Origin of the sequence: Caballeronia telluris (genome assembly GCF_001544495.1) — a bacterium.
GTDB lineage: Bacteria > Pseudomonadota > Gammaproteobacteria > Burkholderiales > Burkholderiaceae > Caballeronia > Caballeronia telluris.
The window spans coordinates 113,130-226,194 of sequence record NZ_FCNZ02000011.1 but is presented as its reverse complement, the minus strand read 5'-3'; the positions used below and the strand labels follow the sequence as shown (position 1 = coordinate 226,194).

103 protein-coding genes and 2 pseudogenes (2 of these 105 only partly in view) are annotated in these 113,065 nt (G+C 64.8%); 69 read left to right on the top strand and 36 right to left on the bottom strand.

The features are described 5' to 3' along the window. The 4 genes from AWB66_RS16595 to AWB66_RS16580 all read right to left on the bottom strand — a co-directional run. A protein-coding gene (locus AWB66_RS16595; RefSeq protein WP_087631184.1) for an FAD-dependent oxidoreductase crosses the window boundary here: on the bottom strand, window positions 1-829 show its 5' portion. The gene continues 386 nt to the left of window position 1, outside the view; only the first 829 of its 1,215 coding nucleotides appear in the window; its start codon is at window positions 827-829; its stop codon lies beyond the left edge, outside the window. Window positions 830-910: 81 nt separating this feature from the next. Continuing rightward, window positions 911-2,026, bottom strand: a complete 1,116-nt coding sequence (locus tag AWB66_RS16590; protein ID WP_087631273.1) for a succinylglutamate desuccinylase/aspartoacylase family protein — start codon at window positions 2,024-2,026, stop codon at window positions 911-913. A gap of 226 nt (window positions 2,027-2,252) precedes the next feature. Further along, window positions 2,253-3,047, bottom strand: a complete 795-nt coding sequence (locus tag AWB66_RS16585; RefSeq protein WP_087631185.1) for an ABC transporter substrate-binding protein — start codon at window positions 3,045-3,047, stop codon at window positions 2,253-2,255. A gap of 243 nt (window positions 3,048-3,290) precedes the next feature. Continuing rightward, entirely contained in the window at window positions 3,291-4,766 is a 1,476-nt protein-coding gene (locus AWB66_RS16580; protein WP_087631186.1) for a mannitol dehydrogenase family protein, read from the bottom strand. A gap of 95 nt (window positions 4,767-4,861) precedes the next feature. Between AWB66_RS16580 and manD the strand changes: the two genes are divergently transcribed. The 6 genes from manD to AWB66_RS16550 all read left to right on the top strand — a co-directional run bounded on the left by manD (window position 4,862) and on the right by AWB66_RS16550 (window position 10,274). Further along, window positions 4,862-6,070: a D-mannonate dehydratase ManD gene (gene manD, locus AWB66_RS16575; RefSeq protein ID WP_087631187.1), complete on the top strand. Its 1,209-nt coding sequence runs from the start codon at window positions 4,862-4,864 to the stop codon at window positions 6,068-6,070. A 34-nt stretch (window positions 6,071-6,104) separates the two neighbouring features. Further along, entirely contained in the window at window positions 6,105-7,142 is a 1,038-nt protein-coding gene (locus AWB66_RS16570; RefSeq protein WP_087631188.1) for an L-idonate 5-dehydrogenase, read from the top strand. 49 nt (window positions 7,143-7,191) lie between these two features. Further along, on the top strand, window positions 7,192-8,490 hold the full coding sequence (locus AWB66_RS16565; protein ID WP_087631189.1) for an MFS transporter: 1,299 nt from the start codon (window positions 7,192-7,194) through the stop codon (window positions 8,488-8,490). Window positions 8,491-8,515: 25 nt separating this feature from the next. Beyond that, a complete protein-coding gene (locus tag AWB66_RS16560; RefSeq protein WP_087631190.1) occupies window positions 8,516-9,352 on the top strand; it encodes a GntR family transcriptional regulator in 837 nt (278 codons plus the stop codon). 228 nt (window positions 9,353-9,580) lie between these two features. Then, a complete protein-coding gene (locus AWB66_RS16555) occupies window positions 9,581-9,958 on the top strand; it encodes a type II toxin-antitoxin system RelE/ParE family toxin (RefSeq protein WP_087631191.1) in 378 nt (125 codons plus the stop codon). Further along, window positions 9,939-10,274, top strand: a complete 336-nt coding sequence (locus tag AWB66_RS16550; protein ID WP_087631192.1) for a helix-turn-helix domain-containing protein — start codon at window positions 9,939-9,941, stop codon at window positions 10,272-10,274. Before AWB66_RS16555 ends, AWB66_RS16550 begins: the two co-directional genes overlap by 20 nt. A gap of 3 nt (window positions 10,275-10,277) precedes the next feature. Here AWB66_RS16550 and AWB66_RS16545 read toward each other — a convergent pair whose 3' ends face one another. Together AWB66_RS16545 and AWB66_RS16540 are read right to left on the bottom strand one after the other, a co-directional pair. Further along, window positions 10,278-10,502 carry a hypothetical protein gene (locus AWB66_RS16545; protein WP_087631193.1) on the bottom strand — a complete coding sequence of 75 codons (225 nt, stop codon included), beginning with the start codon at window positions 10,500-10,502 and terminating at the stop codon, window positions 10,278-10,280. Between the two features lie 68 nt (window positions 10,503-10,570). Next, window positions 10,571-12,091: an MDR family MFS transporter gene (locus AWB66_RS16540; protein ID WP_087631194.1), complete on the bottom strand. Its 1,521-nt coding sequence runs from the start codon at window positions 12,089-12,091 to the stop codon at window positions 10,571-10,573. Window positions 12,092-12,165: 74 nt separating this feature from the next. On the opposite strand from AWB66_RS16540, the gene AWB66_RS16535 reads away from it, so the two are divergent. Then, a complete protein-coding gene (locus AWB66_RS16535; RefSeq protein ID WP_407642286.1) occupies window positions 12,166-12,831 on the top strand; it encodes a TetR/AcrR family transcriptional regulator in 666 nt (221 codons plus the stop codon). A 193-nt stretch (window positions 12,832-13,024) separates the two neighbouring features. On the opposite strand, the gene AWB66_RS16530 is transcribed toward AWB66_RS16535, so the two are convergent. Then, window positions 13,025-13,750 carry a TetR/AcrR family transcriptional regulator gene (locus tag AWB66_RS16530; protein WP_087631196.1) on the bottom strand — a complete coding sequence of 242 codons (726 nt, stop codon included), beginning with the start codon at window positions 13,748-13,750 and terminating at the stop codon, window positions 13,025-13,027. A gap of 161 nt (window positions 13,751-13,911) precedes the next feature. Here AWB66_RS16530 and AWB66_RS16525 point away from each other — a divergent pair, with 161 nt between their 5' ends. The 3 genes from AWB66_RS16525 to AWB66_RS16515 are packed head-to-tail and all read left to right on the top strand — an operon-like array spanning window position 13,912 to window position 18,748. Beyond that, window positions 13,912-15,093: an isovaleryl-CoA dehydrogenase gene (locus AWB66_RS16525; protein ID WP_087631197.1), complete on the top strand. Its 1,182-nt coding sequence runs from the start codon at window positions 13,912-13,914 to the stop codon at window positions 15,091-15,093. 9 nt (window positions 15,094-15,102) lie between these two features. Further along, window positions 15,103-16,710, top strand: a complete 1,608-nt coding sequence (locus AWB66_RS16520; protein WP_087631198.1) for a carboxyl transferase domain-containing protein — start codon at window positions 15,103-15,105, stop codon at window positions 16,708-16,710. A 28-nt stretch (window positions 16,711-16,738) separates the two neighbouring features. After that, window positions 16,739-18,748: an acetyl/propionyl/methylcrotonyl-CoA carboxylase subunit alpha gene (locus tag AWB66_RS16515; RefSeq protein WP_087631199.1), complete on the top strand. Its 2,010-nt coding sequence runs from the start codon at window positions 16,739-16,741 to the stop codon at window positions 18,746-18,748. On the opposite strand, the gene AWB66_RS16510 is transcribed toward AWB66_RS16515, so the two are convergent. After that, complete coding sequence (locus AWB66_RS16510) at window positions 18,732-19,112, bottom strand: OmpA family protein (RefSeq protein WP_235021128.1); 381 nt, start codon at window positions 19,110-19,112, stop codon at window positions 18,732-18,734. The genes AWB66_RS16515 and AWB66_RS16510 overlap by 17 nt on opposite strands. A 374-nt stretch (window positions 19,113-19,486) precedes the next feature. On the opposite strand from AWB66_RS16510, the gene AWB66_RS16505 reads away from it, so the two are divergent. Together AWB66_RS16505 and AWB66_RS16500 are read left to right on the top strand one after the other, a co-directional pair. Next, window positions 19,487-20,542: an AI-2E family transporter gene (locus tag AWB66_RS16505; RefSeq protein ID WP_087631275.1), complete on the top strand. Its 1,056-nt coding sequence runs from the start codon at window positions 19,487-19,489 to the stop codon at window positions 20,540-20,542. 122 nt (window positions 20,543-20,664) lie between these two features. Then, window positions 20,665-21,711, top strand: coding sequence for a potassium channel family protein (locus tag AWB66_RS16500; RefSeq protein WP_235021129.1), 1,047 nt, complete (start codon window positions 20,665-20,667; stop codon window positions 21,709-21,711). Here AWB66_RS16500 and AWB66_RS16495 read toward each other — a convergent pair. The 3 genes from AWB66_RS16495 to pcaH all read right to left on the bottom strand — a co-directional run bounded on the left by AWB66_RS16495 (window position 21,708) and on the right by pcaH (window position 23,429). Beyond that, a complete protein-coding gene (locus AWB66_RS16495; RefSeq protein WP_087631201.1) occupies window positions 21,708-22,037 on the bottom strand; it encodes a DUF2288 domain-containing protein in 330 nt (109 codons plus the stop codon). The genes AWB66_RS16500 and AWB66_RS16495 overlap by 4 nt on opposite strands. 93 nt (window positions 22,038-22,130) lie before the next feature. Next, window positions 22,131-22,721, bottom strand: coding sequence for a protocatechuate 3,4-dioxygenase subunit alpha (gene pcaG / locus AWB66_RS16490; protein ID WP_087631202.1), 591 nt, complete (start codon window positions 22,719-22,721; stop codon window positions 22,131-22,133). A 3-nt stretch (window positions 22,722-22,724) separates the two neighbouring features. Further along, complete coding sequence (gene pcaH, locus AWB66_RS16485) at window positions 22,725-23,429, bottom strand: protocatechuate 3,4-dioxygenase subunit beta (protein ID WP_087631203.1); 705 nt, start codon at window positions 23,427-23,429, stop codon at window positions 22,725-22,727. Between the two features lie 111 nt (window positions 23,430-23,540). Here pcaH and pcaQ point away from each other — a divergent pair, with 111 nt between their 5' ends. Together pcaQ and AWB66_RS16475 are read left to right on the top strand one after the other, a co-directional pair. After that, window positions 23,541-24,479 (top strand): pca operon transcription factor PcaQ, encoded by a 939-nt coding sequence (gene pcaQ / locus AWB66_RS16480; protein ID WP_087631204.1) that lies wholly within the window; start codon window positions 23,541-23,543, stop codon window positions 24,477-24,479. 199 nt (window positions 24,480-24,678) lie between these two features. Beyond that, window positions 24,679-25,047, top strand: a complete 369-nt coding sequence (locus AWB66_RS16475) for a response regulator transcription factor (protein WP_235021130.1) — start codon at window positions 24,679-24,681, stop codon at window positions 25,045-25,047. 11 nt (window positions 25,048-25,058) lie between these two features. On the opposite strand, the gene AWB66_RS16470 is transcribed toward AWB66_RS16475, so the two are convergent. Beyond that, the gene (locus AWB66_RS16470; RefSeq protein WP_087631206.1) at window positions 25,059-25,772 is read right to left on the bottom strand and encodes a lysophospholipid acyltransferase family protein; all 714 of its coding nucleotides are present in this window, start codon (window positions 25,770-25,772) and stop codon (window positions 25,059-25,061) included. A gap of 138 nt (window positions 25,773-25,910) precedes the next feature. Here AWB66_RS16470 and pip point away from each other — a divergent pair, with 138 nt between their 5' ends. Continuing rightward, window positions 25,911-26,894 (top strand): prolyl aminopeptidase, encoded by a 984-nt coding sequence (gene pip, locus AWB66_RS16465; protein WP_087631207.1) that lies wholly within the window; start codon window positions 25,911-25,913, stop codon window positions 26,892-26,894. Here pip and AWB66_RS16460 read toward each other — a convergent pair. Continuing rightward, window positions 26,891-28,108, bottom strand: a complete 1,218-nt coding sequence (locus AWB66_RS16460) for an EAL domain-containing protein (protein WP_087631208.1) — start codon at window positions 28,106-28,108, stop codon at window positions 26,891-26,893. The two genes, pip and AWB66_RS16460, sit on opposite strands and share 4 nt — an antisense overlap. A 356-nt stretch (window positions 28,109-28,464) precedes the next feature. On the opposite strand from AWB66_RS16460, the gene AWB66_RS16455 reads away from it, so the two are divergent. The 3 genes from AWB66_RS16455 (at window position 28,465) to AWB66_RS16445 (ending at window position 33,270) form a co-directional block, all read left to right on the top strand. Further along, window positions 28,465-28,887, top strand: a complete 423-nt coding sequence (locus tag AWB66_RS16455) for a hypothetical protein (protein WP_062633005.1) — start codon at window positions 28,465-28,467, stop codon at window positions 28,885-28,887. Between the two features lie 514 nt (window positions 28,888-29,401). Beyond that, entirely contained in the window at window positions 29,402-30,181 is a 780-nt protein-coding gene (locus AWB66_RS16450) for an N-acyl amino acid synthase FeeM domain-containing protein (protein ID WP_087631209.1), read from the top strand. Between the two features lie 119 nt (window positions 30,182-30,300). After that, window positions 30,301-33,270 (top strand): putative bifunctional diguanylate cyclase/phosphodiesterase, encoded by a 2,970-nt coding sequence (locus AWB66_RS16445; RefSeq protein WP_087631210.1) that lies wholly within the window; start codon window positions 30,301-30,303, stop codon window positions 33,268-33,270. A gap of 20 nt (window positions 33,271-33,290) precedes the next feature. Here the strand turns inward: AWB66_RS16445 and AWB66_RS16440 are convergent, their stop codons facing one another. Next, window positions 33,291-33,500 (bottom strand): hypothetical protein, encoded by a 210-nt coding sequence (locus AWB66_RS16440; protein ID WP_087631276.1) that lies wholly within the window; start codon window positions 33,498-33,500, stop codon window positions 33,291-33,293. 261 nt (window positions 33,501-33,761) lie between these two features. Here AWB66_RS16440 and hutU point away from each other — a divergent pair, with 261 nt between their 5' ends. Next, window positions 33,762-35,462, top strand: a complete 1,701-nt coding sequence (gene hutU / locus AWB66_RS16435) for a urocanate hydratase (protein WP_087631211.1) — start codon at window positions 33,762-33,764, stop codon at window positions 35,460-35,462. Between the two features lie 3 nt (window positions 35,463-35,465). Further along, complete coding sequence (gene hutI, locus AWB66_RS16430; RefSeq protein WP_087631212.1) at window positions 35,466-36,671, top strand: imidazolonepropionase; 1,206 nt, start codon at window positions 35,466-35,468, stop codon at window positions 36,669-36,671. An 83-nt stretch (window positions 36,672-36,754) separates the two neighbouring features. On the opposite strand, the gene AWB66_RS16425 is transcribed toward hutI, so the two are convergent. Further along, complete coding sequence (locus AWB66_RS16425; RefSeq protein ID WP_087631213.1) at window positions 36,755-37,009, bottom strand: GlsB/YeaQ/YmgE family stress response membrane protein; 255 nt, start codon at window positions 37,007-37,009, stop codon at window positions 36,755-36,757. A 204-nt stretch (window positions 37,010-37,213) separates the two neighbouring features. Between AWB66_RS16425 and AWB66_RS16420 the strand changes: the two genes are divergently transcribed. Next, window positions 37,214-37,702, top strand: a complete 489-nt coding sequence (locus AWB66_RS16420; RefSeq protein WP_087631214.1) for a hypothetical protein — start codon at window positions 37,214-37,216, stop codon at window positions 37,700-37,702. A gap of 78 nt (window positions 37,703-37,780) precedes the next feature. Continuing rightward, window positions 37,781-38,077: a YciI-like protein gene (locus AWB66_RS16415; RefSeq protein ID WP_087631215.1), complete on the top strand. Its 297-nt coding sequence runs from the start codon at window positions 37,781-37,783 to the stop codon at window positions 38,075-38,077. Here AWB66_RS16415 and AWB66_RS16410 read toward each other — a convergent pair whose 3' ends face one another. Then, the gene (locus tag AWB66_RS16410; RefSeq protein ID WP_087631216.1) at window positions 38,078-39,073 is read right to left on the bottom strand and encodes a LysR family transcriptional regulator; all 996 of its coding nucleotides are present in this window, start codon (window positions 39,071-39,073) and stop codon (window positions 38,078-38,080) included. 303 nt (window positions 39,074-39,376) lie between these two features. Between AWB66_RS16410 and AWB66_RS16405 the strand changes: the two genes are divergently transcribed. The 9 genes from AWB66_RS16405 to crcB all read left to right on the top strand — a co-directional run bounded on the left by AWB66_RS16405 (window position 39,377) and on the right by crcB (window position 49,046). Next, a complete protein-coding gene (locus tag AWB66_RS16405; RefSeq protein ID WP_087631217.1) occupies window positions 39,377-40,312 on the top strand; it encodes a MurR/RpiR family transcriptional regulator in 936 nt (311 codons plus the stop codon). Then, window positions 40,309-41,283 (top strand): isoaspartyl peptidase/L-asparaginase family protein, encoded by a 975-nt coding sequence (locus AWB66_RS16400; RefSeq protein WP_087631218.1) that lies wholly within the window; start codon window positions 40,309-40,311, stop codon window positions 41,281-41,283. The genes AWB66_RS16405 and AWB66_RS16400 overlap by 4 nt, the downstream gene beginning before the upstream one ends. Before the next feature lie 11 nt (window positions 41,284-41,294). Beyond that, entirely contained in the window at window positions 41,295-43,196 is a 1,902-nt protein-coding gene (locus tag AWB66_RS16395; RefSeq protein ID WP_087631219.1) for a dipeptide ABC transporter ATP-binding protein, read from the top strand. 57 nt (window positions 43,197-43,253) lie between these two features. Next, window positions 43,254-44,831: a glutathione ABC transporter substrate-binding protein GsiB gene (gsiB, locus tag AWB66_RS16390; RefSeq protein WP_087631220.1), complete on the top strand. Its 1,578-nt coding sequence runs from the start codon at window positions 43,254-43,256 to the stop codon at window positions 44,829-44,831. A 55-nt stretch (window positions 44,832-44,886) separates the two neighbouring features. After that, window positions 44,887-45,807: a glutathione ABC transporter permease GsiC gene (gene gsiC, locus AWB66_RS16385; RefSeq protein ID WP_087631221.1), complete on the top strand. Its 921-nt coding sequence runs from the start codon at window positions 44,887-44,889 to the stop codon at window positions 45,805-45,807. Between the two features lie 7 nt (window positions 45,808-45,814). Next, on the top strand, window positions 45,815-46,714 hold the full coding sequence (gene gsiD, locus AWB66_RS16380) for a glutathione ABC transporter permease GsiD (RefSeq protein ID WP_087631222.1): 900 nt from the start codon (window positions 45,815-45,817) through the stop codon (window positions 46,712-46,714). Window positions 46,715-46,719: 5 nt separating this feature from the next. Further along, window positions 46,720-47,712, top strand: a complete 993-nt coding sequence (locus AWB66_RS16375) for a DmpA family aminopeptidase (RefSeq protein WP_087631277.1) — start codon at window positions 46,720-46,722, stop codon at window positions 47,710-47,712. Continuing rightward, window positions 47,709-48,527 carry a M55 family metallopeptidase gene (locus tag AWB66_RS16370; protein WP_087631223.1) on the top strand — a complete coding sequence of 273 codons (819 nt, stop codon included), beginning with the start codon at window positions 47,709-47,711 and terminating at the stop codon, window positions 48,525-48,527. The genes AWB66_RS16375 and AWB66_RS16370 overlap by 4 nt, the downstream gene beginning before the upstream one ends. 141 nt (window positions 48,528-48,668) lie before the next feature. Then, window positions 48,669-49,046, top strand: coding sequence for a fluoride efflux transporter CrcB (gene crcB, locus AWB66_RS16365; protein WP_087631224.1), 378 nt, complete (start codon window positions 48,669-48,671; stop codon window positions 49,044-49,046). Between the two features lie 95 nt (window positions 49,047-49,141). Here the strand turns inward: crcB and AWB66_RS16360 are convergent, their stop codons facing one another. Beyond that, a complete protein-coding gene (locus AWB66_RS16360) occupies window positions 49,142-50,530 on the bottom strand; it encodes a sensor histidine kinase (RefSeq protein ID WP_087631225.1) in 1,389 nt (462 codons plus the stop codon). Beyond that, entirely contained in the window at window positions 50,523-51,200 is a 678-nt protein-coding gene (locus AWB66_RS16355; protein ID WP_087631226.1) for a response regulator, read from the bottom strand. The genes AWB66_RS16360 and AWB66_RS16355 overlap by 8 nt, the downstream gene beginning before the upstream one ends. 146 nt (window positions 51,201-51,346) lie before the next feature. Between AWB66_RS16355 and AWB66_RS16350 the strand changes: the two genes are divergently transcribed. The 10 genes from AWB66_RS16350 to AWB66_RS16305 all read left to right on the top strand — a co-directional run bounded on the left by AWB66_RS16350 (window position 51,347) and on the right by AWB66_RS16305 (window position 62,178). Further along, complete coding sequence (locus AWB66_RS16350) at window positions 51,347-52,447, top strand: ABC transporter substrate-binding protein (protein ID WP_087631227.1); 1,101 nt, start codon at window positions 51,347-51,349, stop codon at window positions 52,445-52,447. A 79-nt stretch (window positions 52,448-52,526) separates the two neighbouring features. Further along, window positions 52,527-54,293 (top strand): ABC transporter permease, encoded by a 1,767-nt coding sequence (locus tag AWB66_RS16345; RefSeq protein ID WP_087631228.1) that lies wholly within the window; start codon window positions 52,527-52,529, stop codon window positions 54,291-54,293. Then, window positions 54,286-55,353 (top strand): ABC transporter ATP-binding protein, encoded by a 1,068-nt coding sequence (locus AWB66_RS16340; protein ID WP_087631229.1) that lies wholly within the window; start codon window positions 54,286-54,288, stop codon window positions 55,351-55,353. Before AWB66_RS16345 ends, AWB66_RS16340 begins: the two co-directional genes overlap by 8 nt. Window positions 55,354-55,460: 107 nt before the next feature. Next, on the top strand, window positions 55,461-56,537 hold the full coding sequence (locus AWB66_RS16335) for a porin (protein ID WP_087631278.1): 1,077 nt from the start codon (window positions 55,461-55,463) through the stop codon (window positions 56,535-56,537). A gap of 117 nt (window positions 56,538-56,654) precedes the next feature. Beyond that, entirely contained in the window at window positions 56,655-58,184 is a 1,530-nt protein-coding gene (gene hutH, locus AWB66_RS16330) for a histidine ammonia-lyase (protein WP_087631230.1), read from the top strand. Further along, a complete protein-coding gene (hutC, locus tag AWB66_RS16325; RefSeq protein ID WP_087631231.1) occupies window positions 58,181-58,876 on the top strand; it encodes a histidine utilization repressor in 696 nt (231 codons plus the stop codon). Before hutH ends, hutC begins: the two co-directional genes overlap by 4 nt. Further along, on the top strand, window positions 58,876-59,469 hold the full coding sequence (locus AWB66_RS16320) for a HutD/Ves family protein (RefSeq protein ID WP_087631232.1): 594 nt from the start codon (window positions 58,876-58,878) through the stop codon (window positions 59,467-59,469). The genes hutC and AWB66_RS16320 overlap by 1 nt, the downstream gene beginning before the upstream one ends. Next, window positions 59,466-60,845 (top strand): formimidoylglutamate deiminase, encoded by a 1,380-nt coding sequence (locus AWB66_RS16315; RefSeq protein ID WP_087631233.1) that lies wholly within the window; start codon window positions 59,466-59,468, stop codon window positions 60,843-60,845. The genes AWB66_RS16320 and AWB66_RS16315 overlap by 4 nt, the downstream gene beginning before the upstream one ends. 28 nt (window positions 60,846-60,873) lie before the next feature. Next, entirely contained in the window at window positions 60,874-61,677 is an 804-nt protein-coding gene (gene hutG, locus AWB66_RS16310) for an N-formylglutamate deformylase (protein ID WP_087631234.1), read from the top strand. 189 nt (window positions 61,678-61,866) lie between these two features. Beyond that, complete coding sequence (locus AWB66_RS16305) at window positions 61,867-62,178, top strand: DUF4148 domain-containing protein (protein ID WP_087631279.1); 312 nt, start codon at window positions 61,867-61,869, stop codon at window positions 62,176-62,178. Between the two features lie 84 nt (window positions 62,179-62,262). On the opposite strand, the gene AWB66_RS16300 is transcribed toward AWB66_RS16305, so the two are convergent. Continuing rightward, the gene (locus AWB66_RS16300) at window positions 62,263-62,967 is read right to left on the bottom strand and encodes a TetR/AcrR family transcriptional regulator (RefSeq protein ID WP_087631280.1); all 705 of its coding nucleotides are present in this window, start codon (window positions 62,965-62,967) and stop codon (window positions 62,263-62,265) included. Between the two features lie 349 nt (window positions 62,968-63,316). Here AWB66_RS16300 and AWB66_RS16295 point away from each other — a divergent pair, with 349 nt between their 5' ends. The 5 genes from AWB66_RS16295 to hydA all read left to right on the top strand — a co-directional run bounded on the left by AWB66_RS16295 (window position 63,317) and on the right by hydA (window position 70,417). Beyond that, on the top strand, window positions 63,317-64,609 hold the full coding sequence (locus tag AWB66_RS16295; protein ID WP_087631235.1) for a Zn-dependent hydrolase: 1,293 nt from the start codon (window positions 63,317-63,319) through the stop codon (window positions 64,607-64,609). Window positions 64,610-64,705: 96 nt separating this feature from the next. After that, window positions 64,706-66,040 (top strand): NAD(P)-dependent oxidoreductase, encoded by a 1,335-nt coding sequence (locus AWB66_RS16290; RefSeq protein WP_087631236.1) that lies wholly within the window; start codon window positions 64,706-64,708, stop codon window positions 66,038-66,040. 39 nt (window positions 66,041-66,079) lie between these two features. Next, window positions 66,080-67,366, top strand: a complete 1,287-nt coding sequence (gene preA, locus AWB66_RS16285; protein WP_087631237.1) for an NAD-dependent dihydropyrimidine dehydrogenase subunit PreA — start codon at window positions 66,080-66,082, stop codon at window positions 67,364-67,366. A 43-nt stretch (window positions 67,367-67,409) separates the two neighbouring features. Further along, entirely contained in the window at window positions 67,410-68,921 is a 1,512-nt protein-coding gene (locus AWB66_RS16280) for an NCS1 family nucleobase:cation symporter-1 (protein ID WP_087631238.1), read from the top strand. A gap of 20 nt (window positions 68,922-68,941) precedes the next feature. Next, window positions 68,942-70,417 (top strand): dihydropyrimidinase, encoded by a 1,476-nt coding sequence (gene hydA, locus AWB66_RS16275; protein ID WP_087631239.1) that lies wholly within the window; start codon window positions 68,942-68,944, stop codon window positions 70,415-70,417. Between the two features lie 52 nt (window positions 70,418-70,469). On the opposite strand, the gene AWB66_RS16270 is transcribed toward hydA, so the two are convergent. The 4 genes from AWB66_RS16270 to AWB66_RS16255 form a co-directional block, all read right to left on the bottom strand. Continuing rightward, a complete protein-coding gene (locus AWB66_RS16270; protein WP_087631240.1) occupies window positions 70,470-72,788 on the bottom strand; it encodes a putative bifunctional diguanylate cyclase/phosphodiesterase in 2,319 nt (772 codons plus the stop codon). Window positions 72,789-72,796: 8 nt separating this feature from the next. Beyond that, window positions 72,797-73,363: a methylamine utilization protein gene (locus AWB66_RS16265; protein ID WP_087631241.1), complete on the bottom strand. Its 567-nt coding sequence runs from the start codon at window positions 73,361-73,363 to the stop codon at window positions 72,797-72,799. A 146-nt stretch (window positions 73,364-73,509) separates the two neighbouring features. After that, window positions 73,510-73,944 carry a group I truncated hemoglobin gene (locus AWB66_RS16260; protein ID WP_087631242.1) on the bottom strand — a complete coding sequence of 145 codons (435 nt, stop codon included), beginning with the start codon at window positions 73,942-73,944 and terminating at the stop codon, window positions 73,510-73,512. Between the two features lie 2 nt (window positions 73,945-73,946). Beyond that, on the bottom strand, window positions 73,947-74,783 hold the full coding sequence (locus AWB66_RS16255; RefSeq protein WP_235021131.1) for a DUF3034 family protein: 837 nt from the start codon (window positions 74,781-74,783) through the stop codon (window positions 73,947-73,949). Window positions 74,784-75,096: 313 nt separating this feature from the next. On the opposite strand from AWB66_RS16255, the gene AWB66_RS16245 reads away from it, so the two are divergent. The 4 genes from AWB66_RS16245 to AWB66_RS16230 all read left to right on the top strand — a co-directional run bounded on the left by AWB66_RS16245 (window position 75,097) and on the right by AWB66_RS16230 (window position 77,902). After that, complete coding sequence (locus tag AWB66_RS16245) at window positions 75,097-76,299, top strand: Fic family protein (RefSeq protein WP_087631245.1); 1,203 nt, start codon at window positions 75,097-75,099, stop codon at window positions 76,297-76,299. A gap of 177 nt (window positions 76,300-76,476) precedes the next feature. Further along, window positions 76,477-77,256: a CDP-diacylglycerol diphosphatase gene (locus AWB66_RS16240; protein ID WP_235021132.1), complete on the top strand. Its 780-nt coding sequence runs from the start codon at window positions 76,477-76,479 to the stop codon at window positions 77,254-77,256. 111 nt (window positions 77,257-77,367) lie between these two features. After that, window positions 77,368-77,769, top strand: coding sequence for a BrnT family toxin (locus tag AWB66_RS16235; protein WP_327354645.1), 402 nt, complete (start codon window positions 77,368-77,370; stop codon window positions 77,767-77,769). Further along, window positions 77,678-77,902 (top strand): BrnA antitoxin family protein, encoded by a 225-nt coding sequence (locus tag AWB66_RS16230; protein WP_327354660.1) that lies wholly within the window; start codon window positions 77,678-77,680, stop codon window positions 77,900-77,902. Before AWB66_RS16235 ends, AWB66_RS16230 begins: the two co-directional genes overlap by 92 nt. A 70-nt stretch (window positions 77,903-77,972) precedes the next feature. On the opposite strand, the gene AWB66_RS16225 is transcribed toward AWB66_RS16230, so the two are convergent. Beyond that, window positions 77,973-79,253 carry an aspartate carbamoyltransferase gene (locus tag AWB66_RS16225; RefSeq protein WP_087631248.1) on the bottom strand — a complete coding sequence of 427 codons (1,281 nt, stop codon included), beginning with the start codon at window positions 79,251-79,253 and terminating at the stop codon, window positions 77,973-77,975. 37 nt (window positions 79,254-79,290) lie between these two features. Further along, window positions 79,291-79,710: a secondary thiamine-phosphate synthase enzyme YjbQ gene (locus AWB66_RS16220; RefSeq protein ID WP_087631249.1), complete on the bottom strand. Its 420-nt coding sequence runs from the start codon at window positions 79,708-79,710 to the stop codon at window positions 79,291-79,293. A 126-nt stretch (window positions 79,711-79,836) separates the two neighbouring features. Between AWB66_RS16220 and AWB66_RS16215 the strand changes: the two genes are divergently transcribed. The 3 genes from AWB66_RS16215 (at window position 79,837) to AWB66_RS16205 (ending at window position 82,764) form a co-directional block, all read left to right on the top strand. After that, window positions 79,837-80,307: a hypothetical protein gene (locus tag AWB66_RS16215; RefSeq protein WP_087631250.1), complete on the top strand. Its 471-nt coding sequence runs from the start codon at window positions 79,837-79,839 to the stop codon at window positions 80,305-80,307. Window positions 80,308-80,434: 127 nt separating this feature from the next. Further along, window positions 80,435-81,853, top strand: coding sequence for an NfeD family protein (locus AWB66_RS16210; RefSeq protein ID WP_087631251.1), 1,419 nt, complete (start codon window positions 80,435-80,437; stop codon window positions 81,851-81,853). Between the two features lie 146 nt (window positions 81,854-81,999). Continuing rightward, window positions 82,000-82,764, top strand: coding sequence for a slipin family protein (locus AWB66_RS16205; RefSeq protein ID WP_087631252.1), 765 nt, complete (start codon window positions 82,000-82,002; stop codon window positions 82,762-82,764). Window position 82,765: 1 nt separating this feature from the next. Here the strand turns inward: AWB66_RS16205 and AWB66_RS16200 are convergent, their stop codons facing one another. Next, window positions 82,766-83,302, bottom strand: a complete 537-nt coding sequence (locus AWB66_RS16200) for a carboxymuconolactone decarboxylase family protein (RefSeq protein WP_087631253.1) — start codon at window positions 83,300-83,302, stop codon at window positions 82,766-82,768. A 149-nt stretch (window positions 83,303-83,451) separates the two neighbouring features. Between AWB66_RS16200 and AWB66_RS16195 the strand changes: the two genes are divergently transcribed. The 5 genes from AWB66_RS16195 (at window position 83,452) to AWB66_RS16175 (ending at window position 89,153) form a co-directional block, all read left to right on the top strand. Beyond that, window positions 83,452-84,357, top strand: coding sequence for a LysR family transcriptional regulator (locus tag AWB66_RS16195; protein ID WP_087631254.1), 906 nt, complete (start codon window positions 83,452-83,454; stop codon window positions 84,355-84,357). 177 nt (window positions 84,358-84,534) lie between these two features. Continuing rightward, window positions 84,535-85,620 (top strand): HlyD family secretion protein, encoded by a 1,086-nt coding sequence (locus tag AWB66_RS16190; protein WP_087631255.1) that lies wholly within the window; start codon window positions 84,535-84,537, stop codon window positions 85,618-85,620. Window position 85,621: 1 nt separating this feature from the next. Beyond that, window positions 85,622-87,196, top strand: coding sequence for a DHA2 family efflux MFS transporter permease subunit (locus tag AWB66_RS16185; protein ID WP_087631256.1), 1,575 nt, complete (start codon window positions 85,622-85,624; stop codon window positions 87,194-87,196). Between the two features lie 23 nt (window positions 87,197-87,219). Then, window positions 87,220-88,689, top strand: a complete 1,470-nt coding sequence (locus tag AWB66_RS16180; RefSeq protein WP_087631257.1) for an efflux transporter outer membrane subunit — start codon at window positions 87,220-87,222, stop codon at window positions 88,687-88,689. A 14-nt stretch (window positions 88,690-88,703) separates the two neighbouring features. Next, the gene (locus tag AWB66_RS16175; RefSeq protein WP_087631258.1) at window positions 88,704-89,153 is read left to right on the top strand and encodes a PaaI family thioesterase; all 450 of its coding nucleotides are present in this window, start codon (window positions 88,704-88,706) and stop codon (window positions 89,151-89,153) included. A 42-nt stretch (window positions 89,154-89,195) separates the two neighbouring features. On the opposite strand, the gene AWB66_RS16170 is transcribed toward AWB66_RS16175, so the two are convergent. Together AWB66_RS16170 and AWB66_RS16165 are read right to left on the bottom strand one after the other, a co-directional pair. Then, on the bottom strand, window positions 89,196-89,504 hold the full coding sequence (locus AWB66_RS16170; protein ID WP_087631259.1) for a HigA family addiction module antitoxin: 309 nt from the start codon (window positions 89,502-89,504) through the stop codon (window positions 89,196-89,198). A gap of 12 nt (window positions 89,505-89,516) precedes the next feature. Then, window positions 89,517-89,795, bottom strand: a complete 279-nt coding sequence (locus AWB66_RS16165) for a type II toxin-antitoxin system RelE/ParE family toxin (protein ID WP_200818996.1) — start codon at window positions 89,793-89,795, stop codon at window positions 89,517-89,519. 236 nt (window positions 89,796-90,031) lie between these two features. Here AWB66_RS16165 and uvrA point away from each other — a divergent pair, with 236 nt between their 5' ends. The 7 genes from uvrA (at window position 90,032) to AWB66_RS16130 (ending at window position 103,520) form a co-directional block, all read left to right on the top strand. Further along, on the top strand, window positions 90,032-95,848 hold the full coding sequence (gene uvrA, locus AWB66_RS16160) for an excinuclease ABC subunit UvrA (RefSeq protein WP_087631261.1): 5,817 nt from the start codon (window positions 90,032-90,034) through the stop codon (window positions 95,846-95,848). Between the two features lie 99 nt (window positions 95,849-95,947). Beyond that, entirely contained in the window at window positions 95,948-97,192 is a 1,245-nt protein-coding gene (locus AWB66_RS16155) for a DUF445 domain-containing protein (RefSeq protein ID WP_235021134.1), read from the top strand. 93 nt (window positions 97,193-97,285) lie between these two features. After that, a complete protein-coding gene (locus AWB66_RS16150) occupies window positions 97,286-97,762 on the top strand; it encodes a nuclear transport factor 2 family protein (RefSeq protein ID WP_087631262.1) in 477 nt (158 codons plus the stop codon). Next, the gene (locus tag AWB66_RS16145) at window positions 97,759-99,687 is read left to right on the top strand and encodes an amylo-alpha-1,6-glucosidase (protein WP_087631263.1); all 1,929 of its coding nucleotides are present in this window, start codon (window positions 97,759-97,761) and stop codon (window positions 99,685-99,687) included. The genes AWB66_RS16150 and AWB66_RS16145 overlap by 4 nt, the downstream gene beginning before the upstream one ends. A gap of 299 nt (window positions 99,688-99,986) precedes the next feature. Continuing rightward, window positions 99,987-102,713: an MGH1-like glycoside hydrolase domain-containing protein gene (locus AWB66_RS16140; protein WP_087631264.1), complete on the top strand. Its 2,727-nt coding sequence runs from the start codon at window positions 99,987-99,989 to the stop codon at window positions 102,711-102,713. A 160-nt stretch (window positions 102,714-102,873) separates the two neighbouring features. Next, entirely contained in the window at window positions 102,874-103,077 is a 204-nt protein-coding gene (locus AWB66_RS16135) for a cold-shock protein (RefSeq protein WP_087631265.1), read from the top strand. A 188-nt stretch (window positions 103,078-103,265) separates the two neighbouring features. Continuing rightward, entirely contained in the window at window positions 103,266-103,520 is a 255-nt protein-coding gene (locus tag AWB66_RS16130) for a hypothetical protein (protein ID WP_087631266.1), read from the top strand. Here the strand turns inward: AWB66_RS16130 and AWB66_RS16125 are convergent. From AWB66_RS16125 to AWB66_RS16105, 5 genes are all read right to left on the bottom strand, one after another. Next, a complete protein-coding gene (locus tag AWB66_RS16125) occupies window positions 103,517-103,720 on the bottom strand; it encodes a hypothetical protein (RefSeq protein WP_087631267.1) in 204 nt (67 codons plus the stop codon). The genes AWB66_RS16130 and AWB66_RS16125 overlap by 4 nt on opposite strands. Before the next feature lie 49 nt (window positions 103,721-103,769). Next, window positions 103,770-104,372, bottom strand: coding sequence for a ParB-like protein (locus AWB66_RS16120; protein ID WP_087631268.1), 603 nt, complete (start codon window positions 104,370-104,372; stop codon window positions 103,770-103,772). Between the two features lie 30 nt (window positions 104,373-104,402). Then, the gene (locus AWB66_RS16115) at window positions 104,403-104,903 is read right to left on the bottom strand and encodes a DUF421 domain-containing protein (protein WP_087631269.1); all 501 of its coding nucleotides are present in this window, start codon (window positions 104,901-104,903) and stop codon (window positions 104,403-104,405) included. A gap of 190 nt (window positions 104,904-105,093) precedes the next feature. Next, entirely contained in the window at window positions 105,094-105,462 is a 369-nt protein-coding gene (locus AWB66_RS16110; RefSeq protein WP_235021133.1) for a hypothetical protein, read from the bottom strand. Between the two features lie 158 nt (window positions 105,463-105,620). Then, window positions 105,621-107,933: an FdhF/YdeP family oxidoreductase gene (locus tag AWB66_RS16105; RefSeq protein ID WP_087631270.1), complete on the bottom strand. Its 2,313-nt coding sequence runs from the start codon at window positions 107,931-107,933 to the stop codon at window positions 105,621-105,623. Between the two features lie 151 nt (window positions 107,934-108,084). Here AWB66_RS16105 and AWB66_RS16100 point away from each other — a divergent pair, with 151 nt between their 5' ends. The 3 genes and pseudogenes from AWB66_RS16100 to AWB66_RS35275 form a co-directional block, all read left to right on the top strand. Continuing rightward, window positions 108,085-109,494: an aminotransferase-like domain-containing protein gene (locus AWB66_RS16100; RefSeq protein ID WP_087631271.1), complete on the top strand. Its 1,410-nt coding sequence runs from the start codon at window positions 108,085-108,087 to the stop codon at window positions 109,492-109,494. Window positions 109,495-109,507: 13 nt separating this feature from the next. Further along, window positions 109,508-109,792: a helix-turn-helix transcriptional regulator gene (locus tag AWB66_RS16095; protein ID WP_087631272.1), complete on the top strand. Its 285-nt coding sequence runs from the start codon at window positions 109,508-109,510 to the stop codon at window positions 109,790-109,792. Window positions 109,793-109,813: 21 nt separating this feature from the next. Further along, window positions 109,814-110,029, top strand: a pseudogene (locus AWB66_RS35275) (GntR family transcriptional regulator); the annotation flags it as partial. A 74-nt stretch (window positions 110,030-110,103) separates the two neighbouring features. Here the strand turns inward: AWB66_RS35275 and AWB66_RS35270 are convergent. The 3 genes and pseudogenes from AWB66_RS35270 to AWB66_RS16075 all read right to left on the bottom strand — a co-directional run. Further along, a pseudogene (locus AWB66_RS35270) lies at window positions 110,104-110,445 on the bottom strand (GntR family transcriptional regulator); the annotation flags it as partial. A 21-nt stretch (window positions 110,446-110,466) separates the two neighbouring features. Next, window positions 110,467-110,751, bottom strand: a complete 285-nt coding sequence (locus tag AWB66_RS16080) for a helix-turn-helix transcriptional regulator (RefSeq protein ID WP_087631272.1) — start codon at window positions 110,749-110,751, stop codon at window positions 110,467-110,469. A 13-nt stretch (window positions 110,752-110,764) separates the two neighbouring features. Continuing rightward, a complete protein-coding gene (locus AWB66_RS16075; RefSeq protein ID WP_087631271.1) occupies window positions 110,765-112,174 on the bottom strand; it encodes an aminotransferase-like domain-containing protein in 1,410 nt (469 codons plus the stop codon). Between the two features lie 151 nt (window positions 112,175-112,325). Between AWB66_RS16075 and AWB66_RS16070 the strand changes: the two genes are divergently transcribed. Next, window positions 112,326-113,065: the 5' end (the start) of an FdhF/YdeP family oxidoreductase gene (locus AWB66_RS16070; RefSeq protein ID WP_087631270.1), read on the top strand. Its footprint extends 1,573 nt past the window's final position; the window shows 740 of its 2,313 coding nt (coding positions 1-740); the start codon lies at window positions 112,326-112,328; its stop codon lies off the right edge, out of view.

The following is a 113,065-nucleotide window of genomic DNA, read 5'->3' as shown; positions in this document are numbered from 1 at the left end:
ACGTGTCCGCGCCCGGATACGCCGCGAGCGGTCCGATGGCTTCGGCTTCCTCGAACCACTCGGGCGGCGCGCCCGTTTCGATGCACGACGTCACGAAGTCGCCGGCATGACCATTGCCGCTCATCGTGCGCGGTGCATTCGCCGATGAATAGACGAAGTACGACCGAAAGCGCCCCTGACCGAGCGGAAAGACGAGCGCCGCGCGCGCTGCGGAAGGCTTTTGCACGTAGTGCACGGTGTCGCCCGGCACCTGCACGCCTTCGTGCAGCACGCCCGCGATCATCAGCGCGTGTTCGTCGCGGCGCACCGTGAAGCCGGCCGCGCTGCGCACTTTCGAGCTTCGTCCATCGGCGCCGACGACCAGCCGCGCCTTCACGCGTTCATCGCCGTGAGCCGTGTGAATCCGGATGAAAGGCGGCGTGCCCGGCTCGACCGCCGTGACTTCCACGCCGCGCCGCACGTGCGCGCCCGCCGACTCGGCGGCGTCGAGCAGCGTGCGCTGCATGTCGGGATGATAGAAGTCGAGGCAGCCGTGGCGGCCGGGCGTCGTCGCGACGAGATCGCGGCAATCGCGCGGCGCGCCGCCCAGATAGCGCTTCCAGTAACGCACGTCGATCGCGCCGGCGCGGTTCAGAAGCGGCTCGATGCCGAGCTTCGCCGCCTCGACGCGTCCCCACGGCAGGAGACCTTCGCCGCGCACGCGATCCTTGAACGCATGCGCGCGCTCGACGACGAGCGTGCGCATGCCGCTGCCGGCGAGCGAACGCGCGAGCGTCGCTCCGGCCAGTCCGCCACCGACAATGGCGACGTCATAGTCGGACGGTGTCAATCGGACGCTCCTTCGGCAGACATGGCTCGCGCCATGCTATGCCGGGGCGTCTTCGCTATGCAATTACCGGGAAGCGTGCGCTCAGGCCGACAGCAGCGAGCCCGTGCGGAATGCCTTCGCGCCGGCGATGCGCGCGACTTCGAGCCCGGCGGTCGCAAAGCGCGTGATGTGCCGCGCGTACATCACGCCGGAGGTCGTGCAATTGAGCGTGGTGACGGTATCGGTGAGCGGATCGACGACATCCGCGATCGCTTCGCCCGCTTCGATGAACGCGCCGACCTTCGCGCGGAACACGAGCACGCCCGACACGGGAGCCACGATCGGCTCGGCGCCCGCGAGCGGCGTCGCCGGGAAGGCGAGCGGCGGCATGGGCGCGGCGGGCGCGTCGATCACCCCGCGATGAATCAGGTAATTGACGATGCCTTGAGCGTCGGCGTTGGCGAAGTCGTAGGAAACGTCGTGCTGGCTGCGCAATTCGACCGTGACCGAGATGCCGCCGTTCGGGATCGGAAAACGCTCGCCGAAGCGCGTGCGCAGGTCGGACCAGCAGAAGCTGTGAATCTCGTCGAACGGATTGCCGACCGAATTCAGCGCGAGCAGTTGCGCCTTCGAATCGAGATGGCGCGCGAGCGGCTCGACTTCTTCCCAGATGTCCGGATTCGTGTAGAGATGCAAGGCGGCGTCGAGGTCGCAATGCAGGTCGAGCACCACGTCGGCGTCGAACGAGAGTTTTTGCAGCGCAAGGCGCAGCGATTCGAGTTCGGTAGCGGGCGTCTGCTCGTCGAGCGCCTCGCGCATCGCGGCGCGCACGGCCCCCTTGTTGGCGTCGATGTCGGCGGTGAGGCGCGCTTCGATGCGCGGCGCGACGAGCGCGGCGAGATCGTGGAAATTGCGGTTGAAGTTGTGGCCGCTGTTCGCCTCGAAGCGGCCGAGCAGCTGGCCGTGCAGCAACTGGTTCAGGCCGATCGGGTTCGGCACCGGCACGATGACCACTTCGCCGCGCAGCTTGCCCGCGGCTTCGAATTCGGCAAGTTGCCGGCGCAGCCGCCAAGCGACGAGCATGCCGGGCAGCTCGTCCGCGTGCAGCGACGACTGGATGTAGATTTTCTGGCCGTCGCCGGGACCGTAATGGAAGCTCGTGATCGAGCGGGCGGTGCCGAGCGTCGGCGAAATCAGCTGATGGGTTCTGGTCTGCATGGTCTTCTGCGCGCGACGCACGCACGGTCGCGCTCTGGATGGTTGCAAGGTGCGGAGGGCGATTGCGCCGGTGTCTCGGGCCGGCCACGCGCTTCCGACGTTCGATCTTAGCTGAAAAAAGGCCGCGGACAAGCCCGAAAGGCGCCGCGCCCCAAGCAAAACGGGCTCCGCGCCAAGCGCGGAGCCCGTTGCCGTGAAGCGTCAGCCGCGTTGGGCGGCGTCGGCTTTAGCCGCCGTAGACGTCGAAGTCGAAGTATTTCTTTTCGAGCTTCTTGTACGTGCCGTCCTTGATGATGTCGGCGATCGCCTTGTCGATGCTCTTCTTCAGGTCGGTGTCTTCCTTGCGCAGACCGATGCCGGCGCCGTTGCCGAGCGTCTTCGGATCGTCGATGTTCGAGCCTGCGAAGTCGAAGCCCGCGCCGCGCGGCGTCTTCAGGAAGCCGATTTCAGCCTGCACCGCGTCTTGCAGCGCGGCGTCGAGACGGCCCGCGATCAGGTCGGCGTAGACCTGGTCCTGGTTCTGGTACGGCGTGACCGTCACGCCTTTCGAGGCCCAGTAGGTCTTCGCGTAGGTTTCCTGGATCGTGCCCTGTTCGACGCCGACCGTCTTGCCGGCGAGGCTTTCAGCCGTCGGCTTGATGTTGCTGCCCTTCTTCGCGACGAGGCGCGTCGGCGTGTTGAAGAGCTTGCTCGAGAACGCGACTTGTTCGGCGCGTTGCGGCGTCATCGACATCGACGAGAGCACGCCGTCGAACTTCTTCGCCTTCAGGGCCGGGATCATGCCGTCGAAGTCGTTCTCGACCCACACGCACTTCGCCTTCAGGCGGGCGCAGATTTCGTTGCCGAGATCGATGTCGAAGCCAACCAGCTTGCCGTCCGGACCCTTCGATTCGAACGGGGGATAACTTGCGTCGACGCCGAAGCGGATCGTCGAATAATCCTTGGCTTGTGCGGCGGTGACGGCGGTGAGCGACGTGACTGCGATAAGGGACATCGACAGGGCGGCAAGCAGTTTTTTCACTGTTTTAAACTCCAGAGGGTGGTCTTTACATCCCGGCAGGTCTCGTTTCCGGGTCGGCGGCGCGAGTTGCGCCGCACGGTTGCTATTCCGAGGATCGTGTCCTGTCAGAATCCGCAGCAGATTAACATCCCAAAATAGTTGCGGAGTTAGTGAAAGCCCCGATGGCGCAGCTTTAGAGGCAATCCTCGCGCGGCGCACGCAGGATGTGGCGTTTTGACACCCGGTTGCGCCGCGCGCGGCCCTTCATGCAAGCGCGGCGTAATGTTCGATGGCCGCGCGCGCGCCGTCTTGCAAGCGGACGACGGCAGCCTGAAGCGGACGCCGGAAGTCGTCGCGGCGGGCGAGCCCGGGCGGGAAGACTTCATTGATCGCGAGCATCGCTTCGACGAGTTGCGCCGGCTCGTCGGCGATGCTTGCCGTCAGCCGCGCGGCCATCGGATCGCTGATTTCGTAGCGTGTGCCGTCGTCGGCGCAGCCGCGCAGGAACACGAGCCACGCGGCGACCGCGAGCGCGAGGCGTTCGATCGACCGACCCGCGTTCAGGCGCGCTTCGATCGTCGCGAGCAGACGCGGCGGGATCTTCTGACTGCCGTCCATCGCGATCTGCGCCGTGCGGTGTTTGAGCGCCGCGTTCGCGTAGCGCGCGAGCAGCGCGTCGCGGTATGCGAGCACATCGAAGGAAGGCGGCACGTCGAGCGTCGGCGCGATTTCCTGCGTCATCATCGCGTGGATCAGCTTCTTCAGCGGCGCATGCGCGATCGCTTCGTCGATAGTGACGAAGCCCGCGAGCATCGACAGATAGGCGAGCGTCGAATGCGTGCCGTTGAGCATGCGCAGCTTGGCGATCTCGAACGGCATCACGTCGTCGACGAGTTGCGCGCCGGCCGTCTCCCACGCGGGGCGGCCGGCCGGAAAGCGGTCTCCGATCACCCACTGGCGAAACGGCTCGCACGGGACCGGCGCGGCGTCTTCGACCTTCAACGCATGCGACGCGGCTTCGCGGTCGGCATCGGTGGTCGAGGGCACGATGCGATCGACCATCGTCGAGGGAAACGCGACGTGAGACTCGATCCAGTCGGCGAGCGCGGCGTCGCGGGCTCGTGCAAAAGATACGACTGCCTGCTTCAAAGCCGCGCCGTTGTGCGAGAGGTTGTCGCAGGACAGCACGGTGAAGGGCGGCGTGCCAGCGTCGCGTCTTTGCCGGAACGCGGCGGCGAGGATGCCGGGCACGGTCGAGGGTGCATCCGGATTCGCCAGATCCCGCGTGATGCCTTCGTGCCGAAGGTCCACGTCGCCGGTCGTCGTATCGCGGCAGTAGCCTTTCTCGGTGACCGTCAGCGAGACGATCCGCACGTTTTCGTCGGCGAGCAGCGCGAAGAGGCGTGCGCGGTCGTGCGGCATTGCGAGCACTTCCTTCAGCGCGCGAATCACGGTGACGCGCACGCCGTCCGGCCCGCGTTCGACCACGCTGTACAAGCCATCCTGCGCCATGAGTGCGTCGCGTTTGGCGACGTCGCCTTGCAGCGTCACGCCGCAGATTCCCCACTCGCCGCCCGCCGCGAGCATTGCCTCTTCCGTATAGACGGCTTCGTGCGCGCGATGAAAATTCCCGATCCCCAGATGCACGATGCCGATCCGCGGTTCGCGCCATTCCGGCGAAAGCGTGTGCGGTTTCAATGAAGCAAGCGCGGCGCGGCAAAGCCTTGATTTTTCGGTCATTTTCGAACTCGAAGGGCGGGAATACCCGCAGTTGACGATTGAATATACTTGTATGGTAGCATCGGTTCCAACGACTGCCACTCAAGGAAATCCCCATGAAAATCGTCCGCGCCGATGTGATCGTCACCTGTCCGGGGCGCAACTTCGTCACGCTGAAAGTGGTCACGGACGAGGGCGTCTACGGCATCGGCGACGCCACGCTCAATGGTCGCGAACTCGCGGTCGCTTCGTACCTGAAGGATCACGTGTGTCCGCTCTTGATCGGGCGCGATCCGGGACGCATCGAGGACATCTGGCAGTTTCTTTACAAGGGCGCGTACTGGCGTCGCGGCCCGGTGACGATGAGCGCCATCGCCGCCGTCGACATGGCGCTCTGGGACATTCTCGGCAAGGTGGCGAATCTGCCGCTGTACCGGCTGCTTGGCGGCGCGTCGCGCGAAGGCGTGATGGTCTACGGCCACGCGACGGGCCGCGACATCCCCGAAGCGCTCGACCGCTATGAAGAGCACCTCGAACAAGGCTACAAGGCGATCCGCATCCAGTGCGGCGTGCCGGAGATGCGCTCGGTGTATGGCGTGTCGAAAGGCAGCGGCATGTACGAGCCCGCGACGAAAGGCGCGGTGGAAGAGCAGAGCTGGTCGTCGGAAAAGTATCTCGACTTCGTGCCGAAACTCTTCGAAGCCGTGCGCGACAAGTTCGGTTTCGATTCGCATCTGCTGCATGACGTACATCACCGCCTGACGCCGATCGAAGCGGCGCGGCTCGGCAAATCGGTCGAGCCGTATCGCCTCTTCTGGATGGAAGACCCGACGCCCGCCGAGAATCAGGCGGGCTTCCGGCTGATCCGCGAGCATACGGTCACGCCGATCGCGGTCGGCGAAGTGTTCAACAGCATCTGGGACTGCAAGCAGTTGATCGAAGAACAGTTGATCGACTACATCCGCGCGACGCTCACGCATGCGGGCGGCATCACGCATCTGAAGCGCATCGCCGATTTCGCTTCGCTCTATCAAGTGCGAACGGGGTGCCACGGGCCGTCGGATCTCTCGCCGGTCTGCATGGGCGCGGCGCTGCACTTCGACCTGTGGGTGCCGAATTTCGGCGTGCAGGAATACATGGGCTTTCCGAAGGAAGCGCTCGACGTCTTCCCGCATGCGTGGACTTTCGATCGCGGCATGATGCATCCGGGCGAGGCGCCGGGCCATGGCGTCGATATCGACGAGGAAGCGGCCGCGCGCTATCCGTACGACCCGGCGTATCTGCCGGTCGCGCGGCTGGAAGACGGCACGCTGTGGAACTGGTAAGCACTCGCACGTCAAGCATATAAGGAGCATCAAGATGTTTGCAGCCGTTCTTCACGAACCGAAAAAACTTCTCATCGACGAACTCGACGCGCCCCAGCCGCAGCCGGGACAAGTGCAGATCCGCGTGCGCGCGGGCGGCATCTGCGGGTCGGATCTCTCCTATTACTTCAAGGGCAAGAGCGGCGACTTCGCCGTGCGCGAGCCGTTCGTGCTCGGCCATGAAGTCGCGGGCGAAGTCGCCGCGCTCGGCGAGGGCGTGAGCGGTCTTGCCGTCGGCCAGCGCGTCGCGGTGAATCCGGGACTCAACTGCGGCGTGTGCCGATATTGCGTCAAAGGCATGCCGAACCATTGCCTGAACATGCGCTTCATGGGCAGCGCATCGACGTTTCCGCACATGCAGGGCATGTTCCGACAGTACATCGCCGTGAGCGCGCATCAGTGCGTGCCGGTGCCGGAGGGCCTCGACTTCGCGCAGGCATCGATGGCCGAGCCGCTCGCCGTCGCCTTGCACGCGCTGCGGCAGGCCGGCACGCTCGTCGGCGCGAAGGTGCTGCTGGTCGGTTGCGGACCGATCGGCTGCATTTTGCTGGCCGTCGCGAAGCGGGCGGGCGCGCATCGCATCGTCGCGCTCGATCTCGCGGAAAAGGCGCTCCAGATGGCGACGACGCTCGGCGCCGACGAAACCGTACTCGCCAACGATCAGGCGCGCATCGACCAGTGGGCGCAGCAGCGCGGGACGTTCGATATCGTGCTCGAAGCGTCGGGCAGCACCGCCGGCCTCGACACTGCATTGCGCGCCGCCCGCGCCGGCGGCACGGTGATCCAGGTCGGCAACCTGCCGGCGGGGCAGTCGCCGGTGGCGGCGAATCTCGTGATGTCGAAGGAGTTGTGCTATCGCGGCTCGTTCCGTTTCACTGACGAATACGCCGTCGCCGCCGACGAACTCGGCGCGCACAAGATCGACTTGCGTCCGCTCATGACGCACGCGTTTCCGCTCGAAGAAGCGAATCGCGCGTTCGAAGTCGCGCAAGACCGCAGCCAGTCGATGAAAGTCCACCTGCATTTCGACTAACCTCTCGCACCAACCGCCCGGAAAGAAGCGGCGCAACAGGAGACTCACCATGATCAAGAGCCAGCGATGGTTCGTCGTCGGCCTGCTGTTTTTGGCGGGCATCATCAATTACCTCGATCGCGCCGCGCTTTCGATTGCCGCGCCGCTCATCCAGAAGGACCTGAACTTTTCGCATGCGCAGATGGGCATCGTGTTCAGCAGCTTTTTCGTCGGCTATGCGCTGTTCAACTTCATCGGCGGCGTGGCCTCGGACAAGTACGGCGCGAAGAAAGTGTTCGGCGGCGCGATGGGCATCTGGTCAATCTTCTGCGGCGCGACCGCGCTCGCGGGCGGACTCGTCTCGCTGATCGTGCTGCGCGTGCTGTTCGGCATGGGTGAAGGCCCGTTCAGCTCGTCGAACAGCAAGATGGTGAACAACTGGTTCCCGCGCCGCGAAGTGGCGAGCGCGATCGGCGTCATCAGTTCGGGCACGCCGCTCGGCGGGGCGCTCGCGGGGCCGGTCGTCGGCTATATGGCGATCCAGTTCGGCTGGCGCTGGGCGTTCGTCGTGATCATGCTGTTCGGGTTCGCGTGGCTCGTGCTGTGGTCGCTCACGACCACCGAACACCCGCAGCAGAACAAGCGCGTGAAGGCCGCGGAACTCGATCTGATCGTCGCAGGGCAGCAGCAGGCTTCGTCGATGGAACAGGCGCCCGCGGGTCAGAAGACGGGTCTGGGCTTCTACCTGAAGCAGCCGATCATCCTCGCCACGGCGTTCGCGTTCTTCGCGTACAACTACGTGCTGTTCTTCTTCCTCTCGTGGTTCCCGACCTATCTGACCGAGGCGCACCACATGTCGTTGCGCGACATGAGCATCGCGACGGTCATTCCGTGGGTGCTCGGCAGCATTGGGCTGGCGGCGGGCGGTTTCATCACCGATTTCATCCTGCGTCTCACCGGCAAGCCGCTGCTCTCGCGACGCATCGTGCTTTCCGTGTGTCTCGGCGCGGCGGCGGTGTGCGTCGGCTTCGCGGGACGCGTCGCGAGCATGCAGGGCGCGGTCGCGTTGATGTCGGTGTCGATCTTCTTCCTGTATGTGACGGGCTCGGTCTACTGGGCCGTTATCCAGGACACGGTGCGGCGCGAGAACGTCGGCGGCGTGGGCGGCTTCGTGCACTTGCTTGCCAACCTCGCGGGCATCATCGGACCGGCGGTGACCGGCTTCATCGTGCAGGCGACGAACGGTCACTACGGCAGCGCGTTCGTGCTGGCGGGAGCGATCGCGGTGCTGGGCGCGTTGTGTGCGCTGGTGTTCATTCGCGAGCCGCGCACGCTGAAAACGGCGGCGGGACGCGTGATAGTATCGTGATAGACCGCGTTCTGAAAGACTGCACATGACAAGCGTTTCCCCAGCGGTTTCACTCGACAGTGTGGACCCGCCCGACACTGTTGCCTCGACAAAACGCGGACGCGCGCGCCGCACACTCGCGACGCAACCGAAGACGCCGCTTCCCGATCTCACGGAGAAGGTGTCGTTCGATTCGCACGAACCCATCGGCAAGCAGATTTTCCGCGCGCTGCGCCAGGCGATTTTCGCGGGCGAGATGGCGCCGGGCACGCCGCTCTCGGAGAAGGAAGTGTCGGAGATGTTCAACGTCTCGCGGCAGCCGGTGCGCGAGGCGTTCATCAAGCTCGTCGAGGTAGGCGTGCTGCAGGTGCTGCCGCAGCGCGGCACGTTCGTCAAGAAGATTTCGCCGCGTCAGGTGCGGGAAGGGCGCTTCATCCGCGAGGCGATCGAGACGGCGGTGGCACGCAAGGCCGCGGTCGCGATCACCGAGGCGCAGCTCGACGAACTCGCCGCCAACCTGCGTGAGCAAAAGGCGGCGGCGAAGGAAAACGATACCGCCGCGTTCCTCGCGCTCGACGAGCAGTTTCACTTCCTGATCGCGCAGTCGATTGATTGCGTGGCGGCGTGGAACACGATTCAGGACATCAAGGCACAGATGGATCGCGTGCGTTATCTGAGCCTTCCCGACGTGTCGCCGCTCGACCTGTTGATCCGGCAGCATGCGCGGATCGTCAGCGCACTGAAGGCGCACGATCCGTCGCTCGCCGAAGAAGCGATGCGCGCGCATTTGCGCGAGATTTTGATCTCCCTGCACCCGATCGCAGAACGCAATCCCGACTGGTTCGAAGCCGACGAACCCGAACGCGTGCCGCTCGCCACCTGAGCGCTCATCCTCATTAAGCCTTGCCTCGACGCCTTGTCTCGACGCCTTGCGGCTTGCGCCGCAAGGCGTTTTGTTTTGCGTAGGCCATTCGGCCGAATTGTTCCATTCCTGCCGACGCGCGATGCTCGATTCGGCGCCATGACTTGGCATTCCTGATGTTTTTCGTGGCGCGTTCGGGAGTCGCAAAAAAAGCGACTTGCATTCACATACCAGTTCGAGTATAAATACATGCAGTCGGATGAAAGGCCGCTCATCTGGGTCGGCAGCAGCAAAAAGGATCTGTGCGCGCTTCCTGCGGAAGTGCGGCAGTTTTTCGGTCACGCGCTCGACGTCGCGCAGCGCGGCGGGCGTCACCCGTCCGCGAAGACAATGCGCGGCTTCAGCGGCGCGGGCGTGCTGGAACTGGTGGAAGACGATGCGGGCGGAACGTATCGCGCGGTCTATACCGTGCGCTACCGCGAGGCTGTGTTCGTGCTGCATTGTTTCCCGAAGAAGAGCAAATGCGGCACGGCCACGCCTGTCGAAGAAATGGACATCGTCCATGCGCGGCTGAAACTGGCGGAAACTCTGGCGAAGGAGCTAAGAAGTGGGAAAACGTATCATTGAAGGCGTCGAATTCGAGATCGGTTCGGGCAACGTCTTTGCCGACCTCGGCTTGCCCGACGCGGAAAAACTCAAGATCAAGTCCGGGCTCGTGTTCGAGATCGCCAAGGCGATCCGGCGTCTCGAACTGACCCAGGAGCAGGCCGCGCGCCGCATGGGTATCGCGCAGCCGAAGGTGTCGGGCCTGCTGCGCGGCGATTTCGCGAATTTCTCCGAGCGCAAGCTGATGGATTGCCTGACGCGTCTCGGTTACGACATCGAAATATCGGTCAAACCGGCCGCCGCGGAAACCGGACACCTCGTGCTTGCGGTGGCCTGAACTTCACGGATGGCCGTAAAGCGCCTTGTCCGCTTGTGAGGCGCGGCGATGCTGGCTCGTGTGCTTCTTCCCGGCGTGCGTGCTTTGAGCCTTTGGATGAGCGGTCGAATGTCGGGCCGGCATCGAAGACTCGCCTTCCGCGAAGTGATAGGTCTCGGCCTGCGCGAGCGTCGAAAACGAAACCAGCGCACACCATGCCGGCACGATCAGCCATTTGCCATGACACATGAACTTCCTCCTGAATTCAGGACCGCAAGCATACACCGGCGCGCCCGCGGGAGAATCGCGCGCTGGCCTTAACGCTTGCGCAGCGGCTGATCCTTCAGGAACCACGCGAGCACGAACGCGATCAATACGACGCCCGCCGCCACCAGATACACCGTATGCATGGAGGCGGCGAAGGCATTCAGATAGTCGTCGTGGAGCGCGGCGGGCAAGTGCTGGATCGCTTGCGGCCCGAGCGAGCGCGGCAGCTCGACGCCCGCCGGAATCGCTGCTTCGAGCCGCGAGCGCAGTCCGTTCGAGAAGATCGCGCCGAAAGCCGCAACGCCCACTGAACCGCCGATCGAGCGAAACAGCGTCGCGCCGGAAGTCGCCACGCCGATCAGGCGAAATTCCACCGCGTTCTGCACGGCAAGCACCAGCACCTGCATCACCATGCCGAGTCCGAGTCCGAGCAGCGCCATGTAGCCATACATCACGTGCACCGGGGTCGCGATCTGCAGGGTCGAGAGCAAGAGCATCGCGCAGGCGACGAGGGCGGTGCCGGCAATCGGAAACGGGCGGTATTTGCCGATGCGGCTGATCAGCCGTCCGCTCACGATCGACGAGAAGAGCACGCCGGCCATCATCGGCGTGACTTGCAGGCCGGCTTGCGACGGCGTCGAGCCTTTCACCACTTGCAGATAAAGCGGCAGGAACGTGACCGAACCGAACAGCGAAAAGCCGACGATAAAGCCGATCAGCCCGCTCAGCACGAAAGTGCGATCCGTGAAAAGCGACAGCGGCATGATCGGTTCGGCGGCCAGCCGTTCTTCGTAGACGAAGCCGCCAATCGAAATCAGCCCGAGCAGGAGCGTGCACCACAACTGCGGCGAACTCCACGGCAGGAGCGTGCCGCCCTGGCTCGTGAACAGGATGATGCAGGTGAGGGCGGACGCGAGAAACGCCGCGCCCATGTAGTCGACCTTGTGGCGGACATGCGCCGTGTGCGGCTTGAAAACGAGCCCGATCACGACGAGCGCGATCACGCCGAGCGGCACGTTGATGTAAAAAATCCAGCGCCACGACAGATGTTCGACCAGAAAGCCGCCCACGAGCGGACCGACCACGGTCGCGAGTCCGAACACGCCGCCGAAGAGGCCCTGATAGCGGCCGCGTTCGGCGGGCGGGATTACGTCGGCGATGGCGGCCATCGTGATGACCATCAGTCCGCCGCCGCCGAGGCCCTGCAACGCGCGCAGCACGATCAACTGCGTCATGTCCTGCGCGACGCCGCACAGAATGGAGCCAGCAAGAAAGATCAGGATCGACGCCTGCAACACGACTTTGCGGCCGAACAGGTCGCCGAACTTGCCATAAAGCGGCACGACGATCGTCGAGGTGAGCAGATACGACGTCACCACCCAGGACAAATTCTCAAGCCCGCCGAGTTCGCCGACGATCGTCGGCAGGGCGGTGGAGACAATGGTCTGGTCAAGCGCGCCGAGCAGCATGACGAGCAGCAGCGCCGTGAAAAGCAGGCGGATCGGCGGCCGTTCAGCGGGTTGCGCAACGGCGGACGAGGCGTCCGCGGCGGTTTGGTGCAAAGATGCCATCGAGTGACTCGATTGAAATTAATTAACACGGAAGTTAATATTAGGCTTCGTCTACTGTCCGGTCAATGGATCTCATGACAAAAGTTGTTACCGAAACTGACAAAGCCGCGCCGCGCAAGGCCGGACGGCGCCCCGGGCGCCCGAGCGGCGCGCACGGCGCCGACGCGCGCGAGCATCTGCTGGACCTCGCGCTCGGGATGTTCGCCAAACAGGGCATTGTCGAGACGACGCTCGGCGCGATCGCGCGCGAGGCGGGCGTGACGCCGGCGATGGTTCACTATTACTTCAAGACGCGCGATCAGTTGCTCGACGTGCTGATCGACGAACGTTTCATCCCCTTGCGCACCGAACTGGGCCGCGCATTCGCCGATCCCGAGGCCGAGCCCGCCGATGCGTTGCGCGCTTTTGCTGAAGCGCTGGTCGCCACGGTCGACAAGCATCCGTGGTTCGCGGCGCTGTGGGTGCGCGAAGTGATCAGCGATGGCGGGCTGCTCAGGCGGCGCATGGCCGAGCGTTTCGGCGACGAGAAAGAGTCGACGATCGCGCGCATCGAGCAATGGCAGAAGGAGGGGAAGCTGAATCCGCAACTGGAGCCGTCGCTGGTGTTCGTGTCGCTGTTCGGCCTGACGGTGTTTCCGCTCGCGACCTGGAAATGGCGCGAAGGCGGACGGCATCTGACGAGCAAGCAGATTGCGCGGCACGCGGTCGCGCTGCTGGCGCACGGGGTCGGGCCGGTGTAGCGCTCTTGTCGACGGATCGCGCGTTTTGCGTCAACTGGCCGCAAATATGACCCGAACGAGCGTGTTCCGAACTTCCCGACGAATGTCGGCGATTCGGCGGGGGCGCTGATCGACCTGTGTTTTGCCGAAAACGACCGCCGCATGGGCGGCTACGACATGCGCCTGCTGCTGCCGAAGCTCGCGCCGCGCTTCATCAAGTCGCGCGCCTGGTTTCCTCTTCGAAACGGCGCGACGCGTCCTCCACGTCTTGCCGGAATTGCGCGAGCGCCGCTGCGTTCGCATCCGGCGGTTGCAGCGCGGCCCACAGCACGTCGATCAGTTCGTTCGCCGTCGTGTCGATCTGAGTCTGACTCAGACGACGCTTCGCGAGCGTGGCATCCCACAGCACATGCTCCATCGGCCCGAAGACGAGCGAGCGCATCAGCCTCAGCGGAATGTCGCCGCGCACGTGCCCGAGTTCCTGCCCGCGCGCGAGCACATTCATCAGCGGCGCGGTGTAGCGACGTTGCAATTCCGTGAGCGTGTCGCTGAGATCGTGCTGCTTCGTGCGTCCTTCCGACAGCACCAGCGAGCACAGCCCCGTGCCGTTCACGAGCATTAACCGCAGATGCGTCCTCACGATGAACGCGAACTGCTGGCGCACGGAGCCGTCGCGCGGCAGGCCTGTTTCGAACGCCTGGATGATTTCGTCGTACCAGTCCGCGATCACCCGGGCGCACAACTCGCGCTTGCCGCTGAAATAGCTGAACACCGTCGCTTCGGAAATGCCCGCGCGCTGCGCAATCTCGGCGCTGGTTGCAGCGTCGTAGCCTTTTTCGGCGAAGACGTCGCGTCCCGCCTGAAGGATGTCCTTCACGCGCTGCTGCGACTTGACGCTCGACGGCGTGCGTCGGCTGGATACGGAGGTAGGGGCGGACATGGCGCGGGAAAGCACGGTAATAAATGTGAGCGTAGCTCAAAAATGTGTTGACGGCCAGCGCAATTGAGCGTGAAATTGGTCAACACGCTCGAGGCGCGCGCTGTGTGAGCAGCACTCATATTCACGGTGCGCCGAAAACATTGAATCTGGAGGAGACACCCATGAATGACGTTCCGGGCCTGAACTTCGCGCTGGGCGAAGACATCGACATGCTGCGCGATTCGCTCGCGAACTTCTGCGCGAAGGAAATCGCGCCGCGCGCCGGCGAAATCGACCGCACGGACCAATTCCCGATGGACCTCTGGAAGAAATTCGGCGATCTGGGCGTGCTCGGCATGACGGTCGCTGAGGAATACGGTGGCGCGAACATGGGCTACACCGCGCACATGGTCGCGATGGAGGAGATTTCGCGGGCGTCGGCGTCGGTCGGGTTGTCGTATGGCGCGCATTCGAATCTGTGCGTGAACCAGCTTCACCGCAACGGCACCGAGGCGCAGAAGCGCAAGTACCTGCCGAAGCTCGTTTCCGGCGAGCACGTCGGCGCACTGGCGATGAGCGAGCCGAACGCGGGTTCGGACGTCGTCAGCATGAAGCTGCGCGCCGACGAAAAGGGCGACCACTACGTGCTCAACGGCACCAAGATGTGGATCACGAACGGCCCGGACTGCGACACGCTCGTCGTCTACGCGAAGACGGACATCGAAGCGGGCGCGAAGGGCATCACGGCGTTCATCGTCGAAAAGGGCATGAAGGGCTTTTCGGTCGCGCAGAAGCTCGACAAGCTCGGCATGCGCGGCTCGCACACGGGCGAACTCGTGTTCGAGAATGTCGAAGTGCCGAAGGAGAACATCCTCGGCCAACTGAACGGCGGGGCGAAAGTGCTGATGAGCGGGCTCGACTACGAGCGCGCCGTGCTGGCGGGCGGGCCCACCGGCATCATGCTCGCGTGCATGGACGCGGTCGTGCCGTATATCCACGATCGCAAGCAGTTCGGGCAGGCCATCGGTGAATTCCAGCTGATTCAGGGCAAGGTCGCCGATCTTTATACGACCTTGCAGGCCTGCCGCGCGTATCTGTACGCGGTCGGACGCCAGCTCGATACGCTCGGCTCAGGCCACGTCCGGCAAGTGCGCAAGGACTGCGCCGGCGTGATTCTGTACACCGCCGAAAAGGCGACGTGGATGGCCGGCGAAGCCATCCAGATTCTCGGCGGCAACGGCTATATCAACGAGTATCCGGTCGGACGTTTGTGGCGCGATGCGAAGCTGTATGAAATCGGCGCGGGCACGAGCGAAATCCGCCGGATGCTGATCGGACGCGAACTCTTCGCTGAAACGGCATAAGAGCGCGCCATGCCGATCATCGAAACCAAACTGAATCCGCGCGGCGAAGAGTTCCGCACGAACGCGGCGGCGCTCGAAGCGCTCGTCGCGGATCTGAAAGAAAAAGTCGCCAAACTCGCGCTCGGTGGCGGACAGGCGGCCCGCGACAAGCACGTGTCGCGCAACAAGCTGCTGCCGCGCGATCGCATCGCGCAACTGCTCGATCCGGGCACGCCGTTTCTGGAACTGTCGCAACTCGCGGCCTACGGCATGTACAACGACGACGCGCCGGGCGCGGGCGTCATCACCGGCATCGGGCGCATCGCGGGACAAGAGTGCGTGATCGTCTGCAACGACGCGACGGTCAAGGGCGGCACCTACTATCCGGTCACGGTCAAGAAGCATCTGCGCGCGCAGGAAATCGCGGAGCAGAACCGGCTGCCGTGCGTGTATCTCGTCGATTCAGGCGGCGCGAACCTGCCGAATCAGGACGACGTGTTCCCCGATCGCGATCACTTTGGGCGCATCTTCTACAACCAGGCGAACATGTCGGCGCAGGGGATTGCGCAGATCGCGGTCGTGATGGGTTCGTGCACGGCGGGCGGCGCCTATGTCCCGGCGATGAGCGACGAATCGATCATCGTGAAGAATCAGGGCACGATTTTCCTCGGCGGCCCGCCTTTGGTGAAGGCCGCGACCGGCGAGGAAGTGAGCGCCGAAGACCTCGGCGGCGGCGACGTGCACACGCGTCTGTCCGGCGTCGTCGATCATCTCGCGCAGAACGACGCGCATGCGTTGGGCATCGCGCGGAGCATCGTCGGGAATCTGAATCGCGTGAAGACGGCGCCGCTCGCGCTGAAAGAACCGCTGCCGCCGCGCTACGATCCGCAAAGCGTCTACGGCGTGATTCCCGTCGATACCCGCAAGCCCTTCGACGTGCGCGAAGTGATCGCGCGCATCGTCGACGATTCCGCCTTCGACGAATTCAAGGCCCGCTACGGCACGACGCTCGTCTGCGGTTTCGCGCATATCTGGGGCCATCCGGTCGGGATCGTCGCGAACAACGGCATCCTGTTTTCGGAGTCGGCGCTGAAGGGCGCGCATTTCATCGAACTGTGCTGCCAGCGCAAAATTCCGCTCGTGTTCTTGCAGAACATCACGGGCTTCATGGTCGGGCGCAAGTACGAGAACGAAGGCATCGCGAGGAACGGCGCGAAAATGGTGACGGCCGTGGCGACGGCGAAAGTGCCGAAGTTCACGGTGATCATCGGCGGCTCGTTCGGCGCGGGCAATTACGGCATGTGCGGCCGCGCGTATTCGCCGCGTTTCCTGTGGATGTGGCCGAACGCGCGCATCTCGGTGATGGGCGGCGAACAGGCGGCGTCGGTGCTCGCGACCGTGCGGCGTGACGGCATCGAAGGCAAGGGTGGAAGCTGGTCGAAGGAAGAAGAGGAGGCGTTCAAGGCGCCGATCCGCGAGCAGTATGAGCTTCAGGGGCATCCGTATTACGCGAGCGCGCGTCTCTGGGACGACGGCGTGATCGATCCCGCGCAGACGCGCGACGTGCTCGGTCTCGGGCTCGCCGCGACGATGAACGCGCCCATCGAGGACACGCGTTTCGGCGTGTTCCGGATGTGATGCTCCCTCTTTTACTCAAGGCTCAGCCATGTTCAACAAAATTCTGATCGCGAACCGCGGCGAGATCGCGTGCCGCGTCGCGGCGACGGCGAAGCGCATGGGTATCGCGAGCGTCGCCGTCTATTCCGATGCCGACGCGAAAGCGAAGCACGTCGCCGTGTGCGATGAAGCGGTGCACGTCGGCGGTGCGGCGGCGGGCGAAAGCTATTTGCGCATCGAACGCATCATCGACGCCGCGCTGAAAACCGGCGCGCAGGCGATCCATCCGGGCTACGGTTTCCTTTCCGAAAACGAGGACTTCGCGCGTGCCTGCGACAAGGCGGGACTGGTGTTCATCGGCCCGCCGGTCGAGGCGATCTCCGCGATGGGATCGAAGGCGGCGGCCAAGGCGCTGATGCAGACGGCGTCGGTGCCGCTCGTCCCCGGCTATCACGGCGACGATCAGGACGCCGTGCTCCTGCAACGCGAAGCGGACCGCATCGGTTATCCGGTGTTGTTAAAAGCGAGCGCGGGCGGCGGCGGCAAGGGAATGCGCGTCGTCGAAAAGAGCGCGGACTTCGCGGCGGCGCTTGCTTCGTGCAAGCGCGAGGCGGCGTCGAGTTTCGGCAACGATCGCGTGTTGATCGAAAAGTATCTGCTGCGTCCGCGCCATGTCGAAGTGCAAGTCTTCGCCGACAAGCACGGTGGCGCTGTCTATCTCTTCGATCGCGATTGCTCCGTGCAGCGCCGGCACCAGAAGGTGCTGGAAGAAGCGCCCGCGCCGGGTCTCTCCAATGAAGTGCGTCGCGCGATGGGCGAAGCCGCCGTCGCCGCGGCGCGCGCGGTGAATTACGTGGGCGCCGGCACCGTCGAATTCATCATGACGCAGGACGGTCAGTTCTATTTCATGGAGATGAACACGCGCTTGCAGGTCGAGCATCCGGTGACGGAAATGGTCACGGGTCTCGATCTCGTCGAATGGCAGTTGCAGGTGGCGTCGGGCGGGCCGCTGCCGTTGAAACAGCAGGAGCTGAAAGTCGACGGCCACGCGATCGAAGCGCGCATCTATGCGGAAAATCCGTCGCGCGGATTTTTACCGTCGACGGGCACGCTCAAGCATCTGCGCATGCCGCAGTCGGATCAGTTCACGATAAGCGGCAACGTTCGTATCGACAGCGGTGTGCGCGAAGGCGACACCATCACGCCGTTCTACGATCCGATGATCGCCAAGCTGATCGTGCACGGTCGCGACCGCGCCGATGCGCTCGCGCTGATGGCGCGCGCGTTGCGTGAATTCGAAGTGATCGGGCCGCACACGAACGTCGAGTTCTTGCAGCGGATCGTCGCGAGCGAGCCGTTCTCGACGGGCGATCTCGACACCGGCCTGATCGAGCGTCATCACGACACGCTGTTCGCACCGTCGACCGTGCCGCAGAAAGCAGCGCTCGCGCTGGCCTGCGCCGCCTTGCTGACCCGCGAAGGCGGCGAGGCGCACGGCAACTCTCCGTGGGACGCGCTGTCGCACTGGCGCATGGCGGGCGGCTACGCGCAGGACCTGAACTGGCGCGCGATCGCCACCGATGAAACGCTGCAAGCGGTGTTCACGCGCGAATCGACGGCGATGCACGTCAACGACAAGCGCCTCGAACTGCTCGGCGAAAGCGTGCGCTTCGACTGGTCGCATGGAGACGAGCCGCATACGTTCGCGGTGCTGCTCGACGACACGCTCATCAAGGGCCGCGTGTTCATCGACGGCGACGTTTTTCACGTGTTCTATCAGGGCGCATCGCTCGCGTTCGAATGGCAGAACCTGATGGCCCACGCCGCCGACGCCGAGCACGAAGGGCGTCTGACCGCGCCGATGCCGGGCAAGGTCATCGCGGTGCTGGTGGAAACGGGGGCATCGGTGGAAAAGGGCGCGCCGCTGCTCGTGATGGAGGCGATGAAGATGGAGCACACGATCGTCGCGCCTTCGGGCGGCAAGGTCGGCGAGATTCTCTTCAGCGTCGGCGACCAGGTTGCCGACGGCGCCCAACTGCTCGTCATGGAAGCCAGTTGAGCGTCGGCTTGCGCGGACCGACCAGCGTTTCCGTCGTCTCCGCCTTGACCAGAATCTCCACGCGCCGGTTCAACGCACGCCCTTCGGGCGTGTTGTTACTGGCGATCGGCTGGAGGTAGGCCATTCCCTTCGTCCTGATGCGCGCGGCAGGCACGCCGCGTGCAACGAGCGCATCAGCGACCGCCTCGGCGCGCGCCGCGGAAAGCGAGTCGTTATACGCGCGCGTGCCTTCGTTGTCGGTATGGCCTTCGACCAGGATTGGCCGCGAACTGCGCTTGAGGAGCGCGGCGGCGCGGTCGAGCATGGGCGCGCTCGCGGGGCGGATGGCCGCGTCGTCGGTCTCGAAGAGCGTCGCTTCGGACATGCGCATCTCCACGCCATCCTTACCCGGATGCAGGACGACGCCGTATCGGGCGTTCAGGGCGTCTTCACGCGACCGGTCGAGACCGGACGAGCAGCCGGCGACGAAAACGGAGAGGACACACAAGCTGCTGATGGTTCGAATGGCTGTCACAACGACCTTACGTAGCGGATTGCCCGAAGCAAGTTAGGTCTGATTATATGTAATGGACCGCCGCACTTTGTAAAAGAACATGGGCGCACGGCTGACCAGCCGACGACGCGCGATCCATCCTTACGAGCGTGAGCATACAATGCAGCGCGCGCCGGACCTGGCCGGCGCGCCGTCCTTCCCGAACCACGCGCACCCGAATCCACGCAATGATCCAACACGAGCACATGTCCACCGAAGAGGAAGTCCGCGCGAAGCGCCTGCAACGGTCGGCATCGGCGGTGCTTTACGCCGCGCTCGTCGCGCTGGCGCTCTGGACGATGAGGTCGTTCATCCCTGCGGTCGTCTGGGCCGCCGTGATCGCGATCGCGCTGTGGCCCGCCTTCGGCTGGCTCACGCGCCGGCCGTGGCTTGGCCGGCACACGTCGCTGCTCGCCATCGGCCTGACGGTGGCCGTCGGGCTGTTGTTCGTCGGGCCGTTCGTGATCGTCGCGACGCAGGCGGCGAGCGAAGCGCGCGACACGCTGCGCTGGTTCCATGACGTGCTGCGCTCCGGCATCGCGCTGCCCGAGTGGGTCCAGCGCCTGCCGATGGGCTCGCAGCAGGTCGCGTCGTGGTGGTCGGCGAATCTGGCGACACCGCTCGAATCGTCCCCGGCGGTGCAGAAGCTGCACAGCGCGACCTTCGTCGAGATGACGCGCCACTTCGGCGGGCGGCTCGTGCACGGTCTCATCATTTTCGGGTTCATGCTCGTCACGCTGTTCTTCATCTTTCAGGCGGGGTCGAGGCTCGGCGAGCAACTGTTCGCGGCGTCGCGGCGCGCGTTCGGCGCCGAGGGCGCGATGCTCGCGCGCCGCATGGCCGACTCGGTGCGCAGCACGGTCGTGGGTCTCGTCGTCGTGGGGCTGGGCGAGGGCGCGCTCCTCGGCATTGCCTACGCGATCACCGGCGTGCCGCACGCGACGCTGCTCGGCATGCTGACCGCCGTCGCGGCGATGCTGCCGTTCTGCGCGCCGATCGTTTTCCTCGGCTCGGCGCTGTGGCTGCTCGCGCAAGGCGCGATGGGGGCGGCGATCGGCGTCGCGGCGTTCGGGCTCGTGGTGGTGTTCATCGCGGAGCATTTCGTGCGGCCGGTGCTGATCGGCGGATCGGCGCGCCTGCCGTTCCTGCTCGTGCTGTTCGGGATTCTCGGCGGCGCCGAGACGTTCGGGCTGATCGGGCTTTTCATCGGCCCGGCGCTGATGACGATCCTCGTCGTGCTCTGGACCGACTGGGTGCGATGAAGCGCCGGTCGGACGGCTTTCAGGCGGTAGAATCTCCCGATCCCGGAACCCTTCGAGCGACTGACTTGTCTTCTGCGCGACCCTCGCCGAAACCGCGCCCGCGCTTGCCGCGCAGCGCGCGCATGCCGTGGCAGCCGCGGCACGCGCGCATGCTCTTCACGCGCCCGGCCGTCTCGCCGCAACGCCTGCTGTTGCGGCGCATCTACCTGGTGTTCGCGCTGTGCCTGCTCGCGTTCGCCATTCTCTACATCGACCGGGACGGTTTGCGCGACGCGTCGAAGCCGCCCAACGAACCGATGAATCTGGTCGACGTCGTCTATTTCACGATGGTGACGGTCGCGACCGTCGGCTATGGCGACATCGTGCCGGTGACGGCGCGCGCGCGTCTCGTCGATGCGCTGCTCATCATGCCGATCCGCGTCATCATCTGGTTCATCTTCCTGGGCACCGCGTACCAACTGGTGATCCAGCGCATCGTCGAGGAATATCGCATGAAGCGTCTGCAACGAAACCTGCGCGACCACATTCTCGTGTGCGGCTACGGGCTTGCCGGGTCGATCGCCGTGCGCGAACTGCTGGAAAGCGGCACCGACGCGCGCCGCATCATCGTGATCGACACCAGCGAGGCCGCGCTGGAGGCGGCGACGTCGGTCGGCGTGACGGGCCTGCTCGGCGATCCGTCGCGCGAGGACATCCTGCGCGAGGCGCAGGTCGCGCGGGCGCATGCGGTGATCGTCGCCGTTACCGACGATCCGACCGCGATCCTCGTCACGCTCTCGGTGCGCAGCTTCGCGCCGAAGGTGAAGATCGTCGTGCGGGTTCAGGAGCACGTGTTCCAGCGGCAGTTGCGGCAGGCGGGCGCCGACGTGATCGTTTCGTCGACGAAGATCGGCGGCCTGCTGCTCGCCGATGCGGTGGAAACGCGCTACGTCGTGCCGTTCGTGTCCGACATGTTGCAGGCGCGCGGACGCGTCACGCTGCTCGAACGCGTGGCGTTGCCCGCGGAGATCGGGCAGATGACCAACGAGGTGAAGGGCGCGATCGTCGTGGGACTCGCGCGCGACGGAAAAGTGATGGAGTTCTACGAAGACCCGCACGTCGCGATCGAGGCGGGCGATACGCTCGTGATGATCCGCTCGTCGCGGGGCGAGGGGAAGCCGGCGGCCTAGTTCGCCGCTTGCGACGGCTTGCCGGCGCGCTCCTGCATGCACACCCACGGCGACACCACGACGGCCCACAATTCCGGATCGCGCGCGGCGAAATCGGCGGCCGTTTCGGCCTGAACGCGTTCGATCAGCCCGGCCGACAGCCATTGCGCGACCTGTTTCGTATCGTCGCTGGCGACGCTTTCGGCAACGCTCACGAGGTCGAGATCGCGCGCGACCTTGATGAGCACGCCGCGCGCGAAAAAGCGCTCGAGTTCGGACCAGCCGATCTGCGCGGTTTCGCCGAGGAGCTTGACGTAGAGCGGGGAGGGGGAAGGTGCGTCGGACATGGCGGCGGGGCGTCGAAATGAGTCGGATTTGATGCGTCCGACACTATAAACCATGTGCCGGACGCCCCTGCCATCGCGCGCCCCGATGCAGCATCAGAGATCGAAGAAAACGGTCTCCTGCGGACCTTGCAGATAAATGTCGAAACGGTAGATCGTGCTCGACGTGCCCGGCTCGCGCTTCGCGATCAGCGTGGCGCGGCGTTCTTCGGGAACGCTCGCGAGCACGGTGTCCTTCGCGTTGGCTTCGCTTTCGTCGTCGAAGTAGAGGCGCGTGTACGCGTGCAGCAGCATGCCGCGCATCAGCACGATGACGTCGATGTGCGGCGCGGTGTCGTCGCCGGTCTTGCCGGGTTTCACCGTGTCCACGACGAAGCGCAGCTTCGGGTCCGTGCCGGTGCCCACGCGCGCGAACCCGCGAAAGCCCGACTTGCGCGCTTCCTCGACGGTCTGGACGTAATGCCCGGTCGAATCGGCCTGCGCCATTTCGATGACGGCGTCGCCGACCACCTTGCCTTCGCCGTCGTACACGTTGCCGACAATCGAAATATGCTCGCCCGTCGCTTCGCGGTCCGCGATCGACGGCGTGAAGAGGCTCTTCAGGTCGAAGTTGTACTGCTCGGGGCACAGGCCGTAGGCGAAGTACGGTCCGACCGTCTGCGAGGGGGTCTGTTTCAGTGCGGTCATGGTTCAGGCCTCCGTCGGGGTTTGGTCAGGGCCGCGCAGCACGATGTCGAATTCGTAGCCGAGCGCATAGGCTTCTTCCGTCGTGTCGATGGAAAAGCGCGAGACCAGGCGTTCGCGCGATTGCTCCGGAATGCCCTGGTAGATCGGGTCGAGCGCGAGCAGCGGATCGCCGGGGAAGTACATCTGCGTGACGAGGCGCGAGCCGAAGTACTCGCCGAAAAGCGAGAAGTGGATGTGGTTCGGCCGCCAGGCGTTCGGGTGATTGCCCCACGGGTACGCGCCCGGCTTGATAGTGAGAAAGCGATAGCGGCCTTCGTTGTCGGTGATGCAGCGGCCCGCGCCGAGGAAGTTCGGATCGAGCGGGGCGTCGTGCTGGTCCGCCTTGTGGACGTAGCGTCCGGCGGCGTTCGCCTGCCAGATCTCGACCAGCGTCTTGCGCACCGGGCGGCCGCCTTCGTCCAGCACACGGCCCGTCACGATGATGCGTTCGCCGAGCGGATCGCCGTTCTTCGCTGCGTTCTTCGTGAGGTCGTTGTCGAGCGCGCCGAGGTCTTCGGCGCCGTACACCGGCACGCGACGGTCGCGCAGGTTTTCCTTCAGCGGGATCAGCGGTCGCGACGGGCTGCGCAGCACGGAAGAGCGGTATCCCGGCGAGCAGTAGGGCGGATGCGATTCCCAGTCGCGCGGTGTGAGGATCGATGAGGTCATTCGACTGTCTCCTGTTATGTGTGGTCAATGGGATATTGCTGAAGACTACTTTAACGAAGCTTCGAAGTTATGGAAAATGACGTTTTATGCCTCCTGCCATAACGATTCGTCATGGATAACGACCTCACCAATACGCGCGTCAAATTCCGTCATCTCCAGTGTTTCCTGGCCGTGACGCAGCTAGGCAGCGTCCAGCGAGCCGCCGACAGTCTGTCGATCACCCAGCCGGCGGTATCGAAGACGCTCAGCGAACTCGAATCCATTCTAGGCGTCCGGCTCTTCGAGCGTGGTCGCCGCGGTGCCGTGCCGACGCGCGAGGGGCGTCTCTTCGCGCCGCATGCGAGCGCGTGCGTGGCGGCGCTGCGCGAGGGCGTCGATGTGCTGCTGCGCGAAAGCGGCGACGTGCCGGGGTCGGTCGCGATCGGCATCTTGCCGACCGTGGCGACCGCGCTCCTGCCGCGCGCGCTGGCAGAGTTCCGGGCGCAATGGCCGGCGGTGTCCGTGAGCGTGTGGACCGATGCGAACGCGCAGCTCCTCGCGCGGCTGAAAGCGGGCGAAGTAGATTTCGTGATCGGGCGCGTGTCCGATCCGGAAGGCATGCACGGGCTATCGTTTGAGCAGGTGTATCGCGAGCCGCTTGCGGTCGTCGTGCGGCGCGAGCATCCGCTCACGCTGGAGGCGCCGCTCACGCCCGCGCTGCTCGCGCGCTTTCCCGTCGTCGTGCCGCCGTTCGGCACGTTGATCCGGCAGTCGGCGGAGAGCGTGCTGACGGCCTTCGGCGCGCACGCGCTGACGGCGTTCGTGGAGACGCTGTCGGTGTCGCTCGGGCGTGCGCTCGCGCTCAACAACGATGCCGTCTGGTTCGTGCCGGCGGGCGCCGTCGAGCGCGACATCGCGTTCGGGCTGCTCGCCGCGCTCGCGATGCCGTTCGCGGGCACCGACGAACCCATCGGCCTGATCCGCCGCACCGACGCCGCGCGCACGCCCGTCGAGGAAAGTTTGATCGATGCGATTCGCGACGCGGGCCGCGCGCGCATCGGTACGAAATAGCCGGTGCGGCGTGCGACGCGGGGGCGCGGAGCACAAGTTACCGGGTGCGTTCAATGCTGCGACGAAATCGGCGCGTATGGCGTTTTCGGGCGATACTGGTGCAACAAACGACGTGTCCCGCGGTCAGATGGCAGAGCGCGCCGCCGGCCGCTTTAGCGCTGTGAATCTGGTTGTCAACCTGCCGTCAGCTTTAAGGAAGATGAAGACCGTATTGCTCGTCGACGACGACCCCGCCACCATCGAAGCCTGGACGATCTGCATGCAGGACGCGGATTGCGCGGTGCTTTGCGCCTACGACGGCAATGCGGCGCTCGCGCTTCTCGCGGAGCATCCCGTCGACATCGTCGTGTCCGACTGGATGATGCCGGGCTTAGGCGGCGCGCTGCTGTGCCAGACAATGAAAAACGACACGGCGTTTGCAAGGATTCCCTTCCTGATGATTTCGGGTCACCCGAATCCGCCGGCGTTCGTGAGCTACGACGGCTATCTGCAAAAGCCCGTCGACATGGAGACGCTGCTTTCGGCGGTCAACCGGCTCTGCGCCGCGAAAGCGCGGCCGCTTTACTGAACGCTTGCGGCTTATCGCAATGCCGCGAGCGCCTCGTCCATCTGCGCTTGCGCGAGCTTGTTCAATTCCTGCGGAATCGTGCAGTCGAGCGGCAGCGTCGGCGTGACGATCACGCGGATGTGTCCCGGTCCCTCGGGCCAACCCTTCGCCGGCCAGACTTTGCCCGCATCGTGCACGACCGGCACCACCGGCACCCGCGTCGCGCAGGCGAGCCGCACGCCGCCCGACGCGAGCTTGAGCGGCGCGTCGTGTGCCACGCGCGTGCCTTCAGGAAAGATCACCACGGCGTCGCCTTTTGCGAGCTTGTCGGCGCATTCGCGCGTGACGGCCTGATGCGCCTGCCGCAGCGATCCGCGATCGAGGCTCACCATATCCAGTCCGACCAGCACCCAGCCGAAGAACGGCACGCGCTTGAGTTCGCGCTTGAAAACGAAGCTGATGCGGCGCGGAAAGAGCGCCATGAACGCGAGCGTTTCCCAGGTCGATTCATGGCGGCACAGCATGATGAACGGCCCGTCCGGCAGATGTTCGAGCCCTTCGACCGAACACGTGATGCCGCAGATCACGCGCAGCATCGCGACCATCGCGCGGCACCAGAGCCTCGCAAGCCAGTAGCGGCCGCGCCGTCCGACGAACGGAAACAGAGGCAGAATCAGGATCGACCAGACGATGCCGCTGCCGAGAAGATAAGTGGAGAAAAGCCGCTTGACGAATGTTCGGTGCATCGAAACGCTTTGAAAGAAAGGAAGAGGTAAGGATCGCGTCTCGCGCGACCACCCGAAGCATAGCCCGACAGGCGGCGCGTGTCTGGCCCGATGGCTTATGCTGCGGCACATACGCTTGTTTCAGTCGAAGGAGAATCCATGGTGCAAGAGTCGACAGCCCAACCCGTCGATTTCGAAGAAGGCATGCTCGACGTCGGTGAAGGCCACGCGATCTACTGGCGCGCGCAGGGTCCGCGCGACATGCCGTCGATGCTCGTCGTGCACGGCGGGCCGGGCGGCGCGATGAACGTCAAGTGGGCCGAGGTGCTCGATGCGTCGAAGTGGCGGATCGTCTTCTTCGACCAGCGCGGCTGCGGCAAGTCCACGCCGTTCGGCAAGCTCGAACACAACGGCATCGACGCGCTCGTCGGCGACATGGAGAAGCTGCGCGTCGCGCTCGGCATCGACAAGTGGGCGCTCTTCGGCGGCTCGTGGGGCACGACGCTCGGTCTCGCATACGGCATCGCGCATCCGGCGCGCTGTCTCGGCTTCCTGCTGCGGGGGGTGTTTCTCGCGCGGCGCGAAGACATCGACTGGTTCCTGTGGGACGTGCGCCGCGTGTTCCCGGACGCGCACCGCCGCTTTCTCGATGCGATCGAAGCGGCGTGCGGCCAGCGTCCGCGCAGCGCCGGGGAGATTCTGACGCTCGCGGAAGCGCCGCTCGTGCGCTTCGACGATGCCGGCACCCGGCTCGCGCGCGCGTGGACGGCGTACGAGACGACGCTGTCGGTCGTGAACAAGCCGGCGCCGGCGCAGGAAAAACCGGCAGAAGAGAAAAAGGAAACCGGCGAATCCAATGCGCCGGCTGTCTCGATGGCGCTGCTCGAACGTCACTACATGGCAAACGAGTTGCCGCCCGAGCCGTTGCTGCCGCGCGTGCCGGCGATCGCGCATCTGCCGTGTCATATCGTGCATGGCCGCTTCGACATGGTCTGCCCGGCCGATCAGGCGCTCGAACTCGCGGAGCGTTGGCCCGGCGCGGAGCTTTCCATCGTCGATGCCGCCGGCCACTGGACCTTCGAGCCGGGCAACGTCGCCGCTTTGCGCGCGAGCGGCGAAGCGCTGTCGAAGGCGCTTGCCTAGAGAATCGCGGCGGCCTGCGTGGAGAGCTTCTGCCAGTCGATATCCGTGCCCACGACGATCCACGCGCCGCGATAGCGCACCGCGACCGTCAGCGTCACGCACAGCGACGCGCCCGTCACCGACAGATACGGCGCGCTCGCGATCAGCTGTTCGCGCGAGGCGAGGGCGTCGGCGAAATAGGCGCGGTTGTCCCAGCGTCCCGTCGACGGATCGGCGATCGGCGCGAACCGCTCGCCGGCAGGCCGCGCGGCCGCGCCGGGCAGCGCGGGCGAGAACGCGCGGCCGCGCTGGTCGAGAAAGAAGCAGTTCGACGTGCAAGGCAAGGCGAGCAGCGCGGCGCATGCGGCCTCGGTCGACGCGCCGTCCGAGAGGCGCGCGATGGCGTCCTCCAGTTGCGAGCGGTACGGCGTCAGAAGGAGATCGCTCGCGAGGCGCTCGGCGTGGCGCATCTGCGTGAGCGTATCGAAGACGGTCTCGAAGAGCATCGCCGCCGACGCCGTCTGGACGAGCTCCGGCGCGGGCCGGCCGAACAGATAGCCCTGCACGAAATCCACATTTGAACGTGCCGCGAGCAGCAGGTCCTGCTCCGTCTCGATGCCTTCGGCCACCACGAACATGCCCGACTCGTGCAACAGGCCGACGAGCTTCGGCAGCAGCGCGTCGCGCAGATGGGCGGCCTGCGTGCGCACGAGGCTGCGGTCCAGCTTGACGATGTCGGGCCGAAGCGTCAGCAGCCGGTCGATGTTCGAATGGCCGGCGCCGAAGTCGTCGACGGCGACGAGAAAGCCCTGCGAGCGGAACGCGTGCGTCGCTTGGGCGATCCGGGCAAGCTCGGTGCCGCCCGATTCCAGCACTTCGATCACGATGCGCTCCGGCGCAAGCCCGCACGCGCGCGCGAGCGCGGCGAGTTCGGCCGCGTAGGCGGCGTCCGTGAACGTCGACGGATTGATGTTCAGAAAAAGCCAGGTCGCGGCGGGCAGGCGCGTTGCTGCACTGGCGAGGTGCGTGGCATGGCTCGTGCGATCCAGCAGCGCGACCGAGCCTTCGACGATCGCCTTGCCGAACAGGTCGAACGGCTCGATAGGCGGCGCGGACGGCGCGATCCCGCGCAGCAGCGCCTCGTAGCCGACCGCGCGCTGGTGCGGCAGGCTGAAGATCGGCTGCAGGTACGAGGCGAGCGCGATGCCGTCGAAGGTATGCGCGGCGTGCGTCACGCCGGACGCCCGCGACGCGCGACGGTACGGCGGCTAAACGGCGAGGGCAGACGCAGCATGCGAGGACGCTCGAACATGATGAATGGCCGCATGGCCCGGCGCGTGCGGCGCGAGCCCAGCCTGATCCGGAGATTTCGATACACACGTTATCGGTCGGACGGGCGCGGACTTGAGCGCGCTGTGCTCGTCGCGGTTTTTCGTCCCGTTGAACGGGCGAGGCCGGCACGCACAAAAAATTGCCCCGGCGTGGCGCGCATCCTATCTTTGAGAGGGCAAATGGTAGGATCGCGCCTGCAACCAAGACGAAGACGGGCGAGGCCCGTCGAACGGTCAATTGAAGACAGCGAGGCGATTCGATGGCGCAACAAAAAACCAATCCGAAACTCGAGCAGGCGCTCACGCGCGGCGACCTCGCCATCCGGCAGGCCAACTCGGCGCGCGCGACCGCGGTGCTGCGCGCACTCGGCAAGATGATCGTCGAGGCATCGTCGACGATCGGCGTGGAAGCGTTCGTCGTGATTCACGACGGCGACAAGATCTACGATCCCGTCGACGGCATGTGGCCGCAGCAACTGCTGATATCGCTCGACGGCCCGGTCGAGGACACCGATCCGGACGAAGTGCGCACCATTACCTTGTTGGCCGACACGCCGGCGACGATCTTCCGCTGCGAGTGGCAACGCGCGGACGGCAAGATCGGGCGTCAGGAAGGGCGGCCGCTCGCGATGGTCGCGTTCATCACCGACGTCGACATCCCCTGGCTCGACGACGAAGACTGACCGAATCCCACTTTTTGCACACTGAACGGCTCCCCTCGCGGAGCCGTTTTTATTTTGCGCATTTTTCTTCCCTGTTCCTCCCGTAAATCCTCACCTTTCGTGTGCGCGTCGTTTCGTATATCGGCGAATCATTTTCTTCTCGGGCGATAGCGCAATCGTTTGCTTTTCTATTTAGACGAACGGATTTCGAATTTTAATTTCCATTTCGTGCGCCGATAACCTTTTTACCCGTTGCGAGCCGGTAATTCGTGAAATTCGCAGTTGTCGTCGAGCCTGCTCCCGCTCCGATTACCGCCGGAAATTTTCGCCATTGCTCAATATCGGGGACGAGGTGCCGCTATCGGCAACTAGAGCGAATTCTCCATGTGTTTACCCCGGATTTTGTCCAGAAACATTTGCCACCGCTCACGCCGAAATAACGAGTCATGAGACGCTCTTTCCGCCGCGCTTGGGCGCCACCTTTTCTCCTGACTCGGGCCGGCACCTTCCTAATGCCAACAAAATGGGGTTACAAATGGAACGTCTCAGCCTTGCTAATGAAGCCGCCGAAATCAGCCGTGAACAAAACGCCGCTCGTCCCGAGCTTTTTGCGCTCCGCGCTCTCCAGAAACCCGAACGGATGCCGTTTACTATCCGTATCGTCTCGAACGAGCGCGACCTGCAGAAAGCGGTGAATATCCGGCGCTCCGCGTATGGCCGGCACCTGCCCGAGTTTGCCCAGACGATGTCCGTCGAGGACTGCGATCGCGCGCCGGGCACGGCCATTCTGCTCGCGCAATCGAAGCTCGACGGTGCGCCGCTCGGCACAATGCGGATTCAGACCAACGAATTCGAGCCGCTCGGCGTGCAGCATTCCGTGCAGTTGCCGGAGCGATTGAACGGCCGGCTCGCGGAAGCGACCCGCCTCGGCGTCGCGGGCGGCTCGGTGGGCCGCGTGGTGAAGATGATGCTTTTCAAGGCTTTGTTTTTATATTGCGAGCAACAGAACATCGACTGGATGGTAATTACGGCGCGTTCGCCCATCGACAGGGAATATGAAGCGATGCTTTTTGAAGACGTTTTTGGCGATAAACAATTCGTTCCGATGGCGCATGTCGGCGGTTTGCCGCATCGTGTGCTGGCGGGGGAAGTCGGCGTCGCCCGGCAGCGCTGGGAAGAAGTGGGACATCCGTTATTCCAGTTCGTGTTCCAGACGAACCATCCGGATATCGATTTGCGGACGTCCGATTTATCTTTCGAGCGGGAAACGGTACGATGCCCGGAGGCCTCGCAGCAAGTTGCATATGGCCGGTAATCAACAATAACCGGGTTGCCCGACGGCCCGGGTAACAGATTTTGGCGATGGCGGGCAGGCATTTTTGGCCCCGCCGTCGTCCGCGCGGCACGTGTCGTGCACCACGGGGATTTTCCAGCATGGCGTCGGTTACGTTATTTTCCCTTTCGAAATACCGGCACGCGGGGTCGTGGCTTGACCGCGCGCTTTATGTTTTTTCCGTCTATATCGTTCCCTTTTTGATTGCGGCCGGCACGATCGCCACGCTTTTGCTGTTGCCGCATCAGTTTCAATCCGCTGGCGCCGTGACGCTGCCGCTGCACGTCTTCGACGAGCGCGATGCCGCGGTCACGCCCGCCGCCGCGCTCGGCCGTCTGCGCGACGCGCCCACGACGGCGCGCTACAGCACGCAACTCTCCGAAACGCCCGTCTGGTTCACGTTCACCGTGCCGGCGTCGGCGTCGATCCACCCGACGCTCATCGAATTTCCGTCGCGGCATGCGCAAAGCCTCGCATGCTGGATCGCCTCGACGATGCAGCCGCTCGGCACTGCCGACCGCGAATCGGTCACGGGCGAGATGCGCGCCGTCAAGGCCGGCTTCTCCGTCTATCTCGGTCATCTGGCGCAACCGGTGCCGATCGTGTGCAGCGGCACGTTCTCGGGCCCCGCGCAGTTGAGCGTGCAGGCGTGGGATGCGCCGGGCCTGCGCAATTCCTCGCTCGACTTCCAGGAAAGCGCGGGGCTGATCGGCGGCGGGCTGCTCACGCTCGCCGTGTTCGTCTTCGTCACGGCGATCATCAATCGCGAGTGGACCTATGTGATTTTCGCGGTGTGGCTCGTCGGCAATCTGCGGCTGTGCGCGAACGCGATGGGCTGGGACACGCAATGGCTCGACCGCGTGATTCCGCCCGACTGGATTCCGGTGCTGCGGCAAGTCACGTTCGCCGCGTACTACCTGCTGACGGGCGCGCTCTTCAGCCAGCTGTTCCGGCGCGAATTGCGCGCGATCGGCTACCGATGGCTCCTGCGCGCCGGACAGTACGTCGGACTCGTGCTGCTCGCGTCGTCGGTCGTGCTGCCGTATTCGCGCTTCATTCCGGCGCTGTGGGTGCTGGGCGGCTTCGGGATGAGCGTGCTGATCTTCCTGCTCGCGCGGCTCGTCTGGCTCGCCCGCTCGCGCACGGTGATGTGGTACGTCGCATCGCTCGCAATCGTGCTCTTCGCCACGTTTTCCGAAGTGCTCGGCGCGGCCTTCGGGCTGAAGCTGCTGTTCGGCGGCGTCAACACGGTGACGGCCGCGCTGTCGTCGAGCATGATGGCGGCCTTCGCGATCGCCGAGCAGATGCGCGCCGAGCGCGAGCACCGCCGGCAGGCGCAGACCGAACTGCGCAACACCTACGAAGTCACGCCAATCGGCCTCTTCACGCTCGATTCCGACGGTCACTTCGTGCGCGCAAACCCGGCGTTGCGCGCGATGCTCGATCTGCACAAGGCCGAATACAAGGCGCGTCACTGGAACGATTATTTCGAAGCGGGCGCCTGGGGCGCGCTGCAGGCGCTGGCGTCGAAGGGCAGCGACGGCGAACTGGAAATGGGCGGCGCCGCCGCGCGCGGCACGGGCGAGCGGCGCTATCTGCTGAAGGCGATCGAATCGAACGGCTGGGTCGAAGGGTCGTTGCAGGACGTCACCGAGCGCTCGAAAGCCATCGAGCGCCTGCGCTTTCTGGCGGAGCACGATCCGCTGACGGGGTCGCTGAACCGCCGCGGCGTGGAAAAAGCGATCGCGGTGGACAGCGACGAAGCGCTGCCCTGGGCGCTCGCCTATGTCGACCTCGACCGCTTCAAGCTCGTGAACGACCTGTTCGGCCACCGCGCCGGCGACGAAGTGCTTAAGCAGGTCGCTTCCCGCATGCGCGCGCATTTCGAGCGCGAATATCCGCTCGGTCGCATCGGCGGCGACGAGTTCGTCTGCGTGATGAGCGACACCGCCATCGACGACGCCATCGCGCAATGTCACGAACTGATTTCCGTGCTTTCCGACGCGCCGTATCAGGTCGGCAATCGCGCGTTTCAGGTGAAGGCGTCGATCGGGCTCGTCGAGTGTTCGCGCGGCGTGCGCGTGCAGGACGCGGTGTCGAACGCGGACCGCGCCTGCCGTGAGGCGAAGAAGGTCGCGCACACGCGCCTCGTCACGTATCGCAAGGGCGCGGCCGCGTTCGAGGAGCGCGCGGAAGAACTGCGGCTTGTCGAGACGCTCGGACGCAACCGGCTGCCGGCGGGCCTTTTCCTCGTGATGCAGCCGATCATGTCGCTCTCGGCGCCGACGGAGTCGCTCAACTTCGAGGTGCTCCTGCGCATGCGCGCCCCCGATGGCACGACGCTGCCCGCGGGCAAGGTGATCGTCGCGGCGGAGGAGTCGGGCAATATCGCGGCCATCGACCGCTGGGTCATGACGACGCTGCTCACGTGGATCGAAAAGCATCATCACATGCTGCCGAACACGCAGTTCATCTGCGTGAATCTGTCGGGCGGGTCGCTCAACGACGAGCAGTTCATGGAAGACATCTTCGCGCTCTTCGCGCAGCACCGGTCGATCGTCCATTACCTGTGCCTCGAAATCACGGAGAGCGTCGCGCTGCACGATCTGGAGAACACGCAGCGCTTCATTTCGCGCGTCCACGACATGGGCGGCAAGATCGCGCTCGACGACTTCGGCGCGGGCTACACGTCGTTCAAATACCTGAAGGCGTTATCCGCCGACGCGCTCAAGATCGACGGCGAGTTCGTCCGCACGATGTGCGCGCATCCGGCCGACATCGCGATCGTCGAGGCGATCGTGGCGCTCGCGCGCAATCTCGGCATGCGCAGCGTCGCGGAATGGGTCGAGGACGCCGATACGCTGCGCGCGTTGCAGGAAATCGGCGTGGACTACGTGCAGGGTTATCTGATCGCGAAGCCGCAGGAAAGCGCGGCGATCCTCGCGGCGTCCTCGGCGGCGAGCTTCGTGCGGGACGCGGAAGTCGTGAACTTCATCGAATGCCTGTCGGAACCTGAACAGGCGATGTCCTACGGCTACGAGTGGCGCGCGCGGGTCGCGTCGCGCCACTGAGCTTTGCTTTCGGCGGCCGCTCAGGCCGTCTTCAACTCGGCCAGCAGCTTCGTGGCCGCAATCGGAATGCGCGTGTCGTTCCACTCGGCGAGCCACTGCACTTCCTTCGTCGTGAAATAGCCCGGGTAGTTGCGCAGCGCGAACTGCAGCGAATCGACGACATGATCGCGGATGATTTGCGGCGCGGCTTCGTCGTTGACGATCGCGTGGAGGGCTTCGAGTGTGCTCATGGCGCGGGCTGGATCGAATGGAATTGCGCCCACCATAACCGGAGAAAATTCCGGAAAATAATTCGATGCGGCGTTCGCTCGCATCGCCCGCGCGCTGTTTTTGCTGTCTATACAAGCTGTGGTGCTTGCTCGCATAAGCCCGGCGCGAAAGACCGAGGGAAACCCCTAATACAACCGAAGTTGTATATACAAGACCATCTGCCTTATCGGATCTGTCTGATTGCAGGCGGATCGTCCCACCCTCAAAGCGCAGGAGTTCTCGTGGACCAATCTTCCCGGCCGTCTTTCCGTTTTCGCGATGTCGAGATCCGCGCGCCGCGCGGCACGACGCTCAACGCCAAAAGCTGGCTGACCGAAGCGCCGCTGCGCATGCTGATGAACAATCTCGATCCCGAAGTGGCCGAGAATCCGAAGGAACTGGTCGTCTACGGCGGGATCGGCCGGGCGGCGCGCGACTGGGCGTGCTTCGACAAGATCGTCGAGACGCTCAAGCGCCTCGAAGCCGACGAAACGCTGCTCGTGCAGTCGGGCAAGCCGGTCGGCGTGTTCAAGACGCACGAGAACGCGCCGCGCGTGCTGATCGCGAATTCGAACCTCGTGCCGCACTGGGCCACCTGGGAGCACTTCAACGAACTCGATGCGAAGGGCCTCGCGATGTACGGCCAGATGACGGCCGGAAGCTGGATCTACATCGGCAGCCAGGGGATCGTGCAGGGTACCTACGAGACGTTCGTCGAAGCCGGGCGCCAGCACTACGGCGGCGACCTGAAGGGCCGCTGGGTGCTGACCGCGGGCCTCGGCGGCATGGGCGGCGCGCAGCCGCTCGCGGCGACGCTCGCGGGCGCCTGTTCGCTCAACATCGAATGCCAGCAGAGCCGCATCGACTTCCGCCTGAAGACGCGCTACGTCGACGAGCAGGCGACCGATCTCGACGACGCGCTCGCCCGCATCGCGCGCTACACGTCCGAGGGCCGCGCGATTTCGATCGCGCTGTGCGCCAACGCCGCCGACGTGCTGCCGGAACTCGTGCGGCGCGGCGTGCGCCCGGACATGGTCACCGACCAGACGAGCGCGCACGATCCGCTGAACGGTTATCTGCCGAAGGGCTGGACCTGGGCGCAGTACCGCGACCGCGCGCAGAGCGACGCGGCGGGCACGGTGAAGGCCGCGAAGCAGTCGATGGCGGAGCACGTCCGCGCGATGCTCGCGTTCCAGCAGCAGGGCGTCCCGACCTTCGACTACGGCAACAACATCCGCCAGATGGCGAAGGACGAGGGCGTCGCGAACGCGTTCGATTTCCCGGGCTTCGTGCCGGCGTATATCCGGCCGCTTTTCTGCCGCGGCGTCGGGCCGTTCCGGTGGGCCGCGCTTTCCGGCGATCCGCAAGACATCTACAAGACCGACGCGAAGGTCAAGGAACTGATTCCCGACGACGAACATCTGCACCGCTGGCTCGACATGGCGCGCGAGCGCATCAGCTTCCAGGGACTGCCCGCGCGGATTTGCTGGGTCGGCCTCGGGCAGCGCGCGAAGCTCGGCCTCGCGTTCAACGAGATGGTGCGCTCGGGCGAGCTGTCGGCGCCGGTCGTGATCGGCCGCGATCACCTGGATTCTGGCTCGGTCGCGAGTCCGAACCGCGAAACCGAGTCGATGCAGGACGGCTCGGACGCCGTCTCCGACTGGCCGCTCCTCAACGCGCTCCTGAACACCGCGAGCGGCGCGACGTGGGTATCGATCCATCATGGCGGCGGCGTCGGCATGGGCTTTTCGCAGCACGCGGGCGTCGTGATCGTCTGCGACGGCACCGACGAAGCCGCCGCGCGCATTGCCCGCGTCCTGCACAACGACCCGGCGACGGGCGTCATGCGCCACGCCGATGCGGGCTACGAGGACGCCATCGAATGCGCGCGCGAAAAGGGCCTTGATTTGCCGATGATCGAAGGCGCCATGCCGAAGAAGTAAGCGATGAAACGACTCTGGCAATACTGTCACGCGGCGACGATGAAAGGCGGCGCGTACTCGGCCATCGAGGACGCGGCGATCGTCACCGACGGCGCGCGCATCGAGTGGATCGGGCCGCGCGCGTCGCTGCCCGCGCATGACGCCTGCGAGATCGTCGATCTGGAAGGCGCGTGGGTCACGCCCGGTTTCGTCGATTGCCATACGCATCTCGTCTTCGGCGGCGATCGCAGCGGCGAATTCGAAAAGCGTCTGCAAGGCGTGAGCTATGCGCAGATCGCGGCGGAGGGCGGCGGCATCGCGAGCACGGTGCGCGCGACGCGCGAGGCGAGCGAGGACGCGCTTTTCGCGAGCGCGAAGCGCCGCGCGAGCGGTTTCCTGCGCGAAGGCGTGACGACGGTCGAAGTGAAATCGGGCTACGGCCTCGATCTCGCGAACGAGCGCAAGATGCTTCGAGTGGCGCGCCGCCTCGGCGCGGAACTGCCGCTGACCGTGCGCACGACCTGTCTCGCCGCGCACGCGCTGCCGCCGGAATACGCGAACCGTCCGGACGACTACATCGACGCCGTCTGCGCGCAGATGCTGCCGGCGCTGGCAGAAGAAGGTCTCGTCGATGCCGTCGATGCCTTTTGCGAGCACCTCGCGTTTTCACCCGAGCAAGTGGAGCGCGTGTTCCGGACCGCGCGCGAACTTGGGCTGCCGGTGAAACTGCACGCGGAACAGTTGTCGTCGCTGCACGGTTCGAGTCTCGCGGCGCGCTACGAGGCGCTATCGGCGGATCATCTCGAATTCATGACCGAGGACGACGCGGTCGCGATGGCGCGCTCGGGCACGGTCGCGGTGCTGCTGCCGGGCGCGTTCTACATGCTGCGCGAGACGCAGTTGCCGCCCATCGACGCGTTGCGCCGCCACGGCGTGCCGATCGCACTTGCGAGCGACCTGAACCCGGGCACGTCGCCCGCGCTTTCCGTGCGATTGATGCTGAACATGGGCTGCACGTTCTTTCGGATGACGCCCGAGGAAACGCTCGCGGGCGTGACGATCCACGCGGCGAGGGCGCTCGGCTTGCATGAGACGCATGGATCGCTCGAAGCGGGTAAGACGGCGGATTTCGTCGCGTGGCAGATCGGCCGGCCGGCGGAACTGGCGTACTGGCTCGGCGGCGATCTGCCCAAGCGCGTGGTGCGGCATGGAATCGACGTGAGCGGCTGAACCGGCGGACCGCACGAGCCAAAAAAGAACCTCGCCCGGAAAATCGAGCGAGGTGTTTTATCGCGTGCCGGTTTCGCGAACGATCAGGCGCGTCGTTTCGTGAACAGGCCCCACAGCACGAGCAGCACGATCGCGCCGATCACCGAGGCGATCCAGCCCGCCGGCTGCCCCGGCTGATACCAGCCCATCGCGCGGCCGACGTAGCCCGCGATCAGCGATCCCGCGATGCCGAGCACGATGGTCAAGATCCAGCCCATGCTGTCGTTGCCCGGTTTGATCGCGCGCGCGATCAGCCCCACGATCAATCCGACGATCAAAGTCCCGATGAATGCAAGCATGCGTTTGCTCCCTGAGAGAGTTTGGCTGCGGCCGGGCATCGGCCGGTATGTGCAAATTAGCACGGCAACCCGGATTTGGGTATGACGGCAGAGGCACGGTTCGTGCCCGGTCCCTCTGCCGAATGGCCGGGCGCGGACACGATGGCGTGGCTTGGCGGGCCGGCGGGTTAAAATCGCGTCCCGAATGCAACAACGATCACCGCCATGACCGATTCCGAACTCGACCAGACCGACGACGCCATCCACGAAGACCGCCTGTGGCGCGACGACGGCTGGACCGCGCGCGTCATCAAGAACGAGGACGACGACGGCTGGGCCGTCGAGATGATCCGCGACGGCGAGGCGGAACCCGCGCTCGTCGGCCCGTGGACGATGGGCCGCGACAAGAAGAACCCGAAGCCGCTCGATGCGGGGGCGTTCCGCACGCTGGTGAAGACGGCGTCGGAGGTGCGGCGCCGGCACGAACAGCAGCGTCACGCGATGCTGCACAAGAATGTCACGGTGAGCGTGCAAGGTGACGACGTGACCGTTACGCTCGACATCGTCCCGGACGAGGACGATCCCTACGCCGACCTGAAGGCGTTCGATGCGTTCGGCGCGCAGCTCGCGCAGGCGCGTGTGTCGGCGGGATTCAAGCTCACGAAGGCGAGCGCCGAGGCCTGGGCCGCGAACGAATTCCAGAAGCCGGGCTGAACGCGGGAGCGCGCTGGCCGCCTTGCTGAAAAGCGGCGAGCGCCACGATAATCGGCTCTTGTTCCAAGGAGACGCGCCATGCACTACGTCCTCATCTACGATCTCTGCTCCGACTACATGGAGCGCCGCGTGCAGTTTCGCGACGAGCACCTGACGCTCGCGTGGGCCGCCGTCGAGCGCGGCGAAATCGTGCTGGCGGGCGCGCTCGACGAACCCGTCGACCGCGCGATGCTGCTCTTTCACATCGATTCGCCGCAGGCCGCCGAGGAATTCGCGCGTAACGATCCGTATGTGATCAACGGGCTCGTCACGCACTGGCAGGTGCGCAAGTGGAATACGGTCGTGGGAAATTCGGCGGCGACGCCGGTGCGCTGATCAGCCTTCGTCGGCGGTTGCCGGCTGCGCGTGTTCCTTGCGCGGCGCACGACCGCGACCCGCCGCGCGAAAGATCCGGCTCATCGCGTCGTCGACCTGCTGCGAACGCTCGAACAGTTCCGCGAGCCAGCCGACGAAGACGGAAACGCGCGGCGTCGCCTGCCGGCTCTTGAGAAACGCCACCGACACATTCATCGGCATCGACCGCCACGCCGGCAGCACTTCGCGCAACTGCCCCGAGCGCAGGTACGGGAGCGCCGCGATCCGCGCCGGCTGGATCAGCCCGAGCCCTTCAATCCCGCACGCGAGATACGCGTGTTCGTCCGCCACCTGGACGAATCCCGGCATCTTGACCGTCAGCGCTTTTCCGTCGACTTCGAAGTCGAAATCGCACGGCCGCCCGGTCTTCTCCGACACACAATTCACGGCGACATGGCGCGCGAGATCGTCGAGCGTTTCAGGTGTGCCGTGGCGCTCCAGATAGGCCGGGCTCGCGCACGTCACGTGCTCGAACGTGCCGAGCCGGCGCGCGATCAGGCCGGAATCGGGCAGCTCGCCGAGTTGCACGCTGCAATCCACCCCTTCGCCGACCAGATCGACCGCGCGATTGCCGATGCCGATCGACAGGTCGATATGCGGATAGCGCGCGTGAAAGTCCGGCAGCGCGGGCACGACGATGGAAGTCGCGACCGTGTCGGGCATCTCGACGCGCAGGCGGCCGCGCAGGCGGTCTTCGCCCGCGTGGAAGCCGGATTCGAGGTCGTCGATATCGGCGAGGATCTGAGCGCAGCGCTCGTAGTACGCGGCGCCGTCGACGGTGAGATTCAGGCGGCGCGTCGTGCGGGCGAGCAGTTGCACGCCGACCAACGCCTCCAGTTGCTGAATGGTGGTGGAGACGGTCGCGCGCGGCATGGCGAGCGATTCGGCTGCACGCGAAAAGCTGTTCGTATCGACGACGCGCGTGAAGACACGCATTGCATGGATGCGATCGAGCACGGTGTTTTCCTTTGACGATGAGGGAGCGGGCCCCGTGCGCGGTGTTGGTTCTTGCTTGCGCTCTCGCGGGAAGGGCCGGCGATGGTGACATCGTAAGCAGGCACGTCGTCTGGGTGAATACCCAAAAATCGCGGATTATTGCCCGATTCTGTGGGGTCCGGCGCGCGGGAGTATCGAAGGACACGCATTGCTGCTGCAGAGCGTCTCATCGGAAACCCGCAGTTGATGAAAATGAATTTTTTTTGACGGCGGTTTTGGGTAAACATAGTTTCATTACATTTCCCCAAGGGCGCTCTTGCGCGTATGGCCCGTCCGTCGTCCACCGTCACGTCGCCCTCGGGCGACGAGTTGATCTCCGTGCGCATCGCCTCCGCCATGCCCACGCTCACGCCGATTCACCGGCGCATGGGCGCGTTCGTGCTGGCGAACCTGTTCCGCTCGGCGACGATGCGCATCGACGAACTGGCGAGCGCCGTGGGCGCGTCGGTCGCGACGGCGAACCGCTTCGCGCGCGCGCTCGGCTTCGACGGCTACCCGGCGTTTCGCGAGGCGCTCGTGCGCGGCTTCGAGGCGACCATCGCGCCGGTCGAGCGGCTGCGCACCGCGCTGGAGTCGCCCGCGAGCGGCTCGCAGGTGTTCGACGCGTCGCTCGAACAGGTGGCGTCCAACTTGCAGATGACGCGTGCGGCGATCGACGGCGGCATCGCCGAGGCCCTGGTCGACGCGATTCTGGAGGCGCGGCGCGTCTTCGTACTGGGCTACGGCGCGAGCGCGTTTCTCGCCGGGCTGATGGAACACGGACTGACGCCGTATTGCGCGAACGTGCAGTCGCTTGCGTTGATGGGCGGGCCGTCGCACGCGGCGCGGCGGCTCTTCAACGCGTCGCCGGGCGATTTGTTGATTGCGATTGCCTTCCCGCGCTACGTCGACGATACGATCGAACTCGCGCGCCTCGCCGCCGGCCACGGCGTGCGCGTGGTCGCGCTGACGGACGGCGCGGCGTCGCCGCTCGCGCAGGTCGCGGACCTCGTGCTGACGATCCGCACCGAGCGGCGCCTCGCCGCGAATTGCGACACGGCGGTGCTGGCCGTCATCGAAGCGCTGTGCGACGCGGTCGCGCAGCGGGCGAAGCGCTCCGTCGAAGCGGCTTCGGGCCTGACCGAATTCGTGCTGCCGTGGCTCGTGAAGCCGGCGATGCACATCCCGGCGTCACCTAAAACCGAAGACACCAAGACATGACTACACAAGCCGTCATCGCGATTCACGGCGGCGCGGGCACGATCCTGCGCTCGGCGCTGAGCATCGAAGCCGAGTCGGCGTATCACGCCGCGCTGGAAGGCATCCTCGAAGCGGGGCAGCGCATTCTCGCCGATGGCGGCAGCGCGCTCGACGCGGTCACCGAAGCGGTGCGCCTGCTCGAAGACTGCCCGCTCTTCAACGCGGGCCACGGCGCCGTGTTCACGGCGGCGGGCACGCACGAACTCGACGCCTCCGTGATGGACGGCGCGACGCTCGAAGCCGGCGCCGTGTGCTGCGTGACGCGCGTGAAGAACCCCGTGCTCGCCGCGCGCCGGGTGCTCGACAAGAGCGAACACGTGCTCTTCACGGGCGAGGGCGCGGAAGCGTTCGCGGCGGCGCAGGGGCTCGAATTCGTCGATCCCGCGTACTTTCATACCGAGGCGCGGCACCGGCAATGGCTCAATGCGCGCGGCGTGCAGGGCACGATGCTAGACCACGACGCGGCTTCGATGGACGCCCGCGATGAAGGCCCGAACGAGCCCATCGATCCCGACAAGAAGTTCGGCACGGTCGGCGCGGTCGCACGGGATGCGCACGGCCACGTGGCGGCGGCGACCTCGACGGGCGGCATCACCAACAAGCAGCCGGGACGCGTCGGCGATGCCCCGCTGATCGGCGCGGGCTGCTACGCGAACGATGCGACCTGCGCCGTCTCGACCACGGGCACGGGCGAGATGTTCATGCGCATGCTGGCGGCCTACGACGTCTCGGCGCGCATGGAGTATCGCGGCGCGACGCTCGAACAGGCGGCGGCCGAAGTCGTGATGGAACGGCTGCCGCGCATCGAGGGACGCGGCGGCCTGATCGCCGTCGATGCGAAGGGCAACGTGACGCTTCCGTTCAATACGGAAGGCATGTACCGCGGCTTCGCGCGCGTGGGCGACACGCCCGTGACCGCGATCTATCGCTGAAGGAACACACGATGCCTGCCATCCAGACGCTGCCGCCGTCGCGCGTGATCGAAGTGAACGACCTGTCGGTGACATTTCGCGCGGGCGCGAAGCTCGTCGAAGCGGTGAAGCATCTGTCGTTCACCGTGGACCGTGGCGAGACGCTCGCGATCGTCGGCGAATCGGGCTCGGGCAAGTCGGTGACGTCGCTCGCGCTGATGCGTCTCGTCGAACACGGCGGCGGCAGGATCGCCTCGGGCAGCATCGCGTTCAGGCGGCGCAACGATCAGGTGCTCGACCTCGCGAGCGTCTCGAATGCGACGGTGCGCTCGATTCGCGGCGCCGACATCGCGATGATTTTCCAGGAGCCGATGACCTCGCTGAACCCGGTGTTCACGGTCGGCGACCAGATCGCCGAAGCGATCGCGCTGCATCAGCACAAGAGCCGCAGCGAGGCGCGCACCGAAGCGCTGCGCCTGCTCGATCTCGTGCGCATTCCGGAATCGAAGCGCGTGTTCGCGCGCTATCCGCATCAGTTGTCGGGCGGCATGCGCCAGCGCGTGATGATCGCGATGGCGCTCTCGTGCAAGCCCGCGCTTTTGATCGCCGACGAACCGACCACCGCGCTCGACGTCACGATTCAGGCGCAGATCCTGCAACTGATCCGCGGCCTGCAGGACGAGATGAACATGGGCGTGATCTTTATCACGCACGACATGGGCGTGGTCGCTGAAGTCGCGGACCGCGTGCTCGTGATGTATCGCGGCGAGAAGGTCGAGGAGGGCGCGTCGGACACGCTGTTCGCCGCGCCGAAGCATCCGTACACGAAGGCGCTGCTCGCGGCCGTGCCGAAGCTGGGTGCGATGCACGGCACCGATCGTCCCGCGAAGTTTCCGGTCGTCGAAGTGGAAGCGCCCGATGTCGCGCCCGACGATGCGAGCGCGCTGCGTCCTTCCGCAGCGGTGGCAGCGCAGCATCAGCCGGCCGTCGATGCCGCTGCCGCGCCGATCCTGCGCGTGCGCGATCTCGTCACGCGCTTTCCGGTGAAGAGCGGTCTCTTTGGCCGCGTGACGGGCGCGGTGCATGCGGTCGAACGCGTGAGCTTCGACCTGCGTCCGGGCGAAACGCTGGCGCTCGTCGGCGAATCGGGCTGCGGGAAGTCGACGACAGGCCGCTCGCTTCTCAAGCTGGTGGAAAGCCAGAGCGGTTCGATCGAATTCGACGGACGCGACATCAGCACGCTCGCCGGCCCGGCGTTGCAGGCATTGCGCCGCAATATCCAGTTCATCTTCCAGGACCCGTTCGCGTCGCTCAATCCGCGCTTGACGGTCGGCTTCTCGATCATGGAGCCGCTCCTCGTTCATAACGTGGCGAAGGGCAAGGAAGCCGAGGCGCGCGTCGATTGGCTGCTCGACAAGGTCGGCTTGCCGGCGGAAGCGGCGCAGCGCTATCCGCATGAATTTTCGGGCGGCCAGCGTCAGCGCATCGCGATTGCACGCGCGCTCGCGTTGAACCCGAAGGTCGTGATCGCGGATGAATCCGTGTCCGCGCTCGATGTCTCCGTGCAGGCGCAGATCGTCAACCTGATGCTCGATTTGCAGCGCGAACTGGGCGTCGCGTATCTCTTCATCTCGCACGACATGGCGGTGGTCGAGCGCGTCAGCCATCGCGTCGCGGTGATGTATCTCGGACAGATCGTCGAGATCGGTCCGCGTCAGGCCGTGTTCGAAGCACCGCGCCATCCGTATACGCGAAAGCTGATGAGCGCGGTGCCCGTCGCCGATCCCGCGCGGCGCCACGCGAAACGCATGCTCGCCGCCGACGAGATTCCGAGTCCCATCCGCAAGCTCGGCGACGAACCCATCGTCGCGAAGCTGGTCGCGGTCGCGCCGGATCATTACGTTGCCGAGCATCATGTCGGCGGGGCCTATTGATAACCAGCTTGCAGTGCACCTCCAGCGAATCATAACGTCAAGCCAAGGAGTTCAACGATGTCGCTCTCGAAGTCAGGTCCGAAGTTCAAGCTGTTGCGCTTGCGTGCGCTGATCGCCGCGAGCGCGAGCGCCTGCGTCCTCACGACGCTCACCGCGATGCCCGCTCACGCCGAAACCATGGCGGTGATGGCGGTCGCGTCGACCTTCACGACGCTCGATCCCTACGACGCGAACGACACGCTGTCGCAAGCGGTGGCGAAGTCCTTCTATCAGGGTCTGTTCGGCTTCGACAAGGACATGAAGATCGTCAACGTGCTTGCCACGAGCTATGAAGCGAGCCCCGACGCGAAGGTCTACACGATCAAGCTGCGCACCGGCGTGAAGTTCCATGACGGCACCGACTTCAACGCCGATGCGGTGAAGGCCGTCTTCGACCGAGTGACCGATCCGGCGAACAAGCTCAAGCGCTACAACCTCTTCAACAAGATCGAGAAGACCGAAGTGATCGATCCGCAGACGGTGAAAATCACGCTGAAGATTCCGTTCTCGGCGTTCATCAACGTGCTTGCGCATCCTTCGGCGGTGATGATCTCGCCCGAGGCGCTGAAGAAGTACGGCAAGGACATCGCGATGCATCCGGTCGGCACGGGCCCGTTCGAATTCGTCGAATGGAAGCAGACCGACGACCTGAAGGTGAAGAAGTTCGCGGGCTACTGGAAGAAGGGCTATCCGAAGATCGACATGATCGACTGGAAGCCGGTGGTCGACAACAACACGCGCGCGGCGCTCATGCAGACGGGCGAAGCGGACTTCGCGTTCCAGGTGCCGTTCGAGCAGGCGGCGGCGCTCAAGTCGAGCCCGAAGGTCGACCTGATCGCGGCGCCGTCCATCATCCAGCGCTATATCAGCATGAACATGCTGCAGAAGCCCTTCGACAACCCGAAGGTGCGCGAGGCGATGAACTACGCGATCAACAAGGAAGCGCTCGTGAAGGTGGCGTTCTCGGGCTATGCGATGCCGGCTGAAGGCGTCGTGCCGCAGGGAGTCGACTACGCGGTGAAGACGGGGCCGTGGAAATACGACCCGGCAAAGGCGCGCGAGCTTCTGAAGGAAGCGGGCTATCCGAACGGCTTCGAAACGGAACTGTGGTCGGGCTATAACCACTCGACCGCGCAGAAGATCATCCAGTTCGTGCAGCAGCAACTCGCGCAGGTCGGCGTGAAGGCTTCGGTGCAGGCGCTCGAAGCGGGCCAGCGTGTGGCGAAGGTCGAGAGCGCGCCGGACCCGGCCACCGCGCCGATCCGCATGTATTACATCGGCTGGTCGTCGTCGACGGGTGAAGCGGACTGGGCCATCTCGCCGCTGCTCGCGAGCGCATCGTTCCCGCCGAAGCTGTCGAACACGGCGTACTACAAGAACGAAACGGTCGATTCGGACTTGGCGAAGGCGCTCGCGACCACCGACCGCAACGAGAAGTCCGCGCTCTACGCCGATGCGCAAAAGCGCATCTGGGCCGATGCGCCGTGGGTCTTCCTCGTCACGGAGAAGGTCGTGTACGCGCGCAGCAAGCGGCTTTCGGGCGCGTACGTGATGCCCGACGGCTCGTTCAGCTTCGACGAAATCGCCATCAAGTAACCGCCGATGGCCGGGCGTCATGCGTCGATGATGCCCGGCCGAACTGACTCGACTCATGCTGACCTTTCTCGCCAAACGCCTGCTCGGATTGCTGCCGACGCTCTTAATCGTCGCGGTGCTGGTGTTCCTGTTCGTGCACATGCTGCCGGGCGATCCGGCGCGTCTTGCCGCCGGCGCCGAAGCCGACGAAGCGACGGTCGCGCTCGTGCGCGCGGATCTCGGTCTCGACAAGCCGCTGCCGCAGCAGTTCGTCAACTTCTTCAAGAAGGTCGTGCGGTTCGACTTCGGCACCTCGACGCGCAGCAAGCGCCCCGTGAGCACCGAGATTGCCGAGCGCTTCATGCCGACGCTCTGGCTTACCATCGCGAGCATGGTGTGGGCGGTGATCTTCGGCATGACGATCGGCATCGTCTCGGCGGTGTGGCGCAACCAGTGGCCGGACCGCATCGGCATGACGCTCGCGGTGTCGGGCATCTCGTTTCCGGCGTTCGCGCTCGGCATGCTGCTAATGGAAATATTTTCGGTGAAGCTCGGCTGGCTGCCGATCGTCGGCGACGGTTCGTGGCAGAGCTATATCCTCCCTTCGATCACGCTCGGCGCGGCCGTCGCTGCGGTGATGGCGCGCTTCACGCGGGCGTCGTTCGTCGAAGTGATGAACGAGGACTTCGTGCGCACCGCGCGCGCGAAGGGCGTGCACGAACCGGTCGTCATCATCAAGCATTGCCTGCGCAACGCGATGATTCCCGTCGTCACGATGATGGGCTTGCAATTCGGCTTTCTGCTCGGCGGCTCGATCGTCGTCGAGAAGGTGTTCAACTGGCCGGGGCTCGGGCGCCTGCTCGTCGATGCCGTCGAGATGCGCGACTATCCGGTGATCCAGGCGGAGGTATTGCTGTTCTCGCTGGAGTTCATCGTGATCAACCTGATCGTGGACGTGCTGTACGCCGTGATCAATCCGACCATCCGCTTCAAGTGAGGCCCGCATGAGCGTGACCGCCGACACAGCCAAGGCCGCCGCGATAGCGAGCCACGAAATCCGCACGCCGTGGAGCGAGTTCTGGCGCAAGTTCAAAAAGCAGCCGGTCGCGCTTGCCGCGGGCGTGTTCGTGCTGCTCCTGATCCTGATCGCGATCATCGCGCCGTACATCGTGCCGTACGATCCGGAAAATTTCTTCGACTACGACGCGCTCAACGCGGGACCGTCGGCGGCGCACTGGTTCGGCGTCGATTCGCTCGGGCGCGACATCTTCAGCCGCATTCTCGCGGGCAGCCGCATCTCGTTATCGGCGGGGCTGTTGTCGGTCGTGATCGGCGCGATCATCGGCACGTTCTTCGGGTTGCTCGCGGGCTACTACGAAGGATGGTGGGACCGCATCGTGATGCGCGTCGCCGACGTGCTGTTCGCGTTCCCCGGCATTCTGCTCGCCATCGGCGTGGTCGCGATTCTCGGCAACGGCATGATCAACGTGATCTGCGCGGTCGCGATCTTCAGCATTCCGGCGTTCGCGCGGCTCGTGCGTGGCAACACGCTCTCGCTTAAACATCTCACGTATATCGAAGCCGCGCGCAGCATCGGCGCGTCGGACTGGACCATCATCGTGCGGCACATTCTGCCGGGCACGATCTCGTCGGTGGTCGTGTACTTCACAATGCGTATCGGCACCTCGATCATCACCGCCGCGAGCCTCTCGTTCCTCGGCCTCGGCGCACAGCCGCCGACACCCGAGTGGGGCGCGATGCTCAACGAGGCGCGCGCCGACATGGCGATGGCGCCGCATATCGCCGTGTTTCCGAGCCTCGCGATCTTCTTCACGGTGCTTGCGTTCAACCTGCTCGGCGACGGCCTGCGCGATGCGCTCGATCCGAAGCTGGACCGGCCATGATCGCCATGCCACGCATCGGCTCGCTGACCGCCGGGCCGCTTGGCACGATCGCGGACGTGGCGGGCGTGACGGTCGGGCATTGCACGCTCGACGAAGGCGCGGTGCAGACGGGCGTCACGGTCGTGCGGCCGCATGACGGCGACCTCTATCGCAGCAAGGTGCCGGCCGCCGCGAGCGTGATCAACGGCTTCGGCAAGAGCATCGGGCTCGTGCAAGTCGATGAGCTTGGCGTGCTCGAAACGCCGATTGCGCTGACCAACACGTTCGGTGTCGGCACGGTGGCGAACGCGCAGATTCGCGATGCCATCGAAGCCAATCCGTCGATTGGACGAGACTGGCCGACCGTCAATCCGCTCGTGTTCGAATGCAACGACGGTTATCTCAACGACATTCAGGCGCTGGCGGTTCAGGAGTCGCATTACCGCGACGCGCTGCATGGGTGCGATGCAGGCTTCGAGCGCGGTTCGGTCGGTGCAGGTCGCGGGATGTCGTGCTTCGACATGAAAGGCGGTATCGGATCGGCATCGCGCGCGGTGCGTATCGCGGGCCGTGAATGCATGACCGGCGCGCTCGTGCTCGCTAACTTCGGCCGCATACCGATGCTGAAGCTGGATGGCATCGCTGTCGGACGCGCCATGCAGCAACACGAACCCGAGCAAGGCTCGATCATCATGATCGTCGCCACCGACGCGCCGCTCGACGCACGCCAGTTGCGCCGCCTTTCACTGCGCGCCGCCGCCGGCCTCGCGCGCACGGGTTCGGTCTACGGCCACGGCAGCGGCGACATCGCGCTTGCATTCACCACGGCCTGGACGGTCCCGCATCTCGCGGACTTCGTCCCGGTGCCCGCGCTTGTTGCCGACGCGCGGCTCGATCCGCTCTTTCAGGCCGCGGCGGACAGCGTCGAGCAGGCCATCGTCGATGCGCTCTTCAGCGCTGAACCGGTGACTGGCCGCGACGGCAACCGCCGCCTTTCGCTCAAAGACATGCAACCATGAAAGTACTGATTTCGGCGGACATCGAGGGCGTCGCGGGCGTGTTTCATCCCGAGCAGACGCGCGCGGGCAACGCGGAATACGAACGCGCGCGCCGCTGGATGACGCTCGAAGCGAACGCGGCTGTCGAGGGGGCTTTTGCGGGCGGCGCGACACAGGTATGGGTCAACGATTCGCATGGCGGCTTTCGCAACCTGCTGCCCGATCTGATCGACGCGCGCGCGGGCATCGTGCTCGGCAAGCCGCGCACGCTCGGCATGATGGCCGGACTCGAAGACGAACCCGAACTCGTGTTCATGATCGGCTATCACGCGCGGGCGCAAAGTCGCGGCATCCTCTCGCATACGATCAACAGCTTCGCGTTCGCACGCGTGTCGCTCGATGGCGAGGAAGTCGGCGAGGCAGGGCTCTATGGCGCGCTCGCCGAGGAACGCGGCGCGCGCGTGGCGCTCCTGACCGGCGACGACGTATTCGTCGAAGAGACACGGCCCGCGTTTGCCGATGCGCGCTTCGTGACGGTCAAGACCGCGCACGGCTATTCGAGCGGCGTCACGCAATCGCCCGCCAGCGCGTGCGAGTCGATCCGGCGCGCGGCAGCCGAAGTCGTCGAGCAAGCGCCGCACGCGTGGCTTCGCAAGCTCCCTAAGCCTGTGCACTGCGAACTGCGCGTGCAGACCACTGCGCTTGCCGATCTCTTCTGTCAGTGGCCGACGCTCGAACGCATCGACGGCGTGACGCTCGCGTTCGATACGCCGTCGGTCGAACATGCGGTGCGCGTGCTCAACAGCCTCTCGGCGATGTCGTTCATGTTGAGGTGAAGACGCGCGCCTTCGTCTATCATGAGGCCCTGCATCGGCTTAACGGTGCGAGGTACGTGATGCCAAGATCGAGCAAGGAGCGCTTCATCGAACGCCTTGCACGCGACGCGTAGTCCCTCCAAATCACTTTCGCTTTTGTCCATGTATCTGTCGATCATCGCCGTGGGCCTTGGCGGCGCGCTCGGCTCCCTGCTTCGCTGGGTGCTCGGGTTGCGCCTCAATGCGCTGTTTCCCAACCTGCCGCTTGGCACGCTTGCCGCCAACGTGATCGCGGGCTACGTGATTGGCATTGCGGTCGCATGGTTTGCCCGCGTTCCGGACATCTCGATCGAATGGCGCCTCTTCGTGATCACCGGCCTGATGGGCGGCTTGTCGACGTTCTCGACCTTCTCGGCAGAAGTGGTCGCGCATCTTCAGCAAGGGCGCTTCGGCTGGGCGGCGGGCGAGATCGCGATTCATGTGACGGCTTCGGTCGTGATGACCGTGCTCGGGATTGCGACCGTTTCGCTTGCGCGCTAAGCCGTGATCGAAGTCGGACCGTATCGGCCATCGGATCTCGCGAGTCGGCCACCTTCGAGGCGCGGACTTCAAGAACTTCCGCATGGAGAAGACGCTCAGTCCTTCGCGAACTGCACGCTGACAATCAGTCCGCCGCCCGGCGCTTCGTCGAGCGATATGCGCGCGTGATGCACCCGCGCGATCTCGCGCACGATCGAGAGACCGAGCCCGCTGCCTTCCACGTTTTGCGTCGCCGAGCTGCGATAGAAGCGTTCGAAGACCGCATCGCGTTCCTGTGGTGCGATGCCGGGACCGTTGTCGATCACTTGCAGCAACGGCCCTTCGGCCGCACGCGTCACGCGCACCGTGATGACCGATCCATCGCCTGCATAGCGGATCGCGTTGTCGATGAGATTGCCGCAGAGTTCGGCGAGCAGATCGCGTTGACCGGTCACGTCGACTTTCTCTTCCTGCTCGAAGCCGAGGTCGATGTTGCGGGCGCGCGCGACCGGCGACCAGTCGAGCGTCACGCTACGCGCGACCTTGTCGAGCGAAAGCGGCGCGAGCTTCACCAGATGGCCGCTGTCCGCATCGAGCCGCGCCAGCGAGAGCAACTGCTGCACGCCTTTGCCCGCCTGCCGCACCGCGCCGTTCAGACGCTTCAGATGCGTTCTTGCGCGCTCCTCGCGCGCCTCGCGCAGCGCCAGTTCCGATTCGGCCTGGATCACGGCGAGCGGCGTCTTGAGTTGATGCGCGGCGTCGGTGAAGAACCGTCGCCGCGATTCCTGCATGCGTCGCAAGCGGCCGATGTATTGATTGATCGAATCGACGAGCGGTTCGACTTCGCTCGGCAGGCCGGTCTGATCGAGCGGGGCGGGGTCGTCGTCGGCGCGGGCCGCGACGGTCGCCGACAAACGGTTGAGCGGACGCAGGCCCCGTCCGACCCCGAGCCAAACGATGCCGAGCGCAAGCACGATCAGCAATGCTTCTTGCGTGAGCGAGCCGATCAGGATCTCGCGCGCGAGGGCTTGCCTCGGCTCGATCGTCTCGCCGACCATGATCCACACGACGCGCGTCTGCGCGGTCGGAACGTCGTGGACCGGCAAGCGCAAGGCGCCCATGCGCAGTTGCTCGCCACGGTAGGTCGCATCGTAGAAGCGCGTCTGATACGGCTCGGGCATCGCGCGCTTGGGCGGCAGCGGCAGGTCCGCATAGCCCGTCACGGCGCGCCCGCTGTCCTCGCGAATCAGATAGTAGATCTTGCCGCCGGCATCGGATTCGAACATCTCCAGCGCGAGGTACGGCAGATCGACTTCGACCTGGCCGTCACTGAGGCGCGTGCCTTCGCGGATCGACTTCAGCGAGAACGCGAGCGAGCGGTCGAACGCGACGTGCGCGGCGTTCATCGCGCGCTGGTAGGTGAGCCACGAATCGAGCGCGAGCAGCGCGACGAGCGGCAGCAAGAGCCACAGCGACACCTGCCGCCGCAAATTGGGTTTAGGCATCCTCGCGCTTCACTTCGAGCAGATAGCCGAGGCCGCGCAGCGTCACGATCGCGACGCTGCTCTTCTCCAGCTTCTTGCGCAGCCGGTACACATAGATTTCGATGGCATCGGGATTCACGGATTCGTCGATGCCGAAGATCTTCTCCGAGAGCGTGTCCTTGTTGATCGCGCGGCCGTTGCGCAGGATCAACACTTCGAGCACGGCACGTTCGCGCGGCGTCAGCGCGAGCGGCTCGCCATCGAGCCGGAAGCTGCGATCGACGCTGTCATACGCGAGCGGCCCGCATTCCACGCGCGTGTGCTCGTGGCCGTGGCTGCGGCGGATCAGCGCGCGGGCACGCGCTTCCAGTTCGGTGAGTTCGAACGGCTTGGCGAGATAGTCGTCGGCGCCGAGGTCGAGGCCCTTCACGCGGTCCTCGACCGAGCCGTGCGCGGTCAGGATCAGCACCGGCACCGGGTTGCGCCGTTGACGCAGACGCCGCAGCACTTCGAGGCCATCGAGCCGGGGCAGACCGAGGTCGAGGATCACGAGCGCATAGTCCTGCGTGCGCAACACGTGATCGGCGGCCTCGCCGTCATGCATGCAATCGACAGCGAAGCGGGCTTGCGTCAGCGCGTCCGTCAACGACTTCGAGAGGATGGGATTGTCTTCGACTAACAGAACGCGCATGACGGTGACCTAGGGAAATCCATGAGACTAAAACGGCTTGGATGAGCGAAAACCCACAACGAATGAAAGCGGTCAGAAAGCGCTCGCAACTTAACATGCGACCACTCGAACACATAACCATTACAAAGCGAATTCTGGAGGAAGACATGAAAAAATTGAATCCCGTGTTGCGCGCGGCCGCGCTGTCCGTCGCCCTGTTCGTCGCTCACGCGGCGCATGCGCAAGTCCCTGCGGGTTACCCCGGATCGTATCAGTCGGTCATCGATGCGGCGAAGAAAGAGGGCAAGGTGCTCGTCTATTCGGTCACCGACACGGCGCTCGTGCGCCCGCTCATCAAGGACTTCGAGTCGCTCTACGGCGTGAAGGTCGAATACAACGACATGAACAGCACGGAGCTTTATAACCGCTATATCAGCGAGAACGCGGCGAGCAGCACGAGCGCGGACGTGTTGTGGAGCTCGGCCATGGACCTGCAGGTCAAGCTCGTCAACGACGGCCTGATGGCGAGCTACGATTCGCCCGAGACGGCCCAGTTGCCGCAATGGGCGCAGTACCAGAAGCAGGCGTATGGCACGACCTACGAGCCGCTCGCGATCGTCTACAACAAGCGCCTCGTGCCCGCGAACGAAGTGCCGCAGACGCGTGCCGACCTCATCAAGCTCTTGCAGACGCAGGCCGCGAAGTACAAGGGCAAGGTCACGACCTACGACATCGAGAAGTCGGGCGTCGGCTTCAACTACCTCACGCAGGATGCACGCGTGAACCCGCAGGTGACGTGGCAGCTCGTCGATGTGATTGGCGCGTTGAACCCGAAGCTCCAGTCGAGCACGGGCGCGATGATGGAGCGCATTTCGTCGGGCGAGAACCTGATCGGCTACAACATCCTCGGCTCGTACGCGTTCGCGAAAGCGAAGAAGGACCCGTCGATCGGTTATGTCTATCCGAAGGATTACACGCTGGTGGTGAGCCGCCTCGTGACGATCTCGAAGAAGGCGAAGAACCCGAACGCGGCGAAGCTGTGGGTCGACTATCTGCTGTCCAAGCGCGGTCAGACGCTGCTTGCCAATCAGGCCGACCTGTTCTCGATCCGCGCGGACGTCGAGGGCGAAACGTCCATGGCCGGTCTCACGAAGCAACTCGGCGATTCGCTCAAGCCGATCCCGATCGGCACGGGTCTGCTCGTCTATCTCGACCAGAGCAAGCGGCTTGAATTCCTGAAGAAGTGGCAGCAGGCGATCAAGCGCTAAAGTCTTTCCGAGCCCGCGCGCGAGCGCGGGCCACTCCCGTATTCTCTTCGATGCGCTTGCAAGGCGCAGGGGGACACTCATGCTTACATCCAGCACAAACGACCCGGGCGCGGTCCTGTCGACCAACGGCGAGGGCAAGGTGCCGAAGCTGCCCGAGGGTGGCTTACGCGGCCTCGCCGCGACGTCCCGCTGGATCGTGATCGCGGTGCTGACGGTCGCGGTGCTGCTGCCGCTTTCGTTCATCGTGTTCCAGAGCCTCTTGAACGCGCCGTTCTTCGATGTCAACAAGACGCTCGGCATCGCGGGCTTCAAGTTCATTTTCGAAGATCCCGACTTCTGGTCGGCGGTGAAGAACTCGTTCATCATCGCGGGCGGCATGCTGTTCATCTCGATCCCGCTCGGCGGCATTCTCGCGTTCCTGATGGTGCGCACCGATTTGCCGGGCCGCCGCTGGCTCGAACCGCTTCTGCTCACGCCGGTGTTCGTCTCGCCGATGGTGCTCGCGTTCGGCTATGTCGTCGCGGCCGGTCCGGTCGGCTTCTATTCGGTCTGGTTCAAGGAACTGTTCGGCGCTGAAAATGCGCCCTGGTCCATCTATTCGATTTTCGCGATCACGATCATCGTCGGCTTGACGCATGTGCCGCACGTGTACCTGTATTCGTCGGCGGCGTTGCGCAATCTCGGCTCGGATGTCGAGGAAGCGGCGCGCGTCGCGGGCGCACGGCCGTTTCGCGTCGCGCTCGACGTCAGCCTGCCGATGACGATGCCCGCGCTGCTCTTCGCAGGCGTGCTCGTATTCTTCCTCGGCTTCGAAGTGTTCGGCCTGCCGCTCGTGCTTGGCGATCCCGAAGGGCACCTCGTGCTCGCGACTTACCTGTACAAGCTCACCAACAAACTCGGCGTGCCTTCGTATCACCTGATGGCGGCGGTCGCGGTGTGCATCATCGCGATCACGTTCCCGCTCGTGCTGCTGCAACGGCGCCTGCTCAAGAGCGCGAGCAAGTTCGTGACGGTCAAGGGCAAGGCGGGGCGCCAGACCGTGCTGCCGCTCGGAACATGGCGCTGGGTCGCACTCGCGATCGTCACGCTGTGGCTCTTTCTTACCGTGTTCGTGCCGCTCTCGGGCATCGTGCTGCGTGCGTTCGTGACGAACTGGGGCGAGGGCGTCGCGTTGCGCGAAGTGCTCACGGTCGCCAACTTCGTCGATCTCTTCGAGCAGGACAACCTCGTGCGCGCGATCCTCAACACGCTCGGCATCGGCGTGATCGGCGGGGCGCTCGCAGTCGGCTTCTATTCGCTCGTGGCGTTCGCAGGACATCGCCGCAACGACTGGGGCACGAAGCTCCTCGACTATCTCGTGCTGCTGCCGCGCGCCGTGCCCGGCTTGCTCGCCGGTCTCGCGTTCCTCTGGATCTTCCTCTTCGTGCCGGGCATCAAGGAACTGAAGAACTCGATGTGGAGCATCTGGATCGCGTACACGGTCGTGTGGCTCGCCTACGGCATGCGCCTGATTCAAAGCGCCTTGCTTCAGGTCGGGCCCGAGCTGGAAGAAGCGGGACGCAGCGTCGGCGGCACGCGCGCCCGCGTGAGCCTCGATGTGACGCTGCCGCTCGTGCGCTTCGGCCTGCTTGCCGCGTGGCTTCTGATCTTCATGATCTTCGAGCGTGAATATTCGACGGCGGTCTACCTGCTGTCTCCCGGCACCGAAGTGATCGGCGCGCTGCTCGTCTCGCTGTGGGCGACGGGCGCAGTCGATCAGGTCGCGGCCCTTTCAGTCATCAACATCGCGATGGTCGGCGCCGGTCTTGCCGTGGCATTGCGCTTCGGAGTGAAACTTCATGGATAAGCTCATCGTCGACAATCTGTTCCTGAGCTACGGCACCAATCCGATTCTGAAGGGCGTGTCGTTCGAACTGAAGGCAGGCGAGGTGGTGTGCCTGCTCGGCGCGTCGGGCAGCGGCAAGACCACGCTGTTGCGCGCGGTGGCGGGTCTCGAACAGCCGTCGGAGGGCCGCATCAGCCTCGATAAGCAGGTCTTCTTCGACGGCGCGAAGCACATCGATTGTCCCGTCGAGCAGCGCTCGCTCGGGCTCGTGTTCCAGTCGTATGCGCTGTGGCCGCACAAGACGGTCGCGGACAATGTCGGCTATGGACTCAAGCTGCGCAAGGTGTCGGGCGCGGAGCAGAAGCGCCGCGTGCAGAGCGCGCTCGATCAACTCGGCCTCGGCCATCTTGCCGCGCGCTTCCCGTATCAACTGTCGGGCGGGCAGCAGCAGCGCGTGGCGATTGCGCGCGCGCTCGTCTACAACCCGCCCGTCATTCTGCTCGACGAGCCGCTCTCGAACCTCGATGCCAAGCTGCGCGAGGAAGCGCGTGCGTGGCTGCGTGAACTGATCGTGTCGCTGGGATTGTCGGCGCTGTGCGTCACGCACGACCAGACCGAAGCGATGGCGATGTCGGACCGAATCCTGCTGTTACGCAATGGCCGCATCGAACAGGAAGGCACGCCAGCGGAGCTTTACGGCTCACCGCGTTCGCTCTACACCGCAGAATTCATGGGCAGCAACAACCGCATCGACGCGAAAGTGAAGTCGATCGACGGCGAACGCGTGATGCTCGCGGGCGACGGGTTCCAGCTCGAAGCACGCGCACGCGAAGCCTTGCAGCCGGGACAGGACGCGCAGGCCGTGATCCGCCTGGAGCGCGTGCAGGTCGCGGACGGCCCCGGCGCGAACCGCGTGCAGGCGAACCTCGTGACCTCGATGTATCTCGGCGACCGCTGGGAATACCTGTTCCATTGCGGCGACCTGCGCTTTCGCGCATTCGGTCACACGCCGCGCGACCCGGGCAATCACTGGGTCGAGTTTCCTGCCAACGACTGCTGGGCGTTTGCTCAAGCCAGCTAGATCCAGACCGATTCTCTGATCCGAAGCGAAGTCCCGCGCGCGCGTATGCGTGTCGCGCGGGCATGCGCGCGCGCATCGAAAACAAAAATCACAACGGAGGAAGACGCATGAAACGCAGCAGCATCCATCTCGCCGCGATCGCATCGTTCGCGGGCATCGCAGGCAGCGGCACGGCGCATGCGCAGTCGAGCGTCACGCTGTACGGCATCGTCGATGCCGGTGTCGAGTATGTGAACCACGCAAGCCCGGACGGCGGCGCCGCGCGCCTCGTGTCGGGCGGCAAGAACACGTCGCGCTTCGGCATGCGGGGCGCCGAGGATCTGGGCGGCGGCCTGAAGGCCGTGTTCCAGTTGGAAAGCGGCATCAACATCGCGAACGGGCAACTGGATGACGGTCCGAACGCGCTCTTCGACCGTCGCGCGACCGTCGGATTGAAGCACAATACCTATGGTCAGGTAATTCTCGGCCGCACCTTCACGACGACCTACGACTACATGCTGCCGTTCGATCCGATGGCCTACGCGCCGAACTATTCGTGGGCGACCAGTTCGACGGCGACCGGCGGCCGCAAGGACGGACTCTTTTCGCGCTCCGCGAACGCAGTGCGCTACGACGGCGAGTTCAGCGGCTTCAAGGTCGGCGCGATGTACGGCTTCGGCAACGTGCCGGGCAGCATGAAGACAAGTTCGAAGTACGACTTCGGCCTCGGTTACGAGCGCGGCGCATTCGCGGTCGTCGCGACCTTCGACCGCCAGAACGGCGCAAGCGAGAGCGTCACGCCCGCCGACACCACCCGCTATATCCAGGGCATCCACGCGGGCGCGAGCTACGACTTCGGCGCGGCCAAGGTGATGGCGGGCTATCGCAACTATCGGCGCACGTTCAACACACTCGCCGAGACGCTGCGCAGCGACATGTACTGGTTCGGCGGCTCCTACGACTTCGCGCCGGACTTCACGGTGTATGCGGCCGTCTATCATCAGGACATCAAGGGCGCGACCGACGGCGACCCGACCCTGCTCTCCGTGCGTGCGAACTATTCGCTCTCGAAGCGCACGACGCTCTATCTCTCGGGCGGCTACGCCTTCGCTGCGAACGACCAGAACGTGAGCCTCTCGCGCGACCTGACCGGAGCGGCGGACACGCAGGCCGGGGTGACGGCGGGCATCCAGCATCGGTTCTAGGCGTCAAATCTGTATAGACAACGCGCCGCGAGGCGTCAGTGAATTCCCTAATGACCTCTTGTTTATAGGATAAGGGCCGTTTAGACTTGGCTCTAACTTGTATAGACAGGATGAGCCATGATCAAGCTGACGCCCGGTTTTCTGACGCTGCCGCAATTGCGCCGCATCGCACGCGGTTCCGACTCGCTGGAACTCGATCCGGCGAGCTTCGCCGCCATCGACGCGAGCGCGAAGGCCGTCGCCGACATCGCCGCGAAAGGCGAGCCGGCCTACGGCATCAACACGGGCTTCGGGCGGCTCGCGAGCACGCACATTCCCGCCGACCAGCTCGAATTGCTGCAACGCAATCTGGTGTTGTCGCACGCGGTGGGCGTCGGCGAGCCCATGTCGCGACCGGTCGTTCGCCTTCTGATCGCGCTCAAGCTGTCGAGCCTCGGGCGCGGTCATTCGGGCATCCGTCGCGAAGTCATCGACGCGCTCATCACGCTTTTCAACGCCGACGTTCTACCGGTGATCCCGGTCAAGGGCTCGGTCGGCGCGTCGGGCGATCTCGCGCCGCTCGCGCACATGTCGACGGTGTTGCTCGGCATCGGCGAAGTGATGATTCGCGGCGAACGCGCGAGCGCGCTCGACGGTCTGAGCGTCGCCGGTCTCAAGCCGCTGAACCTGCAGGCCAAGGAAGGCCTCGCGCTGCTGAACGGCACGCAGGCGTCGACGGCGCTCGCGCTCTACAACATGTTCGCGATCGAAGACCTGTTCCGCACCGGGCTCGTCGCGGGCGCGCTGTCCGTCGATGCGGCGGCCGGTTCGGTCGTGCCCTTCGATGCGCGCATCCACGACTTGCGCGGCCATCGCGGACAGATGGATGCAGCCTCCGCCTATCGCACGCTGCTCGAAGGTTCGGGCATCAATCTCTCGCACGCGGATTGCGACAAGGTGCAGGACCCGTACAGCCTGCGTTGCCAGCCGCAGGTGATGGGCGCGTGTCTGGACCAGATGCGCCACGCGGCCGACGTGCTGCTGATCGAATCGAACGCGGTCTCCGACAACCCGCTCATCTTCCCCGATACTGGCGAAGTGCTTTCGGGCGGCAACTTCCATGCGGAACCCGTCGCGTTCGCCGCCGACAACCTCGCGCTCGCGGCCGCCGAAATCGGCGCGCTGGCGGAACGCCGCATTGCCTTGCTGATCGACGCCACGCTGTCCGGTTTGCCTCCGTTCCTCGTGCGCGATGGCGGCGTCAATTCCGGCTTCATGATCGCGCACGTCACGGCGGCCGCGCTCGCGTCGGAGAACAAGACGCTCGCGCATCCGGCGTCCGTCGATTCGCTGCCGACCTCGGCGAACCAGGAAGATCATGTGTCGATGGCGACGTTCGCGGCGCGCAAGCTCGGCGACATCGCGAGCAACACGGCCAACATTCTCGCGATCGAACTGCTCGCGGCGGCGCAGGGCGTCGACTTGCGCGCGCCGCACGAGACCAGCCCGCGCCTCATCGACGTGATGAAGACGCTGCGCGCGAAGGTCGCGCACTACGATATTGACCACTACTTCGCGCCGGACATCGCGGCGATCGCGAAGCTCGTCGAAGGCGGCGAGATCGCGAAGCACAGCCCGTTCGAGTTCGCGTCGGAACAGACTGCATGAATACGCCTGCCTATCAGGAGATCAAGGACTACATCCTGACGCGCATTCATATCGGCGAGTGGCGGGAGGGCGATCAGGTGCCCTCCGAAAACGAACTGGCGCGCGAGTTCAAGGTCGCGCGCATGACGGTCAATCGCGCGGTGCGCGAACTGACCGCCGAACAAGTGCTCACGCGCGTGCAGGGCGCGGGCACTTTCGTGGCAACACCGAAATATGCGTCGACGCTGGTCGAAATCCGCAGCATCTCCGACGAGATCGCCGCGCGCGGACATACGTATCGCGCGGACGTGCTGCATCTGGGCGCATCGATCGTCGACGAACTGCTCGCCGATGAAATGCAGCTTGCGGTAGGCAGCCCCGTGTTTCATTCGCGCGTGCTGCACTTCGAAAACGGCGAGCCGGTGCAGATCGAGGAGCGGCACGTGAACCCCGTGCTCGCGCCCGAATACGCGCGGCAGGACTTCACGACGATCACGCCGAACCAGTACCTGATGGCGGCGGCGCCGTTGCAGCGCGTCGAGTATCGTATCGAGGCCGCGATTCCTTCCGACGACACGCGCCGCTCGCTCGCGATGAAAGAGCATGAGCCGTGTCTCTTGCTGCATCGGCGCACGTGGTCGCGCGACGCGGTGGCATCGGTCGCGAACCTGTGGCATCCCGGCGACCGCTATCAGTTCACCGGACACTTCTGATGAACCTGATCCGTGGCGAATCGCTCGTGCCGGCGCCCTGGAAAAACGGCGGCGGCGTGACGCGCGAAATCGACGCCGAGCCGAAAGGCGCGGCGCTCGATGCGTTCGCGTGGCGCCTGAGCATCGCTAACGTCGATATGCCCGGCGCCTTCTCGACGTTTGCGGGCATCGACCGCACGCTGGTGCTGCTCGAAGGCGCGGGCATGCGGCTGCATGAAGCGAACGGCCGCACGCATGCGCTGGACACGCCGCTCGCGATGGCCTCGTTCGCGGGCGAAACGCCGATCGACGCGACACTCGTCGACGGCCCGACACGCGACTTCAACGTGATGGTGCGGCGCGATCGCGCGCGAGCGACGGTGCGGGCGCATCGTCGCGAATCGCGCATCGTGCCTGCCGATGACGTCACGATCATCTTCTGCGTGCAAGGCGAAATAGCGGTCGCGCTGGACGGCGAAACGCGCTTTACGCTCCAGCCCGACGACACGCTTCGCCTCGATGCATCGACTGCGCGCGAGTGCGTCGTGACTTGCATGCAGCATGAAGCGTCGTGGCTGCAGATCGGTATCGTCATAACGGACCCTTCACGATGACTTCACTCTTCGCGGATCACGCGCGTCTTCCCGATGGCTGGCAGCGCGACGTGCTGCTCGAATGGAACGACGAAGGCACGCTCGTCGCGGTCACGCCGGACAGTCCGATGCCGCCCGCTACGCCGCGCGCCGCAGGCCCGGTCATCGCCGGCATGCCGAACCTTCATTCGCACGCGTTCCAGCGCGCGATGGCGGGGCTCACCGAGTATCGCGCGAGCGCGACCGATACGTTCTGGAGCTGGCGCGACCTGATGTACCGCTTTGCCGCGAAGGTCGGTCCCGAGACGCTTGCACCGATCGCCCGCTGGCTCTACATCGAAATGCTCAAGGCGGGCTATACGTCGGTGTGCGAGTTCCACTACGTGCATCACGCGAGCGACGGCACGCCCTACGCGAATCGCGCCGAACTCGCGCAGTGTGTCGTGGATGCGGCGGGGCACGCGGGCATCGGCATGACGATGTTGCCGGTGCTCTATCAATACAGCGGCTTTAGCAAGAGCGCGCCACGCGACGATCAGCGGCGCTTTCTCAACACGCCGGAACAGTTGCTCGACCTGCTCGATGCGTTGCGGCGCGCGCGGCCGGAGAACGGCTCGCGACGTTATGGCGTCGCGCCTCATTCGTTGCGGGCGGTATCGGACGATTCGCTTCGCACGTTGATCGAAGGACTCGACGCGCGGTTCGACCGCGCGCCCGTGCACATCCACATTGCGGAGCAGACGGCCGAAGTCGACGCATGCATCGCGGCGAGCGGACAGCGCCCGGTGCAATGGCTGCTGGATCGCTTCGATCTCGACGATCGCTGGTGCCTCGTCCACGCGACCCACATGGACGCCGACGAGACCGCGCGACTGGCCGCGAGCGGCGCCGTCGCGGGCCTGTGCCTCACCACCGAGGCGAATCTCGGCGACGGGCTCTTTCCGGCTCGCGATTATCTCGCGGCGGGCGGCCGTATCGGCGTGGGCTCGGACAGCCATATCGGCGTCGACTGGCGCGCGGAATTGCGGCTTTTGGAATACGGCCAGCGTCTCTTGCGGCGCGAGCGTAACGTGCTCGCATCGGCGACGCAAAGCCGTCCCGCAGATCGTCTCTTCGACGCGTCGCTCGAAGGCGGCGCGCGTGCGAGCGGCCGCGCGACGGGCGCGTTGATGGCGGGCAAGCGCGCGGACTGGATCGTGCTCGATGCGGATCATCCGGGCATCGCGGGGCACGATCGCGAGACGTGGCTGTCGAGCATCGTGTTCGGCGAGCATGGGAACACGCCGGTTCGCGATGTCTATGTGGGCGGGCGTAAAGTGGTCGATGACCGCCGTCATGCGGATGAGGAAGACGCGTTTGCGCGCTACCGCGCGGCGCTGGCGTCGCTCTTGCTATGAGCGCGCCACGAACCTAGAGACCACGAACATGAACGACTCGACTATCTACACGCTGGAACGCGGCACGGCGCCGCTCCTGATCTCGATTCCGCATCGGGGCACGCGCATTCCCGAAGCGCTCGCCGCCGACATGACGCCAGAAGCGCTGCGCGTCGACGATTGCGACTGGCATCTCGAACGTCTCTATGCGTTCGCAAAGGGCCTGGGCGCATCGGTCCTGCTGCCTGAATACGCGCGCTATGTGATCGACCTGAACCGGCCGCCCGACGACGCGAATCTCTATCCCGGCCGCGACACGACCGGCCTGTGCCCCGTCGATACGTTCGACAAGGCGCCGCTTTACCGGCCCGGACGCGCGCCGGATCGCGCCCAGATCGACGCGCGGCGCGCGACTTACTGGCAGCCTTATCACGATGCGTTGACGCAGGAACTCGCTAGCTTGCGAGCGAAACACGACCGCGTGCTGCTGTGGGAAGCGCATTCGATCCGATCGGTCGTGCCGCGCTTTTTCGACGGACGTTTGCCGGACTTCAACTTCGGGACCGCCGATGGCACGACCGCCGTCGCGGGCCTGGCGGACATGCTGGCCGAGATCGTGAAGCAGGACGGACGCTACACGGCGATAGCGAACGGTCGTTTCAAAGGCGGCTACATTACGCGACGTTATGGTCAGCCGGCCGAGGGCGTGCATTCGGTGCAACTCGAATTGACACAGGCGACGTACATGGAAGAGACGCTGCCCTTCGCCTACGATGAAGCGCGTGCGTCGCAAGTCCAGCCTCTGCTGGAACGGCTTGTGAGCGCCGCACTGGAGCGCGTCGCCGCCTCATAAAGCGCGTCAATCGCGCCGATAGACGCAGTAACACTATTGTGAAACAGACAATAATGTTTCGCGCAAATAGGGGTTTCCCCTAGATGAGCCCACGCCTAAACTTGTTTTCAAGCAAAGCGAATCAGAAACTTAATAAAAGGCTTCCGGTTCCTTGCATTTCTCAAAACAAGATATTGGAGGTTCATCATGATCAAGGCATTCGTTCCCGCACTCGTCATCGCTTCGGCTCTGGCTGCTCCGACGTTCGCGTTCGCTCAAAACAACGCACCCGTCACGCGCGCCGAAGTTCGCGCCGAACTGGTTCAACTCGAACGCGCTGGCTACAACCCGTCGACGGATCGCGTGAATTACCCGCAGAACATTCAGGCAGCGCAAGCTCGCGTGAACGCCGAACAAGGCAATGCGGCGACTGGCTACGGTCCTTCGACCGCCGGTAGCTCGGCTTCGGGCCTGCGCGTTGCACCGACGTCCGGTCCCGACTCGATCTACTTCGGTCACTAAGCCAAAGTGGTTCGACGCGAAGCCTTCGCGGCTTCGTGATGCTTAAAGAAAATCGCCTGACGCTTCCAAGCGTCAGGCGATTTTCTATGTGCGCGTCGCCTGGCTGTCCGCTGGCGACACCGCTCCGCATGCGCGAATCACGAGCCGTACGACTTCTTCCGTCGCGGTATCGAAGGCCTTTTGCGTCAGCGCGCGCTTGCCCTTTAGCGCGCGGATCTGCGCGTCGAAGTCGGCGTAGTGCTGCGTCGTTGCCCAGATCAGAAACATGAGCGTCTGCGCGTCGACCGGCGCGAGCAGTCCGCGCGCGACCCAATGTTCGATCACGCTCACGCGCGAATCGAGCCAGGGCTTTACGCGTTCCCCCAGGATGTCCTGCATGTGCTGCGCGCCGTGAATGATCTCGCTCGCCCACACCTTCGAGCCGAGCGGCCGGCGCCTCGACAATTCCATCTTCGCGCGCACATAACCGCCGATTGCTTCGACCGGGTCGTCGCTGCATTCGAACGTATCGGCCGCGCGATGCCAGTCTTCGAAGACGTCTTCGAGCACACGCCGATAGAGTGCGAGCTTGGTCGGAAAGTAGTAATGCAAGTTGGCTTTGGGCAAACCCGCGCGCTCCGCGATCATCGCGGTGCTCGCGCCCTCCAGTCCGCGTTCGGCGAACACCGCTTCCGCACACGCCAGCAAGTGGGCTTCGTTCGATTCGCGAATGTGCGCCTTGCGGCGCCGCAAAGGCGCAGCGGCGGTGTCGCTTTCTAGTGCGTCGGCTGCTGCATCGTCGTGTCTCATCGTTTCGCCTCGCGCGGCTTGCAAGCCCTGTCGCGCCTGTTCCACTCATATCGGTCCGTTCGCTTAACGCGGCTCCATCCAGCGAACAGGCTTGTTAAAAAGCGCCATGTTGCGTCGCAATGGCACGCTTCTCGCTCTGTATTGCAGCACACGAAACACATTGATTTGCTTATTTTAATCGGCTACAACCTGTCCAACCGGACAGGATTCGCTAAGCAGCGGAACGCAGCATCAGGATCATCCCTTAGAAAGAAAAAAAGTGCACCGGCTACGTGCGGCAGCGCGCCACGATGCTACGCGGATGCACCAGTTTCATGTCCCCTCAGCCACGATTGAAGGAGCGAATCGAATGAACGCGGTAACGGATGCAACTACGAATGCAAACGAAGCGGCTGGTCTCGATACATCGCTCCAAGTGAACGGTCAGCGCCTGTGGGACAGCCTGATGACGATGGCAAAAATCGGCGCGACGCCTAAAGGCGGTGTCTGTCGTCTCGCGCTGACCGATCTCGACCGCGAGGGCCGCGATCTCATCGTGAGCTGGGCGAAGGAGGCGGGCTGCACGATCAGCGTCGATCAGATGGGGAACGTCTTCATGCGCCGCGCCGGACGCAACCTCGATGCGCTGCCGGTCATCACGGGTTCGCACGCGGATTCGCAGCCGACGGGCGGCCGCTTCGACGGCATCTATGGCGTGCTCGGTGGCCTCGAAGTGATCCGCACGCTCAACGATCACGCGATCGAGACCGAGCATCCGATCGAAGTCGTGATCTGGACCAATGAGGAAGGCTCGCGCTTCGCACCGGCGATGGTCGCATCGGGCGTGTTCGCCGGGGTCTTCACGCTGGACTACGGTCTTTCGCGCAAGGACGTGGACGGCAAGACGATTGGCGAGGAACTCAGGCGCATCGGCTATGCAGGCGATGTGCCGTGCGGCGGACGTCGACTGCATGCGGCTTTCGAACTTCACATCGAACAGGGGCCGATTCTCGAAGCGGAGAAAAAGACGATCGGCGTCGTCACGGATGCGCAGGGCCAGCGCTGGTACGAGATCACGCTGACGGGCCAGGAAGCCCATGCAGGTCCGACGCCGATGCCGCGCCGCAAGGACGCATTGCTCGGCGCGTCGCGCGTGGTCGATCTCGTCAACCGCATCGGCCTCGATCATGCGCCGCTCGCCTGCGCGACGGTCGGCATGATGCAGGTCCACCCGAACTCACGCAACGTGATTCCAGGCCGCGTGTTCTTCACCGTCGACTTTCGTCATCCCGACGATGCCGTGCTCGCGCAGATGGATGCCGAACTGCGCGAAGGCGTTGCGCGCATCGCGGACGGCATCGGCCTTCAGACCGAACTCGAACAGATCTTCTATTACGCGCCCGTCGCGTTCGACGCAGCCTGCGTGAAGTCCGTGCGCGCGGCTGCGGAACGCTTCGGCTATTCGCATCGCGACATGGTGTCGGGCGCGGGACACGACGCGTGCTATCTGTCGCAAGTTGCGCCCACGTCGATGGTCTTCGTGCCTTGCGTCGATGGCATCAGTCACAACGAGATCGAAGACGCATCGCAGGAATGGATCGAGGCGGGCGCCAACGTCCTGCTTCACGCGATGCTCGGACGCGCATCCGAACCAGCCTCGTAACGCCTGATCAACTTCGCTGTTGCAGCGCCGTCCCGGCTTCGCGTTGCGCGAAGCCGGCGGGCACGGCTACGTCTTCATCTTGACGAAGGAACGCGTATGACCATGAAGCAAACCGGCGACATTGCGGCGCATCGCCTCTCGCAGGAACAGCTCGCGTGCGAGTTCTCCGACGTCGCGCCCTTGCTCGACGCGACCGCCGCCGCGGCGGCATCGAGCCGCTGTCACTATTGCTACGACGCGCCGTGCATTCAGGCGTGCCCGACGTCCATCGACATCCCGAGCTTCATCCGCAAGATCGGCAACGGCAATTTGAAGGGCGCGGCGACCGACATTCTCTCGGCAAATCCGCTTGGCGGCATGTGTGCGCGGGTCTGCCCGACAGAGATTCTTTGCGAAGGCGCATGCGTACGCAATCATCCGGGCGACAAGCCGGTCGCGATCGGCGCACTTCAGCGGCACGCCACCGACTGGGCGATGGCGCGCGGCGAACATCTGTTCAAACGCGCCGCCGATACGGGCCGGCATATCGCGGTCGTCGGCGCGGGACCCGCGGGGCTCGCATGCGCACATCGCCTTGCGCTTGCCGGCCATCGCGCGACGATCTTCGATCCGCGCGCGAAGCCCGGCGGTCTGAACGAATACGGCATCGCGGCGTACAAGACCGTCGAGGACTTCGCGCAGCGCGAAGTCGAATGGCTTTACTCGATTGGCGGCATCGAACTGAAACAGGGCGTGATGCTAGGCCGCGATGTGACGCTCGACGATCTTCGCAAGCAATACGACGCAGTGTTCCTCGCGATCGGACTTGGCGGTGTACGTGCGCTTGCGCTCGATGGCGAAGCGCTCGAGGGCGTGATGAACGCGGTCGATTTCATCGAGCAAGTGCGGCAGGCCGACGATCTCGCGACCGTGCCCGTCGGCCGGCGCGTGGTGGTGATCGGCGGCGGCAACACGGCGGTCGACGCGGCGGTGCAAAGCCGCAAGCTCGGGGCGGATTCGGTAACGATGGTGTATCGACGCGGCGTCGAACAGATGAGCGCAACCTGGGCCGAGCGCGAGTTCGCGCAGATGAACGGCGTCACGCTCGTCACGCATGCGCGGCCGATACGCATGATCGGTGCCGATGGTCGCGTGAGCGCCGTCGAGTTCGAGCGCGAAGGCGAGCGCTTCATGATCGAAGCCGACATGGTGCTGAAGGCGATCGGCCAGACGCTCGTCGCTGTCGGACTGGAGAACGAACTGCTGACGCTCGACGGCAACCGCATCGCCACCGATGAAAACCGTCAGACGACGCTCGCCAAAGTATGGGCCGGCGGCGACTGCGCGAGGCACGAAGGACTCGACCTCACGGTGCAGGCGGTGCAGGACGGCAAGCTCGCGGCGGCGTCGATCGATGCTTCGTTCGCGCTGACCGCCATCAAGGCCGCCTGACCGGCAAGACCCCACGAACACGATACGGAGCCCATCGACATGGCCGACCTGCGTTGCACGATTGCCGGCATCACTTCGCCGAATCCTTTCTGGCTTGCGTCCGCGCCGCCCACCGACAAGGCCTACAACGTCAACCGCGCCTTCGAGGCGGGTTGGGGCGGCGTCGTGTGGAAGACGCTCGGACTCGATCCGCATGTGGTGAACGTCAGCTCGCGCTATGGCGCGGTGCAGTGGAACGGCCAGCGCATGGCGGGACTGAACAACATCGAACTGATCACCGACCGTCCACTCGACGTGAACCTGCGTGAGATCGCGCAAGTGAAGCGCGACTGGCCGGACCGCGCGCTGATCGTCTCGCTGATGGTGCCCTGCAACGAGCGCGACTGGAAATGGATCCTGCCGCTCGTCGAGGACACGGGCGCTGACGCCGTCGAACTCAACTTCGGCTGTCCGCATGGCATGAGCGAGCGCGGCATGGGCGCGGCGGTCGGCCAGGTGCCGGAGTATGTCGAGATGGTCACGCGCTGGGTCAAGGAAGGCACGAAGCTGCCGTGTCTCGTGAAGCTCACGCCGAACATCACCGACATTCGCGTCGGTTCGCGCGCCGCGTACAAGGGCGGCGCGGACGGCGTATCGCTCATCAACACGATCAACTCGATCGTCGCGGTCGATCTCGACGAGATGGCGCCGATGCCGACCGTCGACGGCAAGGGCACGCACGGCGGCTATTGCGGACCGGCGGTCAAGCCGATCGCGCTCAACATGGTTGCGGAAATCGCACGCGACATCGAAACGCCGAACCTGCCGATCTCCGGCATCGGCGGCATCACTAACTGGCGCGATGCCGCCGAGTTCATCGTGCTGGGTGCGGGCAGCGTACAGGTGTGCACGGCGGCGATGCACTATGGATTTCGGATCGTCTCCGATCTCGCCGACGGCCTCTCGAACTGGATGGACGAGAAGGGCTACGCCACGCTCGACGACATCCGCGGCCGCGCGGTGTCCAACGTCACGGACTGGAAGTACCTGAACCTCAAGTACGACATCAAGGCGCGCATCGACCAGGACAAGTGCATCAAGTGCGGCCTGTGCCACATCGCATGCGAAGACACGTCGCACCAGGCGATCACGCGCGAGAAGGACGGCGTGCGTCATTTCGACGTGGTGGATGCCGAATGCGTCGGGTGCAATTTGTGCATGCATGTTTGCCCGGTCGAGCAATGCATCACGATGGAGCGCGTGGACGCGGGCGAATACGCGAACTGGACCACGCATCCGAACAACCCGGCGCGCGTCGATGCCGAAGAGCCCGCCAAGGCGGCTTGACATTGAAAGTCGCCATCACAACGATTCGAGTGGAGATGCATCGATGAACCAGACTGCGCATGACGTCGATCCGGGCTTCGCGGCCAGCGCGCAAGGCAGCAGCCTCTATAACGACGATCTCGCGCCGACCGGTCCCGCGCAACGCACGTGGAAGTGGTATCACTTCGCCGCGCTATGGGTCGGGATGGTGATGAACATCGCGTCGTACATGCTTGCAGCGGGTCTCACGGAAGAGGGCATGTCGCCGTGGCAGGCGGTCGCGACCGTGCTGCTCGGCAACCTGATCGTGCTCGTGCCGATGCTGTTGATCGGCCATGCGGGCGCCAAGCACGGCATTCCGTATGCGGTGCTCGTGCGCTCCTCGTTCGGCACGCAGGGCGCGAAGCTGCCCGCGATGTTGCGTGCGATCGTCGCGTGCGGATGGTACGGCATCCAGACCTGGCTCGGCGGCAGCGCCATCTACACGCTCGCGAACATTCTCACGGGCAACGCATTGCACGGCGCGGCGCTGCCGTTCATCGACATCTCCATCGGCCAGTTCGCGTGCTTTCTCGTATTCTGGGCGTTGCAGATCTACTTCATCGTGCATGGCACCGATTCGATCCGCTGGCTCGAAAGCTGGTCCGCGCCGATCAAGGTCGTGATGTGCATCGCGCTCGTGTGGTGGGCCACGTCGAAGGCAGGCGGCATCGGCTCGATGCTCTCGGCGCCTTCGCAGTTCGTCGCGGGCGGCAAGAAGGAGGGGCTCTTCTGGGCCACCTTCTGGCCCGGTCTCACCGCGATGGTCGGCTTCTGGGCCACGCTTGCGCTCAATATTCCCGACTTCACGCGCTTCGCCCGCTCTCAGCGCGATCAGGTGATCGGACAGTCGATCGGCTTGCCCGGACCGATGGCGCTCCTCTCGGTGATCTCGGTCGTGGTCACGTCGGCTACGGTCGTCATCTATGGCAAGGCCATCTGGGACCCGATCGACCTGACGAGTCGCATGACGGGCATCGGCGTGGGGATTGCGCTCGTCATCCTGACGCTCGATACGATGTGCTGCAACCTGGCGGCGAACCTCGTCGGTCCCGCCTACGATTTTTCGAGCCTCTGGCCGAAGGGCATTTCGTATCGCGCGGGCGGCATGATTACCGCGACCATTGCCATCGTGATGATGCCGTGGAAGATTCTCGCGACGACGCAGGGTTATATCTTTACGTGGCTCGTCGGCTACTCGGCGCTGCTCGGCCCGGTCGCGGGCATCCTGATGGTCGATTACTTCCTGATTCGCGGGACCCGGCTCGATCCGCGCGAACTCTTCGACGAGAACGGCGAATACAGCTATACCGGCGGCTGGAACATCGCGGCGGTCGTGGCGCTCGTGATCGGCGTGCTGCCGAACCTGCCCGGCTTTCTGCATACCGCCTTTCCGGCATCGTTTCCGAGCGTGCCGGCGTTCTTCAACACGCTCTACACCTATGCGTGGTTCGTGGGGCTCGCGCTTGCGTCGATCGTCTATGGCACATGGATGAAGCTGCGCAAGAGCCCCAGCACGCGCGTCGCGAGCGCATGACTTTCCGAGGAGACAGCAACATGACGATCCTGATACGCGGCGGCACGGTGATCGACGCCGATCGCACCTACCGCGCCGACGTGCTCTGTGCCGATGCCACAGACGGCGGCACGATCCTCGCGATCGGCCTCGATCTCGACATGCCCGCGGGCACGCAGATCGTCGATGCGGGCGGGCAATATGTGATGCCGGGCGGCATCGATCCGCACACGCACATGGAACTGCCCTTCATGGGCACGACCGCGAGCGACGACTTCTACACCGGCACGGCGGCGGGACTGTCGGGTGGCACGACGAGCATCATCGACTTCGTGATCCCGAGCCCGAAGCAACCGCTGATGGACGCGTTCAGGGAGTGGCGCGGCTGGGCGGAGAAGGCATCGGCGGACTACGGCTTTCACGTCGCGGTGACGTGGTGGGACGAATCGGTGCATCGCGACATGGGCACGCTCGTGCACGATCACGGCGTGTCGAGCTTCAAGCACTTCATGGCCTACAAGAACGCGATCATGGCCGACGACGAAGTGCTCGTGAACAGCTTCACACGCTCGCTCGAACTCGGCGCGCTGCCTACCGTGCATGCCGAAAACGGCGAGCTCGTTTTTCAGTTGCAGAAGCAACTACTTGCGCGCGGCTTTACGGGACCCGAAGCGCACCCGCTGTCGCGTCCGCCGGAAGTCGAGGGCGAAGCCGCGAATCGCGCGATTCGCATCGCGCAGGTGCTCGGCGTGCCGATCTATATCGTGCACGTCTCGGCGAAGGATGCCGTCGACGTGATCGCGCGGGCGCGCAATGAAGGACAGCGCGTGTTCGGCGAAGTGCTGCCGGGGCATCTGGTGATCGACGAATCGGTGTATCGCGATCCGGACTGGACGCGTGCCGCCGCCCACGTGATGAGCCCGCCGTTTCGCGCGGCCGAGCATCGCGAGGCGTTATGGCGGGGCCTGCAGTCGGGCCAGCTTCACACCACGGCCACCGATCATTGCGTCTTCTGCGCGTCGCAAAAGGCGATGGGCCGCGAAGACTTCACGAAGATTCCGAACGGCTGCGGCGGCGTGGAGGATCGCATGTCGGTGCTCTGGCATCACGGCGTGAACAAGGGGCGCCTGACGCCGAACGAGTTCGTGTGCGTCACCTCGACCAACGCCGCGCAGATCTTCAATCTCTTTCCGCGCAAGGGCGCGGTGCAGGTGGGCGCGGACGCGGACCTGGTCGTCTGGGACCCGGCTGCGAGCAAGACGATCTCGGTGAACACGCATCATCAGAAGGTCGATTTCAACGTGTTCGAAGGGATGACGGTGCAAGGCGTCGCGACGCACACGCTCACGCGCGGCGCGCTTGCGTGGGCCGATGGCGACCTGCGCGCGGTCCGCGGTGCGGGCCAGTACCTGAAGCGCCCGCCGAACCCCGGCTACTTCGAAGCGACCCGCGTCGCCAACAAGCTGAAGGAACCGCATCCGGTCGAGCGTGAAGGCGACAAGGCGAGAACCGCCTGAGCCTCGCGTCTCATCTGAAGGCAAGCCCGCGTTCTCACGAACGCGGGCTTTTTCATGCGGTCTCGGCGGATTCCTGCCACTCTTGCAGCCACGCCTCCAGCTTCGCGGGCGGCAGCGGCCGGCTCAGATGAAAGCCCTGCGCGAGGTCGCAGCGCAGGTCCTTCAGGCGCAGCAGCATCGCTTCGCTTTCTACACCCTCCGCCACCACCTTCAGTCCCATGTTGTGACCGAGGTCGATGGTCGAACGCACGATGGTCTCGTCGTCCTTGTGATCGAACATGCCCATCACGAAGGACTTGTCGATCTTCAACTCGTCGACGGGCATGCGCTTCAGATACGACAGCGACGAATAGCCGGTGCCGAAGTCGTCGATCGACAGGCGAATGCCGAGCGCATGCAGGCGGTCCAGCGTTTCGATGGCGTGATTCGGATCGTCCATGATCGCGCTCTCCGTGATCTCAATCCAGATCCACTCGGGAGCCACGCGGTACTTGCGCAGTAGCGCACTGAACGTGTCGGGCAGCGACGACTGGATCAACTCGCGCGCCGACACGTTCACAGAGACCGCCAGTTCGATGCCTTGCGCGTGCCACAGCGAGCACTGCTGGATGGCCTTGTCGGCCACCCAGCGCGAGATGCTCTTGATATAGCCGGTCTGCTCGGCAAACGGAATGAACTGGTCCGGGGAGATGAAGCCGCGCGTCGGATGGTCCCAGCGAACCAGCGCCTCGACGTACTTCACCTTGTGCGTGCTCAGGTCCACCTTCGGCTGATAGTAGAGCGTCAACTGATCGTGCTCGACTGCCTGCCGCAACTCGCTCATCAGCGAAAGCCGCTCTGCGCTGTTCTGGTCGTGGCGTTCGTCGTAGAGCGCATAACCGGCATTCGCGCGCTTCGCCACGTACATCGCGATGTCGGCGCGGCGCAGCAGCACGTTCATGTCGGCGCCGTTAAGCGGGCAGGTGACAATGCCGATGCTCGCGCCCACATCGACGAGTTGCCCTTCGATCGTGATCGGTTCTTCCAGCGCCTTCAGCATCCGGTTGGCGATCAGCTTCGCGGCGTCGATGTCGTCGGTGGGCAGCAGCACGGCGAACTCGTCGCCGCCCAGACGCGCGACCGTATCGGTATCGCGCTGAAGGGCGGAGCGCAGGCGCTTCGCGACTTCACACAGCAGCAGGTCGCCGATGGGATGCCCGAGCGTGTCGTTGACATACTTGAAGCGGTCGAGGTCCATCATCATCACGGAGAGCGGATGCTCGGCGCGCAGCGCCACGCCGATCGCCTGCTGGAGGCGGTCGTTAAAGAGCGCGCGGTTCGGCAGACCCGTCAGGCGATCCATGTACGCGAGTTCGGTAATGCGCCGCTCGCGTTCCGCGATGCCGTGCTGCATCTGATTGAACGCGTTCGCGAGTTCGCCCATTTCGTCATGGTGCTTCACGTCGATCGGCTCGGCGTAATTGCCCTGGCCGATGCGCCGCGAAAACTGCGTGAGTGCCGCGATCGGCCGCGTGACGCTGCGCGCCGTGAACATGCTGCCGACGATCGACACGAGCACGCCCGCGAGTGTGATGAGCAAGAGCGTCGTTTGCAGGCGCCGGAACGGCGCGAGCGCCTCGGCGAGCGAACGTTGCAGCATGACGGCAACGGGCTCGCCTTCGGACTTCAGGAGCACGAGCCGCGTCGCGTAGTTTTCTTCGGACAGATTGGACGGGTCCTGCAACGCACGGCGCTCGGCTGCGGGCAACGAACTCGCGAGCGCGGTCCAGTGGCCGTCGGCGCGCTGGTCGATGAACGACACGTCGAGCGAGGTCAGGCTGCTCATCTCGCGCGCCATGTCGTCGTCGATGACGAAACCCATCGCGACCCACGCGATCGGCAACGGCGCCTTGATCGGCACCGCGACCAGCTGGTACGGCCGTCCGTCGATCATGCCGATCGCCGAGGCGTCGCCATTGCGCTCCACGGCGCGCAGCAGTTTCGGGAACGGGAAGGGCATGCCTTCGTGCGCGGGGCCGCTGCTGTCGGCGATCAGCTTGCCGTCGAGGTCCGCGAGCATCACGATATCCGCGTGGATGCGGTCGCCGTGATTCCGGAGCGCCGAGGCCACGGTTTTCTCGTCATGCGACGCGATGGCCTGCCGGAAGCCGAAGTCCGCCGCGACGACGCTCGCCGCCTGCGTGAGCTTTTCGCCGTTGCTTCGAAGCACTTGCTTGAACACGCGCTCGGCGACCGCCAACTGCTCGTTCGCGTTGCGGTGCGCGTTCGACGTGATCACCGAATTGATGACGACGAACGCGGCCGCCTGCACGGCCAGCATCAGCAGGACGAAAACCAGCGCAATCCGCGCACGCAGGCTGTGGAGTCGCATCGGCGCGCCTATTCGACCTTCTGTTCGGGCTTCAACTGCAAGGTGAATTTCGCCGCGTCGCCGGTGCCTGCGCCGACCTTCTGCGTGGGCTGCGCGTTCGGATCGCTCATGCGAGGGTGCCACGCGGTGACGCGATAGGCGTCGGCGGGCAGATTGTCGATGGTGGCCTGGCCGCTTGCATCGGTCTTCGCGAACCAGGGCGTATCCACGATCAGCAGATACGCGATCATCGAGTCGTGGATGTTGCAGCCCATCACCACGAGACCGGGTTTGTCGAAGACGACCGGCGTCGCGGGAATGCCGTGATACAGGTTCAGCTCGAAGCGCTTCGCGGGCGAGAACGAGTAGACGTCGTGCTCGATGTTGTCCTTGTTGGGAAACGTGATCGCGGCGCCGGTCTGCGCGACGGACACGAGCGGCACGAAGCGGCGCTTCACCTGGTCGATCACCGCGCCTGCCGGCTTCGTCGCCGGTATCTTGCCGTTGACGGGCATCGCATAGACGATGGCGTCGGGCACGACGGCGCCCGCCTGGTCGACGATCTGTACGCGAACGCTCGCGGCCTGCGCGCTCATCGTAACGAGTCCTGCTGCGCAGCACGCGAGTGCCGCCGATAATCGTGTGCTGAGTCGCATCTGAATGTCTTCGTTGATTGCCATGCGCGAAAATGACGCGCGCTTAGCGGGATAACGGCACGCCGCCTGCGTACTTGAGCCGCGGCTTATTCGCGATCCTGGACGTCGCGATACATCGGCGCGAGCTTCGCAAGCAACTTGTTCTGCGCATGAAAGGGCACGCCGTTCTTGTCCATCGCGTCCTGCAGGTCCTCGACCAGCGCATTGAACGCGGCACGGTCGATGTTCTGCCCTTCGTGCGTGCGCTTCATCGTGCGGCCCGTGTATTCGCAAGGGCCGCCGAGCAGCACGCAGAACTGCTCGACGAGCTTCTGCTTGATGCGCTTGATCGGCGCGTCCTCGAAAAAGGGTTGCGTGCGCGGATCGGCGAGAAGTTTGTCGTAGAGATCGTCGGTGATCTTGACGAGCCCCGGTTTCTCTCCGAACTCGCGATAGAGCGAATCGTCGGCGTGAGCATTGACGCTCGCGAGCGCCGCGACCGCGATGATCGCCGAGGCGGCGAAATGGAAGACGCGCATCATGATCAGAACCCTGCTTGCAAGGAGAGATAGACGCCGCGCTGATTCTTGATCGTCGCGATGTCGCCGAGTGCGACATAGGCGGCGGTCAGCGCGACATGCTTGGTCGGCGCCCACGCGACGAACGCGTCGTAGGCGTTCTGTTCGCGGGCGAAGCTCAGGTTGTCCGGCTTGGTGCGGTACTCGGCGCCGATCACGATGCTTCTCGACAGCATATAAGCCACGGACGACTCGAACTCGGCGTGGTAGTCGTTGGATTTGTCGCCGCCGAATCCGAGCAGGCCGAACTGGTTTGCCTTGGTGAAGCGCACCGTGCCGTTCAGAAGCAGGCTTTTCGCGAGCAGCAGCTTCGTCGCGGAGACGTAGAAATCGGTGCCGGAATTGCTGGCCGCGCCCACCGCCCTGACGACGTCGCCTTGCTCGTTGTGCTTGAACTGGATACCGGCGGCGACTTGCGGGAGCCACGTGTCCTGATCGAGCACCGCATCGCCGAAGAGCCGTACCTTCACGCCGAAGATGTTCTGATTGAACTTGTAGTTCGAACCGAGGCCGAGTTGCGCGCCGACATCGCGTGTATCGAAGGTCTGCCGCGCCAGTGAAAACTCGACGCGGTTCGCAACGCCGACCATCCCGCCATAAGTCGACAGCGCGTAGTCCTGGGTTCTGACGTAGGTGCCGTGCCCGTTGCCGCCCAACTGGCCGGCCGTGCCATAGCCGCCGATCACGGCCCAGGGTGTCAGGCCGCCGCCCGCGGCGCCTTCGACTTCGGAGACGCCGCCGGTCAGGAGAAGCTTCCCGCCGGTCGCGGGGACGTCGGCGTGGGTGGCGGTCGAGATGGACATCAACGCTGCGATGGCGATGCCCAGCTGTCGGGTTTTTGTTCTTGCATGCATTTCGATGGGGGCTGGCGAGGCTGAAGGATGGGCTGCGGTCCGTGTGGACGGACGTGCCCTTTCCTTTCGTATACGGCAGGCGGGGGCGGCACTTGAGGTGGGACGACGGGTTTGTCGCCAAGACGATGCCGGGCGATGAACCCTACTTTAAACTCTACAATCAACTCTACATAAAATTGTTTAATGTATTGATTTTAAATATACAGTACGTCACTGTTGTCTACAATAAACCCTACAGCCAACCCTACATGACAACGCTCGCATGACTGACGTCAGTTCATTTCAGCCGCTTTTTCCTGAAGAGCGCGTGCTCCACGCGCTCATCGACAAGGCGTCCGTACTTGCAACCAAATCTCGCGCGCTGCTTGCCAAGGATCGTGGCCCGGTTGCGGCCGCGTTGGCTCCGCTTCTCCGAAGCATGAACTCGTACTACTCGAACAAGATCGAGGGCCAGCACACCACGCCCGCAAGCATCGAGCGGGCGTTGGAAACGCATTATTCGCACGACTCCGATGAACGCGGGCGACAGTTCGCAGCGATAGCGCATATCCGGGCGGAGGAGGCGCTCAAAGCGAAATGGCGGGATCTTCGCGCTGAGGCGCTGTTCGACACCGACAAAGTCACGCTGATCCATCGACTCTTCTTCGAAAGCCTGCCAGCCGAGTCTCGCGCTACGTCGGAGCATCAGCAGATCGTGCCCGGCGCGCTCAGAGATCGAATGGTGAAGGTGGGCAATCACCTTGCACCGCCAGCGGAGTTGATCCCCGACCTGTTGAGGGAATGGAGCACCCGATACACGCGGATCAAGGGCTCGGAACTACAGCTCATTGCGACAGCGTGTTCACATCAGCGTCTCGCATGGGTGCATCCCTTTATCGATGGCAACGGACGCGTCTGCCGTTTGCATTCGCATCTCACGCTCCATGCGCTCGGGCTGACGGATGGACTATGGTCGCCGTTGCGCGGTTTTGCTCGCACCCACGACGAGTATTACGCCCGACTGGCAGCGGCAGATCAGCGGCGAAGAAACGATCTGGATGGCCGGGGCAATCTCTCGCAGGAGGAACTTGTCAGGTTCGTCCACTACTTTCTGGATTGTTGTCTCGATCAGGTCGATTTCATGCTCGGTATGTTGGCTTTCGACGGCATCCGCTCGCGACTGCGCGACCTGCTCGTTTATCTCGACGCCAATCCGTGGCAAGTCGGATCGGAACGATCTGTCGTGAAGCCGGACAAGGCATTGCTTGCTCTCGAAGCCGTGGCGCTCCTCAGACCGCTTTCACGCGCGGAGTTCAGCCGGATACTGGGGGAGAGCGATGCGACGTCGCGCCGTATCACGCGCAGCCTGCTGGATTTCGGCATCTTGCAGTCAGCAACGCACCGGGACCCGTTGTCATTTGCGCTGCCGTTGAAGAGCCTGCGCTTCGTGTTTCCGCGACTCTGGCCGGAAGTCGATGCCGACTGACATGCGGCGTCATCGGCGCGACCGATGACGACCGCCGGAAGCGGTGCGCATATATCTGGGCGGCCCGAAAAAGCCACGATGAATGCGAGGACGCGCGGCGCATGATCGCGACTACTTGCATTCCCCGGCGATGTGATGCGCAGGCCGTCACAAAACGCGGCTACGATGCAAGTCGCCATGATCAAACGATCGACTTCCCTCGCCGCGCTCTTCGTCTCCATCGCGCTCGCCTGCGCCGCGCCCTGCGCGCGTGCCCACAATCCGAACGCGCTCTGGGAGATCGTCCACGATTCGTGTGTTCCCGCGGCCGAAGGCGCCGACATCGCGCAGAAATGCATCGACGTGAATCTCGCGGGCGGCTATGCGGTGCTGAAGGATATTGTCGGCGTCGCGCAATATCTGCTGATTCCGACGACGCGCATTGGCGGCATCGAAAGCGCCGATCTGCTCGTGCCCGGAACGCCCAACTACTTTCGCGCGGCGTGGCAGGCGCGACGCTTCGTCGACGAGGCGCTCGATCGCGACATGCCGCGCGACACGCTCTCGCTTGCGATCAACTCGGCGTACGGGCGCACGCAGAACCAACTGCATATCCATATCGACTGCCTCGCGCCGGACGTCGTCGCGGCGCTGCGCGAATACGGGCCGCGCGCGGGCACCGACTGGTCGCCGTTTCCGGTTCTGCTGCGCGGCCATGCGTATCGCATCCGCCGCATCGACGACGCCGATCTCGCGCGCACCGATCCGTTCAAGCTGCTGGCACCCGACGTCGCGCGAGAAGGGCAGGTGATGGCCGAGCAGACGCTGCTGCTCGCGGGCGCCACGCTGCGCGACGGCACGCCTGCGTTTTATCTGCTCAACGATCACGTCAAGCCGGGCGACTGGGCTTCGTCGGAGGAGTTGCAGGATCACAGTTGCGCGGTGGCAAAAGAGCGGGGTCGCAGCGACAAAAAGTGACGACGGGCGGTGAGGGTTATCGGCAAGATGAGTATTCGGTCTGCGGCCGGCATGCGGCGCCTTGACGTTCGCCAGGACCGCTTGCAAAACCACTTTTCTGTAACTACAATAATGCACATCGAAATCATCTTCGATCCTGCGAAGGACGAAGCGAACCAACGGGATCGCGGTGTTTCGCTCGCGCTCGCGCGGGAAATCGATTGGCCGCGCGTCATGTCATATGCCGACGATCGTCACGATTACGGCGAGGTGCGCGAGATCGGCTACGTGCCGATAACCGGGCGGCTCTATTGCGTGGTCTTCACGCAGCGAAACGCGGCAATGCGCATCATTAGTCTGCGAAAGGCAAACAACCGGGAAGTCGAACGTTATGAACAGCAAATCGAAGCTCTACAGGAACACACCCGAAGAGGAAGCCGAGATCCAGCGGGGGATCGACGCGGACCCGGACACGTTCGTCCCTTCCGACGAACAGTTCGCAAGGATGAGACCGCTGGGCCGGCCACGTCTTGAGTCGCCGAAAGTGCAACTGACGGTGCGCTACGACGCCGACATCGTCGAGGCGTTCAAGGCGACGGGCGACGGCTGGCAGACGCGCATGAACGACGCGTTGCGCGAGTGGCTGAAGACGCACCGGGCTGCGTAATACCCCTGCCGCTGATCCATCCACGAAAGCCGCTGAACGAAACGCCAGCGGCTTTTGTCCTCTCGCGACGCTAGTCGATCCCGTGAAACACCGCATCGTCCGGACCGACATACGCGGGCGAGCGCCAGGCGGCATCGCGCATCGAATGCTGCACCTGATGCTCGACGCCCAGCAGCATCGCGAAGATCGCCATGCGCACCGGAATGCCGTTGTCGGTCTGGCGAAAGATCGCGAGCCGCGCATCGTGGTTCAGGTCCGTGCTCAGGTCGTTGGCGCCCGGGCGGCCGTCGCGCGGCAGCGGATGCATGATGAGCGTGTCGGGACCGCACACCGCGTCCACGAGCGCCTGGTTGATCTGGAAGTCCGGCGTATAGCCTTCGATCGACTCGTCCGCGAAACGCTCCTTCTGAATGCGCGTCGCGTACACGACGTCGGCGCCTTTCAGTCCGGCGCGCAGGTCGGCCGTCTGCTCGATCACGTGATCGCCGCGCGCGATCTGCTCGACGATGTGGTCGGGCATTTCCAGCGAACGGGGCGACACCAGCGTGAACTTCAGTCCGCGATGGAGCGCGAGCAGTTTCGCGAGCGAATGCACGGTGCGGCCGTACTTGAGATCGCCGACCATCGCGATATGCGCGCCATCGACGATCTTCCCGATACGCGAAAATTCGCGCTGGATCGTGTACAGGTCGAGCAGCGCCTGGCTCGGATGCTCGCCGGGGCCGTCGCCGGCATTGATGACCGGAATGTTGGTCGCCCGCGCGAATTCCGCCACCGAACCTTGCTCGGGATGCCGCACGACGAGCGCATCGGCGTAGCCGCTGATGACGCGGCTCGTGTCGTAGATCGATTCGCCCTTCGCCATCGACGAAAAGGTGAAGCCGGTCGTGTCGCAGACCGAGCCGCCGAGCCGGCAGAACGCCGCGCCGAAACTCACGCGCGTGCGCGTGCTCGCTTCGAAAAACAGGTTCGCGAGCACCGCGCCTTCGAGCACGCGCGTGATCTTCTGGCGGCGCGCGATGGGCTGCATCGTATCGGCGACGCGAAAGAGCGCCTCTACTGCATCGCGCGAAAACTGATCGACGGACAGCAGATGCGCGCGGCCTTCGAATGCAATCGCCGAATATGCGCTCTGCGTATATTCGCGCTCGGTCGGCGCGCGTTCGAGAATCTCGCTGACATAACGGCCGGCGATTTCCGGCATCGCACGCGATTCCGGCGATCCGTCGGGCAGAAGCCAGGTGTCGAGCGCCCGCCGGGTCACGCCGATGCGGCTCGCGAACGCGTCGCGGGTCATGTTGAGACGGCGCATTGCGTCGCGCAGGACGGTTTGCTGCTGAACGGCTGCCATGTTCGCTCCGGGTGATGTACGCGGAGCGTATAGTAGGTTACTCGCCGATCAGATGCAAGACGACTTCCCGCCGATGCGCCGCGCGCCGGTGTTCGAACAGATAAATGCCTTGCCACGTGCCGAGCAGCATCCGTCCGGCTTCGACCGGCACCGACAGTTGCACCGTCGTCAGCGCGGTGCGCAGGTGCGCAGGCATGTCGTCGGGGCCTTCGGCGTCGTGCACGTAGCGATCCGGCGACTCGGGCGCGATCGTCTCGAAAAACCGTTCGAGGTCGGTGCGCACGTCGGGATCGGCGTTTTCCTGGATCAGCAGCGACGCCGACGTATGCCGGCAGAACACCGTCAGAAGCCCGGTGCGGATGTCCTGGCGGTCGATCCACGTGTCGATTTCGGCGGTGAATTCGTGCAGGCCGCGCGTGCGCGTCGCGACCGTCAGATGATGCAGTGCCTGTTTCATGTCGGTGTCTCCGCTCGGGCGCGGTCTTCGGGCCGGTGTTTCAAGTGTATCGGCTGCAAGGCGTTTGGACAGGGCGCGCGTCGCGACTATGCTTGGGCTGTCATTCGCGTTTTCCGGTCTGCCGCCATGTCCTTTGCAAGCCGCGTGTTGCTGTCGCTCCTATGGCTGCCCGCCGCGCTCGCCCTCGCCGACGAACCGCGCGCCAACCGTGGCGACGATCCTTTCATGCCCATTTCGTCGGCGATCGCCGGGTGCCCGGCGCCGTCCGGCCCCTTCGAAACGCCGCAGGAATGGAACGACGAAGCGCACTACCGCATCGAGCGCGGCAACAGTTGCTGGATCGCCGGGCGTTGCCGGCTGTCGAACAGCTATCTCTACGACAAGGAAATCGCCGAAAGCGTGACGCGGCGCCTCGCCTCGCTGAACGCATCGACCCAATGGCGCGAGAAAACCAGCCTGTGGCTCACGCTGCAACGCCGGTTCATCTACGTGGACGGCTGCGTCGCGCGCGACTTCGACCGCGCGCGCTTCATATCCGGACTCGGCGAAACCGCCGACGTCGACAAGGTGATCGACCGGAGCGTCGTGCGTCCGTGAGCGTGACGGTTTCGGGCAAGCGGGCGAATTTGGCCTAAGCTTGAGGTGAGACCCGCATCGTTGGACAGCACAAGCGAGGGACCGGGGCAACGGGCTCACGACGCTCGCGCGCCGCCGGTTTTCATCGATGAGAACGAATCCGTTTGGCCTGCTTTGCCGTTGCGCCGCGCTGTTCGCGACGCTCCTGTTCGGCGTGGCGTCCATTGCCGGGGCGGCCGGCGCCGCGAATGCGCCTGTCGTCGTGATCGCGGTGTCGGGCGCGATCGGGCCGGCGAGCGCCGACTTCATCGTCCGGTCGCTCGCGCGCGCCGCCGACGACCACGCGCAGGCCGCCATCCTCGAACTCGATACGCCTGGCGGCCTCGATCTCTCGATGCGTTCGATCATCAAGGCGATCCTCGCCTCGCCGGTGCCGGTCGTGTCGTTCATCGCGCCGGGCGGCGCGCGGGCGGCGAGCGCGGGCACCTACATCGTCTACGCGAGCCACGTCGCCGCGATGGCGCCGGGCACCAATCTCGGCGCCGCGACGCCGATCCAGATCGGCACGAGCGGCGCGCCGAAGCCGGAGGCGAGCGCCTCGGCGGCGTCGGGGACGCAAGCCGGCGAATCGACCGAAACCCGCAAGCAGGTCCACGACGCCGCCGCCTATATCCGCGGACTGGCGCAACTGCGCGGCCGCAACGCCGGATGGGCCGAGCGCGCGGTGCGCGAAGCGGTCAGCCTGTCGGCGAGCGAGGCGCTCGCGCAGCGCGTGATCGATCTCACCGCTGCCGACATTCCCGATCTCCTCGCGAAACTCGACGGCCGCCGCGTGCGCACGCTGACAGGCGAGCACGTCCTCGCGACGAAAGGCGCGCCCGTCATCACCTTGCTGCCCGACTGGCGCAGCCGCTTCCTCGCGACGATCACCGACCCGAGCGTGGCGCTGATTCTCGTGATGATCGGCATGTACGGGCTCTTCTTCGAATTCTCGAATCCCGGCTTCATGCTGCCGGGCGTCGCGGGCGCGATTTGCCTGCTCGTCGGGCTGTTCGCGCTCCAGTTGCTGCCGATCAGCTTCGTCGGCCTTGGGCTGATCGTGCTCGGCATCGGCTTTCTCGTCGCGGAAATGTTCCTGCCGACCTTCGGGACGCTCGGCATCGGCGGAGTGGTCGCGTTTTCGATCGGCGCGCTGATGCTGATCGACACCGACGTGCCGGGCTTCGGCATTCCCGTGGGCGTCGTGGCGGGGCTCGCCATCGTGACCGCGCTATTCATCTTTTCGGTATCGGCGGTGGCGTTGAAGGCGAGCCGGCGGCCGGTCGTCAGCGGGTCTGAGGCGATGCTGGGAAGCGTCGGCGTGATGCTCGGCGACGAAATCCACGCGGCGGGCGAGAGCGGCTGGGCCACGGTTCGCGGCGAGCGCTGGCGCGTGCAGAGCGCGGGCGCGCATGCGTTGCCGGCGCGCGGCGGCAAGGTGCGCGTGACCGCGCGCCACGGCCTGACGCTGACCGTCGAAGTCGTGAACGAAGCTACCCATGCAACAAGTTGCATGGGGTCAGAGTAAGCGCTAAAGCGCTAACTCTGACCGACACAACAGAGTTGCATGGGGTCGGAGTAAAGCGCTAAAGCGCTAACTCTGACCGACGCAACAGAGTTGCATGGGGTCAGAGTAAGCGCTAAAGCGCCAACTCTGACCGACAGGAGAGAACAATGATGGGCATCACATTCGGCTTCACCGGCGTGCTGGTCGCGCTGATCGTCCTCGTGCTCTTTTCGGCGATCCGCATCTTTCGCGAATACGAGCGCGGCGTCGTGTTCATGCTCGGGCGCTTCTGGAAGGTGAAGGGGCCGGGCCTCGTGCTGATCATTCCGGCCGTGCAGCAGGTCGTGCGCATGGACCTGCGCACCGTCGTCTTCGACGTGCCGCCGCAGGACGTCATCACGCGCGACAACGTGTCGGTGAAGGTGAATGCGGTCGTGTACTTCCGGGTCGTCGATCCGGAGAAGGCCGTGATCCAGGTCGCGCGCTTTCTCGACGCCACGAGCCAGCTTTCGCAGACGACCCTGCGCGCGATCCTCGGCAAGCACGAACTCGACGAACTGCTCGCCGAGCGCGAGCGCCTGAATGCCGACATCCAGCGCGTGCTCGACTCGCAGACCGACGCCTGGGGCATCAAGGTGTCGAACGTGGAAATCAAGGATGTCGACATCAACGAGACGATGATCCGCGCGATCGCCCGCCAGGCCGAAGCCGAACGCGAGCGCCGCGCGAAGATCATTCATGCCGAAGGCGAACTGCAGGCGTCCGAAAAACTGCTGCAGGCCGCGCAGATGCTCGCGCAGGCGCCGCAGGCGATGCAGTTGCGCTACCTGCAGACGCTGACCACCATCGCCGGCGACAAGAACTCGACCATCGTCTTCCCGATGCCGATCGACCTGATCACGTCGCTGCTCGACCGGCTGAAGAAAGACTAGCTCACTGGACGGCGGGGAAGTCGAGCTCGGTATCGTTCACGCGGTTCAACAGATTCGTGAACCCGATCACGCTGATGGCGAAGAGGGCGTCGACCACTTGGGCCTCGCTGTAGCCCGCCGCGCGCACGTCGTCGAGATGCGAGCGCTCGACCGTGCCCGAGGTCAACACGACACGGCGCACGAAGCGCACGAGCGCGTCGCGCTGCGCGTTGCCGGTCGGGACGCCGGCGCGAACCTGCTTCGTTTCTTCGAGCGACAATCCCACCATCTTGCCGATCGCGGTATGCGCGGCGACACAATAATCACAACCGGCGATTTCGCTGACGGTGAGCTTGATCGCTTCCAGGTCGCGCTTGTCGAGGCTGCTTTTGGCGAGCACGGCGTCGCCGTTGAGCGCGGCGGCGAGCACGGCCGGGTTGTGCGTGCCGACGGTCGCGTAGGCGTTCGGCACGCGGCCCGCGGCGCGCTTGATGTTGGCGAACAGATCGGCGGCGGCGCCGGTTGCTTCGTTGACGTTGATTTGCGAAAGACGTGACATGGTGAGCTCCTGAGTCGTGTGAACAGCCATCCGTGTGGCTTGAGTGAACTTTATGGCAACGCGATGAGCGTGTTAATGCCGAAAAATCTCTCAAACATGCTCGATCGGCTCACGATACCGATCATCCCCAAGAAAGGCGAAGGAAGCCGATGGACTATCTGACGACCCTGAAGGTGTTCTGCACGGTGGTGGAGGCGAAAAGCTTCACGCGCGCGGCCGATATTCTCGGCGTGACGCCGCCCGTCGTCTCGCGCGCGATTTCGACGCTGGAGCAGCGGCTCGGCAGCCGGCTCTTCAACCGCACGACGCGCCAGATTTCGCTGACCGAGACCGCCGAGCAGTTTTTCGCGGGCTGCTCGCGGCTGCTCGACGAACTCGAAGCGCTCGAACGAAGCGCGTCGACGAATGCCAGCGAGGCGACCGGCGTCCTGCGGCTCGTCGCGCATACAACCGCGACCGTCCACCGGCTGGTGCCGCTGATCGCGTCGTTCAGGCAGCGGCACCGCCAGGTCCGGCTCGACGTGACGCTGACCGAGCGGCCGGTCGATCTCGTCGCCGAAGGTTACGACCTCGCGCTCGTCCTGCCCTTCATGCTGACGAGCGACACGGTCGTCACGCGCCTGCTCGAACGCATCCCACTCGCACTCGTCGCGACGCCCGGCTATCTCGCGACGCACCCGGCGCCGCGCCATCCGTCGGAACTCGTCGATCACGAATTCGTGCCGATGTCGGCGTCGATCCGCAAGCCCGAACTGACGTTTCGCATCGGCGGCGAGGAGACAACGGTGCCGATGCGCTTCGACATCGCGTCGAACAGCGCCGATTTCAACCGGCAGATGGTGTTGCAGGGCTGCGGCATAGGCGTTTTGCCGGTTGGACTCGTGCAGCGCGAGATCGAGTCGGGGCAACTCGTGACGCTGCTCGATCGCTTCGAACTCGTCAGCGGGGCGATCGAAATCCGGCTCGCCTACAGCACGCGCGCGCTGCTTCCGGCAAAAGTGCGTGCATTCGTCGATCACGCGACGGAATTTTTCGGCGACAGCGCGGCCGCGTAATCCGCGCGAACGCCCGCTCCGCAAGCCTTCCGGCCGATTGTTGCTGCCCGCGTCATTCACTCGTGTGCGCAATGCGCCTTGACTCGGTGCATATGCACATTTAGCCTTTCGCGTAATCGCAAGTGCCTTTCGAGGCGCTTCTCCACCCTCTACGGTGCATATGCACTTTAATCGACAATGTCCAGCCCTTCTACCGATGTTTCCCCTGCCGTCGTGCCCGCGCTGCAAAAGCCGGCGCGGCGCATTCCGTGGATGCTGCTCGCGCTGGGTCTCGTCGGCGCGGTCGTGATCGCGGCCATCGCCTACTGGGCGCTGGTGCTGCGCTTCGTGCAGTCCACCGACGATGCCTACGTCGGCGGCAACGTCACGGTGATGGCGCCGAAGGTGAACGGCTTCGTCACCGAATTGCTCGTGCAGGACAACCAGCGCGTCTCGGCGGGACAAGTGCTCGTGCAGCTCGATTCGCGCGACTACGACGCCCGTCTCGCGCAGGCGAGCGCTGAAGTGTCGAGCGCGCGCGCGGCTGTCGTCGAATGGCAGGCGAAGCGCGAATTGCAGGCCGCCGTCATCAACCAGCAGCAGGCGGAAGTGCGCGCGTCGTCGGCGGAAATGACGCGAAGCGCGCAGGATCGCTCGCGCTATCGCGAACTGGTGAAGGACGACGCGGTGTCGAGCCAGATCGTCGAGCGCGCCGACGCCGACTACACCAAGGCGAACGCGGCGGTGGACAAGAGCGGCGCGTCGCTCGTCGCGGCGAAGCGCGAACTTGCCGTGATCGAGGCGCAGATCGCCGATGCGAACGCGCGTGTCGCGACGGCCGAAGCCGCGCGGCGCGTCGCTGAACTGAACGTCGAATACACGACCATCCGCTCGCCCGTCGACGGCTACGTCGGCAATCGGACGGCGCGCGTCGGGATGCTCGCGAACACGGGCGTGTCGCTCCTGACGATCGTGCCGTCGACGGGATTGTGGATCGACGCCAACTTCAAGGAAGACCAGTTGAAGAAGATGCGCGTCGGCGATGAAGTCGATGTCGATCTGGACGCGTCGAGCGTGCCGATCCACGGCCGCGTCGAGAGCCTCGCGCCGGCGACGGGCGCGACCTTCAGCGTCTTGCCCGCCGAAAACGCGACCGGCAACTTCACGAAGATCGTGCAGCGCGTGCCGGTGCGCGTGCGGCTCGACGTGCCGAAAGAGATGCAGGCGGTGCTGCGCCCGGGCCTCTCGGCGACGGTCAAGGTCCATCTCGGCGGCGCGAACTGACATGACCGCCTCCATTCCACTCGATCCCGCCAGCCAGCCGGTGAAGCAGCGCGTCCTGGCGTTCGCGCTGATGTGCCTCGGCTTCTTCATGGCGACGCTCGACATCCAGATCGTCGCGTCGTCGTTGAAGGACATCGGCGGCGGATTGTCGGCGAGCCAGGACGAACTGTCGTGGGTCCAGACGTCCTATCTGATCGCGGAAATTCTCGTGATTCCGATGTCCGGCTGGCTCTCGAAGGTGTTCTCGACGCGCTGGCTCTTCGTCGCGTCGGCGGTCGGCTTCACGGTCACGAGCATGCTGTGCGGCATGGCGTGGGACATCAATTCGATGATCCTCTTTCGCGGCCTGCAGGGCGCGCTCGGCGCCGCGATGATCCCGACCGTCTTCACGACCGCCTTCGTGCTCTTTCCCGGCAAGCAGCGCCTGATCGCCTCGACGACGATCGGCGCGCTCGCGTCGCTCGCGCCCGCGATCGGGCCGGTGATTGGCGGCTGGATCACGTCGCAATGGTCCTGGCACTGGCTGTTCTACCTGAACGTGGTGCCGGGCATCGCGGTCGCGGCGCTGGTGCCGAAGTACGTCCATATCGACGAACCCGATCTCAGGCTGCTCAAAAAGGGCGATTACCTCGGCATCCTGCTGATGTCGGGCTTTCTCGGCTGCCTGGAATACGTGCTCGAAGAGGGCCCGCGCAAGAACTGGTTCGGCGACGACGTGATCGTCCTGTGCGCGTGGATTTCCGGCATCTGCGGCTTCCTCTTCCTGGTGCACGCGTTCACGGCGAAGGAACCGGTCGTCGACCTGAAGGCGCTGGCCGTGCGCAACTTCGCGATCGGTAGCCTGTTGTCGTTCGTGACCGGGATCGGCATCTTCGTGTCGGTGTTTCTGACGCCCGTGTTCCTGAGCCGCGTGCGGGGTTTCGATTCGCTGGAGATCGGCATCGCGCTGCTGTCGGTGGGCTGTTTCCAGTTGCTCGCGCTCGTCGCGTATGGCTTTGCGACGCGGTTCGTCGACATGCGCATCCTGCTCGTCTTCGGTCTCGTCTGCTTCGGCGCCGGCTGCTATTTCTACGCGCCGCTCACGCACGACTGGGGCTGGCACGAACTGCTGCTGCCGCAGGCGCTGCGCGGCATCGGCCAGCAGTTCGCCGTGCCGCCGATCGTCACGATGGCGCTCGGTTCGCTGCCGCAGTCGCGCCTCAAGTCCGCGAGCGGGCTCTTCAACCTGATGCGCAATCTCGGCGGCGCGATCGGCATCGCCGTCAGCGCGACGATGCTCAACGACCGCCTGAACCTCCACTATCTGCGGCTGAACGAGAACGTGACGGTCGGGCGTCCCGAGGTCGCGGGCTTTCTCGCGCGCAGTTCGGGCCATCTGGCATCGGTCGCGGGCGATGCGCTCGATGCGTCGCAGGCGGGTCTCGCGAACCTGCATGCACTCGTGATGCGCGAGGCGCTGGTGCTCACCTTCGCCGATTGTTTCTACGTGCTGGCGCTGTGTTTCCTCGTCGGGATCGTCAGCGTGATTTTCTCGCGGCCGATTACGAGCGCGCCGCCTTCTTCCGACGCGCACTGAGTCATTCGAGCCTGGAACCGATCATGAAAAAGCTTCTCGTTGAAATCCTGGCGTGTCTGGCGCTCGCCGCGTGCGCGGTGCAGCCGGCCACGCACGCGGATCTTCCCGCCACGGTCGCGACGACCGCGCCCGCCGACTGGAGCGTCGACGTGCCGCGCGATCCCGCCGATCCGGCCGCGTGGTGGAACCAGTTCGGCGATCCGGTCCTGCACGAACTGGTGGCCTCGGTGCTGAACGACAACCTCGATGTGCAGGCCGCCGTCGAGCGCGTGAAACAGGCGCAGTCGCTGACGACGCAGCGTCGCGCGGCGCTTCTGCCGCAACTCGACGTGAATGCCGGTGCTTCCGATTCACGTCAGAACACGCCGCCGCCGCTCGGCTACGTGCGGCAGGCGGGCATCGGGCTGGCGCTCTCGTGGACGCCGGATGTGTTCGGCGGCGAGCGGCTCGAACTGCTGGCGTCGCAGGCGCAGCTCGTCGGCCGGGAGCATGCCGCCGACCAGTTGCGGCTCGCGCTGGCGGCCGATACGGCTTCCGCTTACGTCGATCTGCGCTGGGCGCAGTCGGAACTCAAGATCCTGCAGGACAACGTCGCGATCCGCGAGCGCGCGTTGCGGCTCACGCAACGTCGCCTGCAATACGGGCTGTCGACGCAACTCGACGTTTCGCGCGCGCAGAACCAGTTGAGCGACTTGCAGGCGCGCATTCCGCGCGCGCGGTCGACGATCCAGCATCAGTTGAGCCTGATCGCGGTGTATTCGGGACGCACGCCGGAATCCGTCGACCGCCTGATGCTCGCGAACGCCGGCGATTCGCCCGTGATTCCCGCGCCGACGAGCACCGTGCCGCAGATGCTGCCGTCCGACGCGCTGCTGCGCCGCCCCGACGTGCTCGCGGCCTACGCGGGCGTGCAGCAGCGCGCGGCGGAAGTCGGCGTATCGAGGGCGGAGCGCTATCCGAAATTTTCGCTGCGACTGACGGACGGCTTGCTGGCATCGTCGTATCTCGGCCTGCCGACGCTCACCGACAACCTGTTCAGCGCCGCACTCAACGCGACCAGCCCGATTTTCAACGCGGGCCGCATCACCGCCGACATCGAACAGAGCGAGAGCCGGATGCGCGAATCGGAGCTGAATCTGCGGCAGACCATGCTTCAGGCGCTGAAGGAAGTGGAGGACACGCGCAGCGATCTCGTCAGCACGACGGAATCGGCCGCGCGCCTGACCGATGCGCTCGCCGCCTCAGACAAGTCGCTCACGCTCTCGACGCAGTTATACAAGGGCGGCGCGGCGAGCTTCCTGGATGTGCTCGCGGCGCAGGAGTCGTTTCTGCAGGACGCGGATTCGCTGAATCTCGCGAAACGCGAGCATGCGCTGGCGGCAGTCGCGTTGTACCGGTCGCTCGGCGGCGGCTGGAGCCAGACGCCCGCAGGCGACGACGTCGCCGTGAACAGCACGCCTACGCTCGCGCAAGCAGTGAAGACATCGAACTGAGGAGGGAAGAAAAGATGAGCCTGATCGACGAAACGGCGGCGGGGCTGGACGGCCTGTCGCAATTGCGGACGCTGATCGCCTCGGGGCGCAAGCCGGGGATTCTGGTGTCGCTGGATTTCGACTTCGTGGAAGTGGAAGCGGGCAGGGCGGTGTTCGCGGGCATCGCCGGCGATCACGCGTACAACCCGATCGGCACCGTGCACGGCGGCTACGCGGCGACGCTGCTCGATTCGGCGTGCGGCTGCGCGGTCCACTCATGCCTCACCGCCAGCCAGGCGTACACGACGCTCGAACTGAAGGTGGCGTATCACAAGGCCGTCACGCGCGACTCCGGGCTCTTGCGCGCGGAAGGCCGCGTGCTGTCGATCGGCCGGCGCGCGGCGTTCGCGGAAGCGACGCTCAAGGACGCGAGCGGCCGCCTGCACGCCTCGGCGACGTCGACGTTGCTCGTGATCGATCGCTGAGTCGAGCGTCGAGCGGCGGGCTTGCACACACTCGCGCGCCGCTCACGCCGCTTCGCGCGGCAAAACGGTCCGCGCGATTTCTTCCGCGTGCTCCCGTTCCGCGATCTTCAGGTCGTAGGTCATCTGCAGGTTGAGCCAGGTTTGCGCGTCCCCGCCGAAATAGCGGGCGAGCCTGAGCGCCGTTTCGGGCGTCACGCCGCGACGCTCGAGCACGATGTCGTTGATGCGGTTCGCGGTGACGTCGAGCGCGCGGGCGAGCGCATTCGCGGTCATGCCGAGCGGTTCGAGGTAGTCCTCCCGCAAAATCTCGCCCGGGTGCACGGGACGCATGCCGTTCGTAAATTTGCCCATTCGTAGTCTCGTTCAGTGATAGTCGATGATCCGCACGTCGGCGGGTCCGTCCAGCGTCCATGAAAAGCACAGCCGCCACTGATTGTTCACGCGGACGCTGTAAGTATCCGAGAGCTCGCCGCGCAATATTTCCAGCCGGTTGCCCGGAGGCGTGCGCAACGCGCTCAGCGTGACAGCTTCGTCGAGCAGCGTGAGCTTGCGTTCGGCCGCGGCGAGGATATTCGCAAAACGCCGGGACCGGCCGGTTTCAAACAGCGCCTTCGTTTCGGCGCAAGCGAAAGACACAATCATTGGAATTCATTCTATGTCGTTTGCCGATAAACGGCAAACTTTTTTTTTTTTTTGCGGAACCCCGGAAGATGCGGAACGGCACCTGCTGCTCACCCGGGCACTCGTGCTTTTTGCGACAACCACTGTATGAGTGTACAGTGGCGTGCTTGTCGGCAAGAGTCATGCAGATGGCATAGGGCAGCGCGTGTCGCGTGTGGCTCAGAGACTCTCCAACCCATTGAACCGGTTAGAAAAAAGTGGCATCGAACAACGCAATCCGCATTCGCGGCGCCCGTCAGCACAACCTCAAGAATCTCGACCTCGACCTGTATACGGGCCAGATGACGGTCGTGACCGGTCCGTCCGGCTCAGGCAAGTCGAGCCTCGTCTTCGACACGCTCTACGCCGAGGGCCAGCGCCGCTACGTCGAAACGTTCAGCGCCTACGCGCGCCAGTTTCTCGACCGCATGGACCGGCCGCAGGTGGATCGCGTGGACGGCGTGCCGCCCGCCATCGCCATCGACCAGACCAACCCGGTGCGCAGTTCGCGCTCGACGGTCGGCACGATGACCGAGCTCAACGACCACCTGAAGCTCTTCTACGCGCGCGCGGCCGAGTTGTTCGACCGGAAGACGTCGCATCAGGTGCGCCACGACACGCCCGAGACGATCTACGCCGAACTGCTGGAACGCACGCGCACGGCCGATCCGCGCATCGCGATCACGTTTCCGGTCGAACTGCCCGACACCGCGAGCGACGACGAAGTCACGCAATGGCTCTCGGCGAGCGGCTACACGCGCGTGCAGGCGAAGCGCCACGTCGAGACCGAGAGCGGGCCGCGCCAGTTGCTCGACGTCGTCGCGGACCGTTTCCGCCCGCAGAGCACCGAGCGCTCGCGCGCGCTCGAAGCGATCGAAAGCGCGCTCTTGCGCGGCACGGGCCGCGTGAACGTCTACGTGCTGGCGGACGAGGGCGAGCCGGACATCTGGCGCTTCTCCACCGGCCTGCACAGCCCCGAAAGCGACATCCGCTACGCCGATCCGCAGCCTGCGCTCTTCTCGTTCAATTCGGCCTACGGCGCGTGCGAGACGTGCCGGGGCTTCGGCCGGGTGATCGGCGTGGACCTGGGCCTCGTCATCCCCGACGAGCGCAAGACGCTCAAGGAAGGCGCGATCAAGACGCTGCAAACGCCCGCCTGGCGCGAGAATCACGACGACCTGATCCGCTATGGCGCGAAAGCGGGCATTCGGCTCGGAATTCCATGGAGCGAACTCACGCAGAAGGAACGCGACTGGGTCATCAAGGGCTCGCCGGACTGGACGGGCAAGTGGGGCAATCAGTGGTACGGCGTGCAGCGTTTTTTCGATTACCTCGAATCGAAGGCGTACAAGATGCACATTCGCGTGCTGCTGTCGAAATATCGCAGCTACACGAAATGTCCGGCGTGCGACGGCGCTCGCCTCAAGACCGAAGCGCTCCTGTGGCGCCTCGGCACGAAGGAGCAGGCCGACGCGGTGCTCAGTCCCGCCGACCGCTTCCTGCCGACCGGCGTCGACTGGACGCGCGCGCAACTCGAATCGCTGCCCGGCCTCACGCTGCACGACCTGATGCTGATGCCGATCGAGCGCATCCGCCGCTTCTTCGATTCGCTGACGCTGCCGAGCACGCTGCTCGACGAAGCGCTGAAGCTGCTGCACGCCGAAGTGCGCACCCGCCTGAAATATCTCTGCGATGTCGGGCTCGGCTATCTGACGCTCGATCGCCAGAGCCGCACGCTATCGGGCGGCGAAGTCCAGCGCATCAACCTGACGACGGCGCTCGGCACGTCGCTCGTCAACACGCTTTTTGTGCTCGATGAACCCAGCATCGGCCTGCATCCGCGCGACCTGAACCGCATCGTCGAGGCGATGCACCGGCTGCGCGACGCGGGCAACACGCTCGTCGTGGTGGAGCACGATCCGTCCGTGATGCTCGCCGCCGATCGTCTGATCGACATGGGGCCGGGCCCCGGCGAGCGCGGCGGCGACATCGTCTACGACGGCACCCCGAACGAGATCCAGCATAGCGATACGCTCACGGGCGCCTATCTCGGCGGCCGCAAGCATGTCGCGCATGCGTCGAACTGGCTGCGGCGCGCGGTCGATCAAAGCACGCCGCGTCTCGTGCTCGAAGGCGCGAGCGAACACAACCTGCGCGACGTGACGGTCGAGATTCCGTTGCAGCGGCTCGTCTGCGTGACGGGCGTTTCGGGCTCGGGCAAATCGACGCTGATTCAGGACGTGCTCGCGCCCGCGCTCGCCCGCCATTTCGGCAAGGCGACGGACGCGCCCGGCGCGTTCCGTTCGCTGACGGGCGCGGATCAACTGAGCGACGTGATTTTCGTCGACCAGTCGCCGATCGGGCGCACGGCGCGCTCGAATCCGGCGAGCTATGTCGGCGCGTTCGACGAAATCCGCAAGCTGTTCGCGAAAGCGCCGCTCGCCCTGCAGCGCGGCTACAGCGCGAGCATGTTCAGCTTCAATTCGGGCGACGGCCGCTGCCCGACCTGCGGCGGCTCGGGCTTCGAGCACGTCGAAATGCAGTTCCTGAGCGACGTCTATCTACGTTGCCCGGATTGCGACGGCCGGCGTTATCGCGCGGAAATTCTCGAAGTGAAGATCGAGCGCGGCGCGCGCGGCCTGAGCGTCGCGGACGTGCTCGACCTGACGGTGAGCGAAGCCGTCGCGCTGTTCGCCGACGACGCCGAAGTGCTGCGCGTCCTTCAGCCGATCGTCGATGTCGGGCTGGAATACGTGAAGCTCGGCCAGCCGGTGCCGACGCTCTCGGGCGGCGAAGCGCAGCGTCTAAAGCTGGCGGGCTTTCTTGCAGAAACGTCTCAGACAAAGGGCGGGAAGGCGGGCCGTCTCTTCATGTTCGACGAACCGACCACCGGCCTTCATTTCGACGATATCGCCAAGCTGATGCAAGCGCTGCGTCGATTGCTGGAGCGCGGTCATTCGCTGATCGTGATCGAGCATAACCTCGACGTGATCCGCGCCGCCGACTGGATCGTCGATCTCGGCCCTGAAGGCGGCGATGGCGGCGGGCAGGTCGTGTGCGTCGGCACGCCGGACGACGTCGGCGCGTGCGAGCAGTCGCACACCGGCCGCGCGCTCCTCGACTACGAGGAAGCGATGGCGCCGGGCGCCGCCGAGAAGCGCAGCGCGGGCGTGCCGCTGCAACTCGCGGCGGAAGTGGCGAGCGCGCGCCGCGCGTTGCAGGGCGAGGACGTCGTGCGCATCGTGAACGCGCGCGAGCACAACCTGAAGTCGCTCGACGTGGACATTCCGCACGGCAAGTTCAACGTCATCACGGGCGTGTCCGGCTCGGGCAAGTCGACGCTCGCGTTCGACATCCTGTTCCACGAAGGCCAGCGGCGCTATCTGGAGTCGCTGAACGCGTATGCGCGCTCGATCGTACAGCCGGCCGGGCGCCCGGAAGTGGACGCGGTCTACGGCATTCCGCCGACCGTCGCCATCGAGCAGCGTTTGTCGCGCGGCGGCCGCAAGAGCACGGTCGCGACGACCTCCGAAGTCTGGCACTTCCTGCGCCTGCTGTACGTGAAACTCGGCATTCAGCATTGCGTCCACGACGGCGCGCCGGTTCAGGCGCAGAGCGCCGAATCGATCGCCGCGCAAATCCTGCGCGACTACAAGGGGCAGCATGTCGGGCTGCTGGCGCCGCTCGTCGTGAACCGGAAGGGCGTCTATACCGACATCGCGAAGTGGGCGAAGGCGCGCGGCAATACGCATTTGCGCGTCGATGGCGAATTTCTGCCGGTGAGTCCGTGGCCGAAGCTCGACCGCTTTCGCGAGCATACGATCGAACTGCCGGTCGGCGACCTGATCGTGTCGACGGACGGCGAAAGCGAACTTCGCAGGCTGCTCGACGAGACGCTCGAAGTCGGCAAGGGCGTGATGCATCTGCTCGCGCCGCTCGACGGACTGCACGGGGCGCTTTCCAACGGACATCGGCGCGGCAAGGAAGAAACGCGCGTCTTTTCGACCAAGCGCGCGTGTCCGGTCTGCGGCACGAGCTATCCGGAACTCGATCCGCGCATGGTCTCCTACAACAGCAAGCACGGCTGGTGCAACACCTGCGTCGGCACGGGCCTGAAACTCACGCGCGAGCAACGCGCCGTCTACGACGACACGATCCTCGCCGGCGACGATCGCGGCCGCGAACAGACCATCGGTTCGGTCGAGCAGGAACCGGACGACGTGGTGGACGTGCCGTGTCCCGACTGCGAGGGCACACGCCTGAACGACGTGGCGCGCGCGGTGACGTTCGGCAATTACCCGATCACGGAAGTCGGCCGCTGGACGGTGAGCGACACGCGCGAATGGGTGTCGAAGCTCGCGCTGAAAGGCCGCGAAGCCGACATCGCGCGCGATGTCGTCAGCGAAATCGAAGGGCGGCTGCAATTTCTGGAGGAAGTGGGGCTCGGCTATCTCAGCCTCGACCGCGCCGCGCCGACGCTTTCCGGCGGCGAAGCGCAGCGCATCCGGCTCGCGGCGCAGCTCGGCAGCAATCTGCAGGGCGTCTGCTATGTGCTCGACGAGCCGACGATCGGCCTGCATCCGCGCGACAACCAGATCCTGCTCGACGCGCTCAAGAAACTCGGCGACAAGGGCAATACGCTCGTGGTCGTCGAGCACGACGAAGACACGATCCGCCGCGCGGATCACATCATCGACATCGGGCCGGGCGCGGGCAAGCGCGGCGGAACGGTGGTGGCGCAGGGCGGCGTCGGCGATCTGGCGGCGCACAAGGATTCGCTGACGGGCCAGTTTCTCGCGAACCCGATCGTGCATCCGCTGAAGCCGCGCCGCGACGTGCGCGCCGCCACGGCGAAACGCACGGCGGTGCCCGAACAATGGCTGACCGTGGAACGCGCGACGCTACACAACCTGCGCAACGTGACGGCGAGCTTGCCGCTCGGACGGCTCGTCGCGATCACGGGCGTCTCCGGCTCCGGCAAGTCGACGCTCGCGCGCGACGTGCTGATGACCAATCTGCTTGACGCCGTGGGCCGGTCGGTGCTGTCGTCGCCGGCGACGCGACGCGCCCGCAAGGTGGCGCAAGCCGACGCGCCCGCGCGCAACCGCGCGAGCGTGCTGTCGCGCGAGGCGCCCCGTCCGAAGTTCGAAGTCGCGCACACCTGGCAGGGCTGCGCGGGCGTGACGGGCTGGGAGTCGATCGATCGCGTGCTGGAAGTCGACCAGACGCCGATCGGCAAAACGCCGCGCTCGTGTCCGGCGACGTATATCGGCATGTGGGACACGATCCGCAAGCTCTTCGCCGACACGCTCGAAGCCCGCGCGCGCGGTTATACGCCGTCGCGCTTCTCGTTCAACACCGGCGACGGCCGTTGCCCGGCGTGCGAGGGGCAGGGCGTTCGCACCATCGCGATGAGTTTCCTGCCGGACGTCAAGGTGCCGTGCGACGTCTGTCACGGCCAGCGTTTCAATCCGGAAACGCTCGCGGTGACGTGGCGCGGCAAGAACATCGGCGAAGTGCTGACGATGGAGATCGACGAAGCGGTCGAGTTCTTCGGCTCGATGACGAGCATCGCCCATCCGCTTCAGTTGATGAAGGACGTCGGGCTGGGTTATCTGACGCTCGGGCAGCCTTCGCCGACGCTTTCCGGCGGCGAGGCGCAGCGCATCAAGCTGGTGACGGAGCTGTCGAAGGTGCGCGACGACGTGACGCGGCGCGGGCAGAAGGTGCCGCATACGCTTTACGTGCTCGACGAGCCGACCGTCGGGCTGCACATGGCCGACGTCGCGAAGCTGATTCGCGTGCTGCATCGGCTGGTCGACGGCGGCCATAGCGTGGTGGTGATCGAGCACGATCTCGACGTGATCGCGGAAGCCGACTGGGTGATCGATCTCGGTCCCGAAGGCGGCGTGAACGGCGGGATGATCGTCGCGGCCGCCGACCCGGAGACGCTTGCACGGAACACGCGCAGTCATACGGGCGCGGCGCTGGTGCCGGTACTGGCGCGGGTGGCGGCGCAAGTGGACGCGGCCTGACCGCGAAACCCAACCCGGGGTATGCTTGCCTCCTCGATCAATCAGGACCAGAACAAAGCCAAGATGGAAACGCAGGATAAATCGGCAGCATTGAACAGGATGAAGTGGTTCGCGGCGGGTCTGCTCGTCGCGGCGGGGGCATTGTTCGCGCTCGCGAAGAGCCAGCACGACGCGGGTCTGTGGGCATGGGTCGCCGCGTTCGCGGAGGCCGCCATGGTCGGCGCGCTCGCCGACTGGTTCGCCGTCGTCGCGCTGTTTCGGCACCCGCTCGGCGTGCCGATCCCGCACACGGCCATCCTGCCCGCCAACAAGGCGCGCGTCGCGGACAACCTCGCCGCGTTCGTGCGCGACCGCTTTCTCAGCACCGATGCGCTCGTCGATCGCGTGAGTGCATTCGATCCGGCCAGCCGCCTCTCGATGTGGCTCGCCGAGCCGAAAAACGCCGAGTTGCTCGGCAAGAAGGCGGTGGCGTCCGCGAGCCAGTTGCTGAGTTTCATCGACGACGAGCGCATCAAGACGATGCTCCATGACGCGCTGCGCCGTCGCGCCGACAAGTTCGATCTTGCGGGCGCGGCGGGCGGACTGCTGTCGACGCTCACCGCCGACCAGCGCCATCAGTTGCTGCTCGACGAAGGCCTGCGCGAACTTGCGCAATGGCTCGATCGCGGCGAAGTGCAGCAGATGCTCGCCGACAAGATCGTCCAGGTGGCGGGAGAGGAGTATCCGAAGCTCGTCGGCGCGCTCGGTTTCATCGGCCTGAACGCCGAAGAACTGGGCAACAAGTTCGCGGCCGGCCTCGTGCGGGGCGCGAACACGTGGCTGCACGACATCAGCAGCGATCCCGAACACGAGCGCCGCAAGGCGTTCGACCGCGCGGTGGAAGGATTCGTCGAGCGCCTTAAGTCAGATCCGGCGTTCAAGGCGCGCATCGACGAACACAAGCGGCAGTGGCTCGAGCGCCCGGAACTGCGTGCTTACATCAACGGTCTGTGGGATGAATTCACCGCCTGGCTGCACGCCGATCTCGTCAAGCCGGATTCGACGCTGCACGCGAAGGTGGTGAGCGTCGCGGCGACGTTCGCGCAGGCGCTCGGCGGCGATCCCGCGTTGCGCGACTCCATCAACGAGCACATGCGCGACGCGCTGAAGGCAATGGCGCCGGAATTGCGCGAGGGCATCGCGAAGCACATCGCGACGACCGTGCGCCAGTGGGACGATGCAACGCTCGTGCGCGACGTCGAACTGAACATCGGACGCGACCTGCAGTTCATCCGGGTGAACGGCACGCTGGTGGGCGGCGCGGTCGGTCTGCTGATTCATGCGGTGACGATCATGACCGTGTGAGGTGCGCGTCGAGGCATGGGCCATCGATCGACGCCGTTCACGCGATGTTTTCGGAGTTGTTTTCAGAAGCCTCACCTGACGAGCTAAAGAAACATGGCAAATCCGAACGCCGAACTGATCGAGCGCTTCTATCGCGCGTTTCAGGATGTCGACGCCGAGGCGATGGCCGCGTGCTACGCGCGTGACATCCGCTTCGAAGACCCGGTGTTCGGCGTGCTGCGCGGGCGCGAAGCGGGCGACATGTGGCGCATGCTGCTGGCCCGCGCGGAAGACTTTTCCCTGACGTACACCGACATCAAGGCCACCGGCCAGACGGTGACTGCGAACTGCGTCGCGACGTATCGGTTCTCGCGCACACGGCGCACGGTGGCGAACGAGATTAGCTCCAGGTTCGCGATCCGCGACGGCGAGATCGTGGAACAAACCGATAGCTTCGATCTTTGGCGCTGGAGCCGGCAGGCACTCGGACTGAAGGGCTGGCTGCTCGGCGGGAGTTCGATCATGCAAAACCGGATTCGCGGGGACGCGCGCAAGGGACTCGCGGAATTTCGCCGGAAGTCGGAATCGTGACGCGCCTCGACGCGCCTTTCGAGCGGCAGCGCCTTGAAGACGAATGGCTCGAAGCGGATGGCTTCGGCGGCTTCGCTTCGGGGACGGTCGGCACGATGCGCACGCGCCGTTATCACGCGCTCTTGCTCACGGCGACGCAACCGCCGGCGGGACGCGTCGTGCTCGTCAATGGCGTCGAGGCATGGCTTGACATGGACGGCACTCGCGTTGCGCTGACGATGCAGCACTACGCGCCCGATGTGCTGTATCCGGACGCGACGGCGAACCTGCTTTCCTTCGACACCGCGCCGTGGCCGACCTGGCGCTACCGCATCGGTGCGCGTGCGATGCTGATCGCCGAGCTGTTCGTCGCGAAGGAGAGCCGCGAGACGGTCCTGCGCTGGCGATTCGAAGGCGCCGACGTGCCCCGCAATGCGACGCTGAGCGTGCGTCCGCTGCTCTCGGGCCGCGACTATCACGCGCTGCATCACGAGAACCCTGCGCTGGATTTTTCCGCGCATATCGACGGCGAATGCGCGAGCTGGCAGCCCTATGGCGACCTGCCGGCAATCGTCGCCGCGACGAACGGCGTCTACGTGCACGCGCCCGACTGGTATCGCAATTTTTGTTACGCGCGCGAACGCGAGCGCGGTCTCGATTTCACCGAAGACCTCGCCACGCCGGGCATGTTTTCCTTCGATTTCGCGCACCATGAAGCGGTGATGATCCTCAGCGCGGGCGCGGATTCGTCGGCGGTGCGGATACCCACGCACGAGCGCGCCGCCGCGCTTGCCGTCATCGAACAACAGCGCCGCACGGCGCTCGGCTCGCGCCTGCAGCGTTCCGCCGACGCCTACGTGATCGCGCGTCGTGACGGACACACTATCCTCGCGGGATTCCCGTGGTTCACCGACTGGGGCCGCGACACGTTCATCGCAATGCGCGGCTTGCTGATCACGCAAGGGCGGCTTCAATACGCCGAGTCGATCCTTCTGGAATGGGCAGACATGCTGTCCGAAGGCATGCTGCCGAACCGTTTTCCCGATCGCGGCGGCATACCGGAATACAACGCCGTCGACGCCTCGCTCTGGTTTGCTGTTGCAGCGCACGACTATCTCGCGACCGGCCACGCGCTCGTGGCGACGAGAAGCCGGCTGCAGCGCGCCATCGATGCGATTCTCGAAGGCTACTCGCAAGGCACGCGGTTTGGCATAGTCGTCGACGAAGACGGCCTCGTTCGCGCCGGCGTGCCGGGCGTCCAGTTGACATGGATGGACGCGAAGGTCGGCGACTTCGTGGTCACGCCTCGCATCGGCAAGCCGGTGGAAGTGCAGGCGTTGTGGATCAACGCGCTGCACGTCGCGGCCGAGTGGAACCCGCGCTGGGCCGAAGCCGAAGCGCGTGCGCGCGACGCGTTCCTGCAACGCTTCGTCGATCCGTCGACGGGCGCGCTGTTCGATCTCGTCGACGTCGATCACGTGCCGGGCACAATCGACCGCTCCATCCGGCCGAACCAGATATTCGCTGCCGGCGGGCTGCCGTTTGCGCTTGTGGAGGACGCGACGGCCGACGCGGTGCTCTCGCAGGTCGAGGCGCATCTTCTGACGCCGCTCGGCTTGCGCACGCTCGCCCCTTCCGATCCGGCGTATCGCGGGACTTATGCAGGCGCTATTTTCGAACGCGACTCGGCGTATCACCAGGGCACCGTGTGGCCGTGGCTGATCGGGCCGTTCATTCAGGCGTGGGTGCGCCTGCGTGGCGCGCAAGGCGTGCGCGAACGCTTCCTCGCGCCGCTTTACGCGCATCTGGATCATGGCGGGCTCGACCACATCTGCGAAGTGGCGGACGGCGACGCACCTCATGCGCCCGGCGGAACGCCCTGTCAGGCGTGGTCGCTCGGCGAATTGCTGCGCATCGAAAAGCTGCTCGGCGAGCATGGCGGCTGATGTGCCTGCCACGCGCACACTGCGTTCAACACACTCCGCGATCTTTCCCGTTCCAAACATCACCATCCACCTGTCGCTCAATCGATGGATCGATGTTAGCAATACCGAGCTTTTGCCTGTCCAGCGGTTTTTTCATCGTTGGCCGTTCGGCCGAGTTGCAGACACGGCAGCCGCATCGGTAGGCTTTGCTTCACTGCCGGCCGAACACAGCGTCCGCCAAACGCGCTAAATTGTGGGTCGTTTCGCCGGCGGTGAAGTGTCGAATGAAATGCCGACCGTTCAGAAAAGAGGAGAAAGTCATGCCGCCCCTGCGCGCCACCAATGTGCTCGAGACCATCGAGGGAGCCCGACTCCATTCTTCCGAATGCGGCCGCTGGCAGCGCTGGGGCCCGTATCTGAGCGAGCGTCAGTGGGGGACCGTGCGCGAGGATTACAGCGAAAACGGCACCGCCTGGGACTATTTCCCGCACGATCACGCGCGCAGCCGGGCATACCGCTGGGGCGAGGACGGCATCGCCGGCTTCGGCGACGACAAGCTCAGCTGGTGCGCCTCGCTCGCGCTCTGGAACGGCCGCGATCCGATCCTCAAGGAACGCCTCTTCGGGCTCACGAACGAGCAGGGCAATCACGGCGAGGACGTGAAGGAACTGTACTTCTACCTCGACGGCACGCCCACGCATTCCTATATGCGCATGCTGTACAAGTACCCGCAGGCCGCGTATCCGTACGACGACCTCGTCCGCGAGAACGCCGCGCGCGGTCCGGACCGGCCGGAGTACGAAATCCTCGATACCGGCGTGTTCGACGACAACCGCTACTTCGACGTGCAAGTGGAGTACGCGAAGCACACCGCAGATGACATCGTGATGCGCGTGACCGTCGAGAATCGCGCATCGGACGCCGCCGCGCTCGACGTCCTGCCGTTGTTCTGGGCGCGCAACACGTGGTCGTGGAAGCCGGCGCAGAAGAAACCGTCGCTCACGCTCGCGACGAACGCGGGCGAGCCGCACGTCGTCGCGCGCCATGACGGGCATGAGCCGATGGTCGTCACCGCATCGGCGCAGGGCGGGAAGCTCGACTGGCTCTTCTGTGAGAACGAGACCAACGTCAGGCGCATGTTCGACATGGACGGCCCCGGCCCGTTCAAGGACGGCTTCAACGACTACATCGTGCATCGCGATGAACAGGCCGTCAGCCGCGCGTCGGGCACGCGCGCGGCGCCCCACGTGCATCTGGAGCTGGAAGCCCACGGCCGCGCGGTCGTGACGATGCGCTGGCGGCCCGAGTCGGCGCCGGACGTCGTGCCGCTCGACATCGACGCGCTGTTTTCGCGCCGCATCGCCGAGGCCGACGCGTTCTACGCCGCGCTGCAAGGCGATATCGAGAGCGCCGATGCGCGCCTCGTGCAGCGGCAGGCGCTCGCGGGCATGCTGTGGTCGAAGCAGTATTACCAGTTCGACGTCACGCGCTGGATGGACGGCGACCCCGCGCAGCCAAAGCCGCCGAAGGGTCGCCGGCACGGCCGGAACGCCGACTGGCGGCATCTGTGCAACGCGGACATCGTCTCGATGCCGGACAAGTGGGAATACCCGTGGTACGCGTCGTGGGATCTTGCGTTTCATGCGGCGGCCTTCGCGCTGATCGATCCGGCGTTCGCCAAGCGTCAGTTGCTGCTGCTCGTCAAGGACCGCTACCAGCATCCGAACGGCCAGTTGCCGGCCTACGAATGGGCTTTCGGCGACGCCAATCCGCCGGTGCACGCGTGGGCGACGTGGCGCGTCTACGAGATCGACCGCGCGATCACCGGCAAGGGCGATCGCGACTTTCTCGAACTCGTGTTTCACAAGCTGCTGCTGAATTTTTCGTGGTGGGTGAATCGCAAGGACGCCGACGGCCACAATATTTTCCAGGGCGGCTTTCTTGGACTGGACAACGTGGGCATCTTCGACCGCTCGTCCGCGCTGCCCACCGGCGGCCATATCGATCAGGCCGACGGCACCGCGTGGATGGCCGCGTACGCACTCGACCTGATGCGCATCGCGCTGGAACTGGCGTACGCGAATCACGTGTTCGTCGACATCGCGGTGAAGTTCTTCGAGCACTTTCTGTACATCGCGGAGGCCGTCAGTTGCGAGGACGGCTGCGACACGGGCCTCTGGGACACCCCGGACGAATTCTTCTACGACAAACTGCGGCTGCCCGACGGCACCAACGTGCCGATGCGCATCCGCTCGATCGTCGGGCTGATCCCGCTCTTTGCCGTGCACGTGCTGGAGCAGAGCGTGCACGGCGATTTGCCCGGCCTGCGGGACCGGCTCGTGTGGTTCCTCGAACATCGGCCGGATCTGGCGCGGCTCGTGTCGCGCTGGAACGAACCGGGCAAGGGCAATAGCCTGCTGTTGTCGCTATTGCGCGGCCACCGGATGAAGGCGCTCCTCAAGCGCATGCTCGACGAATCCGAGTTTCTTTCCGATCATGGCGTGCGGGCGCTGTCGCGCGTGCATCGCGACGAGCCGTTCGTGTTTCATCACAACGGCGACAGCTTTTGCGTGCGGTATTTGCCGGCGGAGTCGAATTCGCGGGTCTTCGGCGGCAATTCGAACTGGCGCGGGCCGGTGTGGATGCCGGTCAATTATCTGCTGATCGAATCGCTGTACGAGTTTCATCGGTATTACGGCGACGAGTTTCGCGTCGAATATCCGACGGGTTCGGGACACTGTTTGTCGCTTTCCGAAATCGCCGACGAACTCGCACGCCGCGTGACGACGCTGTTTCTCCTGGACAAAAACGGCGAACGGCCCGTGATGGCGGCGTATCCGCTGCTTCAGGCCGACCCGAAATCGCGCGATCTCGTGCTCTTTCACGAATATTTTCATGGCGACAACGGACGCGGGGTGGGAGCGTCGCATCAGACCGGATGGACCGGACTCGTTGCGCTGCTGCTCCAGCCTCGGGCAATGGGACCGTCCGGCGTCGTGCCGGTGGCGGGCGATGCGGTGGAGGAAGAACTCGTCGCCGTCAAGTGATTTTATTACCGCGACAATCGTATTAGTCATCTGATTCAGTGGAATTGCCCATTGAGAAAGCGGGCGTCGGCGTGCTAAAACGTAAGCACGATGATTCCCACGCGGGCGCAGTCGTAAAACTTATTTGGCGTAATTCGTTATTTGATGAGGCATAGCGAGAATGGCAACAGGTACGGTGAAGTGGTTCAATGACGCAAAGGGATTTGGCTTTATCACGCCGGATGGCGGCGGAGAAGATCTGTTTGCGCATTTTTCCGAAATCCAGGGCAGCGGCTTCAAATCGCTGCAGGAAAACCAGAAAGTAAGCTTCGAGATCAAGCAGGGACCGAAGGGAAAGCAGGCAGCGACCATTCAGCCGCTGTAAGCGGTTAAAGTCGGCAACCGACAAGAGCGGCCCCCAGGGGCCGCTTTTTCGTTTTGTCGCGGACTCGTACGGGACTTTCGCCTGTCAAACGCCCCCGATCGACTGCTTCTTCGGAACGACTGCCTAAGGGCTGTTAGTATCGCGTCCGACGTCCGTGTCCGAAGCGGAAAAATGTAAAAGGAGCAAGGGTGAGAAGGAATGCCACAAACAAGCTGAAAGTGGTTGCCGTGCGAGTCGATCCGGAAATCGAGCAGAGGCTCAGGCTCTTGGCCGAGACGACCGGACGCAAGCAGTCGTTTTTCCTGCAACAGTTGATCGAGAACGGGATTGGCGCGATCGAAGAGATCTGGTTGCCGCCAGCCGTTCTGGCACAGGTCCGCGAAGGCGTTCTGCCGTCGGTTGAGCCGACGCAATCCGCGACTGCCGACCTCTTTAGCGACTAAGCCCTGCCGAGCACCGTAGTGAGCGGTTGGGCGATCTGCGTGTAGTCGTGCCACACCTTGGTCTCGAGTTCCATGAGGACCTGTTTTTCACCGCGACATGCAGGGTCGTGGAACCGCTTCATGAAGCAGGCTCGAAACTCGTCCCGGGTGATGCACTCGCCGGTACTCAGCAGCGTCAAGGTCTGGGGCTTGTCGGTCATTGGCTTCTCCATCGGTCCGTGAGCCGGAAGCAAGCAACGTACCCGGCAACTACACGCTCGGTTTGTCGCCGAGAAAACCGGGCATGCCAATCGCCAGCTTGCTCCTCGCTATGTCGACGCCGCGCTGCAAGGCGGCATCGAAATCGGCTTCGATCGCCGGCGGCGCGGCCATCGTGGCCCGAAACAGGTCCGCCCAGCGGAACTCCTCCAGCGGCACGGTCGTTTTCTCGCAGCCTCCGGCTTCGCGGACAAGGCCCGCCAGACTGCGGTAGGGATCGTCTTCCAGTTCGTACACGTGTCGCGGCATCGCTCCGAACGCGATGCGCCGCCCCTGCGCGTCATAAGGCCAGGTCCAGCTCCGGTTTTCCAGCGTCAGCCAGAACTGCGATTCATCGAGCGAGGAAAGGTCCGCCACGAGCACCACCGGCGCCTTCCTGATCCCCGCCGCCCACAACGCCGCCGCAACGTGATGATGGTCGATGGCGAACGCGTCCCCGCCGGGTCCGAGCACGACCGGGATCGGCTTCTCGGCAATCGCCATCTGGAGTTCCCGGCCCGACAGGCGGGCAAAATCCCGCGTTTTCTTCTCGACCTCGATGCGTCCATGCGACGCTTGTGTAGGCCGCAGCCTGTCAATGGCGATCTCTTTCATTTGCTTGTGCGCTCCGTCGATTGACGCGCTTCAATGACTGCCGGCTTCGCGTCGGATCAGGCTGATCTCGCCATTGCGTTCGAGGAACACCATCTCGACGCGCGAGAGATCGACTGAGCCGAGCTGGCGCCGCGCGCTTTCGAACACGTCGGTTTCGGCGATCAGTGCCGCGGACATCTGTTCATGATCGAAGCGTCCGTCGCGATAGAGCACGCGCGGCGAGCCGCCGATCAGCTTTTCGAGCCACCGCGAGTGCACGCAGGCCCACGCCAGCACCCGATGCAGCAGCACGAGAACTAGCGAGGCGGCGATCGTCGGCAGCGCCGGAGACGCCCCGACGATCACCCGCGAGAGCGTCGCGCCGAGGAGAATCGTGATGACGTAATCGAAAGCCGAGCGCTGCCCGAACGAGCGCCGCCCGGCTATGCGCATGAAGACGAGCGCCGCCACGAAGGCGGCCGCAGCGCGCAAGCCCATTTGCAGGGCATCGAGGTCCCGGCCGCTTCCGAACAGCGTGTCGATGAGGTTCATGCTCGCTCTCCTTTTGTCATGTCCGGAAGGGAAACATGGAGCGAAGCACGAAGCGATCCGCGCCGCGCGAACTCGAGCACGGAATATCGCGCGAAACGATCTGGGAAAGCGGAGGGCGCTTAGCGGGGCCTGAATTGCCGGGCCGCGATGCGTCAGTCAGGCGGCGCAGCGCATGTGCGCCGCGCGCCTCTCACTCCGCATGCGGATCGATGGCAATCGCACGCCGGCAATCGTCGTAGATCACCTTGACGAGTTCGCAGTCGTAGTTCAGATCGTGTTCGGTGAAGAGGTCGTTGACGGCGTCGCCGACCCACTCGCGGTCGACGATCCCCTGATGCACCTGCGCTATTCGCCGTGCGGCGAACGTGAGCTGCGCCGTCGCCAGCCAGTCGCCGTGGCGCCGATGGCGGTGCAGCCATTTGTGCGCAGCTTCGACATGAAAGTCACTCTCGGGCCACGTGCCATCCAGATAGTACGCAGCAAGGGATCCGCACGCGAGCCAGCACAGCAGTTGCGTGCGATCGTACCGATCGAGGTGTTGATAAGCATGGTCCATCATCGTCCCCTCGCGCCTTGACCGCCTGACGATAGCACGTCGATGCACCCTCGTAACGCCCTGAATCGAGCCGAAGCATTCAGGAAAATCCCTAGGTGAGCAGAATACTTCCTTGATTTACCGATCCGTCGCGGCGCCAGGTTGGTGTCCGCCGCGCGCGCTCAAGCCGCCATGACCTCCTCGGAAGCCGTCAGCAGCACAGGAATGGATTTGGACGTCGGCGTTCCAGCGCCATCGGCGACGGATTCGAGCGGCACGAGCGGATTCGTCTCGGGATAGTAAGCGCCGAGACAGCCGCGCGGAATGTCATACTCGACGAGCAGGAAGCCGTCCACGCGCCGCTCGACCCCGTCGTCCCAGACGCTCGTGATGTCGACCCGCTCGCCCGGCTCGAACCCGAGCATGTCGATATCCTCGCGATTCGCGAACAGCACGCGCCGCTGCCCGTACACGCCGCGATAACGGTCGTCGAGGCCATAGATGGTCGTGTTGTACTGGTCGTGCGAGCGCGTCGTCATCAGGGTCATCAGGCGTTCGCCGTGTCGCTGGCGGGCGCGGTGAATCGGCGTGTCGAAGGCGATCGCGTGCACGAGGAACTGCGCCTTGCCGCTCGGCGTCTTCCAGATGCGCTCGCGCGACGCCACGCCGAGATGAAAGCCGCCCGGCTGGTCGAGCCGCGCGTTGTAGTCCTCGAAGCCGTCGATCACCTTCGCGATGCCGTCGCGGATCAGCGCGTAATCGTTCGCATGCGCGAGCCAGTCGACCTTGCCGCTGCCGAGCGTCGCCGCGGCCATCCGCGCGACGATCGCAATCTCCGAGAGCAGATTCGGCGACGCCGGCTTGTTCATGCCATAGGAGATGTGCACCATGCTCATCGAATCCTCGACGCTCACGCCCTGCGCGACGCCGTTCTGCATGTCGATCTCGGTGCGCCCGAGCGTCGGCAGGATCAGCGCGTCGCGGCCGTGCACGAGATGGCTGCGGTTCAGCTTCGTCGTGATGTGCACGGTCAGGTCGCACGCGCGCATCGCCTGCCACGTGCGCGGCGTGTCGGGCGTCGCGATCGAGAAATTCCCGCCGAGCCCGATGAACACCTTCACGCGCCCATCGAGCATCGCCTGGATCGTGTTCACGACGTCGAGCCCGTGTTCGCGCGGCGGTTCGAAATCGTAAGCCGCGCCGAGGCGGTCGAGGAATTCCTGCGTCGGCTGCTCCTCGATGCCCACGGTGCGGTCGCCCTGCACGTTCGAGTGGCCGCGCACCGGGCACAGTCCCGCGCCGCGCCGGCCGATATTGCCGCGCATCATCATCAGGTTCGACAGGATCTGCACCGTCGGCACGGAGTTCTTGTGCTGCGTGAGGCCCATGCCCCATGTCGCGATGACGGCGCGTCCCTTCGCGTAGATGTCGGCGAGTTGCAGCACGTCGTTCATCGGCACGCCCGATTCCGCGACGATCGCCTCCCAGCTTTCGGCGCGCAGGTCGGCGGCGAAGTCCTCGAAACCGACCGTATGCGCGGCGATGAAATCGACATCCAGCACACGCTCGCCGCCGTTCGCGAGCGCAGCGTCGTCCAGTTCGATCAGGCGCTTCGCGACGCCCTTGATGAGCGCGAAGTCGCCGCCGACCTTCGGCCGGATGAAGACGGAACTGATCTTGGTGCTGCCCATCGTGAGCATTTCGACCGGATGTTGCGGGCTCGCGAAGCGCTCCAGCCCGCGCTCCTTCAGCGGATTGATCGACACGATCGTGGCGCCGCGCTTCGCGCACTCGCGCAGTTCGCCGAGCATGCGCGGATGGTTGGTCGCGGGATTCTGGCCGAAGAGGAGCAGGGTGTCGGCGTGCTCGAAGTCGTCGAGCGTGACCGTTCCCTTGCCGACGCCGACCGTATGCGGCAGGCCGCGGCTCGTCGCTTCGTGGCACATGTTCGAGCAGTCGGGGAAATTGTTGGTGCCGACCATGCGAACGAACAATTGGTACAGGAACGCGGCCTCGTTGCTCGCGCGGCCCGAGGTGTAGAAGGCGGCGCGATCCGGGTCGTCGAGCGCGTTCAGATGGCGGGCGATCAGCGCGAAGGCGTCGTCCCAGGCGATCGGCACGTAGCGGTCGAGCGCGGCATCGTAGACGAGCGGATCGGTCAGTCGGCCGTGCTGTTCCAGTTCGAAATCCGATTGCGCCATCAGTTGCGCGACCGTGTGCTGGGCGAAGAACGCCGGCGTCACGCGCTTGCTGGTCGCTTCGGCGGCGACGGCCTTCACACCGTTCTCGCAGAATTCGAACGTCGACGCGTGCTCGCGATCCGGCCACGCGCAGCCCGGGCAGTCGAAGCCGTTCGGCTGGTTCTGCGAAAGCAGCGTGCGGTAGTTGCCGCCCGTCACCTTCTCCTTGATGAGGTTGATCGCGACGTATTTCAGCGCGCCCCAGCCTGCGGCGGGGTGCGTGTACGGTTCGATGCGGGCTGCGGATTTTTTCATGACTGGGCGGGTCGATTCAAGGCGGTTTTGCCGATGGACTCAAGCGTACTGTGTTCCGAAAACGCGACGGCGCACAGAAAACCGCAAAGTCAAGGGATACAGTTGCGGCGATTTGTCATAGACTTCCTCAACTGGACTCCAACTCCGTCTCTTGAAGCTCTACGAAAAACTCGCCGACGAAATCGAGCAGGCCGTGCGGCGCGGCGTGTTCGCGCCCGGCGAGCGGATCGCGTCGGTGCGGCACGCGAGCCAGCAGCACGGCGTCAGCATCAAGACCGTGCTGCATGCGTATGCGCTGCTGGAAAGCCGCGGCGTGGTCGAGACGCGGCCGCAGTCGGGCTATTTCGTGCGGGAAGCGGCGCCCGCGCAGGCCGCGTCGAAACAGGCGCCCGTGCTCACCGTGGCATCGGAAGTGGACGTGAGCCGGCTCGTGCTGTCGACGTTGCGCAGCATCCGCGCGAACGACGCCGTGCCGCTCGGCTCGCCGTATCCGGACCCGACGCTTTTTCCGTGGCGCCGCATCAACCAGTACGCGAATGCCATCGCGCGGCGCCATGCGAGCTGGAACCTGATCGACGACCTGCCGCCCGGCAATCCCGAACTGATTCGCCAGATCGCGCGCCGCTATGCGGAGAACGGCGTGCCGGTCGATCCCGACGAGATCATCATCACGGTCGGCGCAACCGAGGCGATCAACCTGAGCCTGCAGGCGGTCGCGAAGCCGGGCGACACGGTCGCGGTCGAATCGCCGACCTACTACGCGATGCTCCACGCGATCGAGCGGCTCGGCATGCGCGCGATCGAAGTGCCGACCCATCCGGCCGACGGCATCGACCTCGACGTGCTCGCGCAGATCGTCGCGACGCAGCCGATCGCGGCCTGCATGGTGATGCCAAATTTCCAGAATCCGCTCGGCTTCCAGATGCCCGACGCGAAGAAACGGCAACTGGTCGCGTTGCTCGCGGCGCACGAGATTCCCGTGATCGAGAACGACGTCTATCACGAGCTGTATTTCGGCGAGACGCGTCCGTCGACGCTCAAGAATTTCGATACCAAAGGGCTTGTTTTGCACTGCGCATCGTTTTCGAAGAGCCTCACGGCGTCGTACCGGATCGGCTGGGCGATGCCCGGACGCTATCGCGCGCAGGTCGAGAAGCTGAAGTTCCTCAACACGCTCACGACGCCTTCGGTGCCGCAGGTCGCCGTCGCGGACTATCTGCGGCAGGACGGCTACGACCGGCATCTGCGGCAGGTGAGGAAGGCGTACCGGCAGCAGGCGCGCATCATGAGCGCGATGGTGCAGCGCTTTTTTCCGGCGGGCACGCGGGTGTCGTCGCCGCAGGGCGGATATGTGCTGTGGGTGGAACTGCCGCCGCGCGTCGATTCGATGCAGCTTTATCAGGCCGCGCTCGCGCATGGCATCACGATCGGCCCCGGCTACATGTTTTCGACGAAGAACGATTTTCGCCACTTCATCCGGCTGAACTACAGCTATCCGTGGACGTCGCAGACGGAAGGCGCGTTGCGCACGCTCGGGGAGCTGGCCGGAAAAATGACCTGAACGAGGGACTCCCATGAACGATGCCGATTCTGCAGACGGTGCAATCGATCCCGCGCTTGCCGCCGTGCTCGCGCAACTGTGGCACGCGGAAGAAGAGACGCCGGGCGCCGCGTGGTCGCTCGCGAAGCTCTCGAAGCAATCCGGCTTGCCGATGAGCGCGCTCAGACGCCAGTTGACCGCGCTCTCGGACGGCGGGATCGCCGAGACGACTTTCGACGAGACGGGCACCGGCACCGCGCGTTTGTCCGATACCGGCAAGATATTGTGCGGCCAACTGTTCGGCGGGCCGTTGCATTGACCCGCCGCCGACACTAACCCCGTGGAAATCCATATCACACTCGAAGGCCGTCGCGACCTGACGGGCCAGATCTATCGCCAGTTGCGCTCGGGCATCGTCGAAGGGCGGCTGGCCGCGAACGCACGCCTGCCGTCCACGCGCGACCTCGCCGCGCAACTCAACGTATCGAGAAAGACGACGCTCGATGTCTTCGAACGCCTGATCGCCGAAGGCTTTTTGCGCACGCGCGCCGGCGACGGCACCTTCGTCGCGGAAGGACTCGCGCGGCTGCCGGCGGCGCCGCGCGCGCCGTCGCCGGCGAGCGCGCGGGCGGCGGGCATCTGGGGCGCCATGCCGGCCGGCATGGCGCCCCAGATGCCCGCCGCCCGCGCGCTCGCCGGCGACGGCGCGCGCGGCGCCGCCGGCAGCCGCGCGAGTCCTTCCGCGACGAAGGTGCCGTCGCCGGCGCGCGTGCGCAAAAAGCCTTCGGCGATCAGGCGTTCGAAGACATCGAGCGTCGTCTTTCTCGATACGTTGAGTTGCGCGGCGAGGTCGCGCGTGGACGGCAGGCGTGCGTTCGCGGCCAGCCGCCCTTCGACGATGCCCGAGCGCAACTGGCGATAGATCTGGCCCGTCAGGTCGCGACGGCCTTCGAGTGTGATATGGATTTCCACGGGGTTAGTGTCGGCGGCGGGTCAATGCAACGGCCCGCCGAACAGTTGGCCGCACAATATCTTGCCGGTATCGGACAAACGCGCGGTGCCGGTGCCCGTCTCGTCGAAAGTCGTCTCGGCGATCCCGCCGTCCGAGAGCGCGGTCAACTGGCGTCTGAGCGCGCTCATCGGCAAGCCGGATTGCTTCGAGAGCTTCGCGAGCGACCACGCGGCGCCCGGCGTCTCTTCTTCCGCGTGCCACAGTTGCGCGAGCACGGCGGCAAGCGCGGGATCGATTGCACCGTCTGCAGAATCGGCATCGTTCATGGGAGTCCCTCGTTCAGGTCATTTTTCCGGCCAGCTCCCCGAGCGTGCGCAACGCGCCTTCCGTCTGCGACGTCCACGGATAGCTGTAGTTCAGCCGGATGAAGTGGCGAAAATCGTTCTTCGTCGAAAACATGTAGCCGGGGCCGATCGTGATGCCATGCGCGAGCGCGGCCTGATAAAGCTGCATCGAATCGACGCGCGGCGGCAGTTCCACCCACAGCACATATCCGCCCTGCGGCGACGACACCCGCGTGCCCGCCGGAAAAAAGCGCTGCACCATCGCGCTCATGATGCGCGCCTGCTGCCGGTACGCCTTCCTCACCTGCCGCAGATGCCGGTCGTAGCCGTCCTGCCGCAGATAGTCCGCGACGGCGACCTGCGGCACCGAAGGCGTCGTGAGCGTGTTGAGGAACTTCAGCTTCTCGACCTGCGCGCGATAGCGTCCGGGCATCGCCCAGCCGATCCGGTACGACGCCGTGAGGCTCTTCGAAAACGATGCGCAGTGCAAAACAAGCCCTTTGGTATCGAAATTCTTGAGCGTCGACGGACGCGTCTCGCCGAAATACAGCTCGTGATAGACGTCGTTCTCGATCACGGGAATCTCGTGCGCCGCGAGCAACGCGACCAGTTGCCGTTTCTTCGCGTCGGGCATCTGGAAGCCGAGCGGATTCTGGAAATTTGGCATCACCATGCAGGCCGCGATCGGCTGCGTCGCGACGATCTGCGCGAGCACGTCGAGGTCGATGCCGTCGGCCGGATGGGTCGGCACTTCGATCGCGCGCATGCCGAGCCGCTCGATCGCGTGGAGCATCGCGTAGTAGGTCGGCGATTCGACCGCGACCGTGTCGCCCGGCTTCGCGACCGCCTGCAGGCTCAGGTTGATCGCCTCGGTTGCGCCGACCGTGATGATGATCTCGTCGGGATCGACCGGCACGCCGTTCTCCGCATAGCGGCGCGCGATCTGGCGAATCAGTTCGGGATTGCCGGGCGGCAGGTCGTCGATCAGGTTCCAGCTCGCATGGCGCCGCGCGATGGCATTCGCGTACTGGTTGATGCGGCGCCACGGAAAAAGCGTCGGGTCCGGATACGGCGAGCCGAGCGGCACGGCGTCGTTCGCGCGGATGCTGCGCAACGTCGACAGCACGAGCCGGCTCACGTCCACTTCCGATGCCACGGTGAGCACGGGCGCCTGTTTCGACGCGGCCTGCGCGGGCGCCGCTTCCCGCACGAAATAGCCCGACTGCGGCCGCGTCTCGACCACGCCGCGGCTTTCCAGCAGCGCATACGCATGCAGCACGGTCTTGATGCTGACGCCGTGCTGCTGGCTCGCGTGCCGCACCGACGCGATCCGCTCGCCGGGCGCGAACACGCCGCGCCGCACGGCCTGCTCGATTTCGTCGGCGAGTTTTTCGTAGAGCTTCAAGAGACGGAGTTGGAGTCCAGTTGAGGAAGTCTATGACAAATCGCCGCAACTGTATCCCTTGACTTTGCGGTTTTCTGTGCGCCGTCGCGTTTTCGGAACACAGTACGCTTGAGTCCATCGGCAAAACCGCCTTGAATCGACCCGCCCAGTCATGAAAAAATCCGCAGCCCGCATCGAACCGTACACGCACCCCGCCGCAGGCTGGGGCGCGCTGAAATACGTCGCGATCAACCTCATCAAGGAGAAGGTGACGGGCGGCAACTACCGCACGCTGCTTTCGCAGAACCAGCCGAACGGCTTCGACTGCCCGGGCTGCGCGTGGCCGGATCGCGAGCACGCGTCGACGTTCGAATTCTGCGAGAACGGTGTGAAGGCCGTCGCCGCCGAAGCGACCAGCAAGCGCGTGACGCCGGCGTTCTTCGCCCAGCACACGGTCGCGCAACTGATGGCGCAATCGGATTTCGAACTGGAACAGCACGGCCGACTGACCGATCCGCTCGTCTACGATGCCGCGCTCGACCGCTACGTGCCGATCGCCTGGGACGACGCCTTCGCGCTGATCGCCCGCCATCTGAACGCGCTCGACGACCCGGATCGCGCCGCCTTCTACACCTCGGGCCGCGCGAGCAACGAGGCCGCGTTCCTGTACCAATTGTTCGTTCGCATGGTCGGCACCAACAATTTCCCCGACTGCTCGAACATGTGCCACGAAGCGACGAGCCGCGGCCTGCCGCATACGGTCGGCGTCGGCAAGGGAACGGTCACGCTCGACGACTTCGAGCACGCCGACACCCTGCTCCTCTTCGGCCAGAATCCCGCGACCAACCATCCGCGCATGCTCGGCGAACTGCGCGAGTGCGCGAAGCGCGGCGCCACGATCGTGTCGATCAA

What these genes read in the sequence shown, in the direction of transcription:
- AWB66_RS16590 (WP_087631273.1), bottom strand. Translation starts at nt 2,026, where the DNA reads ATGCAGACCAGAACCCATCAGCTGATTTCGCCGACGCTCGGCACCGCC.
- AWB66_RS16580 (WP_087631186.1), bottom strand. Translation starts at nt 4,766, where the DNA reads ATGACCGAAAAATCAAGGCTTTGCCGCGCCGCGCTTGCTTCATTGAAA.
- manD (WP_087631187.1), top strand. Translation starts at nt 4,862, where the DNA reads ATGAAAATCGTCCGCGCCGATGTGATCGTCACCTGTCCGGGGCGCAAC.
- AWB66_RS16570 (WP_087631188.1), top strand. Translation starts at nt 6,105, where the DNA reads ATGTTTGCAGCCGTTCTTCACGAACCGAAAAAACTTCTCATCGACGAA.
- AWB66_RS16565 (WP_087631189.1), top strand. Translation starts at nt 7,192, where the DNA reads ATGATCAAGAGCCAGCGATGGTTCGTCGTCGGCCTGCTGTTTTTGGCG.
- AWB66_RS16560 (WP_087631190.1), top strand. Translation starts at nt 8,516, where the DNA reads ATGACAAGCGTTTCCCCAGCGGTTTCACTCGACAGTGTGGACCCGCCC.
- AWB66_RS16555 (WP_087631191.1), top strand. Translation starts at nt 9,581, where the DNA reads ATGCAGTCGGATGAAAGGCCGCTCATCTGGGTCGGCAGCAGCAAAAAG.
- AWB66_RS16545 (WP_087631193.1), bottom strand. Translation starts at nt 10,502, where the DNA reads ATGTGTCATGGCAAATGGCTGATCGTGCCGGCATGGTGTGCGCTGGTT.
- AWB66_RS16540 (WP_087631194.1), bottom strand. Translation starts at nt 12,091, where the DNA reads ATGGCATCTTTGCACCAAACCGCCGCGGACGCCTCGTCCGCCGTTGCG.
- AWB66_RS16535 (WP_407642286.1), top strand. Translation starts at nt 12,166, where the DNA reads ATGACAAAAGTTGTTACCGAAACTGACAAAGCCGCGCCGCGCAAGGCC.
- AWB66_RS16530 (WP_087631196.1), bottom strand. Translation starts at nt 13,750, where the DNA reads ATGTCCGCCCCTACCTCCGTATCCAGCCGACGCACGCCGTCGAGCGTC.
- AWB66_RS16525 (WP_087631197.1), top strand. Translation starts at nt 13,912, where the DNA reads ATGAATGACGTTCCGGGCCTGAACTTCGCGCTGGGCGAAGACATCGAC.
- AWB66_RS16520 (WP_087631198.1), top strand. Translation starts at nt 15,103, where the DNA reads ATGCCGATCATCGAAACCAAACTGAATCCGCGCGGCGAAGAGTTCCGC.
- AWB66_RS16515 (WP_087631199.1), top strand. Translation starts at nt 16,739, where the DNA reads ATGTTCAACAAAATTCTGATCGCGAACCGCGGCGAGATCGCGTGCCGC.
- AWB66_RS16510 (WP_235021128.1), bottom strand. Translation starts at nt 19,112, where the DNA reads ATGTCCGAAGCGACGCTCTTCGAGACCGACGACGCGGCCATCCGCCCC.
- AWB66_RS16505 (WP_087631275.1), top strand. Translation starts at nt 19,487, where the DNA reads ATGTCCACCGAAGAGGAAGTCCGCGCGAAGCGCCTGCAACGGTCGGCA.
- AWB66_RS16500 (WP_235021129.1), top strand. Translation starts at nt 20,665, where the DNA reads ATGCCGTGGCAGCCGCGGCACGCGCGCATGCTCTTCACGCGCCCGGCC.
- AWB66_RS16495 (WP_087631201.1), bottom strand. Translation starts at nt 22,037, where the DNA reads ATGTCCGACGCACCTTCCCCCTCCCCGCTCTACGTCAAGCTCCTCGGC.
- pcaG (WP_087631202.1), bottom strand. Translation starts at nt 22,721, where the DNA reads ATGACCGCACTGAAACAGACCCCCTCGCAGACGGTCGGACCGTACTTC.
- pcaH (WP_087631203.1), bottom strand. Translation starts at nt 23,429, where the DNA reads ATGACCTCATCGATCCTCACACCGCGCGACTGGGAATCGCATCCGCCC.
- pcaQ (WP_087631204.1), top strand. Translation starts at nt 23,541, where the DNA reads ATGGATAACGACCTCACCAATACGCGCGTCAAATTCCGTCATCTCCAG.
- AWB66_RS16475 (WP_235021130.1), top strand. Translation starts at nt 24,679, where the DNA reads ATGAAGACCGTATTGCTCGTCGACGACGACCCCGCCACCATCGAAGCC.
- AWB66_RS16470 (WP_087631206.1), bottom strand. Translation starts at nt 25,772, where the DNA reads ATGCACCGAACATTCGTCAAGCGGCTTTTCTCCACTTATCTTCTCGGC.
- pip (WP_087631207.1), top strand. Translation starts at nt 25,911, where the DNA reads ATGGTGCAAGAGTCGACAGCCCAACCCGTCGATTTCGAAGAAGGCATG.
- AWB66_RS16455 (WP_062633005.1), top strand. Translation starts at nt 28,465, where the DNA reads ATGGCGCAACAAAAAACCAATCCGAAACTCGAGCAGGCGCTCACGCGC.
- AWB66_RS16450 (WP_087631209.1), top strand. Translation starts at nt 29,402, where the DNA reads ATGGAACGTCTCAGCCTTGCTAATGAAGCCGCCGAAATCAGCCGTGAA.
- AWB66_RS16445 (WP_087631210.1), top strand. Translation starts at nt 30,301, where the DNA reads ATGGCGTCGGTTACGTTATTTTCCCTTTCGAAATACCGGCACGCGGGG.
- AWB66_RS16440 (WP_087631276.1), bottom strand. Translation starts at nt 33,500, where the DNA reads ATGAGCACACTCGAAGCCCTCCACGCGATCGTCAACGACGAAGCCGCG.
- hutI (WP_087631212.1), top strand. Translation starts at nt 35,466, where the DNA reads ATGAAACGACTCTGGCAATACTGTCACGCGGCGACGATGAAAGGCGGC.
- AWB66_RS16425 (WP_087631213.1), bottom strand. Translation starts at nt 37,009, where the DNA reads ATGCTTGCATTCATCGGGACTTTGATCGTCGGATTGATCGTGGGGCTG.
- AWB66_RS16420 (WP_087631214.1), top strand. Translation starts at nt 37,214, where the DNA reads ATGACCGATTCCGAACTCGACCAGACCGACGACGCCATCCACGAAGAC.
- AWB66_RS16415 (WP_087631215.1), top strand. Translation starts at nt 37,781, where the DNA reads ATGCACTACGTCCTCATCTACGATCTCTGCTCCGACTACATGGAGCGC.
- AWB66_RS16405 (WP_087631217.1), top strand. Translation starts at nt 39,377, where the DNA reads ATGGCCCGTCCGTCGTCCACCGTCACGTCGCCCTCGGGCGACGAGTTG.
- AWB66_RS16400 (WP_087631218.1), top strand. Translation starts at nt 40,309, where the DNA reads ATGACTACACAAGCCGTCATCGCGATTCACGGCGGCGCGGGCACGATC.
- AWB66_RS16395 (WP_087631219.1), top strand. Translation starts at nt 41,295, where the DNA reads ATGCCTGCCATCCAGACGCTGCCGCCGTCGCGCGTGATCGAAGTGAAC.
- gsiB (WP_087631220.1), top strand. Translation starts at nt 43,254, where the DNA reads ATGTCGCTCTCGAAGTCAGGTCCGAAGTTCAAGCTGTTGCGCTTGCGT.
- gsiC (WP_087631221.1), top strand. Translation starts at nt 44,887, where the DNA reads ATGCTGACCTTTCTCGCCAAACGCCTGCTCGGATTGCTGCCGACGCTC.
- gsiD (WP_087631222.1), top strand. Translation starts at nt 45,815, where the DNA reads ATGAGCGTGACCGCCGACACAGCCAAGGCCGCCGCGATAGCGAGCCAC.
- AWB66_RS16375 (WP_087631277.1), top strand. Translation starts at nt 46,720, where the DNA reads ATGCCACGCATCGGCTCGCTGACCGCCGGGCCGCTTGGCACGATCGCG.
- AWB66_RS16370 (WP_087631223.1), top strand. Translation starts at nt 47,709, where the DNA reads ATGAAAGTACTGATTTCGGCGGACATCGAGGGCGTCGCGGGCGTGTTT.
- crcB (WP_087631224.1), top strand. Translation starts at nt 48,669, where the DNA reads ATGTATCTGTCGATCATCGCCGTGGGCCTTGGCGGCGCGCTCGGCTCC.
- AWB66_RS16360 (WP_087631225.1), bottom strand. Translation starts at nt 50,530, where the DNA reads ATGCCTAAACCCAATTTGCGGCGGCAGGTGTCGCTGTGGCTCTTGCTG.
- AWB66_RS16355 (WP_087631226.1), bottom strand. Translation starts at nt 51,200, where the DNA reads ATGCGCGTTCTGTTAGTCGAAGACAATCCCATCCTCTCGAAGTCGTTG.
- AWB66_RS16350 (WP_087631227.1), top strand. Translation starts at nt 51,347, where the DNA reads ATGAAAAAATTGAATCCCGTGTTGCGCGCGGCCGCGCTGTCCGTCGCC.
- AWB66_RS16345 (WP_087631228.1), top strand. Translation starts at nt 52,527, where the DNA reads ATGCTTACATCCAGCACAAACGACCCGGGCGCGGTCCTGTCGACCAAC.
- AWB66_RS16340 (WP_087631229.1), top strand. Translation starts at nt 54,286, where the DNA reads ATGGATAAGCTCATCGTCGACAATCTGTTCCTGAGCTACGGCACCAAT.
- AWB66_RS16335 (WP_087631278.1), top strand. Translation starts at nt 55,461, where the DNA reads ATGAAACGCAGCAGCATCCATCTCGCCGCGATCGCATCGTTCGCGGGC.
- hutH (WP_087631230.1), top strand. Translation starts at nt 56,655, where the DNA reads ATGATCAAGCTGACGCCCGGTTTTCTGACGCTGCCGCAATTGCGCCGC.
- hutC (WP_087631231.1), top strand. Translation starts at nt 58,181, where the DNA reads ATGAATACGCCTGCCTATCAGGAGATCAAGGACTACATCCTGACGCGC.
- AWB66_RS16320 (WP_087631232.1), top strand. Translation starts at nt 58,876, where the DNA reads ATGAACCTGATCCGTGGCGAATCGCTCGTGCCGGCGCCCTGGAAAAAC.
- AWB66_RS16315 (WP_087631233.1), top strand. Translation starts at nt 59,466, where the DNA reads ATGACTTCACTCTTCGCGGATCACGCGCGTCTTCCCGATGGCTGGCAG.
- hutG (WP_087631234.1), top strand. Translation starts at nt 60,874, where the DNA reads ATGAACGACTCGACTATCTACACGCTGGAACGCGGCACGGCGCCGCTC.
- AWB66_RS16300 (WP_087631280.1), bottom strand. Translation starts at nt 62,967, where the DNA reads ATGAGACACGACGATGCAGCAGCCGACGCACTAGAAAGCGACACCGCC.
- AWB66_RS16295 (WP_087631235.1), top strand. Translation starts at nt 63,317, where the DNA reads ATGAACGCGGTAACGGATGCAACTACGAATGCAAACGAAGCGGCTGGT.
- AWB66_RS16290 (WP_087631236.1), top strand. Translation starts at nt 64,706, where the DNA reads ATGACCATGAAGCAAACCGGCGACATTGCGGCGCATCGCCTCTCGCAG.
- preA (WP_087631237.1), top strand. Translation starts at nt 66,080, where the DNA reads ATGGCCGACCTGCGTTGCACGATTGCCGGCATCACTTCGCCGAATCCT.
- AWB66_RS16280 (WP_087631238.1), top strand. Translation starts at nt 67,410, where the DNA reads ATGAACCAGACTGCGCATGACGTCGATCCGGGCTTCGCGGCCAGCGCG.
- hydA (WP_087631239.1), top strand. Translation starts at nt 68,942, where the DNA reads ATGACGATCCTGATACGCGGCGGCACGGTGATCGACGCCGATCGCACC.
- AWB66_RS16270 (WP_087631240.1), bottom strand. Translation starts at nt 72,788, where the DNA reads ATGCGACTCCACAGCCTGCGTGCGCGGATTGCGCTGGTTTTCGTCCTG.
- AWB66_RS16265 (WP_087631241.1), bottom strand. Translation starts at nt 73,363, where the DNA reads ATGAGCGCGCAGGCCGCGAGCGTTCGCGTACAGATCGTCGACCAGGCG.
- AWB66_RS16260 (WP_087631242.1), bottom strand. Translation starts at nt 73,944, where the DNA reads ATGATGCGCGTCTTCCATTTCGCCGCCTCGGCGATCATCGCGGTCGCG.
- AWB66_RS16255 (WP_235021131.1), bottom strand. Translation starts at nt 74,783, where the DNA reads ATGTCCATCTCGACCGCCACCCACGCCGACGTCCCCGCGACCGGCGGG.
- AWB66_RS16245 (WP_087631245.1), top strand. Translation starts at nt 75,097, where the DNA reads ATGACTGACGTCAGTTCATTTCAGCCGCTTTTTCCTGAAGAGCGCGTG.
- AWB66_RS16240 (WP_235021132.1), top strand. Translation starts at nt 76,477, where the DNA reads ATGATCAAACGATCGACTTCCCTCGCCGCGCTCTTCGTCTCCATCGCG.
- AWB66_RS16235 (WP_327354645.1), top strand. Translation starts at nt 77,368, where the DNA reads ATGCACATCGAAATCATCTTCGATCCTGCGAAGGACGAAGCGAACCAA.
- AWB66_RS16225 (WP_087631248.1), bottom strand. Translation starts at nt 79,253, where the DNA reads ATGGCAGCCGTTCAGCAGCAAACCGTCCTGCGCGACGCAATGCGCCGT.
- AWB66_RS16220 (WP_087631249.1), bottom strand. Translation starts at nt 79,710, where the DNA reads ATGAAACAGGCACTGCATCATCTGACGGTCGCGACGCGCACGCGCGGC.
- AWB66_RS16215 (WP_087631250.1), top strand. Translation starts at nt 79,837, where the DNA reads ATGTCCTTTGCAAGCCGCGTGTTGCTGTCGCTCCTATGGCTGCCCGCC.
- AWB66_RS16210 (WP_087631251.1), top strand. Translation starts at nt 80,435, where the DNA reads ATGAGAACGAATCCGTTTGGCCTGCTTTGCCGTTGCGCCGCGCTGTTC.
- AWB66_RS16205 (WP_087631252.1), top strand. Translation starts at nt 82,000, where the DNA reads ATGATGGGCATCACATTCGGCTTCACCGGCGTGCTGGTCGCGCTGATC.
- AWB66_RS16200 (WP_087631253.1), bottom strand. Translation starts at nt 83,302, where the DNA reads ATGTCACGTCTTTCGCAAATCAACGTCAACGAAGCAACCGGCGCCGCC.
- AWB66_RS16195 (WP_087631254.1), top strand. Translation starts at nt 83,452, where the DNA reads ATGGACTATCTGACGACCCTGAAGGTGTTCTGCACGGTGGTGGAGGCG.
- AWB66_RS16190 (WP_087631255.1), top strand. Translation starts at nt 84,535, where the DNA reads ATGTCCAGCCCTTCTACCGATGTTTCCCCTGCCGTCGTGCCCGCGCTG.
- AWB66_RS16185 (WP_087631256.1), top strand. Translation starts at nt 85,622, where the DNA reads ATGACCGCCTCCATTCCACTCGATCCCGCCAGCCAGCCGGTGAAGCAG.
- AWB66_RS16180 (WP_087631257.1), top strand. Translation starts at nt 87,220, where the DNA reads ATGAAAAAGCTTCTCGTTGAAATCCTGGCGTGTCTGGCGCTCGCCGCG.
- AWB66_RS16175 (WP_087631258.1), top strand. Translation starts at nt 88,704, where the DNA reads ATGAGCCTGATCGACGAAACGGCGGCGGGGCTGGACGGCCTGTCGCAA.
- AWB66_RS16170 (WP_087631259.1), bottom strand. Translation starts at nt 89,504, where the DNA reads ATGGGCAAATTTACGAACGGCATGCGTCCCGTGCACCCGGGCGAGATT.
- AWB66_RS16165 (WP_200818996.1), bottom strand. Translation starts at nt 89,795, where the DNA reads ATGATTGTGTCTTTCGCTTGCGCCGAAACGAAGGCGCTGTTTGAAACC.
- AWB66_RS16155 (WP_235021134.1), top strand. Translation starts at nt 95,948, where the DNA reads ATGAAGTGGTTCGCGGCGGGTCTGCTCGTCGCGGCGGGGGCATTGTTC.
- AWB66_RS16150 (WP_087631262.1), top strand. Translation starts at nt 97,286, where the DNA reads ATGGCAAATCCGAACGCCGAACTGATCGAGCGCTTCTATCGCGCGTTT.
- AWB66_RS16140 (WP_087631264.1), top strand. Translation starts at nt 99,987, where the DNA reads ATGCCGCCCCTGCGCGCCACCAATGTGCTCGAGACCATCGAGGGAGCC.
- AWB66_RS16135 (WP_087631265.1), top strand. Translation starts at nt 102,874, where the DNA reads ATGGCAACAGGTACGGTGAAGTGGTTCAATGACGCAAAGGGATTTGGC.
- AWB66_RS16125 (WP_087631267.1), bottom strand. Translation starts at nt 103,720, where the DNA reads ATGACCGACAAGCCCCAGACCTTGACGCTGCTGAGTACCGGCGAGTGC.
- AWB66_RS16120 (WP_087631268.1), bottom strand. Translation starts at nt 104,372, where the DNA reads ATGAAAGAGATCGCCATTGACAGGCTGCGGCCTACACAAGCGTCGCAT.
- AWB66_RS16115 (WP_087631269.1), bottom strand. Translation starts at nt 104,903, where the DNA reads ATGAACCTCATCGACACGCTGTTCGGAAGCGGCCGGGACCTCGATGCC.
- AWB66_RS16110 (WP_235021133.1), bottom strand. Translation starts at nt 105,462, where the DNA reads ATGATGGACCATGCTTATCAACACCTCGATCGGTACGATCGCACGCAA.
- AWB66_RS16105 (WP_087631270.1), bottom strand. Translation starts at nt 107,933, where the DNA reads ATGAAAAAATCCGCAGCCCGCATCGAACCGTACACGCACCCCGCCGCA.
- AWB66_RS16095 (WP_087631272.1), top strand. Translation starts at nt 109,508, where the DNA reads ATGAACGATGCCGATTCTGCAGACGGTGCAATCGATCCCGCGCTTGCC.
- AWB66_RS16080 (WP_087631272.1), bottom strand. Translation starts at nt 110,751, where the DNA reads ATGAACGATGCCGATTCTGCAGACGGTGCAATCGATCCCGCGCTTGCC.